Below are 113,409 nucleotides of genomic sequence, written 5' to 3'. Positions count from 1 at the left end.
GTGATGCCACAAGCTAGGACGGCCGGCGTGAACTGGATGTGAATCCGCTGCCCGCCCCGGCCCTGAACCGCATTTCAGCGGATTTTCATTGTTTTTTAAGAATTTCAGCCTCATTCTTGCCGAGAATCACGATTCGCGCATCGGCCCGCCCGCGGGCGCCATGCCCAGCGACAGCTCTTTGGCGGCGGCGACCACCGCGGCGGACATCGACTCGAGCCGGGCGTCGGACATGCGCAGAGTCGGACCCGAGACCGAGATCCCCGCCGCCGCCTCGCCCGCCAGGTCGAAGATCGGCGCGGCGATGCAGCGCATGCCCGGGGTGCGCTCCTCGTTGTCCAGCGAATAGCCGCGCTCGCGGATGCGGGCCAGATCCTCTTGTAGCGCCCGCGGCTCGCAGAGCGTCTTGTCGGTGAAGCGCTGCAGGCGCATCTCGGCCAGCATCAGCCGCAGCTCGCCCGGCCGCACATGGGCCAGCAGCGCCTTGCCGATCCCCGAGGCATGCAGCGCCGAACGGGTGCCGGGCGGAAAGAAGGCGCGGATGGTCTCATAGGTTTCAGCCTGGCTGAGAAACAGCACCGCGTCGCCGTTGAGGATGCCCAGGTTCGCGGTTTCGCCGGTCTGCTCCATCAGCCGGCGCAGCAGCGGCCGCGCCCGCTCGACCAGGCCCGAGCGGCGCATGAAGGCCGAGCCGTGGCGAAAGGCGGTCGGGCCCACGTGCCAGGCCTGGGTCGTGGGGTCGGATTCGGCGACGCCGCGCGCGGCCAGCGTCACCAGCACCCGATGCACGGTCGAGGGCGCCATTTCCAGCCGCTGGCCGATCTCGCTGAGCGTCAGCCCGCTGGACCCCGCGATCAGGTCCAGGATGTCCAGCGCCCGATCCAGCGCCCGGATGCCGCCGCTATCCTCGGCCCCCGGCCCGCCTGCCCGGCCGCGCGGACGGCCCCTTTTCCGGACTTCCAGCGACATTCAAATAATCCTTTGCATTGATTTGCGGTATTCTTGAAAATCAGAAATCCGGGATGGAAAAGCCCAAGCCTCTGATCACACTTCACTTTACACCATTTTTCCGCGATTGCGAAATGTTTTTCAGAAAAATTGCCCGAATGGACATCGCGGCCTAGGCTGGTCCAGAACGCAGGAGGAATTGCCATGACCAGCCAGAACCCGATCTTCATTCCCGGCCCGACCAACATCCCCGAGGAGATGCGCAAGGCCGTCGACATGCCCACCATCGACCACCGCTCGCCGGTGTTCGGCCGCATGCTGCACCCCGCGCTCGAAGGGGTGAAGAAAGTCCTGAAGACCACGCAGGCGCAGGTTTTCCTGTTCCCCTCGACCGGGACCGGCGGCTGGGAAACCGCGATCTCCAACACGCTGTCGCCCGGCGACAAGGTGCTGGCGGCCCGCAACGGCATGTTCAGCCACCGCTGGATCGACATGTGCCAGCGCCACGGCCTGGACGTCACCTATGTCGAGACGCAATGGGGCGAAGGCATCCCCGCCGACCGCTTCGAGGAAATCCTGACCGCCGACAAGGGCCACGAGATCCGCGCCGTGCTGGCCACGCATAACGAGACCGCGACCGGCGTGAAGTCGGACATCGCCGCCGTCCGCCGCGCGCTGGACGCGGCCCAGCACCCGGCGCTGCTGCTGGTCGACGGCGTCAGCTCGATCGGCTCGATGGACTTCCGCATGGACGAATGGGGCGTGGACGTCGCCGTCACCGGCTCGCAAAAGGGCTTCATGCTGCCGCCGGGCCTGGCCATCGTCGGCTTCTCGCCCAAGGCGATGGAAGCGGTGGAAAGCGCCCGCCTGCCGCGCACCTTCTTCGACATCCGCGACATGGCCACCGGCTATGCCCGCAACGGCTATCCCTACACGCCGCCGGTCGGGCTGATCAACGGGCTGAACCTCAGCTGCGAGCGGCTGCTGTCCGAGGGGCTGGAGAACGTCTTCGCCCGCCACCACCGCATCGCCAGCGGCGTCCGCGCCGCCGTCGAGGCCTGGGGGCTGAAGCTCTGCGCCGTCCGCCCCGAGCTCTATTCGGACAGCGTCAGCGCCATCCGCGTCCCCGAGGGCTTCGACGCCAACCTGATCGTCAGCCATGCGCTGGAAACCTACGACATGGCCTTCGGCACCGGCCTGGGCCAGGTCGCGGGCAAGGTGTTCCGCATCGGCCACCTGGGCAGCCTGACCGACGCCATGGCGCTGTCGGGCATCGCCACCGCCGAGATGGTCATGGCCGACCTGGGCCTGCCGATCAAGCTGGGCTCGGGCGTCGCCGCGGCGCAGGACCACTATCGCCGCACCACCGCCGCCGCGCAGAAAAAAGCCGCCTGAGGATGAAGGACGCCATGTATATCCCGACCTACGAGGACATGCTGGCGGCGCATGAGCGGATCACGCCGCATATCCGCCGCACGCCGATCCGGACCTCGGATTATCTGAACGAGCTGACCGGCGCGCAGCTGTTCTTCAAATGCGAAAACTTCCAGGAGCCGGGGGCCTTCAAGGTTCGCGGCGCCAGCAACGCGGTCTTCGGGCTGTCCGAGGAGCAGGCCGCCAAGGGCGTCGCCACGCACAGCTCGGGCAACCATGCCTCGTGCCTGAGCTACGCGGCGATGCGGCGCGGCATCCCCTGCAACGTCGTCATGCCCCGCACGGCGCCGCAGGCCAAGAAGGACACCGTGCGCCGCTATGGCGGCGTGATCACCGAATGCGAACCCTCGACCAGCTCGCGGGAAGAGACATTCGCCAGGGTGCAGGCCGAGACCGGCGGCGATTTCGTCCATCCCTACAACGATCCGCGCGTGATCGCCGGCCAGGGCACCTGCGCCAAGGAGCTCATGGAGCAGGTGGACGGGCTCGAGGCGGTCGTGGCCCCGATCGGCGGCGGCGGCATGATCTCGGGCACCTGCCTGACGCTGTCGACGCTGGCGCCCGAGGTCAAGGTGATCGCGGCCGAGCCCGAGCAGGCCGACGACGCCTATCGCAGCTTCAAGGCCGGCCACATCATCGCCGACGATGCGCCCAAGACCATCGCCGACGGGCTCTTGGTGCCGCTCAAGGACCTGACCTGGCATTTCGTCAAGAACCACGTCAGCGAAATCTACACCGCCTCGGAGACCGAGATCGTCGAGGCGATGAAGCTGATCTGGAAGCACCTGCGGATCGTGATGGAGCCCAGCAGCGCCGTGCCGCTGGCCACCATCCTGAAGAATTCCGATGCCTTCGCCGGCAAGCGTGTCGGCGTCATCGTCACCGGCGGCAACGTCGATCTCGACAAGCTGCCCTGGACCTGAGGAGATGCCCATGAACGCGAAAACCGATCTTGCCGGCTACGAAGTCGGCTATGACATCCCCGCCCTGCCGGGCATGGATGAAAAGGACATCCAGACGCCCTGTCTGATCCTCGACCTGGACGCGCTGGAGCGCAACATTCAGAAGATGGGCGACTATGCCAAGGCCCACGGCATGCGCCACCGCAGCCACGGCAAGATGCACAAGTCCGTCGACGTGCAGAAGCTGCAGGAACGCCTGGGCGGCGCCGTGGGCGTCTGCTGCCAGAAGGTCAGCGAGGCCGAGTCCTTTGCCCGCGGCGGCATCAAGGACGTGCTGGTCACCAACGAGGTGCGCGAGCCGGCCAAGATCGACCGGCTGGCACGGCTGCCGAAGCTGGGCGCGACGGTGACGGTCTGCGTCGACGACGTCGCCAATATCGCCGACCTCTCGGCCGCGGCCCAGAAGCACGGCACCGAACTGGGCATCTTCATCGAGATCGACTGCGGCGCCGGCCGCTGCGGCGTCACCACCACCGAAGCCGTGGTCGAGATCGCCAAGGCCGCCGCCGCCGCGCCGAACCTGACCTTCAAGGGCATCCAGGCCTATCAGGGCGCCATGCAGCACATGGACAGCTTCGAGGACCGCAAGGCCAAGCTGGACGCCGCCATCGCCCAGGTGAAGGATGCCGTGGACGCGCTGGAAGCCGAGGGGCTGAAGCCCGAATTCGTCTCGGGCGGCGGCACCGGCAGCTATTATTTCGAGAGCAACTCGGGCGTCTACAACGAGCTGCAATGCGGTTCCTACGCCTTCATGGATGCCGACTACGGCCGCATCCACGACGCCGAGGGCAAGCGCATCGACCAGGGCGAATGGGAGAACGCGCTGTTCATCCTGACCTCGGTGATGTCGCACGCCAAGCCGCATCTGGCGGTGGTCGACGCCGGGCTCAAGGCGCAGTCGGTCGATAGCGGCCTGCCCTTCGTCTATGGCCGCGACGATGTGAAATACATCAAGTGCAGCGACGAGCACGGCGTGGTCGAGGACAAGGACGGCGTGCTGAAGGTCAACGACAAGCTGAAGCTGGTCCCGGGCCATTGCGACCCGACCTGCAACGTGCACGACTGGTATGTGGGCGTCCGGGGTGGCAAGGTCGAGTCGGTCTGGCCGGTCTCGGCGCGCGGAAAGGGCTACTGATGTTCGTCGTTGCCGAAAAGGAAATCGCGGGCCTGATGACCCCCGAGGCGGCCTTCGAGGCCATCGAGGCGATCTTCGCCTCGATGGCCCGTCGCAAGGCCTACAACTTTCCCGTGGTGCGCGAGGCCATCGGCCACGAGGATGCGCTCTATGGCTTCAAGGGCGGCTTCGACGCCTCGGCCCTGACGCTGGGGCTGAAGGCGGGCGGCTATTGGCCGAACAACCAGAAGCACAACCTGATCAACCACCAGTCCACGGTGTTCCTGTTCGATCCGGACACCGGCCGGGTCTCGGCGGCCATCGGCGGCAACCTGCTGACGGCGCTGCGCACGGCGGCGGCCTCGGCGGTCTCGATCAAGTATCTGGCGCCCCAGGGCGCCAAGGTGCTGGGCATGATCGGCGCCGGCCACCAGTCCGCGTTCCAGATGCGGGCCGCGGCCGCGGTGCACCAATTCGAGAAGGTCATCGGCTGGAACCCGCATCCCGAGATGCTGGGCCGGCTGGCCGAGACCGCGGCCGATCTGGGCCTGCCCTTCGAGGCGGTCGAACTGGACCGGCTGGGGGCCGAGGCCGACGTGATCATCTCGATCACCTCGTCCTTCTCGCCCCTCTTGATGAACGAGCACGTCAAGGGCCCGACCCATATCGCCGCGATGGGCACCGACACCAAGGGCAAGCAGGAGCTGGACCCGGCGCTGGTCGCGCGCGCGCGGGTGTTCACCGACGAGGTCGCGCAGTCGGTCAGCATCGGCGAATGCCAGCACGCCATCGCCGCCGGGCTGATCGCCGAGGACCAGATCGGCGAACTCGGCGCGGTGGTGGCGGGCGACGATCCGGGCCGCGGCGATGCCGAGGTGACGATCTTCGACGGCACCGGCGTCGGCTTGCAGGACCTGGCTGTCGCGGCCAAGGTTCTGGAAATCGCGAAGGAAAAAGGCGTGGCGCAAACCGTCGAAATCTGACCCGCGCCACCACGTCCTGAAACTGGGGAGGTATAGGACGATGCAAGACAGGGAAACCGGCTGCGGCCGGCGGCGGGCGACCGCCGCCCATTCCGGGGAGGCGCGCCGATGACCGGGCGCCTGCTCATCCGGGGCGCCGACGTGGTCGTGACCATGGACGGCACCCGGCGCGAGATCGCCGGCGGCGACGTGCTGGTCGAGGGCGGGGTCGTCTCGGCCGTCGGCACCGGCCTGGCCGCCGAGGGTGTCGAGATCGTCGAGGCGCGGGGCTGCGTCGTCACCCCCGGCCTCGTCAACACCCATCACCATCTGTTCCAGACCCTGACCCGGGCCGTGCCGGCCGCGCAGGATGCCGCGCTGTTCGGCTGGCTGCGCACGCTCTACCCGATCTGGGGCCGCATGGGGCCCGAGGACATCCGGCTGTCGGCCCGGATCGGTCTGGCCGAACTGGCGCTGTCGGGCTGCACCTGCTCGTCGGACCATCTGTATCTGTTCCCGAACGGGTCGCGGCTGGACGACAGCATCGATGCGGCCACAGAAATCGGCATCCGCTTCACCGCGACGCGCGGCGCCATGTCCATCGGCGAATCCAAGGGCGGATTGCCCCCGGACGCGCTGGTCGAGGACGAGGCCGCGATCCTGAAGGACAGCGAGCGCCTGGTCGCCGCCTTTCACGATCCCAATCCCGGCGCCATGGTGCAGGTGGGGCTGGCGCCCTGCTCGCCCTTCTCGGTCAGCCGCGAGCTGATGCGCGATGCGGCGATCCTGGCGCGGGAAAAGGGCGTGCGCCTGCACACCCACCTGGCCGAGAACGACGAGGACATCGCCTATTCGCTGGAAAACTTCGGCATGCTGCCCGGCGATTACGCCGAAAGCCTGGGCTGGACCGGCGACGACGTCTGGCACGCGCATTGCGTGAAACTGTCCGATGGCGAGATCGACCTGTTCGCCCGCACCGGCACCGGCGTGGCGCATTGCCCCTGCTCGAACGCGCGGCTGGCCTCGGGCATCGCCCCGGTGCGCAAGATGCGCGACGCCGGCGTGCCGGTCGGCCTGGGCGTCGACGGCTCGGCCAGCAACGATTGCAGCCACCTGGGGCTGGAGGCGCGGCAGGCCATGCTGGTCGCGCGGCTGAAGGACGGGCCGGCGGCGCTTGGCGCCCGCGAGGCGTTGGAGATCGCGACCCTGGGCGGCGCCCGGGTGCTGGGCCGCAGCGACATCGGTTCGCTGGAACCCGGCAAGCGGGCCGACCTGGTGCTGTGGGACGTCTCGGAACTGGCGGCGGCCGGGCAATGGGACCCGGTGGCGGCGCTGGTCTTCTGTGCGCCGATCCGGCCGCGCGCGGTCTATGTCGAGGGCCGCCCCGTGGTCCAGGACCACCGCCTGCTGACCGCGGACCCGAACCGCCTGAACGAACAGGCCCGCCGTGCCATCGCGCGGCTGGCGAATTGACAAGGAAAGGACGACAATGCCCGGCTATCTGACCACCCATGTCCTGGACACCGCGAACGGCAGCCCGGCCCAGGGCATGCGGATCGAGCTTTACCGCCTGGACGGCGAGCGGCGGCTGATCGCGGAAACCGTGACCAACCACGACGGCCGCACCGACAAGCACATCCTGCCCGAGGCCGAATTCCAGCTTGGCAGCTATGAGCTGGTGTTCCATGTCGGCGCCTGGCTCGACGCCCAGGGCCACGCGGCGGCGCAGCCGCGCTTCCTGGACGTGGTGCCGCTGCGCTTCGGCATGGCGGAACAGGACCACTACCACGTGCCGCTGCTGATTTCGCCCTACGGCTATTCGACCTATCGCGGCAGCTGATTCCGGTCGCCGTTTTCCGACGGCCGAGACCGGCGCGCCGCCTTCGTCAAGAGGCGGCGGCCGGGACGCGCTACCCGGACCACGGCGGCTTTTATATGCTATCTTTACTCAGCCTCAATCTTTCCCGCGGAACCATCCGGGCACCATGCCGGTGAATTCCGCCCAGGCCCCGCGGGAGAGGGCGCCGGCTACCGAAAAAGGGAGGAGAATACAGTGGAGACCACCAAAGACGCGGTGCCGGCCAGGCCCGAGGACGCCAAGCTGGGGCTTTTCGCCAATGTGGCTTACGGCATCCAGCATATCCTGACCATGTATGGCGGCATCGTCGCCGTGCCGCTGATCGTCGGCCAGGCCGCCGGGCTCAGCCCGTCCGACATCGGCCTGCTGATCACCGCCTCGCTGTTCGCGGGGGGCGTCGCGACCATCCTGCAGACCATGGGCCTGCCCTTCCTGGGCTGCCAGCTGCCCCTGGTGCAGGGCGTGTCCTTCGCCGGCGTCGCGACGATGATCACCATCTCGACCAACGGCGGCATCCAGGCCATCTTCGGCGCGGTGATCGCGGCCTCGTTCCTGGGCCTGCTGATCACACCGGTCTTCTCGCGCATCACGCGATTCTTTCCACCCCTGGTCGCGGGCATCGTGATCACCACCATCGGCCTGACGCTGATGCCTGTCGCCGGCCGCTGGGCCATGGGCGGCAACAGCCGGGCCGAGGATTTCGGCAGCGTCGCCAACATCATGCTTGCCGCGGTGACGCTGGCCATCGTGCTGCTGCTCAGCAAGGTCGGCAGCGCGACCATCTCGCGGCTGTCGATCCTGCTGGCGCTGATCGCCGGCACCGCCATCGCCTATGCGACGGGGATGACCGACTTCTCGCAGGTCGGCAACGGGCCGATGGTCGCGGCGCCCAGCATCTTCCACTTCGGCTGGCCGACCTTCGGGGTCGCGGCGACGATCTCGATGTTCATCGTGATCCTGGTGACCCTGGTCGAGACCTCGGCCGACATCTTCGCGGTCGGCGAGATCGTCGAGACCAAGGTCGATTCGAAGCGCCTGGGCGACGGGCTGCGCGCCGACATGCTGTCGAGCATGCTGGCGCCGATCGTCGGCTCGTTCACGCAGAGCGCCTTCGCGCAGAACGTCGGCCTCGTCGCCGTCACCGGGGTGAAAAGCCGCTATGTGGTCGCCACGGGCGGGCTGATCCTGGTCCTGCTAGGGCTTCTGCCGGTGATGGGACGCGTGGTCGCGGCGATCCCGATGCCGGTCCTGGGCGGCGCGGGCATCGTGCTGTTCGGCACGGTCGCGGCCAGCGGCATCCGCACGCTTGCCAAGGTGGACTATGCCGGCAACATGAACCTGATCATCGTGGCGACCTCGCTTGGCTTCGGCACGCTGCCCATCGTCCTGCCGGAATTCTACCACCACTTCCCGACCTGGGTTCAGACCATCTTCCATTCGGGCATCAGCTCGTCGGCCATCATGGCGATCATGCTGAACCTGATGTTCAACCACCTCAGGACCGGCAACTCCGACCAGCCCTCGGTCTTCGGCGCCGCGGCCGAGCGGGTGATCCGCTATTCCGACCTCTCGCAATTCCAGGACGGGGACTATTTCGTCAACGGCAAGCTGTTCGATGCCGACGGCAACGAAATTCCGCTGGTCCCGTCGGGCGGGCATTGACCGCTTCCGCGGCCCGCCCACGGGCGAGACGGCGACAGGAAGGGGCGGCGGGCATGGACCCGCCGCCCTTTTTCATGGCCCGGGTCAGCAGACGCCACGCTCACGCAGCGAAGCATGGCAGGCGAACCGATTCAGGGTGCGGCGGCGGGTCGGGGCGGGCTTGGACATGCCGCCCAGCTATGCTGATGGACCCGCAATGGGAAATCCCGGCCGTTGAACTACTCCCCGGAAATCGGCCAGTGACGGAAGCTACGATCTGACGTCTGCTGGTCTCCAAGGACGAGGGGATCAGAACATGAGGAAGCACAGGAACCATGACGCGGGCTTCAAGGCGCGGGTGGCATTGGAAGCCGTGAAGGGCGAGCGCACGGTATCGGAGCTGGCGGCCGAATACGGCGTGCATCCGACGATGATCCATCAATGGAAGAAAGCGCTGTTGGAAGGCGCTGCGGATATCTTCGAGCGGGGCAGTCGGAAGCCGGTGGAGGTGGACGAGGAGACGGTCCGATCGCTGCATGCCAAGATCGGAGAACTGGCTGTCGTCAACGATTTTTTGTCACGCAAGCTCAAGCCGTGGACCGGAAAGTGAGGCGGCGGATGATCGAGCGGGACCATCCTGCGCTGTCGGTCGGCGTGCAGTGCCGCTTGCTGTCGATCTCGCGCTCGTCGTTCTATCATGAACCGACGGGCGAAACAGAGATGAACCTGGGTCTGATGCAACTGATCGACCGCCAGTTCCTGGATACGCCTTTCTACGGCGTCCGGCAGATGACCTGGCATCTTCAGAACGAAGGCCTGGGAGACCGGCTCGCAGGCCAAGGCTGCAATCGGTCGCTGGATCACCTTCTACAACCACCAGCGGTCCCATGCCGCCCATGGTGGACAGCCGCCCGCCGTGGTCTACTTCAACCAGATCGAAACCGACCAGCAGGCGAAGGCAGTAGCTTAGACGGGCCGGAAATCTGTCCAACGATCAGGCAGTAGCTCACCTGGCGGCACGAATGTGCAGGACCGTCGAAGATCGTGCAATCTGGTCGAATCCGGTTCTGGTGACCGGCTGGTGACCGCGCGCGCCATCTTGCGGGCTTGGTAATCTTGCAGTCTTGGCATCACCGTTCCGGTCATGCACACTCCCCGCAGATTTTCTTGATCCATTCCCCCCGGAGGCCTTTTTCATGAACGCCCCCCTGCGCCAGTCCGAGCGTCTCGGGCGCCTCACCACGGCCCTCGGCCCGGACACGCTGGCGCTGCTGCGTTTCGACGGCAGCGATCACCTGAACGAGCTGTTCGAATACCGCGTCGAGGCGCTCGCCACCCGCCCAGACCTCGACTTCGACCAGCTCATCGGCACCCACGCCACCGTCGAGATCGAGACCCGCGACGGCCCCCAGCCCTTCGACGGCATCGTCACCCAGGCGCGATGGGCCGGCGTGGGCGAGAACGGCCACCGCTACGACCTGACCCTGCGGCCCTGGTTCTGGCTCGCCTCCCGCCGCCGCAACCAGCGGATATTCCACGACAAAACCGTCATCCAGATCCTGACCGAACTGCTTGCCGACTATGCCCAGCTCGGCGACCCGGCGGTCGAGTTCCAGCTGTCGCAGGACTACCCGAGCCTCGAATACACCGTGCAATACCGCGAATCCGACCTCGATTTCGCCCGCCGGCAGATGGAGCGGGCGGGCATCAGCTTCCATTTCCGCCACGCCATGGGCTCGCACACCTTGGTCCTGACCGACGACGTGCTGGCGCATGAGACCATCGGCGCCCGGCCCTACAAGTCCTACGACGGCCACCACCAGGCGGAGGGCGAGCATTTCTGGGACTGGTCGCCCGAGCGCAACCTGACCACCGGCGCCATCCGGCTGACCGACTACAATTTCAAGACCCCCGACGCGGCGATGGAGGCCGACCGCCTGGGCGACGCCGCCCATGCGCAAGGCGCCATCGAGAGCTTTGATTATCCTGGAGATTACCTCGCGCAGGATGTGGGCAAGATCGTGGCCGGGCTGCGGACGTCGCAGGAGCGCGGGGCGGATCGCAGGAACCGCGCGGTGGGCGACTGCGCCAGCTTGCGGGCGGGGCGTCGGGTGACGCTGTCGGGCGATCCGGTGCCGGGGACGGGCGAGACCTATCTGTGCCTCTCGGCCAGCCATCATTTCGTCAGCGAGGCTTATGGCTCGGGCGGCCAGGGCAGCGACGGCTATGCCTTCACCGGGTCCTACGCGTTGATGCCGGACACGGCGCCGATGGTGCCGCCGCGGCGGACAGCGGTGCCGGTGGTGCACGGCCCGCAGACGGCGATGGTGGTGGGCGAGGGCGAGATCGACTGCGACGCGTTCGGCCGCATCCTGGTGCGGTTCCACTGGGACCTGTCGGGGGCGCATTCGATGCGCTGCCGGGTATCGCAGAACTGGGCCGGCGCCGGCTGGGGCGGCATGGTCATCCCCAGGATCGGCATGGAGGTCGTCGTCGAGTTCCTCGAAGGCGATCCGGACAAGCCGCTGGTCACGGGGAACGTCTTCAATGGCAGGAATGGCGTGCCGTATGAGCTGCCCAAGCACAAGACCCGCTCGACCTTCCGGACCAAAACGCATGACGGCAAGGGCACCGGGCGCGGCTTCAACGAGCTGCGATTCGAGGATGAGCAGGGCGAGGAGGAGATCTTTGTCCATGCCCAGAAGGACATGAATATCGAAGTCCTCAACGACCGCGCCAAGGAGGTCGGCCACGATCAGGTCGAGGTCGTGGGCAATGACAAGTCGATCGAGGTCGGCGGCGATCACGATGAGCTGATCGCGGGCAATATGTCCATCGCTGTGGGTCAGAACCCGCTTTCGGACCTGTTGCGCAGCAAGTCGAAGCTGATCTTCGACAAGGTCGGCGCGGCGCTTGGCAAGCTGAAAATCCCCGACCCGTTCAATTTCGCCAAGGGAAACTACCAGCTTTTCGTGGAAAAGAACCGCTCCGAGATCGTCGGCGTCGGCTCGTCCGAAATCGTCGGTGCCGCCAAGTCGGTGATGGTCGGGCACACCTTCCAGACCAGCGTCGGCAAATCGCACAGCCTGATCGTGCGGGGCCGGGCGGATACGGATATCGGCAAGATCCACAATATCCGCGTGGGCGATCAGCTGACGATCAAGGTCGGCGAGAACGCGATGCTGACCATGTCAAAAGAGGGCGACGTGGTCATTCAGGGCAAGCACATCCGGCTCAAGGCCGACAAGATTTCGCAGAACTGAGGCCGCGTCATGGGTGGTCCCGGAGGAAGCAATCTGCCGAAACCGTCGATCCTGATCGGCGATGCGGCCCTGCCCTTTGCGCAGTGCCGCGCGGACGATCCGACGCTGTGGCCCTTTACCGGCGCGACGACGCAATTCCCCGAGGGCCGGCCGCCGACCCAGAACATGCTGAAAAGCGATACCAGCCTGTTCACCAAATGGGGCCAGCCGGCGCCCGAGCCGTGGAAGGGCCCGCCGTGGCGCCTGCCCGAGCAGCCCGTGGCCAATGCACCCTGGGCGCCGGTCGGCGGCGCGGCAGGGCCTGATGCGGCCGACCCGAATGCGGTCTTTGATCTGCAAAACTATCTGCAGGGCATCGGCTCCAATCATCTGGTCCCGCCCGCAGAGCAGAAAGAAGAAGACGAAGGCCCGAAGTGGGAATTCGGGCAGGCCGAACGCAAGACCGAGGACGGCGGCACCAAAGAGGAATGGCGCCGGGGCATTCGGGAATATATCCGTTCGGGCTATACCCGGCGCAACCCCGATGGCACCCACGAGGTCGACGACGACTGGCGTGGCAAATGGAAGGACGCCGAGTTCACTGTCGCCGAGGTGTCCGACCGCACCGACAAGGCCGAAGTCTCGGTCGCGGATGGCAGCTTCGGCGACGCGGATTCGCTGTTTTCGGGCGACGGCCAAGTCTTGGGGGCCGAGGCCGATGCCGGCTACAAGGGATCGGTGACCTCCAAAGGCCTTGAGGCATCGGCCGATGCCAAGGCGTCGGCCTATGGCGCGCCGGGCAAGATCGAATCCGCCGATGACGGTGTGCTGAGCGGCGAAGCCGAGGGTGCGGTGCTGAAGGCCGAAGCCGAGGCCAAGGGCGAAGTGATGCTGACGGCCGAGCAGGCAACGCTGGGCGGCAAGCTTGGCGCCTCGGCCAATCTTGTCGAGGGCAAGATCGGCGGCGAATTCGCCATCACCCCGACCCGCATCAGCCGCGCGGCCGTGTCGATCCACAACTGGCTGTTCAACGACGACGCGACCGCGCTGAGCGACGACTGGGACTTCGGCATCGTCATCAATGCCGAGGTCAGTGGCGCGATTGGCGCACAGGCCGACGCCGAGGCCGAGGCGGGCTACAAGAAGGGCAAGCTGCGGGCCGAGGCGGGCGCCAAGCTGGGTCTTGGTGCGGGCCTTGGCGCCAAGGTCGGCGGCGGGCTGACCGGCCTCGACAAGGCTTGGGGCCGGATCAAGGATGGCTGGAACGCGCTATGGGGCAACTAGGGATGAAACGCCGCAACTTGCTGGCCTTTGCCGGCTTTGCCGCAGCATCGCTGATATTGAACGGAAGAATGACAATGGCACAGGACAATTCGGGCACGGGTGCGTTGACGCGCAGCAAGGCCGCGCTCTCGGATCGGGCGCTGGCGCTGCCGGACTTTCCCGGTCTGGAATTCCGCACCGCCCTGCCCGAGGGGCTTGAATGGTTCGAAAGCCCGCAGCCGGTCAGGGATTTCGACGCGGCGGGCCTGTTCACGCGGTTCGAGCGCCTCTGGCTGGGCTATAGGCCCGAGGACCGCGACCAGCTTGAAATCTCGGTCTATTGCGCCAGCATCCTGCCCGAGCGCGTGGCGATTGCCGCGGATTACGGCCGCCTGCTGGCGCGGTCATGGGGGCCCAAGAATTACGGCGTCGATGGCGATGCGCGCGATTTCGGCGAGGTGATGACCGGCGAGGATGACAGCGGCTTTGGCCACAGGACACGGATCAGCGTCTGGCGGCGCGGCACCGACCTGCTGATCCTGCGCGCCGATACCACGCTTGAGGATTTCGACGCGCAGGCGCCGCGGATCGCCGCCATGGTCGGCTCGCTGGAGTTCCAGACCCAGGAAAGCGCGGACCCGATCATCGAGGGGCTGCGGCAGCACGAATTGCGGCTGCCCTCGGGCGCGAGCCTGCGCTATCCGCTGCCGGAGCATTGGCAGGCCTTCGGCAGCGACACAGGCTCGGCCGCGCCGGTGTCCGCCGCCATCTGGCTGGACAAGGCCGATGAGGGCGGCAACAGCGCCATCGGCATCTTCGGCATTGCGGTGCCCGCCGGCGCCAAGGCCAAGGACGCGCCGCTGCGTGACATCGCCACCGCGATGTCGGATCTGCTGATGCAGAACCTTGCGCCTCAGGTGCAGTTCTCGCGCAAGCCGATGAACGAGAACCGGCTGAAGGGCTTTGCCCCCGATGCGGTGCAGGGGCTTTTCCTCGACCGGTTGGACTGGACCGAGGGGCGCAAGATGGGCGCGCGGGGGTTCTTCGTGCTCGGCCCCGCCGATGTGGTGGGGTATTCCTCGCTGAGCGCCTATCCCGAAAGCGCCGAGGCCATGGGGCTGGCGATGCACTCGGTTTTTGTCGACCGGCTCGTGCTGGACGCGCTGCGCGAACAGGTCGGGCAATCCGCAGAATGAACGAAGGCCAGACCGCGTAGCAGGTCGCGAGGCACGATGACGCCACAATTCGACGGCAACGCGATCCTGAAATCCGTTACGGGTGATCAGGTCGAACATGCTGCAAAAGCTGGTTGCCCTGCTGGACCGGATCAACTGGGACGAACGCCGCCAGCGCCTGTTCCATCCGCAACGGCGATGCGGTCAACCACCTGCTGGCGGATGGCACCATTCGGCTGGAGGACAAGCGGATCGTGCAGCGGGCGGACCGCGACATCGCCCTGTCCGCTGCCTGGATCGACCTGAACTGAGTTCGGCGCATGCGGCACATCACGAACCAAACCCCTTTCGAAACCGCTGGATATTTCCTGCGCGATGCGCAAGGAATCGAGCATTGGGTTGGTCGCGATGCGCCTGACGCTGGATCTGCCGGTGACGGGTCTGCCCGTGCTGGCCGAAAAGCAGCAAGCCGTCAATTTTCTACCGGTTCTTGACGCTTTGGACGAAGAATTGCTCGAGGACAGCGACCTCGCGCCGTTCCGGCCGCATTGCGACATTCTGCTGCGCGGTACGTCTACGCCAGCAAGCGACAAGTCTGTGCTCAGCTTTCCGGTGTCGATGTCGGTCGGCCGGCTGCAATGGACCATCCATTGCCACGGCCCGCGAAGGCTTGTGCGCACACGCTTTGGTCACCGGATGGAGGCTCTGGGAGATGCCGCCGAAACCCTCTTGTCCTGGCGTTGCGCCACCGCCGGGCGCGATGTCGCAATGGATGCGACCCATGATCGGCATGGGCTGGTCTGCGGATCCCTCAGGAATACGGCATAAAGCTGTGCGATCCGGCCGACGGTCTCCTCAGCGATCGGCGAACCTTGCGACCGGAGGATGTCGACGAACTTGCGTCGGACATGGGCCATGCAGGCGACCTCGCGGATGGCGCCGGAACGGTAGAGATCGTTGAGCCCGGCATAGCCGTCGGCACGCATCCAGATGACCTTGACCAGATCGCCCCGGCGCCCCCTGAACACGAACATATGCCAGGCGAACGGATCCTGCTTCAGCACCGCCTCGGCCTGCGCCGCCAAGGCCGCAAAACCCTTGCGCATGTCCGTCACCCCGGCCGCCAGCCAGACCCGCGTGCTGGCCGGCACCGGGATCACGCCGAAAGTCCCCGGATCAGTCGGGCCAGCGCCTCCGGATCATAGCTCCCGCTGATCCGCATCCGGTGGCCGCCTGCCAGGTCGATCTCGATGTGGTTCTCGGTGGCAGGTGCGGTCAAGGCCGACCTGGTCTCGGCGACAATCTCTACAGGCAGAAAGCGTGCCTCCTCTGACGAGAATGGAACCGCCACAGGATCCGGCGCATAACGGGCATCGCGCAGCCATTTGAAGATCAGATTGGCGTTCACCGCATAGCGCCGCGCCACCTGGGCCACCGAAACGCCTGGCGCCGTCGTCTGGAAGCAGATCGACCGCTTCTCCTCATTCGTCCAGAGACGCTTCGTCCCACGCGCCATGCAAGCACCATATTGTCCACCATCGATAGGGGACACTATCCCGCACTCTCACCCCACGGCAGAGCGATCAGCCCGGACGGTTACGTTATCAATTCCCATGAGCAACAAGAAGTTGGAAACAATGGCGCAGTCCAAGGACAACGCCGTCTGAGGCAGGGTGACGCTGGCGATGCCGCAACTGGTCGAATGGCGGATCGAGGGTGGGGCGGAAAAGCTCGAAAGTCGCAGCCTGAAGGAGTTTTCATGGCTGCCCTGGCGCCGGCGGGCGAAGGACGCGAAGCGGTGCTGCGGCTGAACCTGCTCGTGTCCCTGTGACTATGGACGACAGCACCCGGTCGTTTTGTGGCAGCGGGGCGGCGATCCTGTACGAAGCGGACGATCACTGCATATGCATATGATGATTGGTTGGTGCTACGCCATAGGCGTTCCGGGGGGAGCTATCGGCGGCGGGAAAGCATGCAGAGGACGCGACAGCGGACGGCACTGCCGCGCCCGTTGATTCTAGGTTGCTTTCGCAGCCGCAATCCGAGCTTGGCCCTGGATCCGCATCGCAAACGCAAACCCAACCATTCCGCCGGACAGCTTGCCCAGCAGCAGGGGCAGGATAATCGTAGGCTGGAAGTTCGCAGAGAATGCCAAGTGGTCACCAAACATGAAGGCACCGCAGACCGCAAAAGAAATGACCAGAACCTTATCGCGCGGCGGCATGTCCTTGACGAGCCGGAACATCGCCAGCACATTCGCAGCCGCCGCAAGCAGCCCCGCCGTCCCGGCCGGAGACAGGCCCAAACGCGCGCCGACCCATTTCATCGGCCGCTGCAAAAAGCGGTTCATCAGCCAGACCATCGGAAAGGCGCCGCACAGCATGATGCCGATATATCCCGCGATCTCGAGCGCGCGGAACTGGTCCTCGGTATCGGCAATGATGGGCGCAAAGCCCCAATGGCCGAAGACGGCGGTGAAGGCTCCGGTGAAATACTCGACAATGGAAAAGACCAGCACCAGCGTGATCGCCGCATACATCACGCGGCCGAAGCCCAGAAACAGTCGGATCATCGTCGCCGGGAACAGCTTGAGGCAGGCCGCCAACACCAGACAGAACACGACCAGCGGCGCGATATTGCGCATGACCTGCACCGTATTCATCGCAAGCGCCTGACTGGCCTCGCCGACGGCGGCGATCTCGGGCCGGATCGCGATATCCATGACCCCAAGCGCCAGGCAAGAAACCAGCACACCTATCGGAATCGCGAGCACGCCGCACATGATGCCGACGGCCATGTACTGGTGATCCTCTTTTTCCAGCATGGCCAGACCGACCGGAATGGTGAAGATGATCGTGGCGCCGGCCATGAAGCCGGTGATCGAGGCCATGATCCAGCCTTCATGCGTCATGGCCAGCCCCTTGGCCAGTTGATACCCTCCCATGTCCACAGCGATGATCGAGGTGGCGGCCATGGCTGGATCGGCGCCGACTGCGTGAAACAGCGGCCCCGCCACCGCATCGACAAAGGCCGATAAATAGGGGATCGAGGCCATGATCCCCGCGACCGGGATGAAGATATAGCCGATGGCATGCAGCCCGGCACTGAATTCGCGGCCCAATGGGCTTTCGCTGTCGATAATCGAGGCGATGGCGCCGATCATCGCAGAGGCCATGATGATATAGATAACAAATGTCCCGATATGGGCCATGGTTCGTCCTCCCTTGAAAAGGGGCGGGCCTCCCGTCCCGCCCGGCTGGGCCTCAGCGGAACAGCTGCGACAGGTGGTCGTTCAGGTAGAAGCCCTGCGGGTCCAGCTTGCGGCGCAGCGCGCGGAAATCCTCGGCGCGGGGGTAGATCGCCGTCACGTCCTCGCCGGTCAGGAAATGCATCTTGCCCCAATGCGGCCGTGCGCCATAGCCGCGCAGGATCTTGTCCACCGCGCGCAGATAGTCCCAGTAATCCTTACCCGGCTCGCCCGAGACCGAGACCGTCACGCTGTCCTGACGGTGGAACGGGCTCATCCAGGCCTCGTCCCCGGCGGTAAAGCGGTATTCGATGGGATAGATCGCGTCGGGGAAATCCTCGAGCATCAGCCGGCGCACGGCGCGCACCGCGTCCTTGCCGTGTTCGCGCGGCACCGCATATTCCAGCTCGTGGAAGTTCGCGACATATTCTATGGGATAGACGTCCGAGCTGTAGGCCACCTTCTCGAACTCGGCCTCGAAGGGTTCCTCGTCGGTGATGTCCATCACCTTCATCTCGCAGACATCGGTGGTACGGCCGGATTTCGAGGTCGCCGCGGTGTCGGGCAGGCAATAGCAATGACGGCTTTCCTCGTAGGGACACCAGAAAAAGCTGAAATGCCGGTGCTTCGCGGCAAGTTCGTCATGCATTTCCATGGCGGATTCGAAATCCTCGCGCCAGATCCGCTCTCGCAGGCGATAGCTGTCGGTCAGTTGCAGCGTCATTTCCGAGATCGCGCCCAAAAGGCCCAGCGAGACGCGGCCGGCCAGCAGCAGGTCCGGCGTCGTCTCGTCCACCACCAGGATCGAACCGTCTGGTTGCACCAGCTTCATGCCAACGATGGCGTCGGCCAGCACCGGCAGGGTCGCGCCGGTGCCATGCGTGCCGGTGGTCAATGCGCCGGCGATGGCCTGGCTGTCGATGTCGCCCTGGTTGATCATCGACAGGCCCTCGGCCTTCAGCACCTTGACCAGCTCGTTGATCGTGGTTCCGGCCGATGCGGTGACGCGCCGCCGCTCGCGGTCGATGTGCTTGACGCCCGTCATGCCGGCCAGGGTGAGGTGCAGCCCGCTGGTCAGCGCGACCGGGGTGAAGCTGTGGCCCGAACCGGCGACGCGGACATTCATGCCCTTTGCGGTGGCGCCGGCGATCAGGGTGCAAAGCTCGTCCTCGCTTTGCGGAGCAGCGCGTGCCGCGCGAACACAGGACTGGTTGCCGACCCAGTTGCGCCAATGGGCATGTTCCAGGCCGAAATCGTTGACGGTCATACCATGCGATGAGGTGTTCATGTCATTATCCCTGTTGGTTTTTGGTTCAGATCGCGGTGTAGCCATTGTCGGCAAAGAGATGCGCGCCATTGACGAAGCTGGCATCGTCACTGGCCAGGAAAAGGGCTGCTGCGGCGACCTCCTCGGGCTTGCAGAGCCGACCTTGGGCACCGGCGATCATGCTTTCCGAAACATCGACGCCTTGCTTGCCTAGAAGCTCGATCTCGCGCAGCCCGTGGGAGGTCGCGATGAAACCGGGGCAGATCGCGTTCGAGCGGATCCCCCGGTCACGGAACTCGACGGCGATGGCGCGCGCGAACATGTGGCAAGCGCCTTTGCTGGTGCAGTAAAGCACCTCCATCGGTGTGCCGACCACGGCCGAGATCGAGGAGGTGCAGATCACGCTGCCACCGCCCGCTGCGATCATGCCGGGCAGCACGGCCTTGGTGACCAGGAACATGCTTTTCACGTTCACTGCCATGATGCGATCCCATTCCTCCTCGCTGGTCTCGAGGAAAGGGAGGGCGGCCAGGATGCCCGCGTGGTTCATCAACACGGTGATCGGGCCGAATGCCGCTTGGACAGCGGCCACGGCCTGCGCCACTTGATCCGCGTCGGACACGTCGGCGGGCGCAAAAATCGCCTCATGTCCCGCATCACGCAAGCGCTGCGCGACCTCTGCGCCTTGGCTGCCGGGAAGGTCCACGATGCCTACCCTTGCGCCCTCGGCTGCAAAGCGTTCGGATGCGGCCAGCCCACAACCCCCGGCGCCCCCGGTGATCAGGGCGGTTTTCCCTTGCAATCTTGCTGTCACGTCATCCTCCTCGGGCGGGCTTGCGCGCCCGGCATTTTTTCGCATCTATGGTCAAGGGTCCGATCTCTCCCTAGGCCGGACAGGAGGAAACCTAGGACGATGAGGATGAAACTCCATATGGCGAAAGTCATATGATCGCCCGGGATATGAGCCAGGCGATTGCCGATCTGTTCGCCGAAACCGGAGCTACCGGATATGGCGCTGCGCTGGATCGACTGACCCGGATCGGTGCCGATTTCGACATGAGCTGCGTCTTCGGATTCTCGGCCCAGAAGTCCCCGGTGGTGATTCACGACGGCTATAGCGAAACGGTGGATCGTCGCGCCCTGCAGTCATATCTTCGCGGTGCCTATCTGTTGGACCCGTTCTATGCCGCCAGCATCGGCGACATCCCCGAAGGCTTGTGGCGGATGCGGGATCTGGCGCCGGACGCCTATTACGATACCGAATTCGCCTGGTCGCAAGAGGTCCACCCCTGTATCTCGGACCAAGCCGGCACTTTGGTCGAGGAGATCGGCTATGTGGTCCCGCTGACCGGCCGCTTCACGGCCACCTATTCGCTGATGCGTAACCGCGGCGGGGCTTGCTTCAACGAAGCCGAGGCCGAGCGTTTGCGTCAATTACTGCCCGTGATCGCAGCCAGCTTACGTCTGCATTGGGATGTTTCGTGCGGCAGCGACCAGACCAGCAATCCGGCTTTGGACAGCGAAGAGGTGTTCAGCGCAGCTTTCCACGTGCTGACCCCCGCCCAGCAGGCGGTGACCAAGCTGATCCTGCGCGGGCACAGCAATATCTCGATCGCCAGCAATCTAGACATCACCGAAGGCACGGTAAAACAACACCGCTACAACATCTATAAGCGCCTTGGTATTTCCAGCCAGTCCGAACTGTTCCAGCGCTTCATAGACTATCTTGGGGGATAACGACGGCGAACAGGAGTAACCCGTCGGCATCGCCTTCTCCGGTTCCAAGGAGTTGCTGCTGTGCGGCACGTTTCGGCGATAGCCGGCCGCTCTGAGGCCTTCGCTGCACTTGCAACAGCCCCATCTTGTCGCAGCCTGACAACGCCGAAGTGGCTCGTTTCCCTGTGACGAAGGACGCCGTGCATCCGAAACCACGAACGGCGGCCGCACGGCGAGGCAGTCCCAACAGGCTATTGCGCTGCCGCCTTCACCGCCGCGAAGGCCTGATCGGCGAACGCGCCCAGGGTGCCCTTCTGCTGGTGATAGTCGATGCCCTGGACCACGCTCACCGTGGTGTCGCCGACCGCGATGCATTGCACGATGAAGGCGCCATTAGGCTTGCTGACGATCCGATTCGATCCCACCATGCCCACCGTGGGCTGGGATGCCGTGCAGACAGGCCGGCGCGGGCGGCAGCGGACTTACAGCGACCCCACCATCCGGACCCGCCTCTCTCTAAAGGTGTCGTCCGGGATGGCGTTGCGGCAGACGACCGAGTTCGTCGAGAGCGTCCCGAGACTGGCCGGGCCTGGGCGGTCGATGTCCGACTTCAGCCGCTGTCGCGACGCCAGAAGACGCTGGTCGCGAATATCCCGGATCGCGACTCCAGGGGCCGCTGCACCTGCGGATCGATAGCAGGAGCCTCCGAGGCGACGGCGAAGGCGCGTGGCACGCAAGCCGGCATGGCAGCCCCAGGCGGCGGGTCTGGTGCAAGATCCACCTCGGATCGACGAAGACGCGCCGGAGACCTAGACCGCCAGACAGCCGAAATCCAGACCCGCATTGCAATCATCAACAGCTTCAATGCCCTCGGCAGCGCCAAGATCCAACGCACGGCATGAGGTCAACGGGGAAAGGGGCGCATCCGGCCAAAGGCTGACTTCTGCAACAATACCCATGCGGGGTGTCACCAGACGAAAAGCGTCATTGCGGGGATGGCAGAACAAAGCTGAAAGCCGGCGTCGACGTCGCTCACGCAAAGTGCCTTGGCTGGGGTGGCCATGTCACCAGAAGCTGGGAGCGTGCGGGAAAATATTTTCATCCAAAGCCTCTTGCAGCTCCGGCTGACTGTGGCTATCTAGCCGAAATCGGGCGATTAGCTCAGCGGTAGAGCGCTTCGTTCACATCGAAGATGTCAGCGGTTCAAATCCGTTATCGCCCACCATGATTTCAAAGGCGCTAAGGCAGGTTTAACAACCCCTTAGTGCCTTTTTCATACCCTTCCCGACATCTTGTCACCATTTCCGAAGATGTCCGCGGTCACCACGCGGTCACCGAAGTTCGGACGACGGCGTCACCGGAAGGGGAACGAGCCGCGCCTCTCGGCCCGGAGCGGAGCATTTCCGCCGATACCCGCCAACACTTGGCAATCGCTCTTAAAGGTGACGTCCTCGCTGCGGTAGCATGAGTGCGATTGGACGAAGGAGGATCTCCCTATGACACGTTCCGCATGGCTTCTTGGGGCTCTGGGTCTGCTCGGCTCCGGTTTCCCCGCCGCCGCGCAGGATGCCGATTTCAATGTGACCTATCACGTCGAGCGCACCCCAGCCGCACAGCTGAGCATCGAGACCTGCAGCAAGGCCGTCGTTGAGGTTGCCACCCAGGCCGGGCTGCGCAGCGCTACCCAGAGCTATCCCGATCAACTGGTCACCATCAGCGGCGGCGCTGACGGCAATGGCGCCTTCATCGTGCAATGCATCGCGGTCGGCGACACCACGGTGAGCGTGGTCCAAGGCATCGACTATCGCCAGCAGAAGGGCACCCTGGGCGCGTTCGCCGATCAGGCCTTCGCTGCGGTGAAGGCGGCAGCGCAGTAGCCTGTTGGGACTGCCTCGCCGTGCGGCCGCCGTTCATAGTCGCGGATGCACGGCGTCCTTCTTCACAGAGAAACGAGCCGCTTTGGCGGCTTCACCTGGCGGTCGCGATTGCTCCGGACCAGCATCGGAAGAGCGCCGCTGCGGGTGAAGAACACAGGGAAACCCGACCTCGCTGTCCTGGCGGAAAGGGACTTTGTTTGTGATGATCAGGACGGAGTTTCTCCATGGAGGCTGCATTGGAGGTTCTCCCGGTTGGCGGTCGAGGCCGTCGGAACCGGAAGTGGCGGAAACGCTGAAGCCTAGCGCAACAGTGAATGATGTGGCGCGACGGCACGGGGTGCCTGCAAACCATGTCTCATCGTGGCGAACGCTGGCGCGGAAAGGGCGGCTGGCTCTGCCCGCGCCGGAAGATCCTGTAGAGTTCGCGACGTTGGTGCTGGGCCCGGGCGCCGAGCCGCCGTCTGTCGTCGTGCGGCCTGTGGCGGACAGGGTCGAGATCGTCGTCGGTGCCGTGACCGTCCGCCTGGAAGCCGGGGCCTCGGCAGATCGGATCGCCTCGGTGGCCCGCGCGCTGACGACTGGCACATGATCTTCCCGTCGAACCGGGTTCGGATCATGGTTGCGACGAAAGCGATCGACTTCCGGAAAGGTCATGACGGGCTGGCGGCGCTGGTGTCGTCGGTGCTGCGCAAGGATCCGTTCACCGGCACGGTCTTTGTCTTCCGCTCGCGCCGCGCCGATCGATTGAAGCTGCTCTACTGGGACGGCACTGGTCTGGTGATGGCCTACAAGCGACTGGAGGGGGGCGGCTTCACCTGGCCTGCGATCAAAGATGGGCTGATCGCGTTGAACCATGCCCAGTTCGAGGCGCTGTTTGCCGGGCTGGACTGGCGCAAGGTGAAGGCGTTGGACGCGCACCCGCCAGTTGCGGCAGAGTGAACCAACGGGTTGGTTTTGCGTGTTTTTGCTGGGGTTTAGTGATAGCTTCCGGCCATGCAGGCCGTCCCCGCTCTTGATCTGTCCACCATCCCGCCTGCGCAACGCGCGGCGGTGCAGGCGTTGATGGAAACGGTGGCGGCGCTGACGGAAATCACCCGGCGGCAGGAGCACCTGATCGCTGAGCTGAACCATGCCCTGCATGGCAAACGGTCGGAAAAGCTGTCCGAGGACGAGCGGCAGCTGGCCTTCGAGGACTTGTCCATCGCGCTGGCCGAGGTCGAGGCCGAGAAAGAAACCCGTTCCGCCAAAGGGGGCGACGGTGCAACCAAGCCCGCGCCGAAGCGCACCATCGGCAACCTGCCGGCCGCATTGCCGCGTATCGAGGAAATCATCGAGCCTGACAGCCTGATTTGCCCCTGCGGCTGCGGTGTCATGCACATGATCGGCGAAGATCGCTCGGAGCGCCTGGACATCGTGCCGGCCCAGTTGCGGGTCATCGTCACCGTGCGGCCGAAATACGCCTGTCGGACCTGCACCGACGGGGTGACGCAGGCCCCGGCACCCTCGCATCTGATCACAGGAGGGCTGCCGACCGAGGCCACGCTCGCCCATGTGCTGGTCAGCAAATATGCGGATCACCTTCCATTATATCGCCAGAGCCAGATCCTCGCGCGGGCCGGCCTTGATCTGCACCGCGCCGTGCTGGCCGATTGGGTCGGCAAGGCCGCCTTCCACCTGAAGCCGGTGGTGGACCGGCTGGCCGAGCATCTGAAACGATCCGGCAAGCTGTTCATGGACGAAACCACCGCCCCGGTGCTGGACCCTGGGCGCGGGACGACCAAGACCGGATATCTCTGAGCGCTCGCCCGCGATGACCGCCCCTGGGGCAGCGAAGACCCGCCCGGTGTGGTCTACTTCTATGCTCCCGGCCGTGCGGGCGAGAATGCCGAAACCTTCCTCACCGGCTTCGACGGCATCCTGCAAGTCGATGGCTACACCGGCTACAACCGGCTGACCAAACCCTCGCGCAAGGGCGGCGCCCCCATTCGGGTGGCCCATTGCTGGGCGCATGCCAGGCGCAAGCTGAAGGAGGTCTTCGACCGCGATGGCTCGGAGATTGCCGCCGAGGGCCTGCGCCAGATCGCTGAGATCTATGCCGTCGAGACCGACATCCGCGGCATATCGCCCGGCCAGCGCATGTCCGCCCGTCAGGCTCGCACTGTGCCGCTGGTGGCAACCTTCGGCGAATGGCTTCAGACGCAGCGTCGGAAAATCTCCGCCAAATCCCGGCTGGGCGAAAAGCTGACCTACATCCATAATCAATGGGATGGGTTGCAGACCTTCCTGACCGACGGCCGCGTCGAGATCGACTCAAACAGAGTTGAAAACCTGATCCGCCCCATCGCCCTCAATCGCAAGAATGCGCTCTTCGCCGGTCACGACGAAGGCGGTATCGCATGGGGCCGCATCGCCTCCCTCATCGAAACCTGCAAAATCAACGGTGTCGAGCCCTTCGCATATCTGAGGGCCACCTTGACCGCGATTGCCAACGGCCACCCGCAAAGCCGCATCGACGACCTGCTGCCGTGGAACCTCAGGCCGTAAAGCCAAACTGACCGTGCTGGCCTGCGACCGCTTACTGCGATCCAGTCATAGAGCCCAACAAGATCCTCGCCGGCCTCCGGCGCGAAGACGACGCGGCGCTCCCTCACGAGCGGCCCGCGAGGGCCTTGGCATGCCGTTCACGGATGGCCCCAAACACCTCATCCGCTGACCGGCCCCGTTTAGGGTCGGCCTCCATGGCGTCATAGACTGGGGCGACCTCTTCGCGCAGCCAGCGCTCCACGGCTGCATTGCGCTCCTGGAGTGCTCGGAGCCCAGCTCGGACTACCTCACTGGCCGAAGCGTAGCTGCCCGAGGCAACCAACTCGTCAATGAAGGCGGTATGTTCGGGTGGTAGGCTGAAGGTACGCTTTTCCACGGCGGCCATGTGCGGATCTTCCTTTTCGGTATGGCTTTTTCATACCACACCTCCGGCGCGCTGTCACCATGCTGTCGAGAACGAAAGCTGAACGCGCATTGTGCGCGGTAACAGCGCCGGATTCGACCAAATTGCAGGATCCGCGATCTCCCTGCACATTCGCGCCGCCCGGAGGCGCAGGTCGACAGAGGGAGTCCGCCTCAAACTGGATTGGTTCAGCCGATGATTACGGTGTGGATCCTTCATCTGCTGCGCCCCCGCAGGAGATCGCGTCTCCGACGCGCCCGGCAGGCGCGCCGTTGATGAAGACCGGGCCGCCGGCAAGATTGCGCAGCGCGCCGTCCGGGTCGATCCAGGTCACGAACGGGCAAGGAAATCGGCCGCATGCGCGATCAGAGGGCCCGCCGCGTATTCAGAAACCCGGTCACGGCCGCATTGATCTGATTTTCGAACCATGTCGCGTGCAGATGGGGTGCTACCGTATCCAGCGTCAGCGGCGCCTGCGTCATCAGCACCGAACAAACCAGCCGCCCGTCGCGTGTCAGCACCTGTGTGACTTGGGCGATGCCGACCAAGCCGCTTTTCTCGAAATCCAGCCGGAAAACCTGCGTCTGGTCAAAGACCGCGCGATCCGTGCGCCCCAGCGTGAAGGCGGCAGTAGGCTTGCGGGTGACGTTCTGCCCCGGCAGCAGGTTGGTCACAAAGAATTCCAGCACGCTGTCCGCCTGCTGCGCCATGATCCCGGCCGGCGGGGTGGCCATATCGTCGGGCAGTGGTTCGACGCGCTGGACGGCGATCATGGCGCCGCTGTTGCGCAGCGCGTCGGCCTCATCGACCCAGAACTTGAACTGGCCCTTGTCGAGGGGTGGCTCAGCAAAGCCGGGATCGCGCCACCATTCCGGGCGCAGAGTGGAAATGGTGCCTTCCTCGAGTGCCAGCACATCGGGGCGTAGCGACTCGGTGATGGGGTCCGCCGCCGGTTCATCAAAGCCCATCCCGCCGACCATCCCGGCAATCAAGGACTGGTATTCCCCGGCATGGTCGGTGCGGTAGCGCGCGCGCTGGATCAGCAGCCATTCTCCCCGCCGCCAGACCGAAATGCGCGTCAGCGACGGCAGGCCAAACCAGTCGCCCCCGGTCAGCACCTCGCCGAACAGCGGATCATGCGCGGCCGTGCCGTGCTTGTCTGGCCCCCATTCGCGGGCAAGGATCTGCGCATATTGCGCGGCAAGCCCGACGCGGTCGGGGACGATGCGGGCGGCGAAAAGCTCGATCTCGCAGCGGTCGCGGTTCAGCGGGTCATAGCAGATCTGGCGCCGGGTCAACTCCTCGAATATCTCCGCAGGCGCGAAGCTGTCGATGACGGTAGCGTCGGGCGTGACCATCCAGCCGTCGGGCAACGGCATCGAGCAGTCCAGCGGCGCACCAATTTTCAGCGCCAGCGGCGCGTCGGTGCCCTTCTCCAGCGCCAGACCGGATTGCGACTGCCCCTTGGCGCCACCTGCCATGATTGTTGCTCCCATCGTTGCCATGAATTTCCTGCGGTTCAGAATCAAGCCGACATGTCGCATCACTTCCATAGACTGTTCCATCCCTGCTTGATGCTGCTCCAGCCCGATGCCGCCTTTCCACCGACCCAGCGCCCCCCGCGCGATGCCGCATCGCCTACTGCGATCCCCGCCGTTTTCATGCTACCCCAGACCTTGTCCAACCCCTTCAACTCGGCCCCTGCGGTCACGCCTGCGCCGATGCCCAAGCCCACCTTGGCCTTGGCCTTGGCACCGACGCGCGATGCCGACGCCGTCCCTTCGGCCTCGGCCTCGGCCTGCACGCCGAGGCTGAGCGAACCGCCCAGCGTGAACTTGATGCCCCAATCATGCTCATCGCCCAAGGTTGCCACGTCGTCCCTGGTGACGAAGTTCCAGGCCGAGATGGCCGAGTTGCCGACGCGTTTGGGGGTAATCTCGATCACGCCCTCCCCTTCGATCTGCCCCAGCAGCGCCTCGGCCTTAAGGGTGCCTTTCAGCGTCGCTTCCTCGGGGCTGAGAACCACTTCTCCTGATGCTTTCGCCTCGGCCGAGGCAACCTCGCCCCCGACCTTGCCATGCACCAGCACATCATCGGCCGATTTCACCTCGCCCTTGGCGAAATGGCCGCCGATGATGGCCTCGGCCGCGGCGGTGGCGGCCTTTGTGCTCAACTCGGCGCTGGCCTTGCCCACCATCTCGCCACCAAGGACCGAGCCGCTGCCCGAGAAGACGTCGCCTTCGTCGCCGAACTTGCCGTCGGCCACCGCACCTTCGGCCTTGGCCTCGGCTTCGGCCTTGGCGACCGTCAGCGCGTCGATGGTGGGGAACTTATTGCGGAAATCCTCATTCGGGGCGATGGCGAGCTGATCCATGCGCTGCGCCCGGATCACATCGGATTGCACCAGCAAGGCATCGTCCCGGCTGGCGCTGCGGGTCACGCCGTCGATGCCCTCGTGCTTGATGCTCTGACGGCTTTCAAACAGATCACCGGCAGAACCCAGATTGGTGTGCGAGGACGAGCTTTCCCAAGTCGTGTGATCGCTCCAGCCGTTGGCCGAGGTCTTGGCGCCCGGCCCCTCGACCTTGCCGGAGGTTTCCCAGAAGCCCTTTTGCTGTTCCTCCACGGCGTCATCCGACGGCTTCTCGGCCGGCGGGATCAGGATGTTCGCAGGACGCTGGCTGGCATAGTCCATCAGCGACGGAATAACCGATTGCGAACCGATTGCATTGACCGGGACACAGCTCGGATCGCCGAGCACCAGCGCCGATCCCGGAGGCATCGTCTCGAAACGGATACAGCGGCGGCATTGCTGCAGTTTGGTATCCGAAATCACCATTTGGGTGGCCAGGCTGTCCTGTCGCTGAAAGGGCGGATAGGCCAGCAACCACGCCGGGGGCTGTTGGGGTGCCTTGTCTTCCTCGGCCATCGCGATCAGCCCCCTCAATTATAGTCGATCTTGTCGGCCTTGAAGCGGATGCGTTTGCCGGTCAGGACGATGTCACCTTCCTTCGACATGGTCAGCGTGGAATTTTCGCCGACCTTGATCGTGAACTGGTCGCCCACCCGTATGTTGTGAACCGATCCTACATCGCTGTCATAGCGCTTGCGTACGATGACCGACATGGCATTTCCAACCGTGGTCTGATGTGTATGCCCCACTGCGACCGAACGCGCGATACCCACGATTTCGGAGGATGCACCGTTCACGATCTCGGAGCGGTTCTTTTCTACGAATAGCTGGAAATTTCCCTTGCCGAAGTTGAACGGGTCCGGGATTTTCATGCGCTTCATCGCAGTCGCGACACCGTCGAACAGCACCCTGGTCTTCTGGCGCACCATTTCGGACAGCGGGTTGTTGCCGACCGCAATGGACATGTTGCCCGCCACGAGCTCGTCGTGATCGCCCATCACCTGGATCGACTTGTCGTTGCCGACCTCTTCCGCCTGATCACGACCCACGCGCTTGGCGCGATTATTCAACACCTCGACGCTCATGTCCTTCTGGGCATGCATGAAGATCTCTTCGGCACCCGCCTGATCTTCGAATCGCAGCTCGTTGAAGCCGCGCCCGGTGCCCTTGCCGTCATGCGTTTTGGTCCGGAAGGTCGAGCGGGTCTTGTGCTTGGGCAGCTCATACGGCACGCCATTCCTGCCATTGAAGACGTTCCCCGTGACCAGCGGCTTGTCCGGATCGCCTTCGAGGAACTCGACGACGACCTCCATGCCGATCCTGGGGATGACCATGCCGCCCCAGCCGGCGCCGGCCCAGTTCTGCGATACCCGGCAGCGCATCGAATGCGCCCCCGACAGGTCCCAGTGGAACCGCACCAGGATGCGGCCGAACGCGTCGCAGTCGATCTCGCCCTCGCCCACCACCATCGCCGTCTGCGGGCCGTGCACCACCGGCACCGCTGTCCGCCGCGGCGGCACCATCGGCGCCGTGTCCGGCATCAACGCGTAGGACCCGGTGAAGGCATAGCCGTCGCTGCCCTGGCCGCCCGAGCCATAAGCCTCGCTGACGAAATGATGGCTGGCCGAGAGGCACAGATAGGTCTCGCCCGTCCCCGGCACCGGATCGCCCGACAGCGTCACCCGACGCCCCGCCCGCAAGCTGGCGCAGTCGCCCACCGCGCGGTTCCTGCGATCCGCCCCGCGCTCCTGCGACGTCCGCAGCCCGGCCACGATCTTGCCCACATCCTGCGCGAGGTAATCTCCAGGATAATCAAAGCTCTCGATGGCGCCTTGCGCATGGGCGGCGTCGCCCAGGCGGTCGGCCTCCATCGCCGCGTCGGGGGTCTTGAAATTGTAGTCGGTCAGCCGGATGGCGCCGGTGGTCAGGTTGCGCTCGGGCGACCAGTCCCAGAAATGCTCGCCCTCCGCCTGGTGGTGGCCGTCGTAGGACTTGTAGGGCCGGGCGCCGATGGTCTCATGCGCCAGCACGTCGTCGGTCAGGACCAAGGTGTGCGAGCCCATGGCGTGGCGGAAATGGAAGCTGATGCCCGCCCGCTCCATCTGCCGGCGGGCGAAATCGAGGTCGGATTCGCGGTATTGCACGGTGTATTCGAGGCTCGGGTAGTCCTGCGACAGCTGGAACTCGACCGCCGGGTCGCCGAGCTGGGCATAGTCGGCAAGCAGTTCGGTCAGGATCTGGATGACGGTTTTGTCGTGGAATATCCGCTGGTTGCGGCGGCGGGAGGCGAGCCAGAACCAGGGCCGCAGGGTCAGGTCGTAGCGGTGGCCGTTCTCGCCCACGCCGGCCCATCGCGCCTGGGTGACGATGCCGTCGAAGGGCTGGGGGCCGTCGCGGGTCTCGATCTCGACGGTGGCGTGGGTGCCGATGAGCTGGTCGAAGTCGAGGTCTGGGCGGGTGGCGAGCGCCTCGACGCGGTATTCGAACAGCTCGTTCAGGTGATCGCTGCCGTCGAAACGCAGCAGCGCCAGCGTGTCCGGGCCGAGGGCCGTGGTGAGGCGCCCGAGACGCTCGGACTGGCGCAGGGGGGCGTTCATGAAAAAGGCCTCCGGGGGGAATGGATCAAGAAAATCTGCGGGGAGTGTGCATGACCGGAACGGTGATGCCAAGACTGCAAGATTACCAAGCCCGCAAGATGGCGCGCACGCGGTCACCATCGGGTCACCAGCACCGGATTCGACCGGATTGCACGATCCGCGACGCCTTTGTACCTTCGCGCCGCCCGGAGGCCAGCTTCCCCCGACGCCTCGGATCCTGCACTTTCGCGCAGTCTCGCGTCATCTGCTGCAATGGGGTGACAAAGCAATTTCTGGCTTCACATCGAAGATGTCAGCGGTTCAAATCCATTATCGCCCACCATTTTTCCAAAGGCGCTAAGGCAGGTTTAACAGCCGCTTAGCGCCTTTTTCTTGGCCCGACTGACATCTTGTCACCGTTTTCGAAGATGTCCGCGGTCACCACTGTTGACCGGCGCGGAATAAGGACCCCACCGACCGGGGGTTGGGTCCATTGTGCTTCTGAGGATTATCGGAGGCCGAGCGCGGGATGCTGATCGTGGAGAGTGAGCCAGTGAGGCGCCACTGGTTCGAGCCCACTGGCGAACGCAAAAATCAGGCGGCTGCATTTTACCGAGGGCAAGGGGATCAAGACGATCTGCCGCGACCACCCGCGTCACTTCGGCCGGGACCGAACGGTTTACAATCCCTGGCATTATGTGCCTGTTCTGCTTCGCAAACCCGGGGCGCTGCGTAACGGCGCACCGTTCAAGGACTGGGTTCTTCCCGGAGTTCTCGAACAAATCCGACGCAAGCTGCAGGGCTCCTCGGATGGCGACCGCCAGATGGTGAAGGTCCTCGGCGCTGTGCTGACGGAAGGAATGCCTGCGGTGCAAAAGGCATGCGCCGAAGCCCTCTCGCAGGGCGTTCACTCCGCCGATGTGATCCTCAATATCCTGTCTCGCAGGCGCGATCCGGAACCGCCGCCTCTCCTTTTGACTTCTCCGGCCTTGCGCCTGACCCATGAACCGGTGGCGGACTGCGCCCGTTATGACTGCTGCGGAGGGCCAGCTGATGGATCGCGCTGACATCATGGCCGCAATGGGCGAGTTGAAGCTCTAGGGGATGCGCGCCGCTTATGACGAACTCATGGCGCTGGCTGTGCGCCGCCAGCATGAACCCCGCCAGATCGTCGGAGATCTTCTGGCCGCCGAGATCAACGAGAAGAAAGCGCGGTCGGTCAAATACCAGATCACCACCGCCAAGCTGCCCCATGCCCGGGAGATCGAGGAGTTCACCTTCGATGACACTCCGATCAACGAGACCCTGGTGCGCGATCTGGCCAGCGGAGAGTTCCTCAGCCAACAGCGCAATGTCGTGCTGGTTGGCGGAACGGGGACCGGCAAGACCCATATCTCCGTGGCGATCGCGCGAGCCGTCATCCGCAACGGCGCTCGCGGCCGCTTCTTCAACGTTGTGGACCTCGTGAACAGGCTGGAGGCCGAGGGCCGTGCAGGGCGGGCCGGCCGCCTGGCCGAGCATCTCATGCGGCTCGACTTCGTCATTCTCGATGAACTCGGCTACCTGCCATTCGCCCAATCCGGCGGCCAGTTGCTGTTCCATCTGGTCAGCAAGCTCTACGAGCAGACCTCCCGTCATCGTCACCACCAACCTCGCATTCGGAGAGTGGCCGACCGTCTTCGGAGACGCGAAGATGACCACCGCGCTGCTCGACCGTCTCACTCACCATTGCGACATCGCCGAAACCGGCAACGACAGCTGGCGCATCAAAACACGAGCCTGACCGCCCTCCAAAACGCAGGCCCGCGTCGGCTGCGCCAGCTGGAAAGCTACGCCGCCACGGGCCTGCTCACCACATCGCCAGAGGGGTCCCTTTTGGACGCCGATAAGGGGGCACTCTTCAACGCCGATTGACAGCAAGGAAGGCGCCGATCAGGCCGTCGACATCGCTCTCCATGATCAGCTGCAAAACGGCTTCGGCAATGTCGCGCAGGAAGTCACCCTGATCGTACTTGGCCAGAAGCTCGGACAGGTCCATGTTGGTCTTGGTCATCGGGGTCTCCGTAGGGTTCGTGGTTGAAGCGTCGAAACTCTACCTCAACCATACACCTCGATGGCCACCCAGGATTACACCACCGACGGCGCAGAAATTACACCACTTCCTCGGACGCTAACCAGCAGCCAGTACAAAGACAAATCCTCTGACGGCGAAAGCAAACCATCTGCCCCCCATCAGCGGATGCAACGCAAGGCAGCACTTCGAACAGTATGGTCATTGTCAGCGCCGAGCCGGCGTAACGCACAAGCCGATGGTTGAGCTGTTATCTAAAGGATGCCGACGGATATGCATGGCTACTCCGTCGGCGGTTTCGGTTATGAAACTGAGGCTTGGGTGGCACGGTTCAAAGGAAGGACACCCTTCTCCCTGCCGTTTTAATCTAGGGCCCGCAAGCCACCGACGTTTTGCGTATGCATCATGCGCAGCGCTTCGGACAATGTGCTCCAAACCGACGCTGATGGCCAGTTTGCGTCCTGTCCCGGAGCATCCATATCCAGGAGCGAGCCAATAAGGATAACCTTTCCTCGATCGACATGCTGGACGAAATTTGGCGACATAGTCGTCGGCCGGGCGCCGCGGTTGCCGTCCCTGCCGACCGCGGCTCAGTCCGCTGTCCGGCGTTCGAGGATGTCCAGCATCCTCTGGCGCGCCGCCTGGGGCAGGTCCTCGGGCAGGTCGGCCTCGGTGGCGGGGGTGTCGCCGACCTGGATCAGCATCGCCATGCCCATGGTGTAATGGGGCGAGCACTTGATGCCCCAGATGCCCTCGGCATCCAGCGTCACCTCGATCTCCTCGTTGATCTTGCCGATGAACTTCCGACCGCCCTCGGGGATCATTCCGGCAATGGTGGCGGCGTTGTGGCCGGGATCGACGGCCAGGAACTTCACCGTGTCGCCGGGCTGGATCACCAGGTACTCCGGCTCGAAGGGCATGGGACCGGTGTCGTTGCGGTTGAGCATCTTGACCTCGTGGACCTCGGCCAGGGCCGAAAGCGGCAGAAGACAGGCCAGCATGGCGGCGCGCAGCAGCATGGGATTTCCTTTCAACGGATTTTGCGGAAGGCGAAGAGCGGATGCCCCTCGCCCGGATGGGGAACGATCTCGGCCTCGACGCCGAAGATCTCGCGGATCAGGGCGGGGGTCAGCACCGCGGCGGGCGGGCCGAGCGCCACGCAACGGCCGGCCTGCATCACCAGCACCCGGTCGCAGCGCAGCGCGTGATGCAGGTCGTGCAGCGCGATCACGGTGGTGGCGCCAAGCCCGGCGATCAGGTCGAGGATGCCAAGCTGGTGGTGGATGTCGAGGTGGTTGGTCGGCTCGTCCAGCAGCAGGATCCGCGGCTGCTGCGCATGGGCGCGGGCGATATGGACGCGCTGGCGTTCTCCGCCGGAGAGCGAGGACCAGTCCCGCCCCGCCATATGCGCCATGTCGACGGCCTGCAGCGCAGCGGTGACGGCGGCGTCGTCGCGGGGGCTCCAGGACCGCAGCGGCTCCAACCAGGGGGTGCGGCCCATCTCGACCGCCTCGCGGACGCTGATGCGATCCTCGGTCTCGGCGGATTGCGCCACGAACGCCAGGCGCTGCGCGATCTGGCGGCGGCGCAGGCGCGCCAGCGGCCGGCCCTCCAGCCGGACCTCGCCCCGGCTCGGCGGCAAGAGCCCGGCCATCAGGTTCAGCAGCGTGGACTTGCCCGATCCGTTCGGCCCGACCAGGCCCAGCATCTCGCCGGGCCGCAGGCCGACGCTGACATCGGAAACGATATCGCGCGTGCCACCCCGGCGACTGGCGCCGACCACCTCCAGCAGCGGCGTCATCGCTGCCGCCCCCGGATCATCACCAGCGCGAAGGCAGGGGCGCCGACAAGCGCGGTGATCACGCCGATGGGCAGCACCTGCCCCGGGATGACGATGCGCGAGACCACGTCGGACAACACCAGGAACACCGCCCCCGCCAGCGCCGTGGCCGGGACCAGCCGCGCATGACGGGTGCCGACCAGGAAGCGCATCGCATGGGGCACCACCAGCCCGACGAAGCCGATGGCGCCGGCGATCGAGACCATGACGGCGGTGATCAGCGCCGCCGTGCCGATCAGCACCGCTTGGGTGCGCCGCAGATCGATCCCCAGCGTCGCGGCCGCCTCGGCGCCGAAGGTAAAGGCGTCCAGCGCCCGCACATGCCACAGCGTCACCCCCAGCCCCAGCGCCGCCATCGGCAGCGCCAGCTGCGTATCGGGCCAGCGAACGCCCGACAGATTGCCCAGCAGCCAGAACATGATGCCCCGCGCCTGTTCGGCGCTGGCCGATTGCGCGATGATCAGCGCGGTCAGCGCGTTGAACATCTGCGAGCCGGCGATGCCCGCCAGGATGATGACCCCGGCGCCGCGCAGCCCGGTGCCGCCGCCCGCCATCCTCGCCAGCCCTGCCACCAGCGCGAATGCGGTCAGCGCGCCGGCAAAGGCCCCAGCCGACATGCCGACCAATCCGCCGCCGACCCCCGCCACCGCGATCAGCACCGCCCCGGTCGAGGCGCCGGCCGAGATGCCCAGCAGATAGGGCTCGGCCAGCGGGTTGCGCAGCAGCGCCTGCAGGATCAGCCCCGACAGCGCCAGGCTGGCGCCGCCGCAGGCCGCCACCACCGCCCGCGACAGCCGGTAATGCCAGATCACGCTGGCGTCGATCGGATCGAGCGCGGCCGACGACAGCCCCGCCTTGACCGCCAGCACCTCGACGACGGTGGCAAGCGGGATCCGCGTCTCGCCCACCGCCGTGCCGAAGAACAGCGCCGCGACCAGCACGGCGGGGGCCAGCCACAGCCAGCCCCCCCGGCGTCCCATGCCCCGGGTCGCGGCGCGCGCGCTCATTTCAGGTCGAACCCGGCCAGCGATTCCGCCAGCGACTCCAGCCCATAGATCGAGCGCACCGAGGGATCCATCGCATTGGCCGGCATGGTCAGGATGCGATCATGCCTGACCGCCTCCATCTGGCTGGTCACCGGATCCGAGGTCAGGAACCCGCGCTTGACCGCGATGTCGTCGGCGGGAAAGCGGCGGCGGTTCATCTCGGCGGCGACGATGAAGGTGGGATCGGCCTTGGCGATGGTCTCCCAACCCACGGTCGGCCATTCCTCTTGCGAGCCGACGACGTTCTTCACGCCCAGCTTCGACAGCATCCAGCCCGGCGCCGCGTTCACACCGGCGATATAGGGGTCGATCTCGATATCGGCCGAGGAATACCAGAACAGGCCCGACACGTCCTCGGGCAGGTTCAGCGCCTTCGCCTTCTCGACCGCTGCCGTCTCGCGCGCCTTCAGATCGGCGATCACCTCGGCGCCGCGGTCCTGGACGTCGAAGATCGTCGCCAGTTCCTCGATGCCCTTATAGAGCGTCGCGGTGTCGAACATCACCGTGCGGGTGCCGTCCATGCTTTGGGTATTGTCCTTGCCGATGCATTCGGTGGGCATGATCCAGCTGGGGATCCTGGCGTCGTCGAACATCTCGCGCGTGCCGACCGCGCCCTGCGGGCCGATCATCCATTCATAGGCGGTGACCACCAGTTCGGGCTTCTTGGCCAGCACGCTCTCGAAGCTGGGGGCGTTGTCGGCAAGGCGCTCGACCTTGGCATCGACCTCTTCGAACTCGGGCAGGACCGGGTTGATCCACAGCGCCGTGCCCGCGACCTTGTCCGCGAGGCCCAGCATGTAAAGGATCTCGGTCGTGCTTTGCCCGACGCTGACGACGCTGTCGGGCGCCTTGTCGAAGGTGATCTCGTGGCCGCAGCTGGTCAGCGTCAGCGGGTATTCGGTGCCCGCAAGCGCCATCGGCGCCAGCGTGAACGTGGCGAGGATCGCCGTGGTGAATCTCAGCATGATGGTCCCTTCCGCTGCATCATGAGGGCAAGACGCGGGGGCGGACAGGAACCGGGCGGAAGGACGCCGATACATGCCACGCCCCAGCCGTCCCGCTGGGGTTGGTCTACGACGTCGGCAGGTCTCCTGACTGGCGGGTCGCGGCGGGATGCGGCCTTCCCATGGCTTGCGGCCACAGTGGCGTTCTGCATCCTGCTCGCCGCCTACAGTTGCGGGGGCAGTTCCGGTTCGGGGCCTTGGACCCCGGCGGATTCCCTTTCAATTCCTTGCGGAAACCGACGGCTTCCCCCTAGCTTCTGGCACCGGCGCTGGCAAGAAGGATCTCCGGGCGACCGGAAACCGGACCGGGATGCGTCGTAACGGCATTTCGCCTGCCCCGGGCGAACCGATCCCTGGCCCGATGCGTTCCCTTGCCGAAGAAGGCAACCCCATGAGGTCAAGATGAAACGCATTCCCTTTGTCGCCGCCCTGGCCGCACCGCTGGCGCTGGCCGCCTGCGCGTCGCAGCCGGAAGAGCCCACCCAGGCCGACGCGGATCCCTGCGGCGCCGCGCGCTATGCGCATCTGGTCGGCCAGGTCTCGCCGACGATCAGCGTGCCCGAAGGCCAGGCCTATCGCATCGTCCGCGATGGCCAGCCGATGACGCTGGAACTGCTGCAAGAGCGCCTGACCTTCATGTTCGACCGCAAGGGCACGCTGATGTCGGTCAGCTGCAACTGACCTCCTGCCGCCGCGGATCGGCGCGAACCCCGTGCCCATGCGCCGATCTGCCGCAGGCAACCGCGAAACCACATGCGTCCGATCCATCCGCCGCTTGCACCCCCGCCCCGACGCTGCCAAGGCTGGCGCGATCCGAGCGGATGAAGGGACGGTAAGCATGGGGATGACGCGCCGCACGGTCCTGGCCGCGCTGGCGACGGCCGTGGCGGGAGCCTCGGCCGGCAATCCGGCCCTGGACGACCTCGCCTACGCCGAGACCTCGTCCCGCAACCGCCTGGACGTGCATCTGCCCGAGGGCAAGGGGCCGTTTCCCTGGCTGCTGGACCTGCATGGCGGCGGCTTCCGGACCGGCGACAAGCGCAGCCTGCCGGTGCCGCCGCAACTGCCGGCACAGGGTATCGCGGTGGTGCGGATGAACTATCGCCTGTCCAACCAGGCGCTTTGGCCGGCGCAGGAAGGCGACGTGCTGGCCGCCGTGGCCTTTCTGAACCGCCGGGGGCCCGATCTGGGGCTGATGCCCGGCCGCATGGCGCTGGGGGGCCGCAGCGCCGGCGCCTTCATGGCGGTTTCCGCAGCGCTGACGCTGGCCGCGCGGGACCGGCCGCCTCGGGCGGTGGTCGATTTCTACGGACCGATGGATTTCGGCAGCCTGGACGCCGATCTGGCAAAGCTGGGCCGCAGGCTGCGCCGCACCCCCGCCGATTCGCCCCGCAGCGTCGAATCGCTGCTGGTCGGCTATCCGGTGGGCCAGCGCCGCGAACAGGCGACCCCGCTGTCGCCCGTGGGCCGGCTGCGCGCGATGCGGCCCGGCACGCCGCTGCCGCCGCTGATGATCCGCCACGGCGCCCAGGACGGCATCGTCCCTGCCGGCCAGGCCGAGCGGCTGCGCACTGCCTGGGCCGCCGTCGATCCCCGGGCGGAAATCGACTTCGCGCTGCTGCCGCACGAGGGCCACGGCACCGGCGGCTTCGGGCGCGCGGCCGTGCAAGAGGCGCTGGCCCGCTTCCTGGCCCGGCACCTCTCCGGCTAGCTTCGGCGCCCTCGCCGCTGCATTGCGGCAGGACGGCTTTGAAAACGAAAGAATATTACAAATTCCCTATCTGTCATGTTGCATTGTTGCGCATCTGACCGTAGAACAGGCTGGCAACCCGCGTTGATTCTGCGCTGCGGCAGAACCGCGCAAGGAAAGCGGCAAAAGAGGACTGCAAGATGGCCCTGGACCAACCGACCCCGATCGCGCCCTATGATGCGCCGGAAAAGGACCTTTACGAGATCGGCGAGATGCCGCCCCTGGGTTATGTCCCCAAGCAGATGTACGCTTGGGCGATCCGGCGCGAGCGCCATGGCGAGCCCGACAAGGCCATGCAGGTCGAGGTGGTCGAGACGCCGCCCATCGACAGCAACGAGGTGCTGGTCCTGGTGATGGCGGCGGGCGTCAACTACAACGGCATCTGGGCCGGCCTCGGCGTGCCGATCAGCCCCTTCGACGGCCATGGCGCGCCCTATCACATCGCCGGCTCGGACGCCTCGGGCATCGTCTGGGCGGTGGGCGACAAGGTCAAGAACTGGAAGGTCGGCGACGAGGTCGTCATCCACTGCAACCAGGACGACGGCAACGACGAGGAATGCAACGGCGGCGACCCGATGTATTCGCCCAGCCAGCGCATCTGGGGCTATGAGACGCCGGACGGGTCCTTTGCCCAGTTCACCCGCGTCCAGGCCCAGCAGCTGATGCGCCGCCCCCAGCACCTGACCTGGGAGGAATCGGCCTGCTACACGCTGACGCTGGCCACCGCCTATCGCATGCTCTTCGGGCACGAACCGCATGAGTTGAAGCCGGGCATGAACGTGCTGGTCTGGGGCGCCTCGGGCGGGCTTGGCAGCTTCGCGATCCAGCTGATCAACGCGGCCGGCGCCAATGCCATCGGCGTGATCTCGGACGAGGACAAGCGCGATTTCGTCATGTCGCTGGGCGCCAAGGGCGTCATCAACCGCAAGGACTTCAAGTGCTGGGGGCAGCTGCCCACGGTGAACACCCCCGAATACAAGGAATGGTTCACCGAGGCGCGCAAGTTCGGCAAGGCGATCTGGGACATCACCGGCAAGGGCAACAACGTCGACATCGTCTTCGAGCACCCCGGCGAGGCGACCTTCCCGGTCTCGACCCTGGTCTGCAAGAAGGGCGGCATGGTGGTGATCTGCGCCGGCACCTCGGGTTTCAACTGCACTTTCGACGTGCGCTACATGTGGATGCACCAGAAGCGCCTGCAGGGCTCGCACTTCGCCCACCTGAAGCAGGCGTCGGCCGCGAACAAGCTGATGCTCGAACGCCGCATCGACCCCTGCATGTCCGAGGTCTTCCCTTGGGCGGAAATCCCGGCCGCGCATGTGAAGATGCTGCGCAACGAGCACAAGCCCGGCAACATGGCGGTGCTGGTGCAATCGCCGGTGACCGGGTTGCGCACCTTCGAGGACGCGCTGGAAGCCGGGCGGCGCTGATCGCCCGACTCATCGGCCTGCCGCCCGGACCCCAAAGGCCCGGGCGGTTTTTCCATGTCCGGGTCCGGGCGGAACAACGGCGTCCGCCCCTTGGCGCCGACACGCTCTCTTGCGGCAGAACCTTGGCAGTTCGCCGAAATATTCGGCACAATGCCCAAAAATGACACATGCCCCATTCAAATTGCTGAAAGACTGGGCTAAGGGCGCAACCGCACCGCAGGAGGATTGCAAGACAATGCCGCAGATCGACGACAAGCTGGCCCCCATCTACGAAGAGGTCGTCCGCCGCAATGCCGGCGAGCCCGAGTTTCACCAGGCCGTGCGCGAGGTTCTGGAAAGCCTCGGCCGGGTCGTCGCCAAGCGGCCCGACTACTTGGAAGACGCGCTGATCGAGCGCATCTGCGAGCCCGAGCGTCAGATCATCTTCCGCGTGCCGTGGACCGACGACAAGGGCCGGGTGCAGATCAACCGCGGCTTCCGGGTGCAGTTCAACTCGGCCATGGGTCCCTACAAGGGCGGCCTGCGCTTCCACCCCTCGGTGAATGTCGGCATCATCAAGTTCCTGGGCTTCGAGCAGATCTTCAAGAACGCGCTGACCGGCCTGCCGATCGGCGGCGGCAAGGGCGGATCGGACTTCGACCCCAAGGGCCGCTCGGACGGCGAGATCATGCGCTTCTGCCAAAGCTTCATGACCGAACTCTATCGCCATCTGGGCGAATATACCGACGTGCCGGCGGGCGACATCGGCGTCGGCGCGCGCGAGATCGGCTATCTCTTCGGCCAGTACAAGCGCCTGACCAACCGCTACGAGGCGGGCGTGCTGACCGGCAAGGGCCTGTTCTACGGCGGCTCGCTGGCCCGGACCGAGGCCACCGGCTATGGCAACACCTATTTCACCCGCGCCATGCTGCAGACCGGCGGCACCGATTTCGACGGCAAGCGCGTCGTGGTCTCGGGTTCGGGCAATGTCGCCATCTACACCATCGAGAAGGTCGAATCCTACGGCGGCAAGGTCGTCGCCTGCTCCGACAGCTCGGGCTATATCGTGGACGAGAACGGCATCGACCTGGATCTGCTCAAGGAGATCAAGGAGGTCCGCCGCGGCCGCATCGGCGAATACGCCCGGCTGAAGGGCGAGGGCGCCTATTTCGTGAAATCCGGCGAAGGCTCGATCTGGGACGTGGCCTGCGACGTCGCCATGCCCTCGGCGACGCAGAACGAGCTGACCGGCAAGGACGCCAAGAAACTGGTCGCGAACGGCGTGATCGCGGTCGGCGAAGGCGCCAACATGCCCTCGACCCCCGAGGCGATCCGCACCTTCCAGCAGGCCGGCGTCAAGTTCGGTCCCGGCAAGGCCGCGAACGCGGGCGGCGTCGCCACCTCGGCGCTGGAGATGCAGCAGAACGCCTCGCGCGACAGCTGGACCTTCGAGCAGACCGAGGCGCGGCTGGCCACGATCATGCGCGACATCCACGACAGCTGCTACGAGACGGCCGAGGAATTCGGCGCGCCCGGCGACTATGTGATCGGCGCCAACATCGCCGGCTTCATCCGCGTCGCCGAGCCGATGCGGGCCTTCGGCGTGATCTGACGCCGCCGCGGGCGGGCCGGGACACGGCCCGTCCGCCAACCGGCTTGCCAGCCCCCGGCATGGCCGCTAATCCCCGGGGATGTTTTCGGCCACGGGTTGTTCATGCTGATCTTCGTCAAGCCCCGGATCGTGCTGCTGTCGGTGCCCAAGACCGGCACCACGGCGCTGGAACAGGCGCTGTCCGAGCGCGCCGAGATCGCCTTTCGCGGCCGGCCCGAGATCAAGCACCTGAACCTGCGCCAATATATCAACAAGATCCGCCCCTTGCTGCAGCCGCTGGGCAAGCCGCGCTTCGAAACCGTGGCCGTGATGCGCGAGCCGCTGGACTGGCTGGGCAGCTGGTACCGCTTTCGCGCCCGCGACGGGCTGATCGGCCAGCCGAACAGCACCGCGCACCTGTCCTTTTCCCGCTTCGCCCAGGATTATCTGCAACCCGGCGAGCGCCCCAGCCACGCCAGGCTGGGCCGGCAATCGGAATTCCTGATCGACAACGACGACCGCATCGCGGTCGACCACATCTTCCGCTACGAGGCGATGCCGGCGCTGGTGGATTTCCTCGCCACGCGGCTGGGCCAGGCGATCACCCTGCCCCGCGTCAATGTCTCGCCGGAAGCCGCGACCGATCTCGACGCCGAAACCGAGACCCGGCTGCGCGCGGCGCTCGCCCCGGAATACGCGATCTGGGAACAGGCGCGTCAGGCGCCGTAAAGCGCCCGCGCCCGGTCCTGGAAGGCGCGGACGATGCGCGACATCGCCTCGCCGAAGACCACGCCGATCACCTTGCCCAACAGGGCGTTCCTGAACTCGAAATCGACGAAGAACTCGACCTTGCAGGTCGGGATGCCGGATTCGTTCACCGGCAGGTCGGCGAAGCTCCAGCCGCTGCGCAGATATTTGAACGGCCCGTCCAGATATTCGGTGTCGATTCGCCATTCCGCCGGAAACAGCGTCACCCGCGACCCGAAACGCTCGCGAAAGACCTTGAAGCTGATGACCAGGTCTGCCTCGATGACCTCGCTGCCCGCCACCGGTCCGGGACGACGCGCCCGGATGCGGGCGGCGGAATTCCAGGGCAGGAACTCGGGGTATCTTTCGATATCGGCCACCAGCGCATACATCTGGGCGGCGGTATAGGGCAGGATGCGGCTGTCGCTATGCTGAGGCAAGGTATCGTCCGGGCATATTCGTTCCCGGCAGCACTAGCAAAGGATAGGGGCGATGAACAACCTCATCTGGCTGATCCGCGCATCGCGCTGGGCCCGGAACCCGCCAAGCGCGTGGATGGTCAAGCTGGTGCTGGCCATCGTCGCGCTGGGCCTGCTGCTGGTCGGACTCGAGCATTTCGGCCTCTGGCCCGACTGGGCCACCCTGGACTGCCCACGCGGCGCGCCCCGCATTCGCCCCTGAGCGCCCGGCTTCTTTGCTCCCCCGATACTCTTGCGGCCGCGCCGACCGCGGCACAGCCCTGCCCTTCACCACCAGCGCCATGCGTGGCCGATCCTAAATCCCGGCCGCCTTGAAGGTGTCGCATTGTCCCAGCTGCCCCGAGGAAAAGCCGCGCTTGAACCAGGTCTGCCGCTGCTCGGCCGAGCCATGGGTAAAGGCGTCCGGCATCGGCGCCCGCCCGGCCTTTTCCATCAGCGTATCGTCGCCCACGGCGGCGGCGGCGTTGATCGCCTCGTCGATGTCGCCCGCGTCGATGCTGTTGAACTGCTGGCTGGCGTGATTGGCCCAGACGCCGGCAAAGCAATCCGCCTGCAGCTCGGTCAGGACCGAGATCCGGTTCGCCGTCACCTGGTCGCTCTGCTGGCGGGCCTGCATGGTCTGGCCCAGGATGCCCAGCAGGTTCTGCACATGGTGGCCGACCTCATGCGCGATGACATAGGCATAGGCGAAATCGCCGCCCGCGCCCATCTTCTGGCTCATGGTGCGAAAGAAATCGGTGTCCAGATAGATCTTGCGGTCGTTCGGGCAATAGAACGGGCCCATGGCGGATTGCGCCGTGCCGCAGGCCGAGCCGACCACGCCCGAGAACATCACCAGCGCGGGATCGACATAGGCTTTGCCGGTCTGCTCGGGCAGGACGCGGGCCCAGACCTCCTCGGTATCGGCCAGCACGACGCTGACGAACTGGCCCGATTCCCGTTCCTCGGCGGTCAGCTCGCGCGGCTGGCCCGACTGGCCGCCGTCGTCCAGCGCGCCGACGAGGGGCGAGATGTCGATGCCGAAGAAATAGCCCACCGCCAGGATCGCCAGCACGCCGACGATGCCGACGCCCCCGGCGCCCGCCCGGCCCATGCCGCGCCGGTCCTCGACATTCCTGCTGCCGCGTCTGCCCCGCCATTCCATCGCAACCTCCCGCCCGGCGGCCGCGCCGGAAAAACCGTTCTCACGCAAGCTTTATCCAAAGCCCGTCTCGGCGCAACACCGGCGCGGGGTTGACAGTTCCGCCCCCAGCCCGCAGCAGGGGCCAAAGCGCGGGGGCAGACATGTTCGACTGGGTGGTTTCGACGATCGAAAGCTGGGGCTATCTAGGCGTGCTGGCGCTGATGGTGGCCGAAAACGTCTTTCCGCCCATCCCGTCCGAGGTGATCATGCCGCTGGCCGGCTTCCTGGCCGGTTCGGGGCGCATGTCGCTGACGCTGACCATCGTCGTGGGCACGCTGGGCTCGGTCCTGGGCACGCTGATGTGGTATTATATCGGGCTGTGGTTCGGCGAGGAGCGGCTGAAGCGCTTCGCCGCCCGTCACGGCCGGCTGCTGACGCTGTCGCCCTCGGACATCGACGCGGCGCATGGCTGGTTCCTGCGCCACGGCGCCATGGCGGTGTTCTTCGGCCGCATGATCCCGGCGATCCGCACGCTGATCTCGGTCCCGGCCGGGCTGGCGCGGATGCCGATGTGGAAATTCCTGCTCTATACCACGGCGGGCAGCGCGCTCTGGACCGGGATACTGACCTTCGCCGGGCTGATGCTGCACGAGAATTACGCCCTGGTCGCCGACTGGGTCGATCCGCTATCGAAGCTGGTGGTGGTGGTGGTGGTCGCGGTCTATGTCTGGCGGGTGATCCGCTGGAAACCGCATTGAGCTCACGCGATTGGCACTTGCCGACCGCTACGCGCCGCCCTACCCCGTCGCCATGAACGGATTTTCAAGCAAATGGATCGCCGTCCTGGCCGGCGCGGGTTCGGCCGCGCTGCTGGCGGCGGCGCTGGGGTTTCAGTCGCTGGGCTATGCGCCCTGCGAGCTCTGCATCCTGCAGCGCTGGCCGCATCTGGCGGCGGCGCTGATCGGCGCGTCGATCTGGGCCTTCGGCTGGAAACGCTGGCTGGCGGCGCTTGGCCTTCTGGCGGCGCTCTGCGCCACGGGCTTCGCCATCTACCACGCCGGGGTCGAACTGAAACTGTGGGCCGGGCCGCAGCATTGCTCGGGCGGGGTTTCCGGGCTGGCGGGGATGTCCACGCAAGACCTGCTGACCGCGCTGGAAGCCGCCCCCGTGGTGCGCTGCGACCAGATCGCCTGGAGCCTTTTCGGCATTTCCATGGCCGGCTGGAACGCGGTCGGCTCGGCGGCGCTGTCGGGGCTGTGGCTCGCCTCGGTCCGGGGGCGGAAGCGCGCCGGCGCCGCGGCCTGAGCGGCCCGCAAAGATTGCACCGCCCGCTGGTATGGGATAGACCCGCTGTCAACAAGATGTTGAGGCGAACCCCGTGGCTGATACCCCCGAAAACGACGACGAATCCCAGGAAAACGGCTCGACCGAACGCGCCGTGATGCATCACGACGGGCCGGTGATCGACATCTCGCGCGAGATGCGGTCCTCGTATCTGGACTATGCCATGTCGGTGATCGTCAGCCGGGCGATCCCGGACCTGCGCGACGGGCTGAAGCCGGTGCACCGCCGGGTGCTGTTTGCCATGCACGAGACCGGCAACACCCACGACAAGCCCTATCGCAAGTCGGCGCGCCCGGTCGGCGACACCATGGGGAAATACCACCCGCATGGCGACGCCTCGATCTATGACGCGCTGGTGCGGATGGCGCAGGACTTTTCCATGTCCCTGCCGCTGCTGGACGGCCAGGGCAACTTCGGCAGCATGGACGGCGACAGCCCGGCGGCCATGCGCTATACCGAGGTGCGGATGGACAAGCCCGCCGCCTATCTGATGATGGACATCGACAAGGACACGGTCGAGTTCCAGGACAACTACGACGGCAAGGACCGCGAGCCGACGGTCCTGCCGGCGCGCTTCCCGAACATGCTGGTCAACGGCGCCGGCGGCATCGCCGTCGGCATGGCCACGAACATCCCGCCGCACAACCTGGGCGAGGTCTGCGACGCCACGCTGGCGCTGATCGAGAACCCGGACCTGCCGACCGAGCGGCTGATGGAGATCGTGCCCGGCCCGGACTTTCCGACCGGCGGCGTGATCCTGGGCCGCTCGGGCATCCGCAAGGCCTATCTGGAAGGCCGCGGCAGCGTCGTCATGCGCGCCAAGACCCGGATCGAGGAAGGCCGCGGCGGCCGCCAGGTGATCGTGCTGGACGAAATCCCCTACCAGGTGAACAAGGCCACGCTGATCGAGAAGATCGCGGAACTCGCCAAGGAAAAGCGCGTCGAGGGCATCGCCCATGTCCAGGACGAATCCGACCGCGTCGGCATCCGCGTCGTCATCGAGCTGAAGCGCGATGCAACGGCCGAGGTGGTGCTGAACCAGCTGTTCCGCTTTACGCCCATGCAGACCAGCTTCGGCTGCAACATGCTGGCGCTGAACGGCGGCCGGCCCGAGCAGCTGACCCTGCGCGACTTCCTGACCCATTTCATCGCCTTCCGCGAGGAGGTTGTCGCCCGCCGCACCGCCTATGAGCTGCGCAAGGCGCGGGAACGCGCGCATGTGCTCTGCGGCCTCGCCGTCGCGGTCTCGAACGTCGACGAGGTGGTGGCGACGATCCGTAGCAGCGCCGATGCCGCCGAGGCGCGGGCGCGGCTGATGGAGCGGCGCTGGCCGGCGCATGAGATCGTCGAATACCTGCGGTTGATAGACGATCCGCTGCATCCGGTGAACGAGGACGGCACCTATAACCTGTCCGAGACCCAGGCCCGCGCCATCCTGGAACTGCGCCTGCAACGCCTGACCCAGCTTGGCGTGCAGGAAGTCACCGACGAGTTGAAATCGCTGGCCGATTCCATCCGCGAATTCCTGGCCATCCTCGCCTCGCGCGAGCGGATCATGGCCATCATCTCGGGCGAGTTGATCGAGGTGAAGAACCTCTTCGCCGTCCCCCGCCGGACCGAGATCACCGACTGGGCCGGCGACATGGACGACGAGGACCTGATAGAGCGCGAGGACATGGTCGTCACCATCACCTCGGGCGGCTATATCAAGCGCACCGCCCTGGCCGAGTTCCGCAGCCAGCGCCGCGGCGGCAAGGGCCTTGCCAGCATGGCCACGAAAGAGGACGACGTGGTCACCACGCTGTTCGTGGCGAATACGCATACGGAACTCTTGTTCTTCACCACCGACGGCATGGTCTATCGTCTCAAGACCTGGCGGCTGCCGCTGGCGGGGCGCACCGCCAAGGGCAAGGCCATCGTCAACATCCTGCCGATCCAGCCCGGCGTTTCCATCGCCGCGCTGATGCCGGTCGATGCCCCGCAAAGCGAATGGGACGATTACCAGGTGGTCTTTGCCACCTCGCAGGGCGACGTGCGCCGCAACGCGCTGTCCGATTTCGCCAATGTCATGCGCAACGGCAAGATCGCGATGAAGCTGCCCGAAGGGGTCGAACTAATCGGCGTCCGCATGGCGACGGAAAGCGACGACGTGATGCTGGTCACAGCCTCGGGGCGCGCGATCCGCTTCCAGACCACCGACGTGCGGGTGTTCAAGGGCCGCGATTCGACCGGGGTGCGCGGCATCCGGCTGGTCAATGACGGTGACCGCGTGGTCAGCATGTCGGTGATCCGGCATTTCGAGGCCGGGTCTGAGGAACGCGCCGCCTATCTGAAGATGCGCCGCGCCGTCGAGGGGGCGCTGGATGACGGCGCCGAGGCCGACGAGGACGAGGAAATCGTCGCCGACACCGCGATCACCCAGGAACGCTATGCCGAGATGTCGGCGGCCGAGGACCTGATCCTGACCATCACCGCCAAGGGCGCCGGCAAGATCAGCTCCAGCTTCGACTATCCGCTGCGCGGGCGCGGCGGCCAGGGCGTCACCGCCATGGACAAGGCGATGCGCGGCGGGCCGCTGGTCGCCAGCTTCCCGGTGGAACGCGACGACCAGATCATGCTGGCGACCTCGACCGGGCAGTCGATCCGGGTGCCGGTCCACGGCATCAGCTTCCGCTCGCGCACCGCCGGGGGCGTGCGCGTCTTCAACACCGGCGAGGGCGAGACCGTGGTTTCGGTTGCCCGCATCGCCGAGAACGGCGAGGATGAGCCCGAAGCGTAAACCGGCCGGGGCACCCAGCCCCGGTTCCAAGGCACGGGGACGGGATTGAGGCCAAGCGACTCGCAGCTGGCGGAACGGTTGCAGACCGGCTTTCTGGGCGTGATCGCCTTCGGCCTGATCCTGGCGCTGCTGGTGCAGGCGCGCTTCATCCTGATCTGCCTGGTCTTCGCCATCATCATCTTCTCGCTGACCTCGGACGCGATTTCCGCCTTCGCGCGGCTGAAGGTGCCGAACTGGCTGGCGACGACGCTGGCGCTGATCGCCATCGCCGTCGGCCTTTTATGGGCGGCGACGGCGGTGGTGGCGCAGGTGAACGAGGTGGTCTCGATCTCGATCGCCTATGCCGACCGCGCGCAGGCCGCGCTGGCCCGGCTGAGCCAGCGCTGGGGGCCGCAGGCGCAAGAGGCCATCGCCACCTTCATGGGCAATATCGACTTCGCCGGCTGGCTGCGGTCGGCGGCGGCGCAGGCCTCGAACCTGATTTCCGGCTCGGTGCTGATCCTGACCTTCGTCGGCTTCATGTTCAGCGAGCGGATCTGGTTCCCGATCAAGATCGAGCGGCTGACCAAGGACCCCGCCCAGGCCCGGCAGATGCTGGAGACCATGCGCCGCATCATGCGGCGGGTGAACCGCTACCTGGTGGTCAAGGCGGCGATCAGCGCGGTGACGGCGGCGCTGATCTGGCTGATCTTCCGCTTCTGGGGTCTGGAACTGGCCGGCGCGGTCGCGATGCTGACCTTCATCCTGAACTTCATCCCCACGCTGGGCTCGATCATCGCGACCGTCATCACCGTCGCCATGGTGCTGGCCCAGACCGGGGATCCGGCGCCGACCCTGGCCATCGGCACGATGACGACGGCGGTGCATTTCATCATCGGCAATATCTTCGACCCGATGCTGCTGGGCCAGACGCTGCGGCTGTCCTCGTTCGGGATCGTGCTGTCGCTCGCGTTCTGGGGCGCGGTCTGGGGCATCGCCGGCACCTTCCTGGCGGTGCCGATCATGGTGGCGGTGATGATCGTCTGCGCGCAGATCCCATGGCTGCGGCCGGTGGCGATCATGCTGTCGCAAGAGGGCGTCCCCGAGGCCGAGCCACGCCAGCCCCGCCTGCGCGGCTAGGCGCTTTCGCAGAAGCGGATGCGGTTGCCGAAAGGGTCGATGACCTGCAATTCGCGGCCCCAGGGCGCGGTCTCGATACCGGGGCGGTTGTTCGGATAGTCCCGTGCCGTCAGCTCGGCATGCAACGCCTCGATCCCCTGCATCCAGACGAAGACCGTCGAGCCCGGGGTGGCGTCGCCGTGATGTTCCGAGATGTGCAGCTTCAGCCCGGCACGCTCGACCTCGAAGTATAGCGGCATGCCGGGGGCGAAGCGGTGCTCGAACCCAACCGAGAAGCCCAGGAAGCCGCAGTAGAATTCCCGCGCCTTGGCCTCGTCGAAGCTGCGCAGCACCGGAATCGCGCCCTGGAAGGTCGGGACGCTCATGGCCGGTCCGCTTGGCCCGCGGGGCCGTCCTCGGCCCCGGTATGGCCTTCGGCCTCTTGCGGGGCGGTGTCGCCGGAGGCGCGGTCGGCGGGCTTCGAGGCGGGCGGGGTCGAGGGGATGGCGGCAGGCGGCTCCTCTGCCGCGGGCTCGGGCTGGTGCAGGAAGATGTCCTGCGCGCCCCTGGAGATGCCGGGCAGGACGATCCCCTCGGCGGCGAAGCGTTCCAGGATCTGCTGGTTGATCTCGGAGACGACCGAGGCGCCGGCGTTGATGTCCGAAAGCATCGCGCGCAGCTCGTAGTTCTGCCCCGTGGGGGTGATGCTGCGCAGCAGGACGGCGGGGGCCGGATTGACCAGAACGGTCGGCTGGTCCTCGGCGATCTCGCGCAGCAGGGCGGCGACCCTGCGGCCGTCCGAGCCGACGCCCACCGTGATCGGCACGATGATCCGGCCCTGCAGGCTGCCGCGGGTCCAGTTCGTCACCGGCTGGGTGATCAGGTTCGAGTTCGGGACGATCACGTCGGTGCGGTCGAAGGTCTGGATCTGGGTCGCGCGCACCGCCATCTTCTTGACGATGCCCTGCTGACCGCCGACCTCGATCCAGTCGCCGACCGCGATCGGGCGTTCCACCAGCAGGATGATGCCCGAGACGAAGTTCGACACCACCTGCTGCATGCCGAAACCGATGCCGACCGACAGGGCACCGGCGACGAAGGCCAGCGAGGTCAGGTTGATCCCCGCCGCGGTGATGGCAAAGACCGCCGCCAGCGCCAGCCCGACATAGCCGATGATCGACACCACCGCGTTCTGCCCGCCCCCGTCCAGCCGGGTCTTGGGCAGGATCGAGCTGCGGAAGGCGCCCTGCACGAAATTAGTCAGGAAATAACCGACAGCAAAGACCAGCACGAAGGTCAGAATCGCCATCGGCGACAGGCTGACGCCGCCCAGGCTGAAACCCTGCTGGGCGCGGGTCCAGGCCTCGGCCAGGTCGCTGGGCCGCGCGCCCCAGATCAGTGCGAAGAGCGGCAGCGAGGCCAGGACCAGCGCAAAGCCGATCAGCGCCGGCATCAGCGCGTCCCGCGCCGACTGGTCGCCGCCCTTGGCCAGCGCGTAAAGGTCGGCAATGAAATCCTGCAGCACGATCAGCAGGCCGACCAGCCCCAGCGTCATAGCCGAGGACCACAGCGCCGCATTGGCGGCGGTGACATAGCCCGCCGCCGCCGCGATGGGCGCGGCCAAGGCGATCAGCCGGCCGATCACGGCCAGGAAGGCCACGATCCGCACCCGATAGTCCGGCACGTCCGAGACTTCGGACGGACGCAGCCGGCGCAGCAGGTTGGTCAGCTGGAATAGGCAGAAGGCACCGAACAGGATCAGCAGGAAATGCCAGACCCCGGCCGAGGCTTCGGTCAGGCGCTCGGGGACGGTATTGGTGTCGTTTTCGCTGTTGAAGCCCGACAGCGGCAGGATCGAGCGCGCGATCAGCTGATGCAGGGCCAGCGACATCGCCAGCAGGGTGGCCCGGAACCGGGCCTGACGGCGTTGCGCTTCGCTCATCGGCAGCGGCAGCTGGCCGGAGCCGCCTTCCTCGGGGAACAGCCGTCGCGCCAGCCAGAGGCCGCCGAAGAAGGACAGGCCCGCGCCCGGCACCGACCGCAGCAGCGGCAGGCCCCAGTCGTCGAACAGATCGGTGGCGACCAGCGTGCCCGCGGCCAGGATCACCCCTATCAGCGGAATGGCGATCTGGCCCAGCGACACGCCAAAGACCAGCGCCGCGCGCGACCGCTCGCCCGCCCGGGCCGACAGCCGCGACGGCAGCGAATCGATCCAGTGCCGGCCGCGCGTCAGCAGCAACAGCGCCGCCAGCAGCAGCCCGCCGATCAGCGGCAGCCGCTGGGTAAAGCCCGAAACCCCGCCGATGTCGTCCCAGCGGCCGCGCGCCTCGGCATAGATCTGGCGGCCGACATGGCCCGCCTCGGCCATGGCCGGCCCCCAGTTCGCCGGATTCAGCGGCGAGGAGGTCTTTCGGATCAGCGCATGGGCCTGGCGTTGGCGAATGGTCTGGTCGATCTGGGTGACGATGCCGTCGGCGCGGCCATAGGCCTCGACCGCCTGCAAACCCGGCGCCTGCAGGGTCGAGAGCTGCTCGTTCAGCTCCTTGCGGCGGGCGGCGATATCGTCGGATTCGGTCTGGCCCTCGGCCGGGGGCGGACCCAGCGCGGCGATCTGGTCCTTCAGCGTCGCGATGCGGGTGGCATTGAGCCCCTGCGCCGTCTTCAGCCGCTCGCGCCATTGCACCACCGCATCGCGGATGGTCTGCAGCCGCGCGTCGTTGGCCGAGCCGGATTCCAGGATCTGTTCGGCCTGGTCGGCCAGCTTGTTCCAGGCGTTGAAATCCGGGGCCTGCTGGTCCTGCGCCGCCGCCGGCAGCGAACACGCCAGGGCCAGGAACAGGACGGTGACCAGCGCGGCAAGGCGGCGCAGCGCGACGGCGGGGCGGGGCATGGGTCTGGTCAGTCCTCGAACACTTCGGGCAAATCGGCGGGTTTGCGCGCCATCCATTCCGGCACCGGCAGGCCCTTGGCGCGCAGGAACTCGGGGTTGAACAGCTTGGTCTGGTAACGCGTGCCATAGTCGCACAGCACCGTCACGATGGTGTGACCCGGCCCCATCTCGCGCGCCATGCGGATCGCACCGGCCACGTTGATGCCCGAAGAGCCGCCCAGGCAAAGCCCTTCGTATGCGAGCAGGTCGAAGATCACCGGCAGCGCCTCGGCATCCGAGATGCGCCAGGCCATGTCGGGGGTAAAGCCCTCCAGGTTGGCGGTGATGCGGCCCTGGCCGATGCCCTCGGTGATCGAGGAACCGGGGCTCTCGAAGACGCCCTCGGTATAGAAGCTGTAGAGCGCCGCGCCCTCGGGGTCGGCAAGGCCGATCTTCACGCCCTTGGGCTGCAGCGCCATGGCCACGCCCGCCAGCGTCCCGCCCGAGCCCACGGCGCAGACAAAGCCGTCGACCTTGCCGCCGGTCTGTTCCCAGATCTCGGGGCCGGTGGTTTCCAGATGCGCCTGGCGGTTGGCGGTATTGTCGAACTGGTTGGCCCAGATGGCGCCGTTCGGCTCGGTCCGGGCCAGTTGCTCGGCCAGGCGGCCGGAGTAGCGCACATAATTATTGGGGTTCTTGTAGGGTTGCGCCGGCACCTCGACCAGTTCGGCCCCGGCCAGCCGCAGCATGTCCTTCTTTTCCTGGCTCTGGGTTTCCGGAATCACGATCACGCTGCGAAAGCCCATCGAGGCGCCGACCAGCGCCAGGCCGATGCCGGTATTGCCCGCCGTGCCCTCGACGATGGTGCCGCCGGGCTTCAGCTCGCCCCGCGCCACGGCGTCCTTGATGATATAAAGCGCGGCGCGGTCCTTGACCGACTGGCCCGGATTCATGAACTCGGCCTTGCCCAGGATCTCGCAGCCGGTCTCTTCCGAGGCACGGCGCAGCCGGATCAGCGGGGTGTTTCCGATGGCAGAGGCAAGATCGGGGCAGATGCGCATGGCGTGGCCTTTCGCAAGAGGTTCGGCCCGGTTTACACGCCGGCGCCGGACGGCGGCAACCCCGAACCCCCGGCGGCCAGTTCCTCGCGGATCGCGGCGTGGCGCAGCTCCAGCCACAAGGTCAGGTTCAGAAGCGGGCCGTTGCGGATCTCTCCGGCCAGCGCCATCCGCGTCAGCTCGGCCCGCGGCAGCAGATGGGCGCGGATGTCCTCGTCCTCGCTGGCCAGCCCGCCCAGGCCGGCGCTGCCGTCGGGCAGGTCGGCGATGCCCAGGTAGAGATAGAGATATTCGGCCACCGCGCCCGGACTGGGATAATTGTGCGGCGCCGGTATGAGGCGCGAGATGGCGATGCCGGTTTCCTCGACCGCCTCGCGCAGGGCGGCTTGTTCGGGGGTCTCGCCGGCGTCGATCCGGCCCGCCACGGTCTCGTAAAGCCAGGGCTGGGCATCGCCCCGCGCCAGCGGCCCGGCGCGCAGCTGATCGATCAGCATGACCCGGTCGCGCTGGGGATCCCAGGGCAGCACCACGGTCGCATCGCCGGAAACGAAGACGGCCCGCAGCAGGGGCCCGGTCCAGCCGCCGTCGTTGCGGCGCTGCTCCAGCCGGATCTCCTCGACCGAGAAATAGGCGGCATAGGGTTCGGCCACCGAGCGGATGCGCGCGCGAGGACTGCCGTCAGGGCCGACATGCGGAAGGCCGGGGTTCTCGGCCTCGGCCCGCAGGCGCGAGGCTACCCAGGTCGCGATCATCGGCAAACGGCGGCGGACAGCCTCGGCCGAGCGGTCTTTCGGCAGGTCCAGCAGCCGTCCGGCGATGGCGGCCGCCAGGTCCGGCTGCCATTCGGGCGCGTCTTCGGCCGGTTCGCCAAGGCCCAGCAATTCCTGCCCATCGCGTTCTTGCAGCTGCAAGGCGAAGATCGCGGCATAGCGGCGCAGCGCCGGCGTCCAATCGGTCCGCCAGACCGGCAGAGCACCCTGCCCCGGTTCCAGCATCGGCCAGCCGCGGGCGGCGATGCCGGCCATGCCGCCGCCCCGCAGCCGGCCCGCTACGGTTCCCGCTTCGACCGCCTGCGGCGCCAGACGAGCGCGCAGCAGCGGATGTGCCAGCGGACCGATCAGCAGCGGCATGGCTGCGTCCCCTGTCCGTGCCCTGCAGCCCTGCCTGTCATGCGCGACCTCGCTTTGAAAATTTTCCGGGTTTTCGCCCGAAGGCCCTTGCGCTTCAACCCCCGCCCGTCTAAATCCCCGCCACCACCCAGAAAGCGCGGAGAGGTGCCGGAGTGGTCGAACGGGGCGGTCTCGAAAACCGTTGAGCCTTCACGGGTTCCGTGGGTTCGAATCCCACCCTCTCCGCCACTTGCCCTCGCTAAAGCTTTCTCCCGATCCGGCTGCGGCCGGATTTTATCGTGTTTTCAAAGGGGTTTGCAGAACAGGCTGAACACTGCCGTGGCAGCTATCGGCCCAAAATTCGTTCTCTCGGCGGGCTTTTCTCTGAACCTCATGACTTCCCCCATTTGGTGAATTTCTTGCAGAGCCCTGACAATAAAGCACTTTCCGCAGTCAGGACCTGAACACTCCGACGTCGGTGGCGTTCGGCAAGAAGGAACAGAAATCGAACGTTCGCTCCTTGCTGACCAGGCGGCGTCGATCAAGTTGCGGAGTTTTTCATACTCCACCGCATCAGAAGGAAGGGCGGATTACCACTTTCGCGGCAGGAGATCCTTCAGCGCGGCCTGGTCGAGCAGCGACTCCGCCAGAAGCCGCTTCAGCCGGGCTATCTCCTCCTCAAGCGCCTTCAGCCGCTTCGCTCCGACACGTCCATCCCGCCGAACTTGGCCTTCCAGGCGTAGAACGTCGCGCTGCTGATCCCGTGCCGGCGGCACAGCTCCGCCGTCTTCGCACCCGCGTCCTGCTCTCTAAGGATGCCGATGACCTGTTCCTCGGTGAACTTCGATCTCTTCATGGTCCGGTCCTCTTCTTGGGTCGGACTCTAGCATCAGATGGACGAGTTATCGGGGGTCAGAGCAGGTGATCAACAGACTGATGGACATACAACATGAAGTGGGGCTATGTAAATTCTTGAGCAAATCATGAGAAATCTCGCCCATTCAGGCAGAGACGTAGGGGGCAAAAATATGGGAACCAGTGAAGAGGCCTTCCGTTTTGTCGACCTCTTCTCTGGCCTGGGTGGCTTCCACGTCGCCCTTGATGAGTTGAAGGGGCGTGGTGTGTTCGCTGCAGAGCGGGAGCCTAAACTCAAGGCTCTCTATAAGGTAAACTTCGGTGTCGATGCTTGGGGTGATCTCAATGAGTTGAGCAGCGACGAAGTCATAGCCCTCAATGTGCCCAATCACCACATCCTTACCGCGGGCTTCCCTTGCCAACCGTTCTCTAAAGCAGGAGACCAGCTGGGCTTTAAGGACACAAATCAGGGCAATCTCTTCTTCAAGGTGCACGACATCTTGCGCGTGAAGCGGCCACTATATTTCATTTTGGAGAATGTTCCCAATATCCTCAAACACGACGGCGGCCGCACCAAGACTACGATCATTCGCTTGTTGGAGGAACTCGGCTACTCCGTCGCAGTAGAGCACTTCTCGCCCCACGATTTTGGCATTCCACAGGTGCGAGACCGCGCATATTTTGTAGGATCGCTACAGGGTCTCGATGATTATGAGTGGCCCGCGAAGCATAAAGGTCCAACCGAAATCCAATGGGTGCTGCGCCAAGAAGGGCATTCCGGGCGCGCCATCCCGGAACAGACGCTGCGAGCCATTGACATGTGGGGCGACTTCCTACGACGCTCGCCGGCTTCGCTGAAGCTGCCTTCTTTCCCAATCTGGTCGATGGAATTTGGGGCAACCTATCCCTACTTGGACGAGACTCCGGCAGGGGTTTGGGTTCGCAGACCTGTCCGGGGTCTTAGCCAGATGGGTTTCAAGGGCAGCTTCGGCCAGTCCCTCGACTGCTCGCTCGAGGAACAACTTACGAGGATACCTAGCCACGCTAACCGCTCGGGCGACTTTAGTTTCCCACAGTGGAAGAAGACTTTTATCAGACAAAACCGGGAGTTCTACCAAGACAACCGCCACTGGATCGATCCCTGGATCGCAAGATGGAGCCCACAAAACTTCCCGTCTAGCTTCCAGAAGATGGAGTGGAACGCGCAAGGTGAGGACCGTGACATCGACAACTTCGTGCTACAGGTGCGTGCGTCAGGGCTTCGGGTCAAGCGTCCCACTACCTCCCCAAGCCTCATCGCCTCCACGCAGACCCAAGTGCCCATCCTCGGTGCTAACCTGGCCGGCGAACGTCGTTACATGACGCCAGCCGAATGCGCTGAACTTCAGAGTCTCGGAGGCATCCAGTTGCCCGCGTCCGACATCGACGCGTACAAGGCCTTGGGGAACGCAGTGAACGCTCGCGTTGTCAAAGCAATAGCCGAACGGTTGTTGCAAGGGCTCATCCGGCCCACCTCGAGCATCACCTCTGACCTCGAACCGTTAAGAGCTGCTGAATGACTGATCACATCGAACACGAAAACGATTTCGACGAAGACGACCCGCGGGTCCCCTTCTTGGAGAGTATCGCTGACGGGTTGGCAACACTCTCCGAGGCTTCTGACGCGCCGAACGGCGTTCGCCCGGTTTCGTCAATTTTCAGCGGCGGTGACGTCGACTTTACCTCTGACGCGTGGATGAACAAACTGGTTGAGGTTCAAGGCTGGCTGAGCCTGAGCGAGGACCTCCCTCTCACGGGCGGTGAGCCATTCCTTCAGGCACTAATCGCTGAATTCAAACTTGAATCCGCCGACCTACTTGCTCCTGGAGCAGCCCACCCGCAGCTAAGTCTTCGTGCGCTGGAACGCCTAAACGAGCGCGTAGAGGCAGCCGTACGGCTTCAGGGAAATTTTCTTGAAGAACTTGAGGCCAAGGGCGCTAACCGCGGAACCGCTACCCAGTCGTGGGCTGACGCTTGGGCCGAGATCGACGGGAACGAGGAAGTGGCAAGTCCGGAGCCGGTCACGGCGAAGGCAGACGTATGGCCGATCTATCAACTCACCAAGAGGGCGCCCAACCTAACGCCGTCGTACCAGCGTGGTGATGTATGGGCCAACAGCGACCGTCAGTCCCTGCTGGAGTCCATCTTGCGTGGCGTACCTTTGCCATCCATCATTTTGCTGCGAACCGGACCTTCCACGCCGCATGAGGTCGTCGACGGCAAGCAGAGGCTTACGGCCATCCTCCGGTTTGTGGGACAGCACCCTGTCGCAAAACAGAAGGTTGCGGAGGTCTCCGCTCGGCACAAAGATAAAAAGTTCAACGCTCAAGGACGTCTTGATGACCAGGGCAAGAGGGATCTGACAGATCTTTTCAACGACGATTATCCTGCGTTCCGCCGTGCGTGGAAAGCGCTAGAAGGTAGCCCACTCAAATCCACAGATGAGAACGAATACTACTTTCCATTCAAGCTGCGAACGACCGGAGACGGCGGGCTGGTTGGCCCATACCTCGAGCCTCTCCGCGGAAAGTACTACACTCAGATCAAGGGGCAGGTGATCGACGTCGCTTCTGAGCAAACCACCGTCGAGTATTTGTTCGAAGGTACGGCACAGTACAAGATTCCCGTCATCGAATACACTAAGGCCAGTCAAGCCCAGATCCATGAGGTCTTTCGCCTCTACAACAAGCAGGGCGTACACCTGAATGCTGAAGAGATCCGTAACGCCGTCTACCACGAGGTCGAACTTACCCGCGCGACCCTTGCCGCAGCCGGCGACGCTGACCCGAACAGTGACGTCGCCCAAATCGCTGAATCTCTTGCCGGCATCCCCGATCTTGACCGTCTCGGTAAGGCGCTGAAGAGCTATGGTTTTGGGGATACGCGCTACAAGCGCACTAAGGTTCTCGCATGGGTCATCTCGGTCCTGGTACATGACACCGGTGGGAAAGACTTGGCATCGACTAGCCGTAACATCGACCAGTTGCTGATCGCGATTCAGAAAGACAAGTTCCACAAGCTAGCCCAGTCACCGACGTTGACGAAGCTGTTCTCGCTGCTGCTAGAGGCTGTCGAACTCCACTCATCGCACGATGAGTTGTGGTCTGATCAGTTCAAGGATGGTGGCAAGGGCGCCAAGTGGCAGGAACTCCAACTCGTAGGTTCCCTCGTTGGCATTGCCATGGCCTTAGCGGCCTCGCCAGACGACATCGAGGACCGCATCGAGGCTAATGGCGATGCGATCCGAACGGCGAGCAAGGAATCCGCGGACTGGGAACGCCCCGAAAAGACGCAGACCAAAACCCAGTGGGATTACATCGCCAAGATCAGCAAAAGTCTCCTCGAACTATTGGAAATCGACCCTGATAAAGCGGCTGAGGCAGTGCGTCTGCAGTTCGGAACCTCTGGGTACGCGTCGTTGCAGCGGATGCGCATCGAACCGAAGAGTTGAGAGCGGTGGCAAGACATTCCCCACTCGTCGAGCACGTCTACTTCAATCCACCCGCTCCCCAAGAGGCTGAATCTTGGTGGGCGAGGTACAAGGCTCAACTCGCCGGCTTGACCGACACAGCGCGTGCCGCAGTTGAGGCAGACTCTCGCTACATCTTGCAGCGCGGAATATTGGCCGCCGACACCGCGAAGCCCGACGAGTGGTCATTCCGCCGCTCGCGCACGGGACTCGTTATGGGCTCGGTCCAGTCTGGTAAGACTGCTTCAATGCTGGGTGTCTCAGCCTTAGCCATCGACAACGGCCTCGACATCATCGTCGTACTCGCCGGAACCCGCCTGTCCTTGTGGCGCCAGACCTATGAGAGGCTGCTGCAGCAGCTGGACTCTGGCGAGGAAAACGCACAGAAAGTGAAACGCCGCCTGTTGTGTCCTGCGCCTGGCATCGCTCTGTCAGAACAGACCCACTCGCTGACAACCACCTACCGTTTGTCGTCTGCACAGGTTCGAAAACGGCTGCGTCAGCGCAAGCCTCTTATCATCGTAGCGATGAAGCAGGCCGACCATCTGCATGCCTTAGGAGCAAGCCTCCGCGACAACTTTTTCAAAGAAGTGGAGCAGCTCGGTCGCCCCGTCCACATGCTCGTACTTGACGATGAGGCCGACGATGGCTCGATTCTCGATGCCATAGTTGAGTCCTCGCAGGACCCCATTTACGGCAACCTGAAGCAAATCCCGCGTGCGATCGCCAACCTCTGGGATCCTCCACAGGGTTCGCCTGAAAACCTATTCTCGACCTACATCGCCTACACGGCGACCCCCCAGGCCAACCTCCTTCAGGAGGATCACAACCCGCTAGCGCCAAGAGACTTCCTGATCTCTCTTCGCACGCCACTTGACGTCGGCCATCCAGTAGATGCGACCGACCCTGGCAATCTCAACGCCCCTCGCTCATCGACTTACCCCGAGGCGGCTGGGATACGTTTTTGCTACACCGGCGGTGAGGTATTCTATCGCCGCGCGGAGGCAGCCAAACTTTGCGTGCCCACCACCAACTCCGTGCAGCAGGACCTCGCCGACGCCGTTCGAGCGTTTTTGGTGGCGGGCGCCATCCGCCTAAACCGCTCTGGAAAGCTCGGCCCAGCGTCCGCACTCTCAATGCAGTTCGACACCAAGGAAGAAGCCCTTACTAACGCGACTTCGCCGCACTCGATGCTGTATCACCCTTCTGCAGCAATCCAGCACCACTTTAAGGGTGCTGAGGACCTCTTGATCTGGGCGGGGATTCAGGATCGAGCGACGGCTCGAGATATGCTCGATGAGGGAGATGCCAGGCTTCCGCACGCCTTGGTGGAACAACTGCTGGCGGACCCCGCCCCGTGGGCGCAATGGCTTGAAAAGTATCGTGCCTCCGCCACGGTAATCGAGGAGGAGTTCGACCTCCTGCCACCGGCGAGTTTCCCGGACTGGCAAACGGTCGAAGACCTATTGGTTAGGGAGGTGATCCCTGGAACTAGGATCGCAGTGGTTAACAGCGACCCTAACGCTGACGATCGCCCTGCATACGCACCGACCCTGGATGCAGAAACCGGTAAATGGAAAGCCGCTCGCGACCTTTGCACGATCTTTGTCTCAGGAAATGTCATGGCGCGGGGACTGACACTGGAAGGGATGACCACGGCGTTGTTTCAGCGTTCATCGTCCAACCCGTTGGCAGACACCCAGATGCAGATGCAGCGCTGGTTCGGCTACCGCGGGTCATATATTGAGCTGTGCCGCGTCTTCGCCTCCAGCGACCAACTCTCCCTCTTCAGTGCTTATCACGATGTCGACGAAGCGGTTCGAACTGCCATTACCGAGCGCATGATGAGCGACGCGCCTAAACCTACCGTCTTGCAGGGGCTCAATTTCGAAGCCACAGGCAAGATCGCAGGCGTGGGTAACCTTCCACTATCACCAGGGGCCCGCCCCTTCGTTACGGTCATCAATGACAGCCGGCGGGCGGATCCCAATGCAGACATCGTGGCTGGACTCTTCGTTCGGCCGTCCAGCGACCTCACTGTCGACAACGTGCTGCGGGGCCGGATCCTCAATGTTCCACTCGATCTGACTGAGGCCGCCGAACTATTGGATAGCCTCACTTTCGCAAATTACCGACCCGGGAGCGAGGGCTTTTACGCGGACTTCTGGAGCGGTATCGAAGCCCGGGCCAACGCAGTCGCTCCACTGGCAGACTCACCTCTCTATCGCCCGCCGGTGAGGAATGGGAAGGGAGACCAACCAAGGCGAGCCTGTCCTTATGCCATCGCCGCCTACCTTCGACTTTGGTCGGCCAGTCTCTCTCGGTCGATCACGGGCCTATTTGTCACCGGCCAGCCCAGCGACCTATGGTCCTACGCCGACCTTAGGCGCAAGAACGCTGAGCAACCACGGTTTTGGATCGGCATTCGTTACGGAGATGGTACCACCGTATCCGAAGGTCCGCTGGCACAACTCCCGTTTGACATACGCGCCACCACAAAGAGGGTGGCCGGAGGCGAACTCAAGACCACTTGGGGCGCGAGTGCCCCTAACGCCGGCCCGAGCCAGTATCGCGGCGACGTCTACTTTGACTACTACCACCGCAACTCTAACGTACCATCGAGCAACAACACCGGGTGGCGACCCAGCGGCTCCGACGGTCAAATTCTCTTCTACGTCAATCAACATGCGTTTGACGAGCACCCCACGGTCGCAGTTGGAGTCTGTCTCCCTGCGGGAGGTCCGGAGCAATTTTCAGCCACCCGTGCTGGGGTGACCACCGTTAAGTAGGTACTACCATGACCAGCTACGAAGCAGTTCTAAACCAGATCAACCTCGTTCCAACGGGCACAACCGGAGATGACCGTCAAATTACATGGTTGACTGATGCCAAGGTGGTCGGGATCGCTCGGAATAGTCGTGGTCACCTGGAATTGTTCCTTGCAGGCGACGAGTTAAGGCCCCGGACTGGTACAGTGAAGACTGCGATGCACTATCACTCCTGGCACCGTGACACCCTGCCTCCGCTGAATGCCAACCGCATTTGTTTGCCCGCGCTGGGGCATTTCGACCAGGTTGGTGCATTCATTGCCGCTGAACTGCTGCGTGAAAAAGCCGATGCTAATTTGGAGCGTGCCTTTGCCGTCACCGAGCCGCTGATCGAACTCGCGATTAAACGCATGGAGATCTCTGAAAACGCTATCCTCGGCCTCGTCGGGGAATTGCTCCTACTCGACGCACTTTGCCGGCGCGCGACCGATCCTCAAGTCGGACCAATCGTTCAGGCCTGGGATGGCTGGCGCCGCTCGGCAAGGGACTTCACATGGAAAGGTACGGGCGTAGAGATAAAAACCACTACTCGCACCACCTCAAGTCATGCCATCCATGGCATCCACCAAATCGAGCCTACCCCAGCCAGTGATGACACCGCAGGGGAAGCGCGCCTGCTCCTCGTAAGCATCGGTGTGTGCCAAGATGATCTCAATGCGCCCGCTTTATCGATCCCTTCCTTGGTAGAGAGCATCCTTGAGCGTCTCAACGCCACCGGGGCTAGCGGCTTGGTCGACGAATTCCTCAAGCGCGTGTCTGTTTACGGCACGGAGTCCGGCATCGGATACGAGCATGCCACGATGGTCAACGAAGCACCGTTTACGACTAAATTTAGCGTGACCTTCGTTCGTGGGTACGACATGGCAGACCCAGGAGTCGAGGTCCTGAGGCTCGATGACGTCATCACCCATCAGCATGTGGATGCCCAGTCGGTCACTTTCCGCATGGAGCTTCCCGCTACGATCAGCTCGAAAAATCCCATCGTAGGTGTCCGACGCGTCGTGGAAGCGATCCTGAGACTGCACTCTTAGGGACTGTTTACTTTTGAACAAAACTGACCCCCGAAGGGTTGGTTGGCATTGGCTTGAATGGCTGCCCTGCGCGCGGCCCTGGATGTCAGCTTCAGTGAAGCTGCACCGTAGCTAATCGCGAAACGACTAACGGCAACTGAGGGCCGTTCACGTTGTTTTTTTCTTCGAAAATCGTTGTTTCTCCCACTCAACTGGGAAAGGCTCCAGCACCCTCACCAGCGTCACCTCTGGCCCCTGCTTCCCATCCGGGATCGCCTCCACGATGTCCGGCGCGAGCAGGGTGAGGCGCAGGATACGGGTCATGTAGGAGGGCGCGATCCCCTCGCGCTCGGCCAATTCGGCGATGGTGGCGAACTCCCCGGATTCGAGCATGCGCTTCCAGCGAAACGCGCGGGCCAGCGCCTTGACCAGCGTGTTGTCTGTCCGGCGCGGCTGCATGGCACCGTCCGGCATCTGCATCTCCTTACGCCCGCCGCGCTTCACGACCCGGAACGGGACGTGGAGTGTCACGGTGTCGGGGATCGGCGTGCTGCGGGTCATGCTGCGGCCTCGATGCCGCCGGCCAGCATCTCGCGCGCGAGGCCGCTAAGGCCATCGACGCGGAGCCGAACGTTCAGCCCGTCCGAACCGACGTCGACTCGTTCAACCAGCAGCGTGACGATGCGCGCCTGCTCGGCGGGGAACAGCTCGTCCCACAGCGGGTCGAGCTGCTGCAGCGCCGCACGGGCGTCGGCTTCGGTGATGTCAGCGACGTCGGCGCGGGCGGCCTTCCACGTTCCCGCTACGATCTCGGGTTGACGGAACACGGCGCGCAGCTGGTCGATGACGGCCGCTTCGATCTCGCCCGCGGGCACGCGGCCCACCGGGCAGGACCCGGCACCATGCTTCAGGACCGTCTGGCTGACATAGTAGCGGTAGAGCCGACCGTCCTTGCGCGTATGCGTCGGTGAGAACGCAGCGCCATCGGGCCCGAACAGAAGCCCCTTCAGCAGCGCAGGCGTGTCGGCCCGGGTGCGTGCGGCGCGCTTGCGCGGGCTCTCCTGCAGGATGGCATGGACGCGGTCCCACGTCGCGCGGTCGATGATGGCTTCGTGCTCGCCGGGATAGCTCTCTCCCTTGTGCACCGCCTCGCCGATGTAGGCGCGGTTGCTGAGCATCCGGTACAGGTACTTCTTGTCGATCCGGTTGCCGCGCGGCGTGCGGATGCCGCGTTTCGCCACCTCCCGCGCCAGTTCGGTCCCCGAGCCGATCTCGAGGAAGCGGGCGAAGATCCAGCGAACGTGCTCGGCGTGCTCGTCGTCGATGACCAGCTTCCGGTTCTCGACTCGGTAGCCGTAGGGCGGGACGCCGCCCATCCACATGTGTCAATCGGCATTCAAACGGGCCCCCTGATCGGCGTCCAAAAGTGACCCCTTTGGCGCGCGGGTGAGCAGGCCCGTGGCGGCGTAGCTTTCCAGCTGGCGCAGCCGACGCGGGCCTGCGTTTTGGAGGGTGTTCAGGCTCGGGTTTTGATGCGCCAGCTGTCGTTGCCGGTCTCGACGATGTCGCAGTGGTGGGTGAGCCGGTCGAGCAGCGCGGTGGTCATCTTTGCGTCTCCGAAGACGGTCGGCCACTCCCCGAATGCGAGGTTGGTGGTGACGATGACGGAAGTCTGCTCATAGAGCTTGCTGATCAGATGGAACAGCAGCTGGCCGCCGGACTGCGCGAATGGCAGGTATCCGAGTTCATCGAGGATGACGAAGTCGAGCCGCATCAGATGTTCTGCAAGCCGGCCTGCCCGTCCGGCACGGGCCTCGGCCTCCAGCCTGTTCACCAGATCGACGACATTGAAGAACCTGCCCCGGGCACCATTGCGGATGACCGCGCGCGCTATGGCCACAGAGATATGGGTCTTGCCGGTCCCGGTGCCGCCAACCAGCACGACATTGCGCTGTTGGCTGAGGAACTCCCCGCTGGCCAGATCTCGCACCAGGGTCTCGTTGATTGGGGTGTCATCGAAGGTGAACTCCTCGATCTCCCGGGCATAGGGCAGCTTGGCGGTGGTGATCTGGTATTTGACCGACCGCGCTTTCTTCTCGTTGATCTCGGCGGCCAGAAGATCTCCAACGATCTGGCGGGGTTCGTGCTGGCGGCGCACAGCCACCGCCATGAGTTCGTCATAAGCGGCGCGCATCCCGTAGAGCTTCAACTCGCCCATTGCAGCCATGATGTCAGCACGATCCATCAGCAGGCCCTCCGCAGCAGATCATAACGGGCGCAGTCCGCCACAGGCTCATGGGTCAACTGCAAGGCCGGAGAGGTCAGCAGAAGCGGTGGTGGTTCCGGATCTCGCCTGCGGGATAGAATATTGAGGATTACATCGGCAGAATGGACGCCTTGCGAGAGAGCTTCGGCACATGCCTTTTGAACCACAGGCATCCCTTCCGTCAGCACAGCGCCGAGGACCTTCACCATCTGGCGGTCGCCATCTGAGGAGCCCTGCAGCTTGCGGCGGATCTGTTCAAGAGCTCCGGGAAGAACCCAGTCCTTGAACGGTGCGCCGTTACGCAGCGCCCCGGGTTTGCGAAGCAGAACAGGCACATAATGCCAGGGATTGTAAACCGTTCGGTCCCGGCCGAAGTGACGCGGGTGGTCTCCGACCAGTCGGCCCTCCTGCCGGATCTCGATCCGCTCAGCATAGGCCCTGATCTCGACCTGCCGCCCGACAGCCGTTGCCGCGACGGAGTATTTGTTGTTGTCGAAGCGCACGAGACAGGTCTTTGACACCGCCGCAGGCAGTGAATGGAATCCGTCGAAGCGCCCGGCATAGGGGACAAGGTGCGGGCGCTCTTCCTGGAAGACCTGCCAGACGGTTTTGTCCGTCAGCTCCGGATGCTTGCTGGTTCTGGCCGAGGCGATGCACTTGTCCAGCAGCCAGGCATTCAGTTCCTCGTAGCTCTTGACCCTGACGCGGGGCGCGAAAAACCGCTGACGGACAGTGCCGACCTGGCTCTCCACCTGGCCTTTCTCCCAACCCGCAGCAGGGGTGCAGGCAACGGGTTCGACCAGATAATGGCTGGCCATCTGCAGGAACCGACGATTGTAGAGGCGTTCCTTGCCGGTGAAGATGGTCTCCACCGCCGTCTTCATGTTGTCGTAGATCCCGCGGGTGCAGGTGCCCTTGAAGAAGGCGAAAGCCCTGTCGTGGGCATCGAACACCATCTCCTGCGTCTCGCGCGGATAGGCCCGCACAAAGAACATCCGGCTGTGGCACAGGCGAACATGGGCCACTTTGATGGTGGTGGTCGCCCCATCGATCACCACAACCTCGTGGCTCCAGTCGAACTGATAGGCTTCACCGGGCGCAAAGCTCAGGGGCACGAAGGCGGCAGAAGCGCCTGAACTCTGAGTGCGTGCCCAGTTCGAGGCGTAGCGGCGCACCGCGTCATACCCACCTTCATAACCGAGACCGCTCAGTTCTTCGTAGATCTGTATCAGAGACTGACGTTCCCGGCTGGACCGCGCGGCGTTGACCTCCAGCAGCCGGTTGAGTTCCCCCAGCCAGGCACCCAGCTTCGGGCGCGGCTGCACCGTCCGGGTATAGGTGAACTCGGTAATCCCGGTGCGGATCACCTTCCGCACCACCTTCTTCGACAGCTTCAGGTCACGGCAGATCGTCTTGATCCCCTTGCCCTCGGTGAAATGTAGCCGCCTGATTTTTGCGATTGTCTCCACGATCAGCATCCCGTGCTCGGCCTCCGATAATCATCGAAGGCACAATGGACCCAACCCCCGGTCGGTGGGGTCCATTTTGGACGCCGATCACCCCAGAAGCGGGGTCCTTATTGCAAGCCGTTCAACAGTCGGGCGCGCTCGATGCCGATCCCGCGACGGCGCGGCCGGTGCAGTGGATTCCGCCGCGCTGGGACTGGGTCGATCCGCTGAAGGACATCCAGGCGCAGGTGCTGGCGATGGAGGCGGGCATCACCTCGCGGCGCAAGGTGGTCGAGGCCACCGGCTACGACATCGAGGAAGTCGATCGCGAGAACGCGGCCGACGCCGTGCGCGCGACGGGTCTCGGCCTGCGCTACCGCACGAGCCCCGGCGAGACGCAGGGCGCCCGCGCGACACCGGCGACCCGGGCGGAGCCAGGCGACGGCGCCGGCAACGACACGGATGGCGGCGCCGTCGCGACCGATCCGGCCACCGAACAGGAGTGACGACATGGCAAGCTGGTATGCGATCCGTGCCCGGGGGACGGGTGCGGAAGTGGCGATCTATGACGAGATCGGCGCCTACGGGGTCTCGGCTAAGGGCTTCCTCGCCGAACTGGGCGCACTGCCCGAGGGCACGCCCGTCGATCTGCGGCTGAACAGCCCCGGCGGCTCGGTCTTCGACGCCGTCGCGATCCACAACGCGCTGAAGCGCCACGAGGGCACCATCACCGTCTGGATCGACGGCATTGCCGCCTCGGCTGCCTCCTACATCGCCATGGCGGGCGACGAGATCGTCATGCCCGAGAACGCCTTCCTGATGATCCACGATCCCGCCGGCCTCGTGATGGGCACGGCCGAAGACATGCGCGCCATGGCCGAGGCGCTGGACAAGGTGAAGGGCAGCCTCGTCTCGGGCTACGCCGCGAAATCCGGTCGGTCGGCGGAGGAGGTCTCCGCGCTCATGGCGGCAGAGACCTGGTTCGGCGCCGCGGATGCGGTGGCGCAGGGCTTCGCCGACCGGCTGATCGAACCTGTCCGGATCGCAGCAGCCTTCGACATCGGTCGTTTCCGCAATGCGCCGCCGGTGTTGGTCGAAGCCATCGAGGCCGAACCGGAGCCCGACGACGAGAGCGACGGCACAAACACGGAGGCCACCGACGACGCTGACCAGGTCGAGGACGCCGAGGACGAGCAGGCCGCCGCCTCCGAAGCTCCGCAGCCGCCCGCCGAAACCCTGCCGCCGAGCGGCGCACCGCCCGATCCCGCCGCAATCCGCGCGCAGGCCATTGGCCACGCTCGCGCCGTCGTCGACCTGTGCCGCCTCGCGGGCCACCCGCAGATGGCGGGCCGCTTCCTCGAACAAAACGCCAGCCTCGACGAGGTGCGCGCGGCGCTCCTCGCCGCCAAGGCCGAGGCCGAGCCCGAGATCGCGCCCCATCACCCGCAGCCCGGCCGGTCCTCGGCCGCGCGCCCCTGGGGCGAGATCGTCGCCCGCACCTTCAAGCTGAAAGGATGACACCATGACCACGCTGGTCGAAGGGAAACACCCCGGCGGCTTCCTCGTCTGGGAAGCCTTCCGCGACTACACCCGCGAAACGATCACCGTCGCCGCGGGCACGCTCGAGCCCGGCACCGTGCTCGGCAAGATCACTGCGTCGGGCAAGTACGCCGCACACGACCCGGCGGCCGTCGACGGCACCGAGACCGCCGTCGCCGTGCTCTGGGGCAAGGCGGATGCGTCCGGTGGCGACGCACCGGCCGTCGCGCTCATTCGCGGTCCCGCCATCGTCAACCGCCACGACCTCGTCTTCGCGGGTACGCCCAGCGAGGCCGAGATCGCGGCCGCCCATACGGCGCTCCTCGCCGCGGGCATCCTCGTCCGCTGACCCAATCCCGACAGGAGGCATCTTCATGGCCACCATGGACATCTTCGAAGGCGATGCCTTCACCATCGTCGAGCTCACCCGCGCGCTCGAGAACATCCCCTACAAGCCCGCGCTGCTCTCTGGTTCGAACCTTTTCAGCCCGCGCGGCGTGCGCTCCCGCACCGTCGTGATCGAAAGCCGGGACGGCACACTCTCGCTGATCCCGTTCTCTGAGCGCGGGTCGGCCTACGAGCAGCAGGTCCCGGACCGGCGCGAGATGCGCGCCTTCGTCTGCCGCCAGTTCAAGAAGCAGGACGTGCTCTGGGCCTCCGAGATCCAGTCCGTCCGCGACTTCGGCTCCGAAAGCGCCACGCAGCAGGTGCAGACCGAGGTGGCTTATCGGCTCAGGAAACTCCGCCAGGATGCCGAGACCACCTTCGAATACCACCTCCTGAACGGCATCCAGGGGCTGGTGAAGGACCCGAAGGAACACGCGACGGTGGTGAACTACTTCACCGAGTTCGGCATCTCGCCGGCGGCCGAGATCGACTTCGACCTCGACAATGCGAGCCCGGCCTCCGGGGCGCTCCGCAAGCGCTGCCAGGCGCTGATCGAGAGCGTCGAGGACTCGATGGGCGGGCTCTCGGCCGGCGCCGTGCAGGTCCGCGCCGAATGCGGCTCGGCCTTCTTCGCCGATCTCGTGGCCCACAAGGAGGTGCGCGAGACCTACCTCAACACTGCTGCCGCGGCCGACCTGCGGGGCCGCGTCGCCGACGAGGTCAGCTTCGGCGGTATCACCTTCCGCCGCTACCGGGGCGGCGTCGGTTTCACCGTGCCCACCGACAAGGCGTTCTTCTACCCCGAGGGCATCGAGGGGCTCTTCGAGATCTACTACGCCCCCGCCGACACCTTCGAGACCGTCAACACCCTCGGCCAGCCGCTCTACGCCCGCACGATCCCCGACCGGGATCGCGACGAGTGGGTACGGCTCGAGATCGAGTCCAATCCGCTGCCGATCTGCACGCGGCCGCAGGTGCTGCGCTCGGCGCGGCGGACCTGATGACCGGCCTCAAAGCCGCCCTCGACGCGCTCTTCGCGGACGCGCATCTGGCGCGGGATGTGGTCTACACCGCCGGGGGCGGCGCGCCCGCCCTGGTCCGCGCCATCCTGCGCCGGCCGGACGACATCAGCAGCTTCGGCGAGGCACGCATCTGGTCGGAAACCACCCGGCTGGATCTGCGCCTCGCCGAGGTCGCCAACCCGCGTCCCGGCGATCGGATCGAGATCGACGGCGAGGCCTTCCTTATTCAGGGTGAGCCCGTCCGCGACCGCGAACGGCTCGTCTGGACCGTGGATCTGCGCCCAGCATGAAGCTGAAACTCGACATCACGCCCGATCTCGTCGCCGCCATGGCCGCGGAGGTGAAGGCCGGCGAGAAGGCGGTGACCGCCGCCATGCGCGAGGCCGGCAACGGCCTCAAGACTGCCTGGCGCAGCCAGATCACCGGCGCGGGGCTCGGACCGCGGCTCGCCAACTCCATCCGGAGCCAGGCCTATCCGAAGGCCGGAGAGAGCCTGAACGCCGCGGCGCTCATCTGGTCGAAAGCCCCGGTCATCGTCGGCGCCCACGACACCGGCCCTCTGATCCGCTCGAAGGCTGGGTTCTGGCTGGCGATCCCGACCGAAGCCGCCGGCCGTGGCCTTCGAGGTTCCAAGCTCACCCCCGGCGAATGGGAGCGCCGCCGTGGCCTACGCCTGCGCTTCGTCTATCGCCGGCGCGGCCCGAGCCTGCTCGTCGCCGACCGGGCCCGCCTCAACACCCGTGGCCAGGCGGTGGCATCGCGCTCGAAGACCGGCCGCAACCAGGTCACCGCGCCGATCTTCCTGCTGGTGCCGCAGGTGAAGCTGCCTAAGCGGCTGGATCTCGGTCGGGACGCCGGGCGTGCGCATGACAGCGTGCCGGGGCTGATCGTGGCTAACTGGGTGGACGAGAGGTATTGATTTCGGTCATCTGCAGACTGCTCGGCGAGTTTGTGTCGAAGTGCAGGGTCTTCACTCTACAATCGCTTGCACGAACGGCTCAGCTGCCTATGGTCGCGACGGCAAAATAGGAAATAGGCGGGCATGGAGCAGAACCAAGACGTTTTGAAGCGATTCCTCAGCCAAACGGCTACAGATTCTGCCGACACTTGGCTGGAAAACTTTCGCGTCCTTGAGAAGGTCAGTGTGGAACACTTCAATGATTACCGTTCTACGCCAAAAGATGGCTCAGTTAGGCGTGGAATTATTCTCGACGTGGAAACTACTGGCCGCACGTCAAAAGATGAGAGCGTTATCCAACTTGCCTTGATCGAGTTCTTCTTCCACGACGATGGAATAAAATCACTCGGCGAATTTGACTCGGCGCTCCATGATCCAGGTGTCCCGATTGAGCCAAGAGCAACAAACGTCCACGGCCTGAACGGTGGGGACATTAAAGGAAAGAGCATCAATCCTGCAGATATCAAGGATTTTATTGACAGACAAAAAGTAGACGTCGTTATCGCCCACAATGCCAGTTTCGATCGTCCTCTCGTGGAACGAGAGTTCTGGGGGGCGGGCCTCAACACGCTGCCGTGGGCTTGCTCAATGCGAGATGTTGACTGGAATGCGCGTGGGAAACCGGAAAAGTTGGAGTTGCTTGCCCATTCCATGGGCTACTGGTACGGCGCTCACGACGCTCTCGATGACGTAATTGCAACAGCATACATCTTGACGGACAAGTCGGCTGATGGGCGCCAAGCAATCAATGAATTAATAAGAAATTCGCTCAAGCCGAAGGTGATCATTCGGCTGGATCTCCAGCCTGTTGAACGGCTTGCAATAAGGACCCCGCTTCTGGGGTGATCGGCGTCCAAAATGGACCCCACCGACCGGGGGTTGGGTCCATTGTGCCTTCGATGATTATCGGAGGCCGAGCACGGGATGCTGATCGTGGAGACAATCGCAAAAATCAGGCGGCTACATTTCACCGAGGGCAAGGGGATCAAGACGATCTGCCGTGACCTGAAGCTGTCGAAGAAGGTGGTGCGGAAGGTGATCCGCACCGGGATTACCGAGTTCACCTATACCCGGACGGTGCAGCCGCGCCCGAAGCTGGGTGCCTGGCTGGGGGAACTCAACCGGCTGCTGGAGGTCAACGCCGCGCGGTCCAGCCGGGAACGTCAGTCTCTGATACAGATCTACGAAGAACTGAGCGGTCTCGGTTATGAAGGTGGGTATGACGCGGTGCGCCGCTACGCCTCGAACTGGGCACGCACTCAGAGTTCAGGCGCTTCTGCCGCCTTCGTGCCCCTGAGCTTTGCGCCCGGTGAAGCCTATCAGTTCGACTGGAGCCACGAGGTTGTGGTGATCGATGGGGCGACCACCACCATCAAAGTGGCCCATGTTCGCCTGTGCCACAGCCGGATGTTCTTTGTGCGGGCCTATCCGCGCGAGACGCAGGAGATGGTGTTCGATGCCCACGACAGGGCTTTCGCCTTCTTCAAGGGCACCTGCACCCGCGGGATCTACGACAACATGAAGACGGCGGTGGAGACCATCTTCACCGGCAAGGAACGCCTCTACAATCGTCGGTTCCTGCAGATGGCCAGCCATTATCTGGTCGAACCCGTTGCCTGCACCCCTGCTGCGGGTTGGGAGAAAGGCCAGGTGGAGAGCCAGGTCGGCACTGTCCGTCAGCGGTTTTTCGCGCCCCGCGTCAGGGTCAAGAGCTACGAGGAACTGAATGCCTGGCTGCTGGACAAGTGCATCGCCTCGGCCAGAACCAGCAAGCATCCGGAGCTGACGGACAAAACCGTCTGGCAGGTCTTCCAGGAAGAGCGCCCGCACCTTGTCCCCTATGCCGGGCGCTTCGACGGATTCCATTCACTGCCTGCGGCGGTGTCAAAGACCTGTCTCGTGCGCTTCGACAACAACAAATACTCCGTCGCGGCAACGGCTGTCGGGCGGCAGGTCGAGATCAGGGCCTATGCTGAGCGGATCGAGATCCGGCAGGAGGGCCGACTGGTCGGAGACCACCCGCGTCACTTCGGCCGGGACCGAACGGTTTACAATCCCTGGCATTATGTGCCTGTTCTGCTTCGCAAACCCGGGGCGCTGCGTAACGGCGCACCGTTCAAGGACTGGGTTCTTCCCGGAGCTCTTGAACAGATCCGCCGCAAGCTGCAGGGCTCCTCAGATGGCGACCGCCAGATGGTGAAGGTCCTCGGCGCTGTGCTGACGGAAGGGATGCCTGTGGTTCAAAAGGCATGTGCCGAAGCTCTCTCGCAAGGCGTCCATTCTGCCGATGTAATCCTCAATATTCTATCCCGCAGGCGAGATCCGGAACCACCACCGCTTCTGCTGACCTCTCCGGCCTTGCAGTTGACCCATGAGCCTGTGGCGGACTGCGCCCGTTATGATCTGCTGCGGAGGGCCTGCTGATGGATCGTGCTGACATCATGGCTGCAATGGGCGAGTTGAAGCTCTACGGGATGCGCGCCGCTTATGACGAACTCATGGCGGTGGCTGTGCGCCGCCAGCACGAACCCCGCCAGATCGTTGGAGATCTTCTGGCCGCCGAGATCAACGAGAAGAAAGCGCGGTCGGTCAAATACCAGATCACCACCGCCAAGCTGCCCTATGCCCGGGAGATCGAGGAGTTCACCTTCGATGACACCCCAATCAACGAGACCCTGGTGCGAGATCTGGCCAGCGGGGAGTTCCTCAGCCAACAGCGCAATGTCGTGCTGGTTGGCGGCACCGGGACCGGCAAGACCCATATCTCTGTGGCCATAGCGCGCGCGGTCATCCGCAATGGTGCCCGGGGCAGGTTCTTCAATGTCGTCGATCTGGTGAACAGGCTGGAGGCCGAGGCCCGTGCCGGACGGGCAGGCCGGCTTGCAGAACATCTGATGCGGCTCGACTTCGTCATCCTCGATGAACTCGGATACCTGCCATTCGCGCAGTCCGGCGGCCAGCTGCTGTTCCATCTGATCAGCAAGCTCTATGAGCAGACTTCCGTCATCGTCACCACCAACCTCGCATTCGGGGAGTGGCCGACCGTCTTCGGAGACGCAAAGATGACCACCGCGCTGCTCGACCGGCTCACCCACCACTGCGACATCGTCGAGACCGGCAACGACAGCTGGCGCATCAAAACCCGAGCCTGAACACCCTCCAAAACGCAGGCCCGCGTCGGCTGCGCCAGCTGGAAAGCTACGCCGCCACGGGCCTGCTCACCCGCGCGCCAAAGGGGTCACTTTTGGACGCCGATCAGGGGGCCCGTTTGAATGCCGATTGACAGCTTGACGGCGGGCCGGACGTTCCAGGTTCCGGCATGTTCAATGAGGGCGGGCTCGGCGGTGTCGAGGTTCGACGGGAGCCATCTCTGCACCTGTCAAACGCCATACGGGCGTATCGAAACCCCCTTCATGCTCAGTGGGTGGCGCGCCTTCTGGATGGCGACATTGCGGAGGCGAAGGCCCTGGCCGCCAGAATGGACGCCCCGCCAGCTCTGATGACGCGTGACCTCGCCGTCGCGAAGCAATGGCTACGTCAACGGCGACGAGGCGGTCGAACCGTCGGCCTGCTGGCGAGCTCGGGGGCCGTCCGCCTCGTCGGCGAGGGAGTGCCGCCTTCACCGCGATCGAATGAGTTGAACCCCATCGGCCACTGGTTCTTGAAGCCCTTCACGGATTTCCGCAGCGCTGGCGCGCTTGAGACTCCGATGAGCGAGTTTGGGTGCCAGGGGCTCGAGTTGGATTATGCTTGCCTGTGTTGGGGTGGCGACCTGATCTGGAATGATCAGGGTTGGCTGCCCAGGATGATGCGTGCGCCTCGATGGCAGATTGCTCGAGACACTGAGAAACAGCGTTTTCGGCTGAATGGCTATCGCGTGCTGCTTACCCGGGCCCGGGCCGGTCTCGTGCTCTTCGTGCCGCGGGGCGAGTCTGATGATCCGACCCGTTCCCCGGATGAGATGGACGCCTGTGCCGACGCTCTGATTGCAGCGGGGTGTGCGGAACTCACAAAGAACTAGAGGCGCCGCTGATTGGACTATTGAGCGTATGAACTGCGGACAGTCTGGCTACTCGACCACCGGGTAGAAGGGACGCCCCCAATCCTCATTCGGGTTGTCCATCATCAGGTCCACGAAGACCGGGAGGAGGAAGCCGAGTATCGCGGCGCCGTCACGGACCTGTGCTCGGTTCACGCCGCTGTTCCACGTCGATCCGCCATGCACCAGCTGATTGCGCAGCACGTAGAGCCGGTCGAAGACGAAGCTGAGAACGCGAACGCTGTCGCCGGCCTGGAACGCCTGTGCAAAGCTGCGCGAGGAGGTCCGGAACCTTTCCTCCCAATCCTCGAACCCGTCTATGCCGTTCTGATGCTGCCAGAATGGGTTAAAGACGAAGCGGTTCTCCATGAGCATCCGAACTGGACCTGAGAACCTTTGCCATAGCGCCTTGTAAACGCGTCGCTCTTCATCCCGCGCCACCAGCTTGCCAAAGTAATCGACGATCGCAGCCCTTTCCCCGGGTGCAACCCACTGGAATTCGCGCTCGTCCGCATAGGCTGCGTTGAAGGCAATCCAGAGGAAGATGAAGCGTGCATCGTGATCGTCGCCGCACGCCTCTGCTCGGCCGATCCAGCTGATGGAGCGGTGCACGCGTAGCCCCATTGTCTCGGGAAAGCCCGCACGGATAGCGCGTTGCTTCTCCTTCAAAGCGCTGAACGTCAGGCTGTCCGTCATCGAATTCCTCCATTTCAAATACTCGTTCATGGCATCGCGCCGAAGTCGGACCGGCGGTATCCGTCGACCATCGCGCGGAGCGGCTCCGGGGCAATGACCTCGACCTTGTTTCCCCACTGGTAGAGGTGCCAAGTCATCTCCAGCCAGCCCGACGCCTCGAAACGCACGACGAGGCTGCCGTCGTCCTGCGGCTCAAGCACTTGCCGGGGATGAAAGCGAAATCCAGCGGCGCGTTCGGCTGCCTCGGGCGTGAAGCGCCAGATCACCTCGCCATATTGTTCGGGATCCTGCCAGACCCCGAAGGACCGTGCAGCGTAATCCACGATGCTGAAACCCTCCTGAAGCGGGAAGCTCTGGTCGAGGACTTCCGCCGCACGGATCAGGTCGATGCGGAAATTGCGTACCTCATTTGCCTTGGCGGGGTCGCGTGCCGCCAGGTACGTCCGGTGGCCCAGCAAGACGCCATGTGGTTCCAGGATGCGGTTTGCGTCGTCCTGGTTGTAGCGCACACTCAGGCGAAGCGGGCCGCGCAGTGCCTCGATGATGGCATCGAGCACGTCAATCTCGACGCTGACTTTCGGGCCAGGGCGCGTGACCTGTCCCATGGCGGCCAGGACCGCCTCTGCGTCGGTCTCGATACGGGAGCGGGAGGGCGCCTGAGCCAGCAGCCCCTCACGCAGATCAGCCAAGGCTCGTGCATGTCGTAGCCGACCCTCAGCCTCCGCTCCGCGGACGGCGATCTCCAAGGCTTCCACACCTGTTTCATGGCGAAGTTGGAGGCGGTCGAGGCCAGGATCGATCAGGCGCCAGCGTCGTTTGCGGTCCTCGCCATCCTCTACCAAGACGTTTCCAAAGGTTTCCTCCAGCGCGTCGGTCATCCGCTGCGCCGTCCGATGCGACACCTCGAACTCAAGCGCAATCTCCTCGAGGCTGATCCCACTGCGTCTTGCCGCAGCCAACTGTGCGAGCCGGATCAGGTCTTGAGCCTTGGAAAAGGACATGCGCGCCTCGCAGCCTGCCAGCTTTTGTCACCCCCAGAGGCTAGAAAGGTCGTTGCGTCCTGTCGAGCCGATTCTCTGAAGTGTTCGAAAGTAAAAAGTAGTGGGGCCCGACAGGCGCACCGAAGCGAGGGAGACCAGCGGAGACATGCGTGGGGGTGTGCTCAATATGGAAGTTCAGACTTTCAAATCTCCATTGCTTATCTGACAGTTATTGACACCCACAGGGGTGATTTAAGAAGCTGCAATCAGGAGACGTTTTCCGCGGTTCGGGTTGCGCTCATTGACGATTGAAGGAGCCCATGCGGGAAATCGGCGGCAACATCCTCTTCTCGGCGAGCGACCTGATGCGGTTCATGGGCTGCGCCCATGCCACGACGCTCGATCTCATGCGCCTGCGCGGCGAAGGGCCGGAGCCGGGCGAGGACAGCGAGGATGCTGCGCTTCTACAGAAGCAGGGCGACGCGCATGAGGCCGCGCATCTGGAGCGTTTGAAGGTTTCTGGCAGGTCCGTGGTCGAGATCCCGCGCGGCAATCTGGCGCGCGATGCGGAGGCCACGCGCGTGGCGCTGACCGAAGGTTCAGAGGTGGTCTTTCAGGGCGCGTTCCTGTCGGGCAACTGGGGCGGCTGGTCCGACTTCCTGGAGCGCGTAGAGCGCCCATCGGCACTCGGGCCCTTCAGCTACGAGGTCGCCGACACCAAGCTGAAGCGTCGCCCCCATCCGAAACACGTCCTCCAGCTCGTGCTCTATTCCGACCTTCTCGCCGAGGTTCAGGGCGCGGCGCCTGAATTCGCCCACGTCGAGCTCGGCTCGGGGGAGCGCGCAACCCTGCGCCTCGCAGATTACGCGCACTATGCACGCGGCGCGCGGGCACGGCTGGAGAACTTCGTGGCGAACCCGTCGCACACGCGCCCCATCCCCTGCGCCGATTGCGCCTTGTGCCGCTGGGCCGACCATTGCGAAAGCGTCTGGGCCGCCGAGGACAGCCTTTTCAATGTGGCGGGTATCAGCCGCGGACAGGTGAAGAAGCTCGAAGCGGCGGGGATCACGACGATGGAGGCGCTGGCTCGCCTCGACCACCCCATTCGCGGCATGGCCGAGACCACGCGGGCAAAGCTCGTCACGCAGGCCCGCCTGCAACATGCCCGCAAGACGGGGGCGCCGGCTTACGAACTGCGCACAGCCGAGCCCGGCAAGGGCTTCGACCTGCTGCCCGAGCCCACGCCCGGCGACATTTTCTACGACATCGAGGGCGATCCACACTACGATGGTGGCCTCGAATACCTGCACGGCGTGTGGTGCGACGGGGACTTCCACGCGTTCTGGGCACATGATCACAAGGCCGAGGCGCAGGCCCTGTCGGAGCTGCTGGCGTTCTTTCGCGCGCGGCTCGACGCTTACCCGGATGCACGGATCTACCACTATGCGCCTTACGAGGTCACCGCGTTGCGGCGGCTGACCGCGAAATACGGGATCGGCGAGGCGTTCCTAGACCGGCTCCTGCGCGAGCGCCGGCTCGTCGACCTCTACGCCGTTGTGCGCGGCGGACTGATCTGCTCGGAGGCGAACTATTCCATCAAGTCGATGGAAGCCTTCTATGACCGAAAGCGCGACGGCGCGGTGAAGACGGCAGGTGGGTCGGTGGTCGCCTACGAGCGCTGGCGCGACACGGGCGAGCAGCAGATCCTTGACGAGATCGAGGAGTACAACCGCATCGACTGCATCTCCACCGAGGAACTCAGGGATTGGCTGGTTCGGGTCCGGCCGGAAGGCCCCTGGCCGCGTCTGGCCGGCGATGCGGGCGACAAGGAAGAGGCGGAGGATGCCGACGCCTCAGAGTTGCGCGCCATGCTCGCAGCGTCCGGACTGCCCGACGAGCGCCAGCAGATGCTTTTCAACCTCGGACTGTTCCACAAACGGGAGGCGAAACCCGCGCAATGGGCCGTGTTCGACTCGGCCTCCAAGGACGAGGATGAGTTGATCGACGACCTCGACGCGCTTGCCGGGCTCGAGGCTCTCGGGCCGGCGGAACCAGAGAAGCGATCCATGGCGCGAACCTATCGGTTCCCGCCCCAGGAGACGAAGCTGCGGAGCGGCAAGAAGGCGACCGTGCCAGTCGTCGACGGACCGCCTGCCACCATTGACATTGCGGCTCTCGACCGGACGAGGCGAGAAATCACTCTCAAGGCGGGACTAAAGAAAGCGCACCTGCTGGGCGAGCGCCTCACGCTGCACCCGGACTGGCCGCTCAATACAGGCGTAATCGCCGCGGCACTGCGTGACGTCATCGCGGATCAATGCGGGCCACGTCGGTTCACCGCCATCGACGACCTCCTGTCCCGCGCAGCCCCGCGCCTAACAACCGGCCCGAAACCCGACCTGCTGGAGGGAGCCGATCCCGTGGCCGGGACGATCGCGGCAGTGGGCGCGATGGACGGCACCGTGCTACCGATCCAGGGGCCGCCAGGCACCGGCAAGACTTATGTCACGGCGCGGGCGATCCTGTCTCTCGTACGGAAAGGTCACCGCGTCGGCGTGGCCTCGAACAGCCACGAGGCCATTCGCAATGTGCTGATGGGGTGTCTTCTTGCGCTGGAAGACGACGACCCGGACATCACATTGGAGAACGCCGAGCTCGCTCACAAGGTGAGTGGTGAAGACGACGGTTATCCCGAGGGCTTCGCCGGCATCACCCGCGCCACGTCCAACGATGACCCTGCGCTGACAGAGGCCAATGTCGTTGGCGGAACTGCGTTCTTCTTCTCGCGCCCGGACCTCGAGCAGTCGCTGGACTGGCTTTTCATTGACGAGGCTGGACAAGTCGGCCTCGCGAATATGGTCGCCATGGGGCGCGCTGCACGCAACATCGTGCTGGTCGGCGATCCGCGTCAGCTGCCGCAGGTGATCCAGGGCGCACACCCCGAGCCTGCGAACCTATCATGCCTCGACTGGATGCTGGGCGATCACGCGACGATCCCGCCGGACCGCGGCATCTTCCTTCCTGTCTCGCGGCGCATGCATCCTGAGGTCTGCCGCTTCATCTCAGAGCAGGTCTACGAGCGTCGGCTGACCAGCCACCCCGATACGGCACGCCAACTCGTCAGAAGCACCCGGTTCCCCGAGGCGGGGGCCTTCTGGGTGCCGGTCGCGCATGAGGGCAATGCGCAGGTCTCGACCGAGGAGGTCGCCGCGATCCAGGCCGCGGCCGCTGACCTGCTGCAAGGCGAGTGGACGGAGAAGAACGGCACGCGCCGCCCCATGCGCGAGACCGACATCATCGTCGTCGCCCCCTACAACGCGCAGGTGAACGCCCTTCGCGACGCGCTGCCGCTCGGCATCCGCGTCGGCACGGTCGACAAGTTCCAAGGACAGGAGGCGCCGGTCTGCCTAGTCTCCATGACGGCCTCATCAGCCGAGGAAACGCCGCGCGGGATGGACTTCCTCTTCTCCCTCAACCGCATCAACGTGGCTGTCTCGCGCGCCAAGGGGCTGGCGCTGGTCTTCGGCGCACCGCGTCTGCGCGAGGCGAAGTGTGAAACGGTCGAGCAGATGCGGCTGGTAAATACGCTCTGTGCGTTGAATGCAGTGAATTTCAGAGTCTAAAGAAAAAAGATGATAAAAACTGAAGACGGCTGGCTACAAATCAAGAAAGAGCAGGCGCTCGCCTTCGGCAAGCCAGTGCCATCTGGCTTCGTTGTTCGCCAGGGGTCAACCGCGATGCGGGAAGGATCCCCAAATAAGAAACGCGACAGGCCCGAACGAGACCGTTTGGTTGAACAGGGTATTCTCGTCCCCGATGAGAATCCGGCACTTTTTCGTTTCAGCGTCGATCATGTGTTCAACAGTCAGAGCCGTGCAGCGGGCGTGGTTATCGACGGAAATAGCAATGGTAGTCATTGGCAACCTGCAACGATGAACCTTCCCACACAGGTCGAAACGCGAGGCATTTTCACGAGGCCAGAGGTCGAAGAGTCGATGGATGCCTTTGATCGCTACAGTAAGAACGGCGAGGAAAGCGAAATATTCCGCCACTTTGGTGATCCGCGGGACTACTGGGTGCGATCCAGCCGCGACCGTGAGAACCGCGTCTACCCCAGCAAGCCGCTCGTAGGATACCTCCTGAAAAAGACTGAGCTGAATGGTGGTTGGGGCCAAAAAGCTGACGCGGCTGCCAGGCTTCACAACTCCGGCTTCATTATCGTTGATCAGGCGGATGAGCCTGTTCAAGCGCCCGAACGATACGAGCACCTAATTTCAGGCGCTGATCGTATCAGGCTATGCGCACTCAATTACTTTATCGAGCCGGCTCGGGAGAAACGCCTAAAGACTGTGACCGTACGTGCTGGAGACCTGGCCAGCGCAATGGGGCTTAAGAACGCTTTCCCAAATATCTGCCAAACTCTCGGTGGCGAGAAGCTTCAGCAGCTTGCGAAGGTCCCGCCGCCCGCGATTTCAGAACCGAATCCTAGCAGCTCAACAACATTTACCTACCAACTTGGATCTAACTCGGAAGCGGACACAATGCACCAAGCGAGCACGACGATATCGGCGTCCGCAACCAACCTAATCCTTTATGGGCCGCCAGGGACCGGGAAGACCTTCACCACTGCGGCGGAGGCGGTGCGGCTCTGTGGTGAGCCAGTCCCGCAGGATCGGACCGAGCTCATGGCGGTCTACCAGAGGCTCGTGGCGGCCGGGCATATCGAGTTTGTCACGTTCCACCAGTCGATGTCCTACGAGGATTTCGTCGAAGGTCGGCAGCCCATGACCGGGGTGGATGGAGACGGCGAGGCGGAGTCTGCCGGCTTCCGGCTCGAAACGGTCCACGGGATATTCAGGCGGATCGCGAAGCGCGCGGAGACCAGCCGTGGGCGCTCATCGGGCGATGACATGATCAGGCTAGAGGGCCGCCAGGTCTTCAAGATGTCGATCGGCGAAGCGAACAACCCCGAGGACGCGCACCTGTTCGAGGAAGCAATAGAGGGCGGCTACACACTCCTCGGCTTCGACGACATCGACTGGAGCGATGAGAAGTACGCAAGCCGTGAGGCGATCTTCAATGCCTGCAAGAACCATCGAGACGGCGGCGGCGACCTAGATGCAAGATCCGGATGGGTTCAAATGCCCTTCCGATTCCGGAACTGGGTCCGGCAAGGCGACATCGTGATCGTGTCGAAGGGAAACCAGCAGTTCCGTGCCATTGGGGAGTTCGTCGGCGACTACGAGTTCAAGCCACGGCCGGAAGGGGGCTATGCCCACCGGCGCGCGGTGCGATGGCTTTGGGTGGATAGTGACGGGGTACCGGTCAGCGAGATCTACAGCCGCGGCTTCATGCAGCAGTCGATCTATCTGCTCTACGACAGCGAGCTCAATATTCCTGCTCTCGAGCGCTACATGAATAGCCAGAGGAGCGACGGGGGTGGCGAGCCCGATCAGTTCGTCCTTATTATCGACGAGATCAACCGTGCGAACATCTCCAAGGTCTTCGGCGAACTGATCACCCTTCTCGAGGCCGACAAGCGGCTCAATCAGCCGAATGCGGTGCGGCTCCGCTTGCCCTATTCCGGGGACGAGTTCGGTGTGCCGTCCAACCTGCACATCCTCGGCACGATGAACACCGCCGACCGGTCGATTGCGCTTCTCGACACAGCACTCCGGCGCCGGTTCACCTTCCGTGAGATGATGCCCGACGCATCAATCCTCAAAGACGCTGCCGAGAAATGCGGGATCGACCTGCCGCGACTGCTCACCACCATCAACGAGCGGATCGAGTATCTCTACGACCGCGAACACCAGATTGGACACGCCTACTTCACTGCGTGCAGTTCGCGAGTAGATGTCGACGAGGTCATGCGCCACAAGGTAATCCCGCTCCTCGCGGAATACTTCTTCGAAGACTGGGCAAAGATCGCGGCGGTGCTTGGCGACCTGGAACCGGGCGAAAGTTCGATCACTGGTAGCTTTCTCAAACGTACGATCCTGAAACCGCCTCCGGGCCTCGAGGACGGCGATGCTGTCGCCCGGTTTCGCTGGCAGGTCCGATCCGTCGATGAAGGCTTCGACTACAGCAAGTTGGTCGGGCCATGATCCGCCGCACGATCCGCGAGTGGGAGCGCATCGCCTACGGGTCCGGCGACGCCGAGATCCCGGAGACGCAGGCTGATCGGCTTGCCGCGGTTGCGAGGACGTCGACCTTCTCCGGGCGCCGGGGTGAGGGTGTTCTGGAACACGGACGGAAGGGGCTACGCGCGCGTGGCGTTGTCGGCGTCATTGCCACCCCCGGCTGCCAACTGGAGATTCTCCCAAAGATCGAGGGGGGCGGGGAGAGCGGGGTGTCGGATACGGTGCTCCGGCAGCGCCTCATCCACATGCTTGCGGTGACCTACGATCTGCCAATCGAAGCCGGCGCGATGACACAGCTTGGCTGGCAGCGCGAGACCGTGCTCGAACTTCTTATCCGCCTGTTCTGTGCGAAGCTCACTGACGCGGTCCGGCAGGGGATGCCACGCCACTACCTCGAACACGAAGACGACTTGCCTGCGCTTCGGGGACGCCTTGACGTGATACGGCAGTTCTCGACGCTCGCGGTTTCACCACAAAAGCTCGCATGCCGTTTCGATGCCCTTTCGCCTGACATCGCTCTGAATCAGGTCATGCGGGCGGCTGTCAGCAAGCTGTCGCGTCTGTCCGGTGCTCCGGATAACCAGCGCGCGCTGCGCGAGCTGAGCTTCGTGTACGCCGACGTAGCCGACGTTCCTCCGAACGCCCTCCGCTGGGACCGGATCGTCCTGGACCGCACCAATCGTCGTTGGCGGGATCTCCTGTCTCTCGCGCGCCTCTTTCTATCGGACCGGCACCAGCAGACGAGCGCGGGGACGATCGACGGTCACGCGCTACTCTTCGAGATGAACGTCTTGTTCGAAGCATACATCGAACGGACCCTGTCGCGTGCTCTGGCCGGCACGGGCTTCCGTGTGTCGTCGCAAGGCGGCCATCGGGATTGTCTCTACGAGGGCGAGACCGGCCGCTTCCGCACAAGGCCGGACCTCATCGTCCGGCAGGGCGAGAAGATCGCGCTGATCATCGACACGAAGTGGAAGCGCATGACGCCACGGATCGACGATCCAAAGCAGGGGGTCAGCCAGACGGACGTGTACCAGCTGATGGCATATGGCAGGCTCTACGACTGCCCGAACGTCGTGCTGCTGTACCCCCATCATGGCGACTTGCCGCCCGATCAGATCCGTTGCCGGAACTCCATCGCGAAAAGGGGAGCAGATGAAACGCTGATCGTAGCCACGCACGATCTCGCCGGCACTCAGGGAGACCAAAGAGAAAGTTTGCGACAGCTGGTCGTCAATTCTCTGGTCTTCGGCGCATCGCGCGTCGATGCAGTAGATCATGAAGTGGTTTGAGCAGATGCGACTAGTGAGTACATTGCGCGCGCTGCCGTTAGCGAAAACGGCTGAATAATGAAGAGCCTGTTTTCTAAGTTGAGACGCAAGCTGGGTGTATCTCCGGAGGCACCCACACATCCAGATTTAAACCCACCATCTGATTGGGGTGGCCCCGAAGCCGAATACATGCCCGGCGCTGCAAAGGCTGAGGCCCGCTCCGAGCCTGACGAATCGGCGGCCGATCCCCGGCAGGTAATCGAAGACAGCGTTCACCCAGATCTGCTTCTTATTGAGCCTCAAATTCTTGCGGAGGATCCTTCTGGCAACCCGCATGCCGAAGCTCCAATACAATCGGAATTTCCCGCTTCTGGGCGCCAACCGCCGGCAGTCGAAGCAGTCACAGAATTTGAAGCGGAGAATGACGTTTCGGCTAACCGTGAGCCGAACCCGGATCCCGGCTTGGCTCCACCAAATCCCGATTCTTCGAGATTGAGTGCCGATCTCGAGCTTGTTGAGGCGGGTGACGAATATGATGAACTCATTGGTGACGACGATGTGTTCGATGAACAGGCCGACGATCTATGGGAGGCTGTGCTTTCCTACGACGCCGATGAGGAAATTGAACGCGCCCGCGCCAACGGTGATTTGTTCGAAGTTTCTGACTTCCATGATTTTTCGGAGTTTGGCCCAGGGGAGATCGAAAGCGAAACTGAAAGCGCTCAATGGGAAGACCTTTTGGATTTGGATCTATATGAGGAAGATCCGGATCTACTTTTTTCATTTATCGAAGAAGAGACCATCACCGATGGTCAACTATTGGACGACTACGCCGCAAGGCTAGTCAGCCAGATGCGTATAATAAAGCTTGACCAACGTTCCCTGCTTCGAGGTCGTTTGAAAGCAGTCTTGGTAGAGTTCCCGTTCTCGTCGAGTTATCGGGCTCTCTCAAGGCTGGTGCAAGCTGGCTGCAGCCTCGAAGACTTGGAAGACGCATGCGAACTAAAATGTCTTTGGCGAGAATCTCCTTGGCTTTGGTCTCATCGAAAGTTCAACAGAATGCAGCGCGCCTGGGAGACAGAGGAGCGGTTGAGCTATCGCAGCGCTCTTTCTTGGAAACTCGCATTGGCATTGATCCATCGGGTTGGGCGCGTGGAGGCCGAGCGAAGGATTTTTGACGATTGGCGAAACGCATGGCTTCAGATGCAGCCAGAGCAATCGAGTGAGGGTGATCTTATAGACCCACGGTTTTGGAGCTATCCTGCTTTCCTTAATCTCGATTGCGAGAGCATTGAACTAGCTGATCGTGAATCTTGGTATTATGAGGAGCCCATTGACGTTCAACCTTCAAGTTCCTTCCGTCTCGAAGATAGCGAAGGTGAGATTTGGCGCTTTGAGAAAAAATATGGACGCTGCGACGTTGGTTTTCTTTCATTACTTCCACACTCCAAACGGGTTGCAGCAAGAAAGGAAGCCGAGGCAAAAGAGGAAGGCAAGGATGCATAGATCGCTTTATCCATCGAAGGGCGCCCTAGTGAAGATGGAAGACGAGGCGCGCGGGGTGATCCATGATCTGAGGCCGAAGGCAGAGCCGAACGAGGCGCAACTTGCAATGACAGGCAGTCGCCGAGTATGGGTTGCGCTATCGGACCTGAAACCCGCATATGCTCCTGGACAGCAAGTACAGCACAAGCCGCCGCGAGGTCGCGGACTGAGCCTCGGGACTGGAGTTGTACTTGCCACGCGTTCGCTCGCAGGTTTCGAGCAGGTTCTCGTACAGTTCGCAGAGACCGGAGAAACCAGGTGGTTGGACTGGCGTGTCCTCGCGCAGGCGATGCCTGTCGAGCTACGGATCGCAAGGCGACAAACCGGCCAGCATATGGACCATGCGGAGCGATTCCGGCTCCGAATGCTGTCTAAGGCACTTAAAATATGGAATGCGAACACCGGAGCTTTCGGTCGTCTCGACATCGACCCTCTACCGCATCAGCTTGATGTGGCGCGGAAGGTCGTAACTTCCCCTCAGGCGCGTTGGCTGATCGCCGACGATGTTGGTCTTGGCAAGACCATTGAAGTTGGTCTTATTCTTCACGCCCTCTCGCAGCGTAACCGCTGCAGGCGCGTTCTGATCGTCTGCCCTTCTTCGCTGACTAAGCAGTGGAAAGATGAGATGCGCGCCAAGTTCGGACGTGCCTTCGAGATCTATCAACGCGACTTCCGCCCCGAATACGCCGACGAGATGCGACTGAGGGAGAATGTCATAATCTCGCTCGATCTCGCAAAGCGCGACGAGCATTTGGCGCGGCTCATCGAAGCCGGCTTCTGGGATGTTATTGTGTTTGACGAGGCGCATCGGCTCGGCCGGTCGGAAACGGGTGAGCAGACTGAACGCTACGCGCTCGCGCACAAGCTTCGCGACCGGACGCATTCGTTGCTATTGCTTACTGCAACGCCGCACCAAGGTAAGACTCGTCGTTTCGCGGCCCTATTGGAGTTGGTACGACCGGACCTCTTGCCTGAAATCCGAACGCTAGAAATGAACCCAGAGGTGGTTGGGGACATCATCATTCGCAACCGGAAGACCCGCGTCACGGATGCAGAAGGCAATCTGATTTTTCGCGGTCACGACACGCTTCGCCACATGGTAATCCCATCGCCCGAAATGCGCACTGCCGACAAGGCGCTCCGGAGGTATTTGAGCGAGGGGTATCGCGCCAGTGCCGACGCGAAGGATAGAACGATCGGCCGAGCCATCGGCTTTGTCATGACGACGTATCGCAAACTCGCTTCATCTTCTGTGGCGGCAATCGAGAGAGCACTAGAACGTCGCTTGGAGCGGCTGCAAGGTTTCGATGCCGCATCGGCGCCGGTGATACCTTCAGACGAGCAACTCGAAGGGGATGACAACCTTTCGGAAATTGGGCCAATCGGTGAGGTTGGCGCCTTTTTCGCCGATGAAGCACGCGAGGTTCAGGCCGTTCTGAAACTTATCCGCGTGGCTCGGCTATCGGATGCGAAGCTACAGACATTTCTAAATGACGTGGTTTCGCCGCTTCTAGCACAGAACCAAAATCTTTTGGTGTTTACTGAGTACAGGGCCACCCAGAGTTACCTGGCAGAGGCGATTGCGCACGCATGTCCTGGGGTGCAGGTTGCCGCGATCAACGGCTCGATGTCGCTGGATGAAAAAATAAGGAATGTCCGCGCCTTCAACAGCCGAGAGGCTCAGGTCATGTTATCGACTGAAGCGGGGGGCGAAGGCCTAAACCTGCAAGACGCCTGTCATATCATGGTGAATTACGACTTGCCCTGGAACCCGGCACGTTTGGTCCAACGGATCGGCCGCTTGTACCGCTATGGTCAGACACGGCGCGTTCAAGTTATCAATTTGCAGTCGGATGATGGGTTCGACAACAGCGCGATCACTTTGTTGTTGGATCGCGTCAGTACGATTGCACAGGATATGGCAAGCGTTGCCGGCGAGATGAAGGATGCATTGGCTGCGGAAGTGCTCGGAGAGCTGATGTCTTACATCGACATGGAAAGCATCCTCGAGCGTGCGACAAGCATGAAGATGGACCAGACGGAAGAGGAGATCGCTGAAGCCATACGCGAAGCACAGAAGGCGCGGGCGGCCGAGGACGATATTCTGCAATTCGCATCCGCTCACCAGACACGCGTTTCGGGCGGCTTCGACTTTCGGCATATGGTCAGCTTTGTCAAAGGGATGGCACCAATCGCCGGATACGACCTGAGGGCCGAGATGCATGGCGGAAAGACGCTTGAGATTGAGCTCGGCGAAGAGGATATCGGTCGCTGGCCAGAGTTCGGCCGTCGCAGCATTGTGCGCCTGACGGCCGACCACGCAAAGGCAATCGCTGACCCGTCGCTTGTTCCTATGGACTTCGAAGCAGGCTTTGTGCGTGATCTATCAGAGCTGGCTAACGATCGGCTGATTTTCGACGGACTGTACGCGGAGGCCCAAACGGAAGCCGAAGATCACGAGGACGTGGTGGCCGTTCATCAGGTTCGCTGGCAGGGTCTTTCTGGCGAGTTACTAGAGGAAGAGTTGATCGCTTCGTCTGGTAACAAGGACGGTGCCAAGGAGCTGCCGCACGAAGAGTTTGCGGAACTGCTGCTGAGACCAATGGAGAGTGTGCCGGCATCTACGCCCGGAGACGAGGACCGGTTAATTGCAAAGGCCTTTGCGCCGGCGGTTGAAAGTTTTGTCTCGCGCTGGGCCGAAGCCGACCGCATGCCGTCGTCAGTGTTTCTGGGTGCAGCTCTGAAGAGAAGGCGTCAGTTCCCCGGAATGTAGCACCCAAATTCGACAAAATCGCGGAGGGGGCCTACCGCACTTGCAGCTTTGCTTGCTCCGGTCCGTTGTAGCATGCTGCAGTCAATGGCGGCGCGGTGGTATTTTCCCACCATAATCTCGGCAGGATAGGCTGCACTCACGCCGCGTCGCGGGTGTAGGATGTGATGATGCCGCCGAGCTGCCGGTTGCGCCGGATCGGGCCGTCACGGACGGGCCGGAAATCGACTTGTAGCACATTGTTCCCGATACCCCGTCCACGGTGCGGACGCTCAGTGTTGTAATGGCGCACCCAAGTCCGCAGGATGTAATCGAGTTGCGAGCGGCTGAAGCAGACGAAGAAATCCAGGCATTCACGCTTCACGGTGCCGATGAAAGATTCGGCGAAGGCATTAGCGTCTGGCGCCCTGTGCGGGATCTGGATCACCCTGGCACCTTCAGATGCCCAAACGGTATCGAAGCTGGCGCTGAACTTGGTGTCGGCATCTCGGATGAGGAAACCCGGCGCGATCCCATGCTCTGCGCACCAGATAAGCGTGTTGCGTGCCTGCTGGGTCACCCATGCCGAGTCCGGGGCATAGGTCGGGGCGCTACAATAAACCCGGCGACTGCCGATGTGGATGAAAATCAGCACATAGGCTGTCAGCGGCCCACGAGCGGTGAGCACGGTCTTTGTGAAGAAGTCACAAGCAACCATGCTTTCCATATGTGCCCGGACGAAGGTGGTCCATGGCAGGGCTGGCTTCTTCTTGCGCTTCTCAGGGCTCGGGTGGATGCCAGCATCATTCAGGATGCGCTTTACCGAGTTGGTGCCGGCGTAGAGCCCCAGCTTTTTCAGCTCCCCGGCGATCCGCTTGTAGCCCCACAGAAGGTTTTCCGACCCGATGCGAATGACAACGTCGCGCAACTCCTGTGTCAGGCGCGGTCTGCCCACGGCTTTGAAGGGGCGTCCACTGCGCATCTGGGCCAGCCAGCGCTTATAGGTCACAGGCTTGGCGACCTCCAGTAGCCCGTCGATATCATGCCCACACTCCGCTCCGATGCGCAGCAGTTCGGCTTTCTCTTCCGGAGACAGGATAATCCTCTGCGTCGGGATGCGGGTTCGCAGGATCTGGATTTGGGCCCTGAGCAGCCTCAGCTGTGCGTTGTGCCGGGGCATGAAGAGCTGGGTCAGGAAGACGATAAGGAGTGAGAAGGTCGAATTCATCTTGCCAGGCTCCACCGCGGCGCTTAAAAAATTGCTGCTATTTCAGCGTGATGGACCTCGCTTACATTTTGGCACCCCGCTCAGGAAGGCCAAAAATGCTTGGGCCTGGTTGTGGCCACGAAAAATCCGAACGTGGGATGTGTTGGCGCCTTTGCGCGTGTTTCGCTGCCAGTCGCGACCGAATCGAATGACGATTCAAATCATCAGTCATCTAAATTAAAACAATAGCTTAGAGGGTGGAGAACGTTCGATTTCAGACCCATCCCCTCCGCCACTTGCCCCCGCGAAAGCGTTCTCCCGATCCGGCTGTGGCCGGATTTTCCCGTTGTTTTCGAGGGTTATGCGCGGTTAGCTTTGCACTGGCGCCCTCGCTGCAGCAGCCGGAATGGTTCTCTGAAGCCCGATATTCTCCGGACCTCTCGACTGCGCGCATCCGGTGCAGAGCCCGTAACCGATTGACAATATGGGGCCAATTCCTCGCGCCACCTGAACACTTCGAGGCCGGTGGCGTTCGTGAGATGGAACAGAAATCGAACTCCTGCAACGAGCTTCAATCCGACAGGGGAAGCGCGTTGAGTTCTGACCGGATTTGTCGCCACCCCGGCATGTTTCGATCGAGGGTGTTCAAGAAGAGCTCGTCGTGTCGCGGTGACACGAAATGGGCCAGCTCATGCAGGATGACGTAGTCGAGGGCGGCCAGAGGCTTCTTCGCCAGGTCGAGGTTCAGCCACACCAGTCCCTTTTCGGGATTGCAGCTGCCCCACTTCGTCTTCATCTGCCTGATGCCCCATCGCGGCATCGCGACACCCAGCCGATCCGACCACTTCGCAATGCGGGGAGCGGCTTTTGTCCGGAGCTGCGACCTGTACCACGTCGCCATCCAGTGTGCTTTCTGGTCGGTCGTTGAGCCTTCTGGCACTGCCATCGTCAGGCGATCCGAAGCGTCTGGCTGGATGGCACAGCGGCTCTTGCCGTTCGGCTGGACCAGAAGTCTAAGCGGTTTTCCGAAGACAAAATGAGTTTCGCCGGAGACATACAGGCGTTGGGGTTGCCGTGCTTGACCTTCGAACTCGCGCTGCTTCTTCTTGATCCAGCCAAGCCGGGTCACAACCGCGACCCGGACGGCATCCTCGCTGATGGCTGGAGGAGCTGCGACCCGCACGCGACCTGCCGGAGGATAGACCCCGATATGCAGGTTCTTGATCGGTTTGCGGACCAGTTCTACCGACAGCCCGGCGATCTCGATCACTTCAGTATTCATCATGCGACCGAATGATCTCGATGATGCTGTCCACCGCGTCTTCTGAACCGAAGATCTCCAGCAGCTTCCGCCGCAGCATCCGCTCCTTCATCTTGTTTCCGCGCCATCCCGTCTGGGCTGTGCCTCGGATTGCCTCATCAACTGCCATGGTCGCGGCTTCATCCTGACCGAGATTGTCGTAGAGCGCCTTGCGCCCCGGCGTGGTCATGGACGATGGGTATTCGCTGCCATGCCCGGCCTTTACAGCCCTGACCAGTTCCGCGATCCTTTCGAGGTATTCCGCGTAGGCGATGGCGTCGTCCTTACGTTTCTTGACGAGGTCGGTCAGCAGCTCTGACATTCGTTCGTAGAACTTCGGGTTCACCGGCGTTTCATCGATGATCAGTGTCAATCGGCATTCAAACGGGCCCCCTGATCGGCGTCCAAAAGTGACCCCTTTGGCGCGCGGGTGAGCAGGCCCGTGGCGGCGTAGCTTTCCAGCTGGCGCAGCCGACGCGGGCCTGCGTTTTGGAGGGTGTTCAGGCTCGGGTTTTGATGCGCCAGCTGTCGTTGCCGGTCTCGACGATGTCGCAGTGGTGGGTGAGCCGGTCGAGCAGCGCGGTGGTCATCTTTGCGTCTCCGAAGACGGTCGGCCACTCCCCGAATGCGAGGTTGGTGGTGACGATGACGGAAGTCTGCTCATAGAGCTTGCTGATCAGATGGAACAGCAGCTGGCCGCCGGACTGCGCGAATGGCAGGTATCCGAGTTCATCGAGGATGACGAAGTCGAGCCGCATCAGATGTTCTGCAAGCCGGCCTGCCCGTCCGGCACGGGCCTCGGCCTCCAGCCTGTTCACCAGATCGACGACATTGAAGAACCTGCCCCGGGCACCATTGCGGATGACCGCGCGCGCTATGGCCACAGAGATATGGGTCTTGCCGGTCCCGGTGCCGCCAACCAGCACGACATTGCGCTGTTGGCTGAGGAACTCCCCGCTGGCCAGATCTCGCACCAGGGTCTCGTTGATTGGGGTGTCATCGAAGGTGAACTCCTCGATCTCCCGGGCATAGGGCAGCTTGGCGGTGGTGATCTGGTATTTGACCGACCGCGCTTTCTTCTCGTTGATCTCGGCGGCCAGAAGATCTCCAACGATCTGGCGGGGTTCGTGCTGGCGGCGCACAGCCACCGCCATGAGTTCGTCATAAGCGGCGCGCATCCCGTAGAGCTTCAACTCGCCCATTGCAGCCATGATGTCAGCACGATCCATCAGCAGGCCCTCCGCAGCAGATCATAACGGGCGCAGTCCGCCACAGGCTCATGGGTCAACTGCAAGGCCGGAGAGGTCAGCAGAAGCGGTGGTGGTTCCGGATCTCGCCTGCGGGATAGAATATTGAGGATTACATCGGCAGAATGGACGCCTTGCGAGAGAGCTTCGGCACATGCCTTTTGAACCACAGGCATCCCTTCCGTCAGCACAGCGCCGAGGACCTTCACCATCTGGCGGTCGCCATCTGAGGAGCCCTGCAGCTTGCGGCGGATCTGTTCAAGAGCTCCGGGAAGAACCCAGTCCTTGAACGGTGCGCCGTTACGCAGCGCCCCGGGTTTGCGAAGCAGAACAGGCACATAATGCCAGGGATTGTAAACCGTTCGGTCCCGGCCGAAGTGACGCGGGTGGTCTCCGACCAGTCGGCCCTCCTGCCGGATCTCGATCCGCTCAGCATAGGCCCTGATCTCGACCTGCCGCCCGACAGCCGTTGCCGCGACGGAGTATTTGTTGTTGTCGAAGCGCACGAGACAGGTCTTTGACACCGCCGCAGGCAGTGAATGGAATCCGTCGAAGCGCCCGGCATAGGGGACAAGGTGCGGGCGCTCTTCCTGGAAGACCTGCCAGACGGTTTTGTCCGTCAGCTCCGGATGCTTGCTGGTTCTGGCCGAGGCGATGCACTTGTCCAGCAGCCAGGCATTCAGTTCCTCGTAGCTCTTGACCCTGACGCGGGGCGCGAAAAACCGCTGACGGACAGTGCCGACCTGGCTCTCCACCTGGCCTTTCTCCCAACCCGCAGCAGGGGTGCAGGCAACGGGTTCGACCAGATAATGGCTGGCCATCTGCAGGAACCGACGATTGTAGAGGCGTTCCTTGCCGGTGAAGATGGTCTCCACCGCCGTCTTCATGTTGTCGTAGATCCCGCGGGTGCAGGTGCCCTTGAAGAAGGCGAAAGCCCTGTCGTGGGCATCGAACACCATCTCCTGCGTCTCGCGCGGATAGGCCCGCACAAAGAACATCCGGCTGTGGCACAGGCGAACATGGGCCACTTTGATGGTGGTGGTCGCCCCATCGATCACCACAACCTCGTGGCTCCAGTCGAACTGATAGGCTTCACCGGGCGCAAAGCTCAGGGGCACGAAGGCGGCAGAAGCGCCTGAACTCTGAGTGCGTGCCCAGTTCGAGGCGTAGCGGCGCACCGCGTCATACCCACCTTCATAACCGAGACCGCTCAGTTCTTCGTAGATCTGTATCAGAGACTGACGTTCCCGGCTGGACCGCGCGGCGTTGACCTCCAGCAGCCGGTTGAGTTCCCCCAGCCAGGCACCCAGCTTCGGGCGCGGCTGCACCGTCCGGGTATAGGTGAACTCGGTAATCCCGGTGCGGATCACCTTCCGCACCACCTTCTTCGACAGCTTCAGGTCACGGCAGATCGTCTTGATCCCCTTGCCCTCGGTGAAATGTAGCCGCCTGATTTTTGCGATTGTCTCCACGATCAGCATCCCGTGCTCGGCCTCCGATAATCATCGAAGGCACAATGGACCCAACCCCCGGTCGGTGGGGTCCATTTTGGACGCCGATCACCCCAGAAGCGGGGTCCTTATTGCAAGCCGTTCAACACTCAGGCTTCATGCACGTCGACCTCGGTCCCGCTCGTCAGTGGGGCCAGCGATTCCCGGTCCGGGCGACTGCATTTGCAGCTGAAACGCCGCCTGCGCGCGAAGTGCTGGCCGACAGCCGCACCATGAAGGGGGGCGGCGCGGCCGGAGTGGCGACGCTGGGCGCAGCCGGGGTGGAGGTGGCGCAGCAGGTGCTGGCGGAGACGCAAAGCGCCGTCCTGCCGCTGGTCCCGTATCTTGATACGCTCCGCTGGGTGTTCATTGCGGTGGCACTCGGTGGCATCGCGGTCACCATCTATGCCCGCCTCGACGACTGGCGCCGGGGACGGCGGTGAAGTGGTATGCTTCTTCCGTAACTCTTATCATGGCGTGGCCATAGCTAGTGGGGGGCTCCACGTCGTATACTCAGATTCCATTAGGTGGAGTAGCATGCGAGATGCAGATTCATCCAACTTGTTGCTTGGCAGTCGTTAAGATCGCAAGCCGGTGCAATTTGAACTGCACCTATTGCTACATGTACAATCTCGGCGACCGCACTGCGCTAGCACAACCGAAGACGATGCCGGATGCTGTGATCGATGCAACTGTAGACATTTGCATGAAACATGCAGCCGAGCATGGTCTCAAACGGTTCCGATTTGTCTTTCATGGGGGCGAGCCGCTCATGGCGGGAGCTAGTAAGTTCCAACGGCTGATCGAAGCGGCCCGGCTCCGGGGACGTGACGTTGGCGTCGTGCCGGACTTCTCCATCCAGACAAACGGGACTCTTCTGACAGACTATTGGTGCCGAAGGCTTGCGGACTGGGGCGTAAGTGTGGGTGTCAGCCTTGACGGACCCAAGGCGGTGAATGATCGACAGCGGGTCACGCACACTGACGAAGGATCCTATGACAAGGTCATTGCCGGCTGGGACCGGGCCAAGGCACACGGACTTAGACCTGGAATCCTGACCGTCATCGATCCGGTAAGTGCCGCTGACAAGGCGTACAAGCACTTGCGCGAACTAGGTCCTATTAACGTGGACTTCCTTCTGCCTGATGTGAACCACGATCGGCGTCCTCCAGGCGACTTGGGCGGCACGCCCCACGCAGACTGGCTGCTCGATGTCTTCCGCCTCTGGTACTCGGAGGCAGAGCGCCCGTTTCGGGTGCGGGTCTTCGAACAGATAATTGCGACGACACTTGGCCTCGCATATCCGAACGACTCGATGGGAGCGGGAGAAAACGAGATAGTAGTGATTGAGACCGACGGTGAGGTCGGCCCTGTCGACACGCTGCGTGCAGCAATCCCCGGAGCAAGCCGCACTGGCGTCAACGTTCTCCGTGATAGCTTAGCGGCTGCCCTAGATCACCCACTCCTGCGGCAGTATCACGGCTCGAACAGCTCCCTCTGCGCGACCTGCAGGGCCTGTCCAATCAATCGCATCTGCGGCGGAGGATATCTTTCGCATCGATACAGCGCAGCGCGAGGCTTCGACAATCCTTCAGTTTATTGCAACGATCTAACAAAACTGATTACCGTCGTAAGGCGGAACGTGCTCGACATGCTGCCCGATGAGGCGCTGCGGCAGGCCAACCTAGTGCCTTGGTCCGCAGCCGAGGTCGCAGCAGCGCGCGGAGACATCGTCGCAGTACTTACAGCTGATAGAGAAGAATAAAGCGCCTCATATCGCCACCCTCGCCTTCGAAAGATCGTATTATAGTGCATCCATTGCGCTCGAGCACCTCTGTCCACTTTACCAGACTGCCAGGCGGAATTCCTTGGCCGGACAGCAACTGGGCGACGTCATGAAACAGCCCGCGTGCTCTCGCGCTAGCATCGTCCAGTGGATGGCCGAGGCTCCCGAAATAGTCGCCGAGCAGCATGATGCGGCGGGGGAACGCAGTCTTTAACGTGGCAAACCATGCGTCGATCTCAGTGCCATCGGGATCGCTGAAGTAGGCATTGGCAACGTTCGTTGCGATGACACATTCCACCGCATCGCGCTCTTCCACGCTTAGCAACCCATCGACTTCGCTCAGATCACCCTCGACCGCGCGCACCTGGCCGGATAGGCCGCTTCTGGCAATGCGCCTCTGTGCCTCTTCGATGGCGGGCTCGCTGCAATCAATGCCAATGCAGCGCGCCTCGGGATTGCGCAATGCATACTCGATCATAAGGCCTGCTGTACTGCAGCCCAGATCGACCAGGTTGTTGATGCGAAGCTCACTGAGCAGCCGCAAGGTATCGAGGTCCGCTTGGCTTCGATCGGCGCGGGCAAATGCTGCTGCATGCCGGGCCCGATCTACAAGAGCACCGCCATCGACTCTTCCACCCAGAATGTCTGACAGCGCTTCCAGGCAAGGACCGTAGGCCCCTACATACTGGTCGAGCAGATGCAGCGCGAACTGAGTTTCCGGATCTTCTGTGGCAACGTGATAGCCTAACGCTGTCTTCTTGACGACATCGCTTCGCAAGGACAAGTAGTCGAGCAGCGCGGCAAGGCGGTCGCGCTCATAGCCAAATTTAGCTGAGAGGGCGTCCACCGTAGCGCCCGCAGACAGGTGATCGAGAAGCCCGGCGCTGTGGAACGCGTCAAGGATCCTGACGACATAGTAGCCTTCCATCAAGGCAGTTATCGTCTGTGCAGGCCCGGAGCTCATGCGGCGTCTTGCCCTGCTGCTTCCGCAATGCGTTCGAGCGCGCCCAGTTTGATCAGCGCGGCGACATCTTCAGGTGTGGCAACCGGACGGCGCTGCAACAGGCACGTCCGCAAGACCTCATCATAGGTCACAGGCTCGGAAAACATGGCGAGAAACTCAAGGGTTTCTGAGCCGATGGCAAAGAGACGGACCTGCCCATTCTTGTGAAGTAGTAACCAGTCCGAGAGGGACCGTTCCGAGTTGTCCGTGCCGTAGATCCGAAGGTTCTCTTGTTCGGCCAGCAGAGCGGGAACATCGTGACAGTCCGGCAGCAGACGCGCCGCATGCGATAATCGCAGCGTACCGTTGGCATGGCGGTCGGCGGCACCGTCCTGCTCGGGCACGACGCGGGTGAACGCTGCCAGAAGCGCAGCGAACCGGGCAACCGAAGACACCGGTGCCTCTGCGCCGAAGCGTTCCGCAACATAAGCTGCAAGGGAAGCAAGCCCGGGCGGCGGCATCTCCGGCAATTGCCTGCAAGACCAGCTGTAGAACCCGTCCGCCAGCCGGCTGAGTCGCCCGCCATGCCATGCGATGAGGTAGGCCAGCACGGGCCGATCAAGCTCGTAAAGTACAGGCCAGAGGTCGGTCGTGAAGATCAGTCGAGCGCGCGCGATCCGTGTCGGAAAATGATAGTGGTTTGGGAAGATTCCGGGATGCCGCCGCAAGAGATCGTCATCCTCAGGTGCAAGCCGCGGGAAGTTGAACTCCGACACATGCGCATCCAGACGCAGGGTGCCGCCGTGCCGTGCCATGAGCTCAGTTCCCGGCTCCGGCGTCAGAAGGTGCAGCTGCGACACGTTTAAGGCGCTGGCGCATTGATGCGCCTCTCCCACCGCATCGAGCGTCAAGTCGAGATCCTCCATGTTTTCCTCGGGATATCCCGTTATGAAGGACGTTGTAGTCCGGATCGAAAGCCGTGCTGTTTCAGCCAAAGTGGGAACGATAAGGCCCAGGTCGAGGCGCTTTTTAGTTATCTCCTGCATCCGGGACGAGCCTGCCTCGACGCCGAAATAGATGTCGCGGCACCCAGACTTGGCCATTGCCTCCAGAAGCGGCGCGTCGACGCAATCCATCCGGGCGGAGCAGGACCACTCGTAACCGCGATTGGAAACTGCTTCACAAAACGCCAGAACCAGCTTGCGATTAACGGTAAAAAGATCGTGGTTTAGTTTGAACCGTATAAACCCGTAGCGCTCAGCCAGCATGTCCATTTCGGAAACGAGGCGCGTCGCGGATTTCAGCCTGTAGCGTCGCCCGAAGAAGGTCGCGGTGGAACAGAAAGTGCAGCTGAACGGGCAGCCCCGTCCCGCCTCGACACGGATCTCGTCTAGTCCCAGCCGATGCAGCGGATAGGCCTCGTAGGAGGGAACGGGTAACGCATCCAAATCCTCGATAATTTGCGCAGGCGCATTTTCGACTATCAGCCCCTTGGCGGACCTAAAACTGATCCCGGGTATGCCCGAGAGCGACCTGTCCGCTTCGAGCGCGTCCAGCACCAGTGGCAGACTGTGCTCAGCCTCGTGCCGAGCGATGATGTCGAAACAGCCGAAGGCTTCGAGTAGTTCGCGATGAAGGATCGTGGCATGAGGCCCCCCCAAAAGAATGGGACGATCAGGACTAATTCGCCGCAGCGCCTGCGCGGTCTGCACAACGCAATGGATGTTACATCCAAGTGCAGTGAAGCCTACCGCGTCCGCTTCTGCATCCGAGATGATCTGGGCTAGCGTTGCATAGAGGCTCGGTCCCAGCTTCAACTTCCCGTCGAGCAGCAACTGCCTAGGATTGAAAATAGCCGCGTGATGTCCGGCGCCGTGCGCCACGGCGACAAGGGACATCAGACCTAGATGCGGCTGCGGGTCAAATGCCGGAGTAGCGGGGCCGCCTTCAAAAAGCAGGTTGTCCACAAGCAGAAGTTTCACCGCAACCACTCCCCGCGCAACTCGACGAAGCCGCGACGGGCAGCCGCGACCGCGGCTGCACGCAACTCCTCTGGACTGATCTGGGATAAGCGTGCCTCTGCCAGCATTCGCCGCGTCTCTTCCGGCCCTCCGCCCGCACGGAGAGCCACAAACACCGCGGCGGTGAGTGCGTCCACCTCAAATATCGAAACAGAATCCCTATTCTCAGGACGCCAGTAACAGAGGGTATGCCGACGCACTACAACATCTAATGGAGTAAAATCCCGCGCTCCAAGGCGACCGCTAATCCGGATTATGTCAGTCGTTTTTGGCACCAGTGACATCGCACCCTGCCAGCGCATGTGTTCTGTCTCTGTGATTGCCGGTGGTGTCCTGCCCAAATCGAAGAGAAGGAGTTCGTGCGCAAAGGTCTCCGCGACTGGAGTGGCGATCTGTTCGGGCTGTTCAGAGAGAAACCCGGAGAGCGCCTCCGAGAAAAGATCGAGGTGAGTCCTTTCATCTAACGGCCCCTCGCGCCTCGCGGAGACGTAGGCTTGAGAAAAGTTACAAAAGAACAACAGTTCGACGCCGAGTCCACCCATCAGGCCGAGTGTGGCGGGAATACGGCGGCGCAGGGCGTTATGCTTAACTTTGGTTATAAAGCCGCGAAAGCGTAGGAGCCGCTCAAGCTCCGAGTTACCGAGCATCTCAGCCGCGATGTCTTCAGCCGTGCCCTCGCTAGATAGCTCCGATAGGCTCCGGTCATGGGCTCGCAGCAAAAACTCTGGATCCGTCAAACAACGCGCAACAACACTTTGCGCATGGTCCGGGTTCATGCCAGAGCAGTTTCGGTCTGTCGGGCCGAGATTATTCGGCGCACGCGCTGGACGTCGCGGATGACTGTTTCGGTCGGAAACGTCGCATCCCAATTGTACTCCAGCGTCACCGCCCTCGGCCGGGAGGCGGACATCAACCGGTCGAACAGTTCGAAAACCAGTCCTGGTGCCGGCATAGTATGATCGTCCCAAACTATGCCTCCTTCCTCGCGCGCTCCGGAAAGATGCACTTCCACTACCCGCTCCAGCGGAAGCGCCGCCAGTGTCTCGAATGGGTCCAAAGACAAATTCGAACAGCTGATGGCGAGATGTGAAAGGTCGAGAAGCAGCCGCGCCTCAGGGCGCTTGGCGCAGAGCAAGTTGAGAAATTCGACTTGGCTCATAGTGCTGCCAGGCATGAAAAAATAAACTGGCCCATTCTCAAGCAGCACCGTCGCCCCTAGCTTGGCTTCCCAGGTGGCGCTGGCACTCACGACTCTGTTGAGGACGGCCTCACTGAGTTGCGGACTGACCGTATAGCCAACGTTGAACGGTACGCCGTCCAGAACGAACTCTGCACCCGCCCGATCCTCTGCGGCCGTCACCGCGTCATGCTCCGCTATCTCACGATAGTGTCCGTCACTACGTACATAGGCGAGATGCTCGCCCACCCACGGAGTTTTTGTCTTTTCAATCCAGTAGGCCAGCTTATCGACTAACGCCTGCTCTGGCGGATTATTTCCTGCAATCGAAAGCGAGGCGCAATGAAGAACGATCGGAATTTCATCGTGCAGGGCACCCACCTCGGGAGTTCCCAAGAGTTGTTCGAACGCTATCTCTACGTAATCAAGCAGACCGGGCTCAGCCTTGACCAACCCCGGCACGTACTCGGAGTACGTCAAACCTACAACCGTGCGTTCGTTCGGAAAGGGCCCCGTAGCCGTCATTGCCGAATCGCTCCGGTCAGTCGATCAGTTGTTTGAAGGCAGAAAGCCGATCAAGAGAGACAGTGCCGCGATCTTCGATGACAACCGATATCTTACCGCGCTCCTGGATGCACTTGATGACGTCTTCCCTCATTTTCGGATCCAGAAGATCAAACTCGAGAACTTCCCGACCGGGAACCTTGGTTTGGTCATTTTCAGCCATTGCTCAACTCCATGTTCAGCACTTGCTAGCTTAGCAGATCTTTGCGCTTCCGCATAGCGTCCCATGATGCAGAGAGAGACGAAACGGTCGCCGGGCCTTACAAAGTCACGTACTTCGCACTAAAGGAAACACCTCTTCCAGGGCAACCGCATCGCCGTCACGCAAATGTCCCGTTGCTCCTGGAACAAACATTGCGCCTTGGCGCGCACTCCAAGTCACGTCCGGGCCCAGATATCTTATGGACAACCCTATGCGATCACTCTGGGACTTGTTCGCTCCGGCACCGTGAATGACGAGCGGATGGTGTAGCACAACGTCTCCGGGCTCAAGCTCAAAGCTGACGAGATCTAGGTCATCGGTGTCCATAGAAGAGCGTTCTACAGGGGTTGCCTCGACCTTGGTCGAGCAAGTCTCGAATGCATCAACGGGGCGGAGCATTGGCCCCAAAAGGTGGCTCGCACGCTTGTAGACTACAGCGCTACCGTTCCGATCTACCCGAGTAACGGCGATCCAAATGCTCGGGATCTGTTCGCCAGTGAAGGGCCAGAATGGAAGGTCCTGATGCCACTGGGTAGGTGTTATGGTTCCTGCTCGTTTGAAAAACAACTGATCGTAGAATAGGCGAACCCGCTCCCCACCGAGAACATCGCTTGCCAGATGCGGTATGGCCGATTCCAGAGCAATGTTACGAATTACTTTACTCCAGCGCCACATGAAAGCACCAACGAGAAATCTACCGTTCTTGTCGGCACTGCGCGTTTGATCCTTCCAAAGATAATGAGGAGCAGCAACAAACTTCTCAATTTCCTCGCGTAAGGTCCGCACCGCGGCGCTGTCCAGCACTGCTCGTGCAACCGTCACTCCATCCCGCAGGTATTCAGATCTTAGGTCGCTGCCTGCTCTTTCCATCGATCTTCTCTTGCGGGGAGTGGCATCGCATCCAGCCGGGGACCGGAAAGCCTATCGCCCTCAAACCGAGCGAGCAGCTCTGGCTCGGCTACCGCGAGCGGAACGAGCAATCCGTCGATATGAAGAGAGACTTGCGCCACGTTTGTCGCCCAATCGACGTCGACTTCTGGCCAGGCACCCGGGCGTTGAAGGCTTAGCGCCAGTCTGGCCCTGTCCTCGTCGATGAAGCGAACAGACCGTCGGTCCTCACCAAACCTCGTGTCAAAAAGGATAAACAGATCTTCGCTCAGTTCGGCGAGGTGCAGCATTGGACGGCGACCGGCTCGCTCAGTCCACTCCCTTCGCCAATCCTCGACCAAGGTTTCTAAGCGGGCGGCCAGCGCCGGGCTGCGCCTGCTCGCGCTCTCGTAGTCTCCTACGAAGTGGTATGCTATCCTATTAACATCGACGTCGCTCGGGTATACGTCGTAATAAGCCTCCATAGGCCTCACATTTGTTATGCCGAATTTTTCTGCCGCGTCGAAGTAGGGGCTGAAGCGATCAATGCTCAACTGGCAAAAGCCCGTGGGCGGGTTGAGGTGATACAACTTTGGAATTAATTCAATGATATCCAAATATTGGATTTCTTCATCTCCGGGAAAGTCATGGAGAAGATTCCAATTTACCGAGACATCCAATGAAAGGGCGTAGCGGAGCAGGGCGATGTTCTGTCCAGCCGAAACGCCCTTTCGCATATGACGCAGAAGCGACGTCGAAAGAGATTCAATACCTGGCTGGATTACCCTAATGCCCGAGCTTGCCAGCTGCTCGACCTTCGATAGCGTAAGGTTGGCCTTTTGCTCGTAAAAGATATGTAGCTTATCGCGAATCTTCTCAAGCTGCGGGAGAAGGGAATCGAAATAATTGCTTGGCATTATATTATCAGTGAACAATATCTTTCCATTGGGATGCTTAATTAAGAGTTCCGTTATTTCTTTCACTACCTTTTCAGCAGATTTCTGTCTGAAAGCCATGCCGCTTCCATTGATTCCACAAAAGGTGCAGTGGTTTTTTTCGCCCCACCAGCACCCACGGCTGGCTTCATATGGCAGCCAAAGGGTCTCACTCGCAACTTGCCCGCCCAACTCCACAATTCCGTTCAGCTGCTCGTAGTATTCAGCAAAAGTAGGTGTTGGGAGTGCTTCCATATCGCGACAGGGTTGCCCTGCCACAACTCGTTCCACGACAGGTTCGCCGGCTAAGATACTCTTTAGGGTACGGGGGAACGTCAGTTCCGACTCACCTGCAAAGACGTGATCGATCGCGGGTGTCAGATCGGCAACGCCGGCTGCCATGGCTCCGTCGCAGTTGGCTCCACCGATAAGCGTCTTTCCGGTGGGTCGAAGTCGCTTGATGGCCTGGAGCAGAGCGACTGATGCAGCCGTTTGCTCGAAGGTCGTGGTGCACCCGAAGACATTGACGCTTCCGGAGGTAGCCCACTCCGCGAAGTCGCGGACGAACGAAGTTGCCTCTTCCTGAATTTCACTAAGGTCGGCACAGAAACGTCTGAGCGGATCATTGACGTCGGCGCGACGGAAAGAGGATTCGCTGGACCTGTCGGTTGGTTTCGTACCAAATGCAGCGGGAGCAAAAATCTTCTCACCGAGCAACGCGGCCGTCGGTGCAAAGCATATGGCTTCGTAGAGTTCAGCGCCAATTCTATTTGCGAAGGAGATGTTGGCGTAAGCGACACTGACCTTCAGACCCTCTTTGGCCCCGCACGCTTGAAGCAGATGCAACCCGAGCGAAGGCCGATCAATACCCGCAAAGGGTGGCATGACAAGAAGCGCGTCGGAGACTAACAATCTTTCAGAGATCGATCTCGCATTCATCGGTCATCCTTTAAAATGATTTTCCAATGCTAATCATTATCCCACCCTGCGCGGCCGTGCTGGCACCGGAAGCCGCGAACTTTGGATCTTGCATCTCGCGTACAAACTTCTGAAGATTCTCCTTCATCTTTGGCGTCATTACGATGCCTTCGCGCTCAAGGACGGAAGTTGGGTCCTTCATGAAATCTGACTGCAAATCTTGATTTTCGTTCAGTCGGCGCTCTAAGTCAGCGAGGTCAAAGGTCATGACGCATTCTCCCTAAGCTTCCAACGTCTGATTCGATCTACACGATGCGCCGTCTGGCGTGAATATTGTGCAAACTAAGGCAGTTTGATGCCGTCATTCTTGCATGCCGACGCTGTTCCAGATCCATAGCCACTACATTTACTAGAGTCGGTGCCTGACGAATCGTACAATTCCGACGCCTTTTCGCACGCGTCCTTCCGTGTAGAAAATGGGCCAGCAAGATCAGAGCCCAAAGGACTAGCTGTCTTGAGCTGAACGTGACAGATACCGCTCGTGGTCTGCCGTCGCACCATCCATTCATCTGGCATCACATGACTCCGAAATGTTCAAGCCACGCCTGCAGTCGCACCTCAATATTTCCGACCGCAACGAGTCGGAGGATAGCAACATTTTGGGCATTTCGCTAGGAAGTTGTTTCGGCTTCTCGACCCTGGGCAGACGGACCCACTGTAGATTGATGTACCGCGCTGCCGGTCCTGATAACAAAAACAATGAGTTAGAGTGGAGAAGGTTCGACGACAGGCCCATCCCCTCCGCCACTTGCCCTCGCGAAAGCGTTCTCCCGATCCGATTGCTGGCGGATTTTTCCGTTGTTTTCGGGGGTTATACGGGCGGGGCTGAGCACTGGCCCCCGCGCCAGGAGTGTCAATCGGCATTCAAACGGGCCCCCTGATCGGCGTCCAAAAGTGACCCCTTTGGCGCGCGGGTGAGCAGGCCCGTGGCGGCGTAGCTTTCCAGCTGGCGCAGCCGACGCGGGCCTGCGTTTTGGAGGGTGTTCAGGCTCGGGTTTTGATGCGCCAGCTGTCGTTGCCGGTCTCGACGATGTCGCAGTGGTGGGTGAGCCGGTCGAGCAGCGCGGTGGTCATCTTTGCGTCTCCGAAGACGGTCGGCCACTCCCCGAATGCGAGGTTGGTGGTGACGATGACGGAAGTCTGCTCATAGAGCTTGCTGATCAGATGGAACAGCAGCTGGCCGCCGGACTGCGCGAATGGCAGGTATCCGAGTTCATCGAGGATGACGAAGTCGAGCCGCATCAGATGTTCTGCAAGCCGGCCTGCCCGTCCGGCACGGGCCTCGGCCTCCAGCCTGTTCACCAGATCGACGACATTGAAGAACCTGCCCCGGGCACCATTGCGGATGACCGCGCGCGCTATGGCCACAGAGATATGGGTCTTGCCGGTCCCGGTGCCGCCAACCAGCACGACATTGCGCTGTTGGCTGAGGAACTCCCCGCTGGCCAGATCTCGCACCAGGGTCTCGTTGATTGGGGTGTCATCGAAGGTGAACTCCTCGATCTCCCGGGCATAGGGCAGCTTGGCGGTGGTGATCTGGTATTTGACCGACCGCGCTTTCTTCTCGTTGATCTCGGCGGCCAGAAGATCTCCAACGATCTGGCGGGGTTCGTGCTGGCGGCGCACAGCCACCGCCATGAGTTCGTCATAAGCGGCGCGCATCCCGTAGAGCTTCAACTCGCCCATTGCAGCCATGATGTCAGCACGATCCATCAGCAGGCCCTCCGCAGCAGATCATAACGGGCGCAGTCCGCCACAGGCTCATGGGTCAACTGCAAGGCCGGAGAGGTCAGCAGAAGCGGTGGTGGTTCCGGATCTCGCCTGCGGGATAGAATATTGAGGATTACATCGGCAGAATGGACGCCTTGCGAGAGAGCTTCGGCACATGCCTTTTGAACCACAGGCATCCCTTCCGTCAGCACAGCGCCGAGGACCTTCACCATCTGGCGGTCGCCATCTGAGGAGCCCTGCAGCTTGCGGCGGATCTGTTCAAGAGCTCCGGGAAGAACCCAGTCCTTGAACGGTGCGCCGTTACGCAGCGCCCCGGGTTTGCGAAGCAGAACAGGCACATAATGCCAGGGATTGTAAACCGTTCGGTCCCGGCCGAAGTGACGCGGGTGGTCTCCGACCAGTCGGCCCTCCTGCCGGATCTCGATCCGCTCAGCATAGGCCCTGATCTCGACCTGCCGCCCGACAGCCGTTGCCGCGACGGAGTATTTGTTGTTGTCGAAGCGCACGAGACAGGTCTTTGACACCGCCGCAGGCAGTGAATGGAATCCGTCGAAGCGCCCGGCATAGGGGACAAGGTGCGGGCGCTCTTCCTGGAAGACCTGCCAGACGGTTTTGTCCGTCAGCTCCGGATGCTTGCTGGTTCTGGCCGAGGCGATGCACTTGTCCAGCAGCCAGGCATTCAGTTCCTCGTAGCTCTTGACCCTGACGCGGGGCGCGAAAAACCGCTGACGGACAGTGCCGACCTGGCTCTCCACCTGGCCTTTCTCCCAACCCGCAGCAGGGGTGCAGGCAACGGGTTCGACCAGATAATGGCTGGCCATCTGCAGGAACCGACGATTGTAGAGGCGTTCCTTGCCGGTGAAGATGGTCTCCACCGCCGTCTTCATGTTGTCGTAGATCCCGCGGGTGCAGGTGCCCTTGAAGAAGGCGAAAGCCCTGTCGTGGGCATCGAACACCATCTCCTGCGTCTCGCGCGGATAGGCCCGCACAAAGAACATCCGGCTGTGGCACAGGCGAACATGGGCCACTTTGATGGTGGTGGTCGCCCCATCGATCACCACAACCTCGTGGCTCCAGTCGAACTGATAGGCTTCACCGGGCGCAAAGCTCAGGGGCACGAAGGCGGCAGAAGCGCCTGAACTCTGAGTGCGTGCCCAGTTCGAGGCGTAGCGGCGCACCGCGTCATACCCACCTTCATAACCGAGACCGCTCAGTTCTTCGTAGATCTGTATCAGAGACTGACGTTCCCGGCTGGACCGCGCGGCGTTGACCTCCAGCAGCCGGTTGAGTTCCCCCAGCCAGGCACCCAGCTTCGGGCGCGGCTGCACCGTCCGGGTATAGGTGAACTCGGTAATCCCGGTGCGGATCACCTTCCGCACCACCTTCTTCGACAGCTTCAGGTCACGGCAGATCGTCTTGATCCCCTTGCCCTCGGTGAAATGTAGCCGCCTGATTTTTGCGATTGTCTCCACGATCAGCATCCCGTGCTCGGCCTCCGATAATCATCGAAGGCACAATGGACCCAACCCCCGGTCGGTGGGGTCCATTTTGGACGCCGATCACCCCAGAAGCGGGGTCCTTATTGCAAGCCGTTCAACACCTGCGCTGCCGACGGCGCTGGCAGCCTGAATCTCCTGCTGTTTGCTTCCAGGATCGAACCACTTTGGGTGGGCGTGCCAGAGTAGCCCACCTCCGACACGCCTCTGAATGAACGCAGCCGCATGCGCGGCCGCGCGGACGGCGAAAGCTCGAGCCGGCCTGGTGGGCTCCGAGCGGGTTCGCCACCATCCCCACCGCCGCGCTCGATCCGGCCTACAGTCCGGCGTCTCCTGCGGTCCCCGCGCTTGTCGGGTCCGGGTCGGCGGCCCATATCACGCTCGCGACAGCACTTGGATTGCAGACGATGGCGCCGCTCACCGCAGGCGATACTGTCGAGCTGCGGGGATATTTCCGGATCGCGGACGGCTACTTTGCCGCCGATCACACGTCCTTCTGGGGCTACAAGATCGGCTAACCGGCAGAAGGAGGATCCGATGACACCACCGCAATCCCGCCAAGGCTTCATACGGATGCCCGACGCCGAGGTCGAAGCGATCCTGACGCCGCTGCCGCCCCGAAGTTCAGGCGATCAGCGCGAGTCCCATCCCGCCAGCAGCGGCGATGAGCACCACCATCCATGGCGGGGTCCTCCAGGCCATCAGCAGGACGAAACAGGCTAGCGCCAGCGCAAAGTCACGCAAGTCTCCAATGGCGCTGGTGAAGACGGGCGAATAGAGCGCCGCGCCGAGAATGCCGACGACGGCGGCATTGGCGCCCTGCATCAGCGATCGGGCCTGTGGCATGGCGCGGAATCGATCCCAGAAAGGCAGAACGCCGATCAGGATCAGAAAGCCGGGCAGGAACACTGAAAGAAGCGCAATGACCGCCCCGGCTACGCCATTCGGCTGAGGCTCCAGCACCGCACCGAGGTAGGCGGCAAAGGTGAAGAGCGGCCCAGGCACCGCCTGCGCCGCTCCGTATCCGGCGAGAAACTGGTCCGATGTGACCCAGCCGGGTGCGACGACCCCGGCCTGTAGAAGCGGTAGCACGACGTGGCCGCCTCCGAACACCAGCGCGCCGGCGCGATAGAAGCTGTCGATCACCGCCAACCCCTGGCTCTGGCCAGCAAGAAGCGGCAGCAGAACGAGCAGGGCGAAAAAAGCAGTGATTGCTGCGGCCGCGCCCCCGCGCGACACCGGCATCGCGACATGGCCGCCGACCGGCACCCCCGACCCGCGGCCAAGCGCCAGACCGGCAACCGCGCCCAGCAGGATCGCGCCGGCCATCCCGAAAACGCCCGGCAGGAACGCCAGCATGACCACCGCGCCCACCGCGATCGCAGCCCGTTCCCGGTCGGGACAGAGGTTCTTTGCCATGCCCCAGACAGCCTGCGCGACAATCGCCACGGCGACGATCTTGAGCCCGTCCAGCGCCCCGGTTCCAAGGGAACCCGAGATGGATGCCGCCGACATCGCAAAGACCAGCAACACCAGCGCCGAAGGCAACGTGAAGGCGGCAAAGGCGGCCAGCGCGCCCAACCAGCCCGCGCGCATCATTCCCAGAGCAAAACCGACCTGGCTCGAGGCCGGGCCGGGAAGGAACTGGCACAGCGCCACAAGATCGCCGTAGGCGTGATCCGACAGCCATCCCCGTCGGATGACCAACTCATCGCGGAAGTAGCCCAGATGCGCGATCGGCCCGCCGAAGGAGGTCAGGCCGAGCTTGAAAAAGGCTGCAAAGACCTCGCCCGGAGTTCCCTGAGCCGGTCTCGTTTCAGCCGTACCCGTCCCGTCGGTCATCCCGCTTCTGCCTTATTCTATCAGTTCTCGCAGACGAACCCGCGCCACAGCCAGCTTGGTGTCCTTTTCCGGTAATCGTGTAAAGATTGCGCGACGCTCATGGACGACGTTGGCAACATCGGGGCGGTCAGGTTTTCGTTTCATGCGGCATGGGTGCTTTTGTCAGGCAACTCCGCGCGCTGTGGGCGTCACGCCTGAAGCTCGCAAATGCGGAAACTTCCCTTTCGCGATATAGGCTGTTTCCGCAGGCGTCGATTGCCGTCCGAGAACCTGATTTCGGTGAAGATGCCCCCCGAAGGTGGCGATAGCCTCGCGCACATCACGGGCTTGCTTCACCAGTGACAGATATGTCGGCTGCAGGTGCGGCGGGGCTTCCGCAGCGATCCCCTCACGAAGGCCAAAGAGGAGATCGAGGCGCTCGAGGTGACACGAGCCCTCGCAATGGCCGAGCGGCAGGCCGTAGACAATCCTGAACTAGAGTGGGCCGAGAGCCGGGTAGTGGCCGTTCGCAAGCCTGACCATCGCCAACGCCAGCGCGGCGGAGTCCTGCGCAAAGGCGTGCGGCGTTTGACGTCATCGTTGCCTTTCTCGACGGCGCGAATCTCCTCTGCTAGCGCTGTTGCCAGCTCTGCTTCGACCGGCTTCGCATCGGCCTCTCGAACCGTCGCGTTCGGATCAATCTCACCCCCCTACCTGCGCGGCTCCGAGGCCGTGATGCAGGCGCGGCTGGTGTCAAAATCGCCCGCCGTCCTCACCATCCGCACCAGCGTCGAAACCCGCGCCATCACCTCGGAATGGCGCGCCGTCATCGACGCGCGGATCTTCGATCTGAAGGAAGACCCCAGGCCCAGCGAGGACGGCGCCTGTCTCGAGATACTGGCCGAGGCGTGATGGGCGCAGGATGCGGGAGGCGCCGATGCCGTTGCACAGTTCTGATCGGTCAGACGCCGGACTGGAAGCGATTCTGGCCCGGGCCGCCGGGCAGTGAGACGGATCAGCGGAACGGGCGCTCGCCGAACCCGCCCTCTACTCAACGCCGCGAGACAGCCCCGCTGACGGAGGCGATCCGCCTCGGTCAGGTGCTGTTTCGGATCATTCTCAAGCCGGTCGGTCATGTCGGTATACCCCGTGTCAGATTTCCCGCGGGCCGAGGAAGCGGCCAAAGCTCCGCGTGGTCGGGCCGAACAGGAACGCTTCATAGGGTTCGGGGTCGACGCCGGGGAAATCCATGCCGGGCGAGCCGGCGGGCATGCCGGGAACGGCCAGGCCCACCGCGTCGGGCCGCTCGGCCAGCAGGCGTCGGATCGCGGCGGCGGGCACATGGCCCTCGACCACATAGCCGTTGACCTCGGCGGTATGGCACGATGCCAGATCGGCCGGCACACCGAGCCGCCGCTTGAGGCTGGCCATATCAGCGGATTCCACAACCCGCACCGGGAAGCCTGCGGCTTCGATATGCGCAGCCCAGCCGTCGCAGCAGCCGCAGGAGGGATCCTTGCTGACGCTGACCAGTGGCAGGTTCTCTGCCTGCCCCCACCTTGCCGTGGCCATCAGCAGGGGAAGTGCGCCGGCAGCGGCCAGAATGGCGCGTCGGCTGATGCAGTGATCGTTTCTCATCGTCAGACCTCGTTGCATGGATCGGATTGTCTCGCCGTCACGGTCCGGGCGCGACGCAGGAAAGGGTTGAGCGGCGCCCGTGCGGGCCGGCTGATGGCTCCGCAAATCGTCACAGCTTCACCCTCCGCAGCCTAGCTGCATTGGCGATCACGCTGACCGAGGACAGCGCCATGGCGGCGGCGGCGATGATCGGCGACAGAAGGATGCCGAAGAACGGATACAGCACCCCGGCCGCGATCGGCACACCCAATGCGTTGTAGATGAAGGCGAAGAACAGGTTCTGGCGGATGTTGCCCATGACCGCTTCCGAGAGCTTGCGCGCCCGGACGATGCCGGTCAGATCACCCTTCAGCAGGGTGACGCCGGCGCTTTCCATCGCCACATCGGTGCCGGTGCCCATGGCGATGCCGACATCCGCCGCAGCCAGCGCCGGCGCGTCGTTGACGCCATCGCCGGCCATTGCCACAACCTCGCCCGCCGCCTTGTGCCGCTGCACGACCGCGCTCTTCTGATCTGGCAGCACCTCGGCCTCGACCTCGTCAATGCCAAGCTGACGGGCGACCGCCTTTGCGGTGGTCCAGTTGTCGCCGGTGAGCATGACAACCCGGATGCCCTGCGCCTTCAGCGCCGCCAGCGCCTCGGGCGTCGAGGGCTTGACCGGATCGGCGATGGCGAAGATCGCGGCGACGCGGTCGTCCACGCCCATGAAGATCGCGGTCGCCCCATCCTCGCGCAGCCGGTCGGCCTCGTCGGCCAGCGGCGCCACATCGACCCCCTGTTCGGCGAGGAATTTGGCGTTGCCGAGGGGGATGCGCTTGCCCTCGACCGTGCCATAGGCGCCCTTGCCGGCGGGCGAGTCGAAATCCGCAACCGGTGCGGTCGCGATGCCCCGTTCCTCTGCGGCGCGCACGATGGCGAGTGCCAGTGGATGCTCGCTGGCCCGCTCGACGCTGGCGGCAAGCCGCAGCGCCTCTTCTTCGGTGAACCCCGGCGCCGGCACGATGGCGGTGACGGCGGGGCGCCCTTCCGTCAGCGTGCCGGTCTTGTCCACGATGATGGTGTCGATCTTCTCCATATGCTCCAGCGCCTCGGCGTTCTTGATCAGCACGCCCGCCTGTGCGCCACGGCCGACGCCGACCATGATCGACATCGGCGTTGCCAGCCCCAGCGCACAGGGACAGGCGATGATGAGGACCGACACTGCGGCAATCAGACCGAAGGAGAAGCGCGGCTCCGGCCCCCAGAACGACCAGGCGATGAAGGCGAGCACCGCGACCACGATCACCGCCGGGACGAACCAGCCTGACACCTGGTCGGCAAGCCGCTGGATCGGCGCACGGCTTCGCTGCGCCTCGGCGACGAGCTGGACGATCTGCGACAGCATGGTGTCGCGGCCGACCTTCTTCGCCCCGATCACCAGCGCGCCGGACTGGTTCATGGTGCCGCCGATGGCGGTGGCGCCGGCCTCCTTGGTGACCGGCATCGACTCGCCCGTCACCATCGATTCATCGACGGCGCTGCGGCCTTCCAGCACCTCGCCATCGACGGGCACCTTCTCGCCGGGCCGGACCCGCAACCGGTCGCCGACCTGAACGGTATCGAGCTGCACCTCCTCCTCGGTGCCGTCGTCACGGATGATCCGGGCAGTCTTGGGGGCAAGGTCGAGCAACGCCCGGATCGCGCCGCTGGTGCTCTCGCGGGCGCGCAGTTCCAGCACCTGCCCGAGCAGGACAAGGACGGTGATGACCGCCGCCGCCTCGAAATAGACCGCGACCGAGCCGTCGGCTTGCCGGAACTGGTCAGGAAAGATGCCGGGCGCAAGTGTCGCCACCATGCTGTAGACCCAGGCCGCCCCGGTGCCCATGGCGATCAGGGTAAACATGTTGAGGCTGCGGTTGACCAGCGACTGCCAGCCGCGCTGGAAGAAGGGCCAGCCCGCCCAGAGGACGACCGGTGTCGCCAGCAGCATCTGGATCCAGTTCGACGTCCGCTGGCTGATGAGGTGGTCCAGACCGAGAAGGTGGCCGCCCATCTCCAGCACGAACACCGGCAGCGTCAGCACCAGACCGATCCAGAACCGGCGCGTCATGTCGATCAGTTCTTCGTTCGGTCCGGTATCGAGGCTGACCAGCACCGGCTCCAGCGCCATGCCGCAGATCGGGCACGACCCCGGGCCGACCTGCCGGATCTCGGGGTGCATCGGGCAGGTGTAGGTCGTCCCCTCGGGAACCGGTTCTGCCTTGGCCTCCGTCGCCGAAGGGTCGACGTAGCGCTCCGGATCGGCCAGAAATTTTTCCCGGCACCCGGCCGAGCAGAAGTAATACGGTCGGCCGCCGTGGTCGGTCCTGTGGGCGGTGGTGTGGGGGTCGACCATCATGCCACAGACCGGGTCCTTGACCTTGTGGGCTGTGTCCGACGCGGCGGCGTGGTCATGCGTGTGATCGTGCCGATGATCGTTGGCCGAATGAGCGCGGTTCTGGTGATCGTGTTCGATCTTGCTGTTCATTTTTACGCCTCCTCGGCGTTTCATCCTGAGCTTGCGTTTCACCTGTTCTGCACTTTCCAACCGCTGGAAGGTCAAGAGGCGATCAGGAGGCTTGGAATATTGCCCTTTGCAGATTTCCCGCTGGGGGCGCTGGCATGGGCGCCCCCAGCATCATACGATCATGCGCTGATGGTAAATTCGGTCATCATGCCGGTCTCAAGATGCGGCATGTGATGGCAATGCAGCATCCAGCGCGCGGCCTCGCCGGCGTCGAGCGCTACATCGACCATCGACATCGGCGGCACATAGACCGTGTCGCGCAGCGCGCCCCGGACGGCACGTCCGTTCAGCCCGACGACCTGGAACACATGCCCATGCAGGTGCATCGGGTGACCCATCATCGACATGTTATGGAATGACAGCACCACCCGCTCACCGCTGCGCGCGGCTATTGGACGATGCTGGCCCCAGACGGCCCCGTTGATCGTCCAGACATAGGGCTGCATCGTGCCGCCCAGCATCACCATGTGGCTGCGGTCCACCGGACGATCCGGCAGGGCGTCGGCGGCGATCAGACGCTGCTCCTGCGCAAGGTCGGTGTCGAAGGCGGGGGCTTCGGCCTCTGCCATGGGGTCGATGCGCCGGACCTCGGCGCCCTGCGTAGCAAGGATCAAGCCAGTGCGCTCGGGCGCGCCTTCCCGCAGCGCGAGGATCGGCCAGGCGCCGCCTTGCTGCGGCAGATCGATCTCCAGATCGAGTCGCTGGCCCATCGCCAGGCCGAAGCGCGTTCCCGGAACCGGCTGAACCGCATGTCCGTCCACGGCGACCAGCCGGGCCTGCGCGGTGCCGGTCTCGATCCAGAACACCGTCGCAGCGGCGGCGTTGATCACCCGCAGGCGGATGCGCCCGCCGCGTTCGACCTGCACCACCTCGGGGTCGGACAGCGTGCGGTCATTGGCCAGATAGGCGTCCCAGTCGTAATCGTTGAGGTCCATCGCCATGCCGCCCGCGGCACCCATGCCCGCCATGCCGCCCATCGCGCCGTGATTCATGCCCCCCATCGGCATGTTCCCCATGGCGCCATGATCCATACCCGCCATGCCGCCCATGCCCGCGCCATGGTTGCCTCCGTGACCACCTGCGGTCCCGTGGCCATCGAGGATCTCGGCCATCACTTCCTCGGGCGCCTTGAACGAGAAATCATGCAGGAACAGCACCACCTCCTGCCGGTCGGCGGCGACGTCCTCAGCGCTGCGCACGATCAGCGGTGCTGCCAGAAGGCGCATCTCGTGCAGCGGCACATGCGCGTGCATCCAATAGGTGCCGGGCAGCGGCGCGAAATCATAGCTGCGTGTCTCGCCGGGGGCGAGCATCGGCAAGGGCATGTCGGGCACGCCATCCTGTGCGTTGGGCGGGATCTGGCCGTGCCAGTGGATCAGCGTGTCAACATCGAGATCGTTGTGCAGATCCACCCGGAACCGCGCGCCAAGATCGAGCGTCAGGCCCTGTCCAGCCAGCCCGGCCAGACCCCAGACGGTGGCGGCGCGACCGTCGATATCGATCACCCGGCTGGCGGCGTGCAAAGGCAGCGGGGCCAGACCCTGCGCCGCCGCGATCCGGGGCAGATGCGCAGAGGCCAGCACGGCGGCACCAGCGGCAAGAAAGCCGCGTCGTGAAAGGGTATTCATGGTCGTCTCCTCGGGACAGCAGTCCCGTTCATCAAAACCGATAGGACGCCGCGGGCCTCGTGGCCCGGACGCGATCAGAGGAGACGGAGCTTGGGAGGGCGTTCGTTCAGCCCGGGTGCCCGACTGGCGAGGATGACGCCGGTGGGGAAGTCATGGCCGGCAGGCGCGTAATCACGGCCCGAGCCTTCGCTCGGCGGGGTCAGGAAGACCGAAAGACCTACGCATAGCAGTTCACAGCTTTCGGCGTCGATCGATCCGCAGTGCTGATCGCCATCACAGGAATGGTCGCTGCCGGCCGCAATCTGCATTATCTCGCTGACATGCGCCGCGTGATCGGGCTCTGTGCTCAAGCCCGCCGCATGCGCGGACGTCACCGTCGTCATAACGGCGATCGCGAGTACGGCAAGCATGGCAACAAGGCGCGAAAACATGCCGGAAAGATAGGCGCTGGTCACGGGAATGTCCATTGCCCCCAGCGTCGCGCCTCTGGCAGAAATTCATCCTCGGCATGTATCCAATAGAAATTCCTCGCCATCAATCATGCAACTCATGCGCAAAGAACTCCGCGATATTCTGTGGCTCGGGTTGCTCCTCGGCGGCCTGATCCTGGCGATCTTCGTCGGATGGTATCAG

Annotated in this window: 98 protein-coding genes, 2 tRNA genes, 9 pseudogenes and 1 riboswitch (1 of these 110 running past the window's edge); of the genes and pseudogenes, 59 read left to right on the top strand and 50 right to left on the bottom strand. The window is 63.4% G+C overall.

Going from position 1 to position 113,409, the window contains the following annotated elements; genetic code table 11:
* Window positions 1-126: 126 nt before the first annotated feature.
* Window positions 127-966: an HTH-type transcriptional regulator BhcR gene (bhcR, locus tag JCM7685_RS07400; protein ID WP_074966161.1), complete on the bottom strand. Its 840-nt coding sequence runs from the start codon at window positions 964-966 to the stop codon at window positions 127-129.
* A 183-nt stretch (window positions 967-1,149) separates the two neighbouring features.
* Between bhcR and bhcA the strand changes: the two genes are divergently transcribed.
* The 14 genes and pseudogenes from bhcA to JCM7685_RS20720 form a co-directional block, all read left to right on the top strand.
* A complete protein-coding gene (gene bhcA / locus JCM7685_RS07395) occupies window positions 1,150-2,340 on the top strand; it encodes an L-aspartate--glyoxylate aminotransferase BhcA (protein ID WP_074966160.1) in 1,191 nt (396 codons plus the stop codon).
* 2 nt (window positions 2,341-2,342) lie between these two features.
* Window positions 2,343-3,302, top strand: a complete 960-nt coding sequence (bhcB, locus tag JCM7685_RS07390; RefSeq protein WP_074966159.1) for a beta-hydroxyaspartate dehydratase BhcB — start codon at window positions 2,343-2,345, stop codon at window positions 3,300-3,302.
* Window positions 3,303-3,312: 10 nt separating this feature from the next.
* Window positions 3,313-4,476, top strand: a complete 1,164-nt coding sequence (gene bhcC, locus JCM7685_RS07385; RefSeq protein WP_074966158.1) for a 3-hydroxy-D-aspartate aldolase BhcC — start codon at window positions 3,313-3,315, stop codon at window positions 4,474-4,476.
* Complete coding sequence (gene bhcD, locus JCM7685_RS07380; RefSeq protein WP_074966157.1) at window positions 4,476-5,438, top strand: iminosuccinate reductase BhcD; 963 nt, start codon at window positions 4,476-4,478, stop codon at window positions 5,436-5,438. The genes bhcC and bhcD overlap by 1 nt, the downstream gene beginning before the upstream one ends.
* A gap of 108 nt (window positions 5,439-5,546) precedes the next feature.
* On the top strand, window positions 5,547-6,890 hold the full coding sequence (locus JCM7685_RS07375; RefSeq protein ID WP_074966156.1) for an 8-oxoguanine deaminase: 1,344 nt from the start codon (window positions 5,547-5,549) through the stop codon (window positions 6,888-6,890).
* 16 nt (window positions 6,891-6,906) lie between these two features.
* Window positions 6,907-7,257, top strand: a complete 351-nt coding sequence (gene uraH, locus JCM7685_RS07370) for a hydroxyisourate hydrolase (RefSeq protein ID WP_074966155.1) — start codon at window positions 6,907-6,909, stop codon at window positions 7,255-7,257.
* Between the two features lie 213 nt (window positions 7,258-7,470).
* A complete protein-coding gene (locus JCM7685_RS07365) occupies window positions 7,471-8,937 on the top strand; it encodes a nucleobase:cation symporter-2 family protein (RefSeq protein ID WP_074966154.1) in 1,467 nt (488 codons plus the stop codon).
* 295 nt (window positions 8,938-9,232) lie between these two features.
* Entirely contained in the window at window positions 9,233-9,526 is a 294-nt protein-coding gene (locus tag JCM7685_RS07360) for a transposase (RefSeq protein WP_074966514.1), read from the top strand.
* Between the two features lie 8 nt (window positions 9,527-9,534).
* Window positions 9,535-9,921, top strand: a complete 387-nt coding sequence (locus JCM7685_RS20900) for a hypothetical protein (RefSeq protein WP_231964701.1) — start codon at window positions 9,535-9,537, stop codon at window positions 9,919-9,921.
* A 191-nt stretch (window positions 9,922-10,112) separates the two neighbouring features.
* Complete coding sequence (locus JCM7685_RS07350) at window positions 10,113-12,179, top strand: type VI secretion system Vgr family protein (RefSeq protein ID WP_100526052.1); 2,067 nt, start codon at window positions 10,113-10,115, stop codon at window positions 12,177-12,179.
* Window positions 12,180-12,188: 9 nt separating this feature from the next.
* Window positions 12,189-13,442: a hypothetical protein gene (locus JCM7685_RS07345; RefSeq protein WP_074971260.1), complete on the top strand. Its 1,254-nt coding sequence runs from the start codon at window positions 12,189-12,191 to the stop codon at window positions 13,440-13,442.
* 74 nt (window positions 13,443-13,516) lie between these two features.
* On the top strand, window positions 13,517-14,617 hold the full coding sequence (locus tag JCM7685_RS07340; RefSeq protein ID WP_100526051.1) for a hypothetical protein: 1,101 nt from the start codon (window positions 13,517-13,519) through the stop codon (window positions 14,615-14,617).
* Between the two features lie 113 nt (window positions 14,618-14,730).
* Entirely contained in the window at window positions 14,731-14,907 is a 177-nt protein-coding gene (locus JCM7685_RS19855) for a hypothetical protein (RefSeq protein WP_170849004.1), read from the top strand.
* 64 nt (window positions 14,908-14,971) lie between these two features.
* Window positions 14,972-15,301 (top strand): annotated as a pseudogene (locus JCM7685_RS20720) (DUF2169 domain-containing protein); the annotation flags it as partial.
* On the opposite strand, the gene tnpB (JCM7685_RS20715) reads toward JCM7685_RS20720, so the two are convergent.
* Entirely contained in the window at window positions 15,286-15,756 is a 471-nt protein-coding gene (gene tnpB, locus JCM7685_RS20715) for an IS66 family insertion sequence element accessory protein TnpB (RefSeq protein WP_100526050.1), read from the bottom strand. The pseudogene JCM7685_RS20720 and the gene tnpB (JCM7685_RS20715) sit on opposite strands and share 16 nt — an antisense overlap.
* Complete coding sequence (gene tnpA / locus JCM7685_RS07325; protein WP_074971167.1) at window positions 15,753-16,112, bottom strand: IS66-like element accessory protein TnpA; 360 nt, start codon at window positions 16,110-16,112, stop codon at window positions 15,753-15,755. The genes tnpB (JCM7685_RS20715) and tnpA overlap by 4 nt, the downstream gene beginning before the upstream one ends.
* 169 nt (window positions 16,113-16,281) lie before the next feature.
* On the opposite strand from tnpA, the gene JCM7685_RS20525 reads away from it, so the two are divergent.
* Window positions 16,282-16,407: a hypothetical protein gene (locus tag JCM7685_RS20525; protein ID WP_269458825.1), complete on the top strand. Its 126-nt coding sequence runs from the start codon at window positions 16,282-16,284 to the stop codon at window positions 16,405-16,407.
* A gap of 206 nt (window positions 16,408-16,613) precedes the next feature.
* On the opposite strand, the gene eutH is transcribed toward JCM7685_RS20525, so the two are convergent.
* The 3 genes from eutH to JCM7685_RS07310 are packed head-to-tail and all read right to left on the bottom strand — an operon-like array spanning window position 16,614 to window position 19,924.
* Window positions 16,614-17,807, bottom strand: a complete 1,194-nt coding sequence (eutH, locus tag JCM7685_RS07320) for an ethanolamine utilization protein EutH (RefSeq protein WP_074971165.1) — start codon at window positions 17,805-17,807, stop codon at window positions 16,614-16,616.
* A 52-nt stretch (window positions 17,808-17,859) separates the two neighbouring features.
* On the bottom strand, window positions 17,860-19,131 hold the full coding sequence (locus JCM7685_RS07315) for a D-arabinono-1,4-lactone oxidase (RefSeq protein WP_074971163.1): 1,272 nt from the start codon (window positions 19,129-19,131) through the stop codon (window positions 17,860-17,862).
* A 25-nt stretch (window positions 19,132-19,156) separates the two neighbouring features.
* Window positions 19,157-19,924, bottom strand: a complete 768-nt coding sequence (locus JCM7685_RS07310; RefSeq protein WP_100526114.1) for an SDR family NAD(P)-dependent oxidoreductase — start codon at window positions 19,922-19,924, stop codon at window positions 19,157-19,159.
* Between the two features lie 131 nt (window positions 19,925-20,055).
* Between JCM7685_RS07310 and JCM7685_RS07305 the strand changes: the two genes are divergently transcribed.
* Complete coding sequence (locus tag JCM7685_RS07305; protein ID WP_083412979.1) at window positions 20,056-20,847, top strand: helix-turn-helix transcriptional regulator; 792 nt, start codon at window positions 20,056-20,058, stop codon at window positions 20,845-20,847.
* Between the two features lie 230 nt (window positions 20,848-21,077).
* Here JCM7685_RS07305 and JCM7685_RS20220 read toward each other — a convergent pair whose 3' ends face one another.
* On the bottom strand, window positions 21,078-21,254 hold the full coding sequence (locus JCM7685_RS20220; RefSeq protein WP_170848999.1) for a DUF6180 family protein: 177 nt from the start codon (window positions 21,252-21,254) through the stop codon (window positions 21,078-21,080).
* Here JCM7685_RS20220 and JCM7685_RS07300 point away from each other — a divergent pair.
* The 6 genes and pseudogenes from JCM7685_RS07300 to tnpC all read left to right on the top strand — a co-directional run.
* Window positions 21,223-21,613: pseudogene (locus JCM7685_RS07300) on the top strand (transposase); the annotation flags it as partial. The gene JCM7685_RS20220 and the pseudogene JCM7685_RS07300 overlap by 32 nt on opposite strands.
* Before the next feature lie 363 nt (window positions 21,614-21,976).
* Window positions 21,977-22,051, top strand: a tRNA-Val gene (locus JCM7685_RS07295).
* A 271-nt stretch (window positions 22,052-22,322) separates the two neighbouring features.
* Complete coding sequence (locus JCM7685_RS07290; protein WP_074971157.1) at window positions 22,323-22,703, top strand: DUF6180 family protein; 381 nt, start codon at window positions 22,323-22,325, stop codon at window positions 22,701-22,703.
* A gap of 280 nt (window positions 22,704-22,983) precedes the next feature.
* Window positions 22,984-23,292, top strand: coding sequence for a transposase (locus JCM7685_RS19565; RefSeq protein ID WP_074971169.1), 309 nt, complete (start codon window positions 22,984-22,986; stop codon window positions 23,290-23,292).
* A complete protein-coding gene (tnpB, locus tag JCM7685_RS19560; protein ID WP_074971155.1) occupies window positions 23,289-23,642 on the top strand; it encodes an IS66 family insertion sequence element accessory protein TnpB in 354 nt (117 codons plus the stop codon). The genes JCM7685_RS19565 and tnpB (JCM7685_RS19560) overlap by 4 nt, the downstream gene beginning before the upstream one ends.
* Window positions 23,643-23,765: 123 nt before the next feature.
* A pseudogene (gene tnpC, locus JCM7685_RS07280) lies at window positions 23,766-25,247 on the top strand (IS66 family transposase).
* A 103-nt stretch (window positions 25,248-25,350) separates the two neighbouring features.
* On the opposite strand, the gene JCM7685_RS07275 reads toward tnpC, so the two are convergent.
* The 4 genes from JCM7685_RS07275 to JCM7685_RS07260 all read right to left on the bottom strand — a co-directional run bounded on the left by JCM7685_RS07275 (window position 25,351) and on the right by JCM7685_RS07260 (window position 30,660).
* Window positions 25,351-25,632: a type II toxin-antitoxin system ParD family antitoxin gene (locus JCM7685_RS07275; protein WP_074971248.1), complete on the bottom strand. Its 282-nt coding sequence runs from the start codon at window positions 25,630-25,632 to the stop codon at window positions 25,351-25,353.
* 383 nt (window positions 25,633-26,015) lie between these two features.
* Window positions 26,016-27,203: a hypothetical protein gene (locus JCM7685_RS07270; RefSeq protein ID WP_139218165.1), complete on the bottom strand. Its 1,188-nt coding sequence runs from the start codon at window positions 27,201-27,203 to the stop codon at window positions 26,016-26,018.
* On the bottom strand, window positions 27,194-28,579 hold the full coding sequence (locus JCM7685_RS07265) for a bactofilin family protein (protein WP_074971244.1): 1,386 nt from the start codon (window positions 28,577-28,579) through the stop codon (window positions 27,194-27,196). The genes JCM7685_RS07270 and JCM7685_RS07265 overlap by 10 nt, the downstream gene beginning before the upstream one ends.
* Window positions 28,580-28,593: 14 nt before the next feature.
* A complete protein-coding gene (locus tag JCM7685_RS07260) occupies window positions 28,594-30,660 on the bottom strand; it encodes a type VI secretion system Vgr family protein (protein WP_100526049.1) in 2,067 nt (688 codons plus the stop codon).
* Window positions 30,661-31,274: 614 nt separating this feature from the next.
* On the opposite strand from JCM7685_RS07260, the pseudogene JCM7685_RS07255 reads away from it, so the two are divergent.
* Both JCM7685_RS07255 and istB (JCM7685_RS07250) read left to right on the top strand, forming a co-directional pair.
* Window positions 31,275-31,706, top strand: a pseudogene (locus tag JCM7685_RS07255) (IS21 family transposase); the annotation flags it as partial.
* Window positions 31,707-31,743: 37 nt separating this feature from the next.
* Window positions 31,744-32,422, top strand: a pseudogene (gene istB, locus JCM7685_RS07250) (IS21-like element helper ATPase IstB).
* A 141-nt stretch (window positions 32,423-32,563) separates the two neighbouring features.
* Here istB (JCM7685_RS07250) and JCM7685_RS07245 read toward each other — a convergent pair.
* The 5 genes and pseudogenes from JCM7685_RS07245 to JCM7685_RS07225 all read right to left on the bottom strand — a co-directional run.
* Window positions 32,564-32,692, bottom strand: a pseudogene (locus JCM7685_RS07245) (IS256 family transposase); the annotation flags it as partial.
* Between the two features lie 608 nt (window positions 32,693-33,300).
* Window positions 33,301-33,729, bottom strand: coding sequence for a pseudoazurin (locus JCM7685_RS07240; protein WP_074970650.1), 429 nt, complete (start codon window positions 33,727-33,729; stop codon window positions 33,301-33,303).
* Between the two features lie 11 nt (window positions 33,730-33,740).
* Window positions 33,741-34,511 (bottom strand): ABC transporter ATP-binding protein, encoded by a 771-nt coding sequence (locus tag JCM7685_RS07235; protein ID WP_074970648.1) that lies wholly within the window; start codon window positions 34,509-34,511, stop codon window positions 33,741-33,743.
* Window positions 34,508-35,557, bottom strand: coding sequence for a FecCD family ABC transporter permease (locus JCM7685_RS07230; RefSeq protein ID WP_074970646.1), 1,050 nt, complete (start codon window positions 35,555-35,557; stop codon window positions 34,508-34,510). The genes JCM7685_RS07235 and JCM7685_RS07230 overlap by 4 nt, the downstream gene beginning before the upstream one ends.
* The gene (locus tag JCM7685_RS07225) at window positions 35,554-36,561 is read right to left on the bottom strand and encodes an ABC transporter substrate-binding protein (RefSeq protein ID WP_074970644.1); all 1,008 of its coding nucleotides are present in this window, start codon (window positions 36,559-36,561) and stop codon (window positions 35,554-35,556) included. The genes JCM7685_RS07230 and JCM7685_RS07225 overlap by 4 nt, the downstream gene beginning before the upstream one ends.
* A 99-nt stretch (window positions 36,562-36,660) precedes the next feature.
* Window positions 36,661-36,856, bottom strand: a riboswitch (cobalamin riboswitch).
* Window positions 36,857-37,002: 146 nt separating this feature from the next.
* Here JCM7685_RS07225 and JCM7685_RS07220 point away from each other — a divergent pair.
* From JCM7685_RS07220 to JCM7685_RS07200, 5 genes are all read left to right on the top strand, one after another.
* Window positions 37,003-37,281 (top strand): I78 family peptidase inhibitor, encoded by a 279-nt coding sequence (locus tag JCM7685_RS07220; RefSeq protein WP_074970642.1) that lies wholly within the window; start codon window positions 37,003-37,005, stop codon window positions 37,279-37,281.
* Window positions 37,282-37,438: 157 nt separating this feature from the next.
* Window positions 37,439-38,311 carry an alpha/beta hydrolase gene (locus JCM7685_RS07215; RefSeq protein ID WP_074970640.1) on the top strand — a complete coding sequence of 291 codons (873 nt, stop codon included), beginning with the start codon at window positions 37,439-37,441 and terminating at the stop codon, window positions 38,309-38,311.
* A gap of 179 nt (window positions 38,312-38,490) precedes the next feature.
* Window positions 38,491-39,780, top strand: a complete 1,290-nt coding sequence (gene ccrA, locus JCM7685_RS07210; RefSeq protein ID WP_074970638.1) for a crotonyl-CoA carboxylase/reductase — start codon at window positions 38,491-38,493, stop codon at window positions 39,778-39,780.
* A gap of 235 nt (window positions 39,781-40,015) precedes the next feature.
* A complete protein-coding gene (gene gdhA / locus JCM7685_RS07205; protein ID WP_074970636.1) occupies window positions 40,016-41,371 on the top strand; it encodes an NADP-specific glutamate dehydrogenase in 1,356 nt (451 codons plus the stop codon).
* Window positions 41,372-41,473: 102 nt separating this feature from the next.
* Window positions 41,474-42,079, top strand: coding sequence for a gamma-glutamyl kinase (locus JCM7685_RS07200; protein WP_074970656.1), 606 nt, complete (start codon window positions 41,474-41,476; stop codon window positions 42,077-42,079).
* On the opposite strand, the gene JCM7685_RS07195 is transcribed toward JCM7685_RS07200, so the two are convergent.
* A complete protein-coding gene (locus JCM7685_RS07195) occupies window positions 42,067-42,537 on the bottom strand; it encodes a type II toxin-antitoxin system RatA family toxin (protein WP_074970634.1) in 471 nt (156 codons plus the stop codon). The two genes, JCM7685_RS07200 and JCM7685_RS07195, sit on opposite strands and share 13 nt — an antisense overlap.
* 52 nt (window positions 42,538-42,589) lie before the next feature.
* On the opposite strand from JCM7685_RS07195, the gene JCM7685_RS07190 reads away from it, so the two are divergent.
* Window positions 42,590-42,778, top strand: coding sequence for a hypothetical protein (locus JCM7685_RS07190; protein WP_074970632.1), 189 nt, complete (start codon window positions 42,590-42,592; stop codon window positions 42,776-42,778).
* Window positions 42,779-42,871: 93 nt separating this feature from the next.
* Here JCM7685_RS07190 and ypfJ read toward each other — a convergent pair whose 3' ends face one another.
* Window positions 42,872-43,720 carry a KPN_02809 family neutral zinc metallopeptidase gene (gene ypfJ / locus JCM7685_RS07185; RefSeq protein WP_074970630.1) on the bottom strand — a complete coding sequence of 283 codons (849 nt, stop codon included), beginning with the start codon at window positions 43,718-43,720 and terminating at the stop codon, window positions 42,872-42,874.
* Window positions 43,721-43,860: 140 nt separating this feature from the next.
* Here ypfJ and JCM7685_RS07180 point away from each other — a divergent pair, with 140 nt between their 5' ends.
* The 4 genes from JCM7685_RS07180 (at window position 43,861) to JCM7685_RS07165 (ending at window position 48,941) form a co-directional block, all read left to right on the top strand.
* Window positions 43,861-44,457, top strand: coding sequence for a DedA family protein (locus JCM7685_RS07180; protein ID WP_074970628.1), 597 nt, complete (start codon window positions 43,861-43,863; stop codon window positions 44,455-44,457).
* Between the two features lie 10 nt (window positions 44,458-44,467).
* Window positions 44,468-45,004, top strand: a complete 537-nt coding sequence (locus JCM7685_RS07175; RefSeq protein WP_408634323.1) for a disulfide bond formation protein B — start codon at window positions 44,468-44,470, stop codon at window positions 45,002-45,004.
* A gap of 136 nt (window positions 45,005-45,140) precedes the next feature.
* Window positions 45,141-47,822 carry a DNA gyrase subunit A gene (gyrA, locus tag JCM7685_RS07170; protein WP_074970652.1) on the top strand — a complete coding sequence of 894 codons (2,682 nt, stop codon included), beginning with the start codon at window positions 45,141-45,143 and terminating at the stop codon, window positions 47,820-47,822.
* A gap of 45 nt (window positions 47,823-47,867) precedes the next feature.
* On the top strand, window positions 47,868-48,941 hold the full coding sequence (locus JCM7685_RS07165; protein ID WP_100526048.1) for an AI-2E family transporter: 1,074 nt from the start codon (window positions 47,868-47,870) through the stop codon (window positions 48,939-48,941).
* Here JCM7685_RS07165 and JCM7685_RS07160 read toward each other — a convergent pair.
* Genes JCM7685_RS07160 through JCM7685_RS07145 form a run of 4 tightly spaced genes read right to left on the bottom strand, consistent with a single transcriptional unit; the run spans window position 48,938 to window position 53,977 of the window.
* Window positions 48,938-49,306, bottom strand: a complete 369-nt coding sequence (locus tag JCM7685_RS07160; RefSeq protein ID WP_074970624.1) for a glyoxalase superfamily protein — start codon at window positions 49,304-49,306, stop codon at window positions 48,938-48,940. The genes JCM7685_RS07165 and JCM7685_RS07160 overlap by 4 nt on opposite strands.
* The gene (locus JCM7685_RS07155; RefSeq protein ID WP_074970622.1) at window positions 49,303-51,810 is read right to left on the bottom strand and encodes a DUF3772 domain-containing protein; all 2,508 of its coding nucleotides are present in this window, start codon (window positions 51,808-51,810) and stop codon (window positions 49,303-49,305) included. Before JCM7685_RS07155 ends, JCM7685_RS07160 begins: the two co-directional genes overlap by 4 nt.
* A gap of 8 nt (window positions 51,811-51,818) precedes the next feature.
* Window positions 51,819-52,850, bottom strand: a complete 1,032-nt coding sequence (locus JCM7685_RS07150) for a cysteine synthase A (RefSeq protein ID WP_074970620.1) — start codon at window positions 52,848-52,850, stop codon at window positions 51,819-51,821.
* 32 nt (window positions 52,851-52,882) lie between these two features.
* Entirely contained in the window at window positions 52,883-53,977 is a 1,095-nt protein-coding gene (locus JCM7685_RS07145) for an NUDIX domain-containing protein (protein WP_074970618.1), read from the bottom strand.
* A 138-nt stretch (window positions 53,978-54,115) separates the two neighbouring features.
* On the opposite strand from JCM7685_RS07145, the gene JCM7685_RS07140 reads away from it, so the two are divergent.
* Window positions 54,116-54,205, top strand: a tRNA-Ser gene (locus JCM7685_RS07140).
* Window positions 54,206-54,552: 347 nt separating this feature from the next.
* Here the strand turns inward: JCM7685_RS07140 and JCM7685_RS07135 are convergent.
* Window positions 54,553-54,812, bottom strand: a pseudogene (locus JCM7685_RS07135) (transposase); the annotation flags it as partial.
* Window positions 54,813-54,939: 127 nt separating this feature from the next.
* Here JCM7685_RS07135 and JCM7685_RS07130 point away from each other — a divergent pair.
* The 4 genes from JCM7685_RS07130 (at window position 54,940) to JCM7685_RS07115 (ending at window position 62,178) form a co-directional block, all read left to right on the top strand.
* On the top strand, window positions 54,940-56,370 hold the full coding sequence (locus JCM7685_RS07130) for a DNA cytosine methyltransferase (protein WP_197701070.1): 1,431 nt from the start codon (window positions 54,940-54,942) through the stop codon (window positions 56,368-56,370).
* Window positions 56,367-58,301, top strand: coding sequence for a DUF262 domain-containing protein (locus tag JCM7685_RS07125; RefSeq protein ID WP_074970614.1), 1,935 nt, complete (start codon window positions 56,367-56,369; stop codon window positions 58,299-58,301). Before JCM7685_RS07130 ends, JCM7685_RS07125 begins: the two co-directional genes overlap by 4 nt.
* Window positions 58,302-58,534: 233 nt before the next feature.
* Window positions 58,535-61,108, top strand: a complete 2,574-nt coding sequence (locus JCM7685_RS07120) for a Z1 domain-containing protein (protein ID WP_197701069.1) — start codon at window positions 58,535-58,537, stop codon at window positions 61,106-61,108.
* A gap of 8 nt (window positions 61,109-61,116) precedes the next feature.
* A complete protein-coding gene (locus JCM7685_RS07115; protein ID WP_083412946.1) occupies window positions 61,117-62,178 on the top strand; it encodes a PD-(D/E)XK motif protein in 1,062 nt (353 codons plus the stop codon).
* 147 nt (window positions 62,179-62,325) lie between these two features.
* Here JCM7685_RS07115 and JCM7685_RS07110 read toward each other — a convergent pair whose 3' ends face one another.
* The 4 genes and pseudogenes from JCM7685_RS07110 to istA (JCM7685_RS07095) all read right to left on the bottom strand — a co-directional run bounded on the left by JCM7685_RS07110 (window position 62,326) and on the right by istA (JCM7685_RS07095) (window position 65,901).
* A complete protein-coding gene (locus JCM7685_RS07110) occupies window positions 62,326-62,718 on the bottom strand; it encodes a hypothetical protein (RefSeq protein ID WP_074970608.1) in 393 nt (130 codons plus the stop codon).
* A pseudogene (locus JCM7685_RS07105) lies at window positions 62,715-63,539 on the bottom strand (recombinase family protein); the annotation flags it as partial. The gene JCM7685_RS07110 and the pseudogene JCM7685_RS07105, both read right to left, overlap by 4 nt.
* A 134-nt stretch (window positions 63,540-63,673) precedes the next feature.
* Entirely contained in the window at window positions 63,674-64,402 is a 729-nt protein-coding gene (istB, locus tag JCM7685_RS07100) for an IS21-like element helper ATPase IstB (protein ID WP_028030902.1), read from the bottom strand.
* Window positions 64,402-65,901, bottom strand: coding sequence for an IS21 family transposase (gene istA / locus JCM7685_RS07095; protein ID WP_090271472.1), 1,500 nt, complete (start codon window positions 65,899-65,901; stop codon window positions 64,402-64,404). The genes istB (JCM7685_RS07100) and istA (JCM7685_RS07095) overlap by 1 nt, the downstream gene beginning before the upstream one ends.
* 101 nt (window positions 65,902-66,002) lie before the next feature.
* Here istA (JCM7685_RS07095) and JCM7685_RS07090 point away from each other — a divergent pair, with 101 nt between their 5' ends.
* The 10 genes from JCM7685_RS07090 to JCM7685_RS07045 all read left to right on the top strand — a co-directional run bounded on the left by JCM7685_RS07090 (window position 66,003) and on the right by JCM7685_RS07045 (window position 73,798).
* Window positions 66,003-66,377 (top strand): hypothetical protein, encoded by a 375-nt coding sequence (locus tag JCM7685_RS07090; protein WP_197701068.1) that lies wholly within the window; start codon window positions 66,003-66,005, stop codon window positions 66,375-66,377.
* 4 nt (window positions 66,378-66,381) lie between these two features.
* Window positions 66,382-67,389 (top strand): head maturation protease, ClpP-related, encoded by a 1,008-nt coding sequence (locus JCM7685_RS07085; RefSeq protein WP_074971239.1) that lies wholly within the window; start codon window positions 66,382-66,384, stop codon window positions 67,387-67,389.
* Window positions 67,390-67,393: 4 nt separating this feature from the next.
* A complete protein-coding gene (locus tag JCM7685_RS07080; protein ID WP_074971237.1) occupies window positions 67,394-67,759 on the top strand; it encodes a head decoration protein in 366 nt (121 codons plus the stop codon).
* Between the two features lie 25 nt (window positions 67,760-67,784).
* Window positions 67,785-68,798 carry a major capsid protein gene (locus JCM7685_RS07075; RefSeq protein ID WP_074971235.1) on the top strand — a complete coding sequence of 338 codons (1,014 nt, stop codon included), beginning with the start codon at window positions 67,785-67,787 and terminating at the stop codon, window positions 68,796-68,798.
* On the top strand, window positions 68,798-69,109 hold the full coding sequence (locus JCM7685_RS07070; RefSeq protein WP_074971233.1) for a head-tail joining protein: 312 nt from the start codon (window positions 68,798-68,800) through the stop codon (window positions 69,107-69,109). Before JCM7685_RS07075 ends, JCM7685_RS07070 begins: the two co-directional genes overlap by 1 nt.
* The gene (locus JCM7685_RS07065; protein WP_074971231.1) at window positions 69,106-69,738 is read left to right on the top strand and encodes a DUF6441 family protein; all 633 of its coding nucleotides are present in this window, start codon (window positions 69,106-69,108) and stop codon (window positions 69,736-69,738) included. Before JCM7685_RS07070 ends, JCM7685_RS07065 begins: the two co-directional genes overlap by 4 nt.
* Before the next feature lie 123 nt (window positions 69,739-69,861).
* Window positions 69,862-70,623 carry an exonuclease domain-containing protein gene (locus JCM7685_RS07060; protein WP_074971229.1) on the top strand — a complete coding sequence of 254 codons (762 nt, stop codon included), beginning with the start codon at window positions 69,862-69,864 and terminating at the stop codon, window positions 70,621-70,623.
* Between the two features lie 78 nt (window positions 70,624-70,701).
* Entirely contained in the window at window positions 70,702-72,201 is a 1,500-nt protein-coding gene (istA, locus tag JCM7685_RS07055; RefSeq protein WP_090271472.1) for an IS21 family transposase, read from the top strand.
* A complete protein-coding gene (gene istB / locus JCM7685_RS07050; protein ID WP_028030902.1) occupies window positions 72,201-72,929 on the top strand; it encodes an IS21-like element helper ATPase IstB in 729 nt (242 codons plus the stop codon). Before istA (JCM7685_RS07055) ends, istB (JCM7685_RS07050) begins: the two co-directional genes overlap by 1 nt.
* Window positions 72,930-73,096: 167 nt before the next feature.
* Window positions 73,097-73,798: a DNA/RNA helicase domain-containing protein gene (locus tag JCM7685_RS07045; protein ID WP_074971027.1), complete on the top strand. Its 702-nt coding sequence runs from the start codon at window positions 73,097-73,099 to the stop codon at window positions 73,796-73,798.
* Window positions 73,799-73,846: 48 nt separating this feature from the next.
* Here the strand turns inward: JCM7685_RS07045 and JCM7685_RS07040 are convergent, their stop codons facing one another.
* Together JCM7685_RS07040 and JCM7685_RS07035 are read right to left on the bottom strand one after the other, a co-directional pair.
* Entirely contained in the window at window positions 73,847-74,512 is a 666-nt protein-coding gene (locus tag JCM7685_RS07040; protein WP_074971029.1) for a HEPN domain-containing protein, read from the bottom strand.
* A 26-nt stretch (window positions 74,513-74,538) separates the two neighbouring features.
* Window positions 74,539-75,513 carry a helix-turn-helix transcriptional regulator gene (locus JCM7685_RS07035; protein ID WP_074971031.1) on the bottom strand — a complete coding sequence of 325 codons (975 nt, stop codon included), beginning with the start codon at window positions 75,511-75,513 and terminating at the stop codon, window positions 74,539-74,541.
* Between the two features lie 299 nt (window positions 75,514-75,812).
* On the opposite strand from JCM7685_RS07035, the gene JCM7685_RS07030 reads away from it, so the two are divergent.
* Genes JCM7685_RS07030 through JCM7685_RS07005 form a run of 5 tightly spaced genes read left to right on the top strand, consistent with a single transcriptional unit; the run spans window position 75,813 to window position 87,224 of the window.
* A complete protein-coding gene (locus tag JCM7685_RS07030) occupies window positions 75,813-79,115 on the top strand; it encodes a TM0106 family RecB-like putative nuclease (RefSeq protein ID WP_074971033.1) in 3,303 nt (1,100 codons plus the stop codon).
* Window positions 79,116-79,124: 9 nt separating this feature from the next.
* Window positions 79,125-81,599 carry an AAA family ATPase gene (locus JCM7685_RS07020; protein WP_170848991.1) on the top strand — a complete coding sequence of 825 codons (2,475 nt, stop codon included), beginning with the start codon at window positions 79,125-79,127 and terminating at the stop codon, window positions 81,597-81,599.
* Window positions 81,596-82,927, top strand: a complete 1,332-nt coding sequence (locus JCM7685_RS07015; RefSeq protein ID WP_074971035.1) for an McrC family protein — start codon at window positions 81,596-81,598, stop codon at window positions 82,925-82,927. Before JCM7685_RS07020 ends, JCM7685_RS07015 begins: the two co-directional genes overlap by 4 nt.
* 57 nt (window positions 82,928-82,984) lie before the next feature.
* Window positions 82,985-84,412, top strand: coding sequence for a hypothetical protein (locus JCM7685_RS19850; protein WP_170848992.1), 1,428 nt, complete (start codon window positions 82,985-82,987; stop codon window positions 84,410-84,412).
* Between the two features lie 34 nt (window positions 84,413-84,446).
* Window positions 84,447-87,224 carry a DEAD/DEAH box helicase gene (locus JCM7685_RS07005; protein ID WP_170848993.1) on the top strand — a complete coding sequence of 926 codons (2,778 nt, stop codon included), beginning with the start codon at window positions 84,447-84,449 and terminating at the stop codon, window positions 87,222-87,224.
* A gap of 136 nt (window positions 87,225-87,360) precedes the next feature.
* Here the strand turns inward: JCM7685_RS07005 and JCM7685_RS07000 are convergent, their stop codons facing one another.
* From JCM7685_RS07000 to istA (JCM7685_RS06980), 5 genes are all read right to left on the bottom strand, one after another.
* The gene (locus tag JCM7685_RS07000; RefSeq protein ID WP_074971041.1) at window positions 87,361-88,428 is read right to left on the bottom strand and encodes an integrase core domain-containing protein; all 1,068 of its coding nucleotides are present in this window, start codon (window positions 88,426-88,428) and stop codon (window positions 87,361-87,363) included.
* Window positions 88,429-88,978: 550 nt separating this feature from the next.
* The gene (locus JCM7685_RS06995; protein ID WP_231964700.1) at window positions 88,979-89,677 is read right to left on the bottom strand and encodes a M48 family metallopeptidase; all 699 of its coding nucleotides are present in this window, start codon (window positions 89,675-89,677) and stop codon (window positions 88,979-88,981) included.
* Window position 89,678: 1 nt separating this feature from the next.
* Window positions 89,679-90,080: a hypothetical protein gene (locus tag JCM7685_RS06990; RefSeq protein ID WP_074971043.1), complete on the bottom strand. Its 402-nt coding sequence runs from the start codon at window positions 90,078-90,080 to the stop codon at window positions 89,679-89,681.
* 127 nt (window positions 90,081-90,207) lie between these two features.
* On the bottom strand, window positions 90,208-90,936 hold the full coding sequence (istB, locus tag JCM7685_RS06985; protein ID WP_028030902.1) for an IS21-like element helper ATPase IstB: 729 nt from the start codon (window positions 90,934-90,936) through the stop codon (window positions 90,208-90,210).
* Window positions 90,936-92,435, bottom strand: a complete 1,500-nt coding sequence (istA, locus tag JCM7685_RS06980; protein WP_090271472.1) for an IS21 family transposase — start codon at window positions 92,433-92,435, stop codon at window positions 90,936-90,938. The genes istB (JCM7685_RS06985) and istA (JCM7685_RS06980) overlap by 1 nt, the downstream gene beginning before the upstream one ends.
* 119 nt (window positions 92,436-92,554) lie before the next feature.
* Between istA (JCM7685_RS06980) and JCM7685_RS06975 the strand changes: the two are divergent.
* A pseudogene (locus JCM7685_RS06975) lies at window positions 92,555-92,887 on the top strand (YcbK family protein); the annotation flags it as partial.
* 101 nt (window positions 92,888-92,988) lie between these two features.
* A complete protein-coding gene (locus JCM7685_RS06970; RefSeq protein ID WP_083412974.1) occupies window positions 92,989-94,209 on the top strand; it encodes a radical SAM protein in 1,221 nt (406 codons plus the stop codon).
* Here the strand turns inward: JCM7685_RS06970 and JCM7685_RS06965 are convergent.
* From JCM7685_RS06965 to JCM7685_RS20710, 12 genes are all read right to left on the bottom strand, one after another.
* Window positions 94,187-95,158 (bottom strand): SAM-dependent methyltransferase, encoded by a 972-nt coding sequence (locus JCM7685_RS06965; protein WP_170848994.1) that lies wholly within the window; start codon window positions 95,156-95,158, stop codon window positions 94,187-94,189. The genes JCM7685_RS06970 and JCM7685_RS06965 overlap by 23 nt on opposite strands.
* 32 nt (window positions 95,159-95,190) lie before the next feature.
* Complete coding sequence (locus JCM7685_RS06960) at window positions 95,191-97,155, bottom strand: B12-binding domain-containing radical SAM protein (protein ID WP_139218153.1); 1,965 nt, start codon at window positions 97,153-97,155, stop codon at window positions 95,191-95,193.
* On the bottom strand, window positions 97,152-97,970 hold the full coding sequence (locus JCM7685_RS06955) for a hypothetical protein (protein WP_145981073.1): 819 nt from the start codon (window positions 97,968-97,970) through the stop codon (window positions 97,152-97,154). The genes JCM7685_RS06960 and JCM7685_RS06955 overlap by 4 nt, the downstream gene beginning before the upstream one ends.
* On the bottom strand, window positions 97,967-98,896 hold the full coding sequence (locus JCM7685_RS06950) for a DUF692 domain-containing protein (protein WP_083412975.1): 930 nt from the start codon (window positions 98,894-98,896) through the stop codon (window positions 97,967-97,969). Before JCM7685_RS06950 ends, JCM7685_RS06955 begins: the two co-directional genes overlap by 4 nt.
* 16 nt (window positions 98,897-98,912) lie before the next feature.
* Window positions 98,913-99,098 carry an ApyA family aminopyruvatide-related RiPP gene (locus JCM7685_RS06945; protein WP_074971105.1) on the bottom strand — a complete coding sequence of 62 codons (186 nt, stop codon included), beginning with the start codon at window positions 99,096-99,098 and terminating at the stop codon, window positions 98,913-98,915.
* A gap of 105 nt (window positions 99,099-99,203) precedes the next feature.
* Window positions 99,204-100,007, bottom strand: coding sequence for a phytanoyl-CoA dioxygenase family protein (locus JCM7685_RS06940; protein WP_074971107.1), 804 nt, complete (start codon window positions 100,005-100,007; stop codon window positions 99,204-99,206).
* Window positions 99,983-101,878 carry a RiPP maturation radical SAM C-methyltransferase gene (locus JCM7685_RS06935; RefSeq protein ID WP_074971109.1) on the bottom strand — a complete coding sequence of 632 codons (1,896 nt, stop codon included), beginning with the start codon at window positions 101,876-101,878 and terminating at the stop codon, window positions 99,983-99,985. Before JCM7685_RS06935 ends, JCM7685_RS06940 begins: the two co-directional genes overlap by 25 nt.
* Before the next feature lie 10 nt (window positions 101,879-101,888).
* Complete coding sequence (locus tag JCM7685_RS06930) at window positions 101,889-102,125, bottom strand: hypothetical protein (RefSeq protein ID WP_074971111.1); 237 nt, start codon at window positions 102,123-102,125, stop codon at window positions 101,889-101,891.
* Between the two features lie 776 nt (window positions 102,126-102,901).
* Window positions 102,902-103,630 (bottom strand): IS21-like element helper ATPase IstB, encoded by a 729-nt coding sequence (gene istB, locus JCM7685_RS06925; protein WP_028030902.1) that lies wholly within the window; start codon window positions 103,628-103,630, stop codon window positions 102,902-102,904.
* Entirely contained in the window at window positions 103,630-105,129 is a 1,500-nt protein-coding gene (istA, locus tag JCM7685_RS06920) for an IS21 family transposase (protein WP_090271472.1), read from the bottom strand. Before istA (JCM7685_RS06920) ends, istB (JCM7685_RS06925) begins: the two co-directional genes overlap by 1 nt.
* 639 nt (window positions 105,130-105,768) lie before the next feature.
* Window positions 105,769-106,986, bottom strand: a complete 1,218-nt coding sequence (gene chrA / locus JCM7685_RS06915) for a chromate efflux transporter (protein WP_074970890.1) — start codon at window positions 106,984-106,986, stop codon at window positions 105,769-105,771.
* A gap of 162 nt (window positions 106,987-107,148) precedes the next feature.
* Entirely contained in the window at window positions 107,149-107,442 is a 294-nt protein-coding gene (locus JCM7685_RS20710; protein WP_408634326.1) for a DUF924 family protein, read from the bottom strand.
* Between JCM7685_RS20710 and JCM7685_RS20215 the strand changes: the two genes are divergently transcribed.
* A complete protein-coding gene (locus tag JCM7685_RS20215) occupies window positions 107,428-107,877 on the top strand; it encodes a head-tail adaptor protein (RefSeq protein WP_231964698.1) in 450 nt (149 codons plus the stop codon). The two genes, JCM7685_RS20710 and JCM7685_RS20215, sit on opposite strands and share 15 nt — an antisense overlap.
* Window positions 107,878-108,117: 240 nt before the next feature.
* On the opposite strand, the gene JCM7685_RS06900 is transcribed toward JCM7685_RS20215, so the two are convergent.
* Together JCM7685_RS06900 and JCM7685_RS06895 are read right to left on the bottom strand one after the other, a co-directional pair.
* Window positions 108,118-108,603 (bottom strand): DUF411 domain-containing protein, encoded by a 486-nt coding sequence (locus JCM7685_RS06900; protein WP_074970888.1) that lies wholly within the window; start codon window positions 108,601-108,603, stop codon window positions 108,118-108,120.
* A 109-nt stretch (window positions 108,604-108,712) separates the two neighbouring features.
* Window positions 108,713-111,109: a heavy metal translocating P-type ATPase gene (locus JCM7685_RS06895; protein ID WP_074970886.1), complete on the bottom strand. Its 2,397-nt coding sequence runs from the start codon at window positions 111,107-111,109 to the stop codon at window positions 108,713-108,715.
* Here JCM7685_RS06895 and JCM7685_RS19845 point away from each other — a divergent pair.
* A complete protein-coding gene (locus JCM7685_RS19845) occupies window positions 111,035-111,322 on the top strand; it encodes a hypothetical protein (RefSeq protein ID WP_170848985.1) in 288 nt (95 codons plus the stop codon). The genes JCM7685_RS06895 and JCM7685_RS19845 overlap by 75 nt on opposite strands.
* Here JCM7685_RS19845 and JCM7685_RS06890 read toward each other — a convergent pair.
* The gene (locus tag JCM7685_RS06890; RefSeq protein ID WP_074970884.1) at window positions 111,268-112,776 is read right to left on the bottom strand and encodes a multicopper oxidase family protein; all 1,509 of its coding nucleotides are present in this window, start codon (window positions 112,774-112,776) and stop codon (window positions 111,268-111,270) included. The genes JCM7685_RS19845 and JCM7685_RS06890 overlap by 55 nt on opposite strands.
* A 74-nt stretch (window positions 112,777-112,850) precedes the next feature.
* Window positions 112,851-113,231 (bottom strand): hypothetical protein, encoded by a 381-nt coding sequence (locus JCM7685_RS06885; protein WP_231964697.1) that lies wholly within the window; start codon window positions 113,229-113,231, stop codon window positions 112,851-112,853.
* Between the two features lie 94 nt (window positions 113,232-113,325).
* Between JCM7685_RS06885 and JCM7685_RS06880 the strand changes: the two genes are divergently transcribed.
* A protein-coding gene (locus tag JCM7685_RS06880) for a c-type cytochrome (protein WP_083412962.1) crosses the window boundary here: on the top strand, window positions 113,326-113,409 show its start. 378 nt of this gene lie beyond the right edge of the window; 84 of the gene's 462 nt are visible here — the first part of the coding sequence; it begins with the start codon at window positions 113,326-113,328; the stop codon falls past the right edge of the window.

The sequence above is a fragment of the Paracoccus aminovorans genome (assembly GCF_900005615.1).
GTDB lineage: Bacteria > Pseudomonadota > Alphaproteobacteria > Rhodobacterales > Rhodobacteraceae > Paracoccus > Paracoccus aminovorans.
This window is presented reverse-complemented; position numbering and strand designations above follow the sequence as displayed.

What these genes read in the sequence shown, in the direction of transcription:
- bhcR (WP_074966161.1), bottom strand. Translation starts at nt 966, where the DNA reads ATGTCGCTGGAAGTCCGGAAAAGGGGCCGTCCGCGCGGCCGGGCAGGC.
- bhcA (WP_074966160.1), top strand. Translation starts at nt 1,150, where the DNA reads ATGACCAGCCAGAACCCGATCTTCATTCCCGGCCCGACCAACATCCCC.
- bhcB (WP_074966159.1), top strand. Translation starts at nt 2,343, where the DNA reads ATGAAGGACGCCATGTATATCCCGACCTACGAGGACATGCTGGCGGCG.
- bhcC (WP_074966158.1), top strand. Translation starts at nt 3,313, where the DNA reads ATGAACGCGAAAACCGATCTTGCCGGCTACGAAGTCGGCTATGACATC.
- bhcD (WP_074966157.1), top strand. Translation starts at nt 4,476, where the DNA reads ATGTTCGTCGTTGCCGAAAAGGAAATCGCGGGCCTGATGACCCCCGAG.
- JCM7685_RS07375 (WP_074966156.1), top strand. Translation starts at nt 5,547, where the DNA reads ATGACCGGGCGCCTGCTCATCCGGGGCGCCGACGTGGTCGTGACCATG.
- uraH (WP_074966155.1), top strand. Translation starts at nt 6,907, where the DNA reads ATGCCCGGCTATCTGACCACCCATGTCCTGGACACCGCGAACGGCAGC.
- JCM7685_RS07360 (WP_074966514.1), top strand. Translation starts at nt 9,233, where the DNA reads ATGAGGAAGCACAGGAACCATGACGCGGGCTTCAAGGCGCGGGTGGCA.
- JCM7685_RS20900 (WP_231964701.1), top strand. Translation starts at nt 9,535, where the DNA reads ATGATCGAGCGGGACCATCCTGCGCTGTCGGTCGGCGTGCAGTGCCGC.
- JCM7685_RS07350 (WP_100526052.1), top strand. Translation starts at nt 10,113, where the DNA reads ATGAACGCCCCCCTGCGCCAGTCCGAGCGTCTCGGGCGCCTCACCACG.
- JCM7685_RS07345 (WP_074971260.1), top strand. Translation starts at nt 12,189, where the DNA reads ATGGGTGGTCCCGGAGGAAGCAATCTGCCGAAACCGTCGATCCTGATC.
- JCM7685_RS07340 (WP_100526051.1), top strand. Translation starts at nt 13,517, where the DNA reads ATGGCACAGGACAATTCGGGCACGGGTGCGTTGACGCGCAGCAAGGCC.
- tnpA (WP_074971167.1), bottom strand. Translation starts at nt 16,112, where the DNA reads ATGGCGCGTGGGACGAAGCGTCTCTGGACGAATGAGGAGAAGCGGTCG.
- JCM7685_RS20525 (WP_269458825.1), top strand. Translation starts at nt 16,282, where the DNA reads ATGCCGCAACTGGTCGAATGGCGGATCGAGGGTGGGGCGGAAAAGCTC.
- eutH (WP_074971165.1), bottom strand. Translation starts at nt 17,807, where the DNA reads ATGGCCCATATCGGGACATTTGTTATCTATATCATCATGGCCTCTGCG.
- JCM7685_RS07315 (WP_074971163.1), bottom strand. Translation starts at nt 19,131, where the DNA reads ATGAACACCTCATCGCATGGTATGACCGTCAACGATTTCGGCCTGGAA.
- JCM7685_RS07305 (WP_083412979.1), top strand. Translation starts at nt 20,056, where the DNA reads ATGATCGCCCGGGATATGAGCCAGGCGATTGCCGATCTGTTCGCCGAA.
- JCM7685_RS20220 (WP_170848999.1), bottom strand. Translation starts at nt 21,254, where the DNA reads ATGGTGGGATCGAATCGGATCGTCAGCAAGCCTAATGGCGCCTTCATC.
- JCM7685_RS07290 (WP_074971157.1), top strand. Translation starts at nt 22,323, where the DNA reads ATGACACGTTCCGCATGGCTTCTTGGGGCTCTGGGTCTGCTCGGCTCC.
- tnpB (WP_074971155.1), top strand. Translation starts at nt 23,289, where the DNA reads ATGATCTTCCCGTCGAACCGGGTTCGGATCATGGTTGCGACGAAAGCG.
- JCM7685_RS07275 (WP_074971248.1), bottom strand. Translation starts at nt 25,632, where the DNA reads ATGGCCGCCGTGGAAAAGCGTACCTTCAGCCTACCACCCGAACATACC.
- JCM7685_RS07270 (WP_139218165.1), bottom strand. Translation starts at nt 27,203, where the DNA reads ATGGAAGTGATGCGACATGTCGGCTTGATTCTGAACCGCAGGAAATTC.
- JCM7685_RS07265 (WP_074971244.1), bottom strand. Translation starts at nt 28,579, where the DNA reads ATGGCCGAGGAAGACAAGGCACCCCAACAGCCCCCGGCGTGGTTGCTG.
- JCM7685_RS07260 (WP_100526049.1), bottom strand. Translation starts at nt 30,660, where the DNA reads ATGAACGCCCCCCTGCGCCAGTCCGAGCGTCTCGGGCGCCTCACCACG.
- JCM7685_RS07240 (WP_074970650.1), bottom strand. Translation starts at nt 33,729, where the DNA reads ATGCTGCTGCGCGCCGCCATGCTGGCCTGTCTTCTGCCGCTTTCGGCC.
- JCM7685_RS07235 (WP_074970648.1), bottom strand. Translation starts at nt 34,511, where the DNA reads ATGACGCCGCTGCTGGAGGTGGTCGGCGCCAGTCGCCGGGGTGGCACG.
- JCM7685_RS07230 (WP_074970646.1), bottom strand. Translation starts at nt 35,557, where the DNA reads ATGAGCGCGCGCGCCGCGACCCGGGGCATGGGACGCCGGGGGGGCTGG.
- JCM7685_RS07225 (WP_074970644.1), bottom strand. Translation starts at nt 36,561, where the DNA reads ATGCTGAGATTCACCACGGCGATCCTCGCCACGTTCACGCTGGCGCCG.
- JCM7685_RS07220 (WP_074970642.1), top strand. Translation starts at nt 37,003, where the DNA reads ATGAAACGCATTCCCTTTGTCGCCGCCCTGGCCGCACCGCTGGCGCTG.
- JCM7685_RS07215 (WP_074970640.1), top strand. Translation starts at nt 37,439, where the DNA reads ATGGGGATGACGCGCCGCACGGTCCTGGCCGCGCTGGCGACGGCCGTG.
- ccrA (WP_074970638.1), top strand. Translation starts at nt 38,491, where the DNA reads ATGGCCCTGGACCAACCGACCCCGATCGCGCCCTATGATGCGCCGGAA.
- gdhA (WP_074970636.1), top strand. Translation starts at nt 40,016, where the DNA reads ATGCCGCAGATCGACGACAAGCTGGCCCCCATCTACGAAGAGGTCGTC.
- JCM7685_RS07200 (WP_074970656.1), top strand. Translation starts at nt 41,474, where the DNA reads ATGCTGATCTTCGTCAAGCCCCGGATCGTGCTGCTGTCGGTGCCCAAG.
- JCM7685_RS07190 (WP_074970632.1), top strand. Translation starts at nt 42,590, where the DNA reads ATGAACAACCTCATCTGGCTGATCCGCGCATCGCGCTGGGCCCGGAAC.
- ypfJ (WP_074970630.1), bottom strand. Translation starts at nt 43,720, where the DNA reads ATGGAATGGCGGGGCAGACGCGGCAGCAGGAATGTCGAGGACCGGCGC.
- JCM7685_RS07180 (WP_074970628.1), top strand. Translation starts at nt 43,861, where the DNA reads ATGTTCGACTGGGTGGTTTCGACGATCGAAAGCTGGGGCTATCTAGGC.
- gyrA (WP_074970652.1), top strand. Translation starts at nt 45,141, where the DNA reads ATGCATCACGACGGGCCGGTGATCGACATCTCGCGCGAGATGCGGTCC.
- JCM7685_RS07160 (WP_074970624.1), bottom strand. Translation starts at nt 49,306, where the DNA reads ATGAGCGTCCCGACCTTCCAGGGCGCGATTCCGGTGCTGCGCAGCTTC.
- JCM7685_RS07155 (WP_074970622.1), bottom strand. Translation starts at nt 51,810, where the DNA reads ATGCCCCGCCCCGCCGTCGCGCTGCGCCGCCTTGCCGCGCTGGTCACC.
- JCM7685_RS07150 (WP_074970620.1), bottom strand. Translation starts at nt 52,850, where the DNA reads ATGCGCATCTGCCCCGATCTTGCCTCTGCCATCGGAAACACCCCGCTG.
- JCM7685_RS07145 (WP_074970618.1), bottom strand. Translation starts at nt 53,977, where the DNA reads ATGCCGCTGCTGATCGGTCCGCTGGCACATCCGCTGCTGCGCGCTCGT.
- JCM7685_RS07130 (WP_197701070.1), top strand. Translation starts at nt 54,940, where the DNA reads ATGAGAAATCTCGCCCATTCAGGCAGAGACGTAGGGGGCAAAAATATG.
- JCM7685_RS07125 (WP_074970614.1), top strand. Translation starts at nt 56,367, where the DNA reads ATGACTGATCACATCGAACACGAAAACGATTTCGACGAAGACGACCCG.
- JCM7685_RS07120 (WP_197701069.1), top strand. Translation starts at nt 58,535, where the DNA reads ATGGGCTCGGTCCAGTCTGGTAAGACTGCTTCAATGCTGGGTGTCTCA.
- JCM7685_RS07115 (WP_083412946.1), top strand. Translation starts at nt 61,117, where the DNA reads ATGACCAGCTACGAAGCAGTTCTAAACCAGATCAACCTCGTTCCAACG.
- JCM7685_RS07110 (WP_074970608.1), bottom strand. Translation starts at nt 62,718, where the DNA reads ATGACCCGCAGCACGCCGATCCCCGACACCGTGACACTCCACGTCCCG.
- istB (WP_028030902.1), bottom strand. Translation starts at nt 64,402, where the DNA reads ATGGATCGTGCTGACATCATGGCTGCAATGGGCGAGTTGAAGCTCTAC.
- istA (WP_090271472.1), bottom strand. Translation starts at nt 65,901, where the DNA reads ATGCTGATCGTGGAGACAATCGCAAAAATCAGGCGGCTACATTTCACC.
- JCM7685_RS07085 (WP_074971239.1), top strand. Translation starts at nt 66,382, where the DNA reads ATGGCAAGCTGGTATGCGATCCGTGCCCGGGGGACGGGTGCGGAAGTG.
- JCM7685_RS07080 (WP_074971237.1), top strand. Translation starts at nt 67,394, where the DNA reads ATGACCACGCTGGTCGAAGGGAAACACCCCGGCGGCTTCCTCGTCTGG.
- JCM7685_RS07075 (WP_074971235.1), top strand. Translation starts at nt 67,785, where the DNA reads ATGGCCACCATGGACATCTTCGAAGGCGATGCCTTCACCATCGTCGAG.
- JCM7685_RS07070 (WP_074971233.1), top strand. Translation starts at nt 68,798, where the DNA reads ATGACCGGCCTCAAAGCCGCCCTCGACGCGCTCTTCGCGGACGCGCAT.
- JCM7685_RS07065 (WP_074971231.1), top strand. Translation starts at nt 69,106, where the DNA reads ATGAAGCTGAAACTCGACATCACGCCCGATCTCGTCGCCGCCATGGCC.
- JCM7685_RS07060 (WP_074971229.1), top strand. Translation starts at nt 69,862, where the DNA reads ATGGAGCAGAACCAAGACGTTTTGAAGCGATTCCTCAGCCAAACGGCT.
- istA (WP_090271472.1), top strand. Translation starts at nt 70,702, where the DNA reads ATGCTGATCGTGGAGACAATCGCAAAAATCAGGCGGCTACATTTCACC.
- istB (WP_028030902.1), top strand. Translation starts at nt 72,201, where the DNA reads ATGGATCGTGCTGACATCATGGCTGCAATGGGCGAGTTGAAGCTCTAC.
- JCM7685_RS07045 (WP_074971027.1), top strand. Translation starts at nt 73,097, where the DNA reads ATGTTCAATGAGGGCGGGCTCGGCGGTGTCGAGGTTCGACGGGAGCCA.
- JCM7685_RS07040 (WP_074971029.1), bottom strand. Translation starts at nt 74,512, where the DNA reads ATGACGGACAGCCTGACGTTCAGCGCTTTGAAGGAGAAGCAACGCGCT.
- JCM7685_RS07035 (WP_074971031.1), bottom strand. Translation starts at nt 75,513, where the DNA reads ATGTCCTTTTCCAAGGCTCAAGACCTGATCCGGCTCGCACAGTTGGCT.
- JCM7685_RS07030 (WP_074971033.1), top strand. Translation starts at nt 75,813, where the DNA reads ATGCGGGAAATCGGCGGCAACATCCTCTTCTCGGCGAGCGACCTGATG.
- JCM7685_RS07020 (WP_170848991.1), top strand. Translation starts at nt 79,125, where the DNA reads ATGATAAAAACTGAAGACGGCTGGCTACAAATCAAGAAAGAGCAGGCG.
- JCM7685_RS07015 (WP_074971035.1), top strand. Translation starts at nt 81,596, where the DNA reads ATGATCCGCCGCACGATCCGCGAGTGGGAGCGCATCGCCTACGGGTCC.
- JCM7685_RS19850 (WP_170848992.1), top strand. Translation starts at nt 82,985, where the DNA reads ATGAAGAGCCTGTTTTCTAAGTTGAGACGCAAGCTGGGTGTATCTCCG.
- JCM7685_RS07005 (WP_170848993.1), top strand. Translation starts at nt 84,447, where the DNA reads ATGGAAGACGAGGCGCGCGGGGTGATCCATGATCTGAGGCCGAAGGCA.
- JCM7685_RS07000 (WP_074971041.1), bottom strand. Translation starts at nt 88,428, where the DNA reads ATGAATTCGACCTTCTCACTCCTTATCGTCTTCCTGACCCAGCTCTTC.
- istB (WP_028030902.1), bottom strand. Translation starts at nt 90,936, where the DNA reads ATGGATCGTGCTGACATCATGGCTGCAATGGGCGAGTTGAAGCTCTAC.
- istA (WP_090271472.1), bottom strand. Translation starts at nt 92,435, where the DNA reads ATGCTGATCGTGGAGACAATCGCAAAAATCAGGCGGCTACATTTCACC.
- JCM7685_RS06970 (WP_083412974.1), top strand. Translation starts at nt 92,989, where the DNA reads ATGCAGATTCATCCAACTTGTTGCTTGGCAGTCGTTAAGATCGCAAGC.
- JCM7685_RS06965 (WP_170848994.1), bottom strand. Translation starts at nt 95,158, where the DNA reads ATGGAAGGCTACTATGTCGTCAGGATCCTTGACGCGTTCCACAGCGCC.
- JCM7685_RS06955 (WP_145981073.1), bottom strand. Translation starts at nt 97,970, where the DNA reads ATGAACCCGGACCATGCGCAAAGTGTTGTTGCGCGTTGTTTGACGGAT.
- JCM7685_RS06950 (WP_083412975.1), bottom strand. Translation starts at nt 98,896, where the DNA reads ATGACGGCTACGGGGCCCTTTCCGAACGAACGCACGGTTGTAGGTTTG.
- JCM7685_RS06945 (WP_074971105.1), bottom strand. Translation starts at nt 99,098, where the DNA reads ATGGCTGAAAATGACCAAACCAAGGTTCCCGGTCGGGAAGTTCTCGAG.
- JCM7685_RS06940 (WP_074971107.1), bottom strand. Translation starts at nt 100,007, where the DNA reads ATGGAAAGAGCAGGCAGCGACCTAAGATCTGAATACCTGCGGGATGGA.
- JCM7685_RS06935 (WP_074971109.1), bottom strand. Translation starts at nt 101,878, where the DNA reads ATGAATGCGAGATCGATCTCTGAAAGATTGTTAGTCTCCGACGCGCTT.
- JCM7685_RS06930 (WP_074971111.1), bottom strand. Translation starts at nt 102,125, where the DNA reads ATGACCTTTGACCTCGCTGACTTAGAGCGCCGACTGAACGAAAATCAA.
- istB (WP_028030902.1), bottom strand. Translation starts at nt 103,630, where the DNA reads ATGGATCGTGCTGACATCATGGCTGCAATGGGCGAGTTGAAGCTCTAC.
- istA (WP_090271472.1), bottom strand. Translation starts at nt 105,129, where the DNA reads ATGCTGATCGTGGAGACAATCGCAAAAATCAGGCGGCTACATTTCACC.
- chrA (WP_074970890.1), bottom strand. Translation starts at nt 106,986, where the DNA reads ATGACCGACGGGACGGGTACGGCTGAAACGAGACCGGCTCAGGGAACT.
- JCM7685_RS20215 (WP_231964698.1), top strand. Translation starts at nt 107,428, where the DNA reads ATGGCCGAGCGGCAGGCCGTAGACAATCCTGAACTAGAGTGGGCCGAG.
- JCM7685_RS06900 (WP_074970888.1), bottom strand. Translation starts at nt 108,603, where the DNA reads ATGAGAAACGATCACTGCATCAGCCGACGCGCCATTCTGGCCGCTGCC.
- JCM7685_RS19845 (WP_170848985.1), top strand. Translation starts at nt 111,035, where the DNA reads ATGCGTGTGATCGTGCCGATGATCGTTGGCCGAATGAGCGCGGTTCTG.
- JCM7685_RS06895 (WP_074970886.1), bottom strand. Translation starts at nt 111,109, where the DNA reads ATGAACAGCAAGATCGAACACGATCACCAGAACCGCGCTCATTCGGCC.
- JCM7685_RS06890 (WP_074970884.1), bottom strand. Translation starts at nt 112,776, where the DNA reads ATGAATACCCTTTCACGACGCGGCTTTCTTGCCGCTGGTGCCGCCGTG.